This is a genomic window from Candidatus Aquicultor sp. (assembly GCA_036504445.1).
Classification (GTDB): domain Bacteria; phylum Actinomycetota; class Aquicultoria; order Aquicultorales; family Aquicultoraceae; genus DASXVE01.
Genome location: DASXVE010000025.1, coordinates 114,423 through 229,765 on the forward strand (window position 1 = coordinate 114,423; position 115,343 = coordinate 229,765).

Annotated in this window: 97 protein-coding genes (2 of these 97 cut by a window edge); 5 read left to right on the forward strand and 92 right to left on the reverse strand. The window is 47.7% G+C overall.

All coding sequences use genetic code 11. The features are described 5' to 3' along the window. Positions 1–544, reverse strand: partial view of a RimK family alpha-L-glutamate ligase gene (locus tag VGK02_08080; protein ID HEY3375001.1) — the 5' portion only. Its footprint begins 344 nt before the window's first position; only the first 544 of its 888 coding nucleotides appear in the window; the start codon lies at positions 542–544; its stop codon lies off the left edge, out of view. A gap of 118 nt (positions 545–662) precedes the next feature. On the opposite strand from VGK02_08080, the gene VGK02_08085 reads away from it, so the two are divergent. Continuing rightward, the gene (locus tag VGK02_08085; GenBank protein ID HEY3375002.1) at positions 663–1,406 is read left to right on the forward strand and encodes a DUF72 domain-containing protein; all 744 of its coding nucleotides are present in this window, start codon (positions 663–665) and stop codon (positions 1,404–1,406) included. Here the strand turns inward: VGK02_08085 and VGK02_08090 are convergent. From VGK02_08090 to wecC, 61 genes are all read right to left on the reverse strand, one after another. Beyond that, on the reverse strand, positions 1,403–2,041 hold the full coding sequence (locus tag VGK02_08090; protein ID HEY3375003.1) for a tetratricopeptide repeat protein: 639 nt from the start codon (positions 2,039–2,041) through the stop codon (positions 1,403–1,405). The two genes, VGK02_08085 and VGK02_08090, sit on opposite strands and share 4 nt — an antisense overlap. Positions 2,042–2,229: 188 nt before the next feature. After that, positions 2,230–2,796, reverse strand: a complete 567-nt coding sequence (locus VGK02_08095) for a hypothetical protein (GenBank protein HEY3375004.1) — start codon at positions 2,794–2,796, stop codon at positions 2,230–2,232. A 92-nt stretch (positions 2,797–2,888) separates the two neighbouring features. After that, entirely contained in the window at positions 2,889–4,241 is a 1,353-nt protein-coding gene (locus VGK02_08100) for an amidohydrolase family protein (GenBank protein HEY3375005.1), read from the reverse strand. Between the two features lie 67 nt (positions 4,242–4,308). After that, on the reverse strand, positions 4,309–5,271 hold the full coding sequence (locus tag VGK02_08105; GenBank protein ID HEY3375006.1) for a polyprenyl synthetase family protein: 963 nt from the start codon (positions 5,269–5,271) through the stop codon (positions 4,309–4,311). Positions 5,272–5,391: 120 nt separating this feature from the next. Beyond that, complete coding sequence (locus tag VGK02_08110; protein ID HEY3375007.1) at positions 5,392–6,084, reverse strand: hypothetical protein; 693 nt, start codon at positions 6,082–6,084, stop codon at positions 5,392–5,394. Positions 6,085–6,184: 100 nt separating this feature from the next. Continuing rightward, positions 6,185–6,817, reverse strand: a complete 633-nt coding sequence (locus VGK02_08115; protein ID HEY3375008.1) for a redox-sensing transcriptional repressor Rex — start codon at positions 6,815–6,817, stop codon at positions 6,185–6,187. Between the two features lie 139 nt (positions 6,818–6,956). After that, the gene (locus VGK02_08120; GenBank protein HEY3375009.1) at positions 6,957–8,996 is read right to left on the reverse strand and encodes an O-antigen ligase family protein; all 2,040 of its coding nucleotides are present in this window, start codon (positions 8,994–8,996) and stop codon (positions 6,957–6,959) included. 135 nt (positions 8,997–9,131) lie between these two features. Next, the gene (locus tag VGK02_08125) at positions 9,132–10,499 is read right to left on the reverse strand and encodes a sugar transferase (protein ID HEY3375010.1); all 1,368 of its coding nucleotides are present in this window, start codon (positions 10,497–10,499) and stop codon (positions 9,132–9,134) included. Further along, positions 10,489–11,601, reverse strand: a complete 1,113-nt coding sequence (locus tag VGK02_08130; GenBank protein ID HEY3375011.1) for a glycosyltransferase — start codon at positions 11,599–11,601, stop codon at positions 10,489–10,491. Before VGK02_08130 ends, VGK02_08125 begins: the two co-directional genes overlap by 11 nt. A 295-nt stretch (positions 11,602–11,896) precedes the next feature. Further along, positions 11,897–14,446 (reverse strand): chitobiase/beta-hexosaminidase C-terminal domain-containing protein, encoded by a 2,550-nt coding sequence (locus VGK02_08135; GenBank protein HEY3375012.1) that lies wholly within the window; start codon positions 14,444–14,446, stop codon positions 11,897–11,899. Positions 14,447–14,692: 246 nt separating this feature from the next. Continuing rightward, complete coding sequence (locus tag VGK02_08140) at positions 14,693–15,400, reverse strand: sugar phosphate nucleotidyltransferase (GenBank protein ID HEY3375013.1); 708 nt, start codon at positions 15,398–15,400, stop codon at positions 14,693–14,695. Positions 15,401–15,404: 4 nt separating this feature from the next. After that, entirely contained in the window at positions 15,405–16,856 is a 1,452-nt protein-coding gene (locus tag VGK02_08145; protein HEY3375014.1) for a phosphomannomutase/phosphoglucomutase, read from the reverse strand. Next, the gene (locus tag VGK02_08150) at positions 16,843–18,285 is read right to left on the reverse strand and encodes a mannose-1-phosphate guanylyltransferase/mannose-6-phosphate isomerase (GenBank protein ID HEY3375015.1); all 1,443 of its coding nucleotides are present in this window, start codon (positions 18,283–18,285) and stop codon (positions 16,843–16,845) included. The genes VGK02_08145 and VGK02_08150 overlap by 14 nt, the downstream gene beginning before the upstream one ends. Before the next feature lie 138 nt (positions 18,286–18,423). After that, complete coding sequence (locus VGK02_08155; GenBank protein ID HEY3375016.1) at positions 18,424–19,593, reverse strand: glycosyltransferase; 1,170 nt, start codon at positions 19,591–19,593, stop codon at positions 18,424–18,426. A 3-nt stretch (positions 19,594–19,596) separates the two neighbouring features. Continuing rightward, the gene (locus VGK02_08160) at positions 19,597–21,951 is read right to left on the reverse strand and encodes an alginate lyase family protein (protein HEY3375017.1); all 2,355 of its coding nucleotides are present in this window, start codon (positions 21,949–21,951) and stop codon (positions 19,597–19,599) included. After that, positions 21,948–23,552, reverse strand: coding sequence for a glycosyltransferase family 4 protein (locus tag VGK02_08165; protein ID HEY3375018.1), 1,605 nt, complete (start codon positions 23,550–23,552; stop codon positions 21,948–21,950). The genes VGK02_08160 and VGK02_08165 overlap by 4 nt, the downstream gene beginning before the upstream one ends. 4 nt (positions 23,553–23,556) lie before the next feature. Continuing rightward, complete coding sequence (locus VGK02_08170; GenBank protein ID HEY3375019.1) at positions 23,557–24,369, reverse strand: class I SAM-dependent methyltransferase; 813 nt, start codon at positions 24,367–24,369, stop codon at positions 23,557–23,559. Positions 24,370–24,478: 109 nt separating this feature from the next. Continuing rightward, positions 24,479–25,447, reverse strand: a complete 969-nt coding sequence (locus VGK02_08175; GenBank protein HEY3375020.1) for a hypothetical protein — start codon at positions 25,445–25,447, stop codon at positions 24,479–24,481. A gap of 30 nt (positions 25,448–25,477) precedes the next feature. Beyond that, a complete protein-coding gene (locus tag VGK02_08180) occupies positions 25,478–26,455 on the reverse strand; it encodes a hypothetical protein (GenBank protein ID HEY3375021.1) in 978 nt (325 codons plus the stop codon). Positions 26,456–26,607: 152 nt separating this feature from the next. Beyond that, positions 26,608–27,804: a glycosyltransferase family 1 protein gene (locus VGK02_08185; protein HEY3375022.1), complete on the reverse strand. Its 1,197-nt coding sequence runs from the start codon at positions 27,802–27,804 to the stop codon at positions 26,608–26,610. After that, positions 27,792–28,553: a class I SAM-dependent methyltransferase gene (locus VGK02_08190; protein ID HEY3375023.1), complete on the reverse strand. Its 762-nt coding sequence runs from the start codon at positions 28,551–28,553 to the stop codon at positions 27,792–27,794. Before VGK02_08190 ends, VGK02_08185 begins: the two co-directional genes overlap by 13 nt. After that, positions 28,553–29,680 carry a DegT/DnrJ/EryC1/StrS family aminotransferase gene (locus VGK02_08195; GenBank protein ID HEY3375024.1) on the reverse strand — a complete coding sequence of 376 codons (1,128 nt, stop codon included), beginning with the start codon at positions 29,678–29,680 and terminating at the stop codon, positions 28,553–28,555. The genes VGK02_08190 and VGK02_08195 overlap by 1 nt, the downstream gene beginning before the upstream one ends. Continuing rightward, entirely contained in the window at positions 29,673–30,113 is a 441-nt protein-coding gene (locus VGK02_08200) for a hypothetical protein (GenBank protein ID HEY3375025.1), read from the reverse strand. Before VGK02_08200 ends, VGK02_08195 begins: the two co-directional genes overlap by 8 nt. Before the next feature lie 40 nt (positions 30,114–30,153). Further along, positions 30,154–31,365, reverse strand: coding sequence for a glycosyltransferase family 4 protein (locus VGK02_08205; protein ID HEY3375026.1), 1,212 nt, complete (start codon positions 31,363–31,365; stop codon positions 30,154–30,156). Next, entirely contained in the window at positions 31,362–32,339 is a 978-nt protein-coding gene (locus tag VGK02_08210; protein ID HEY3375027.1) for a GDP-mannose 4,6-dehydratase, read from the reverse strand. Before VGK02_08210 ends, VGK02_08205 begins: the two co-directional genes overlap by 4 nt. Before the next feature lie 93 nt (positions 32,340–32,432). Next, a complete protein-coding gene (locus tag VGK02_08215) occupies positions 32,433–33,329 on the reverse strand; it encodes a hypothetical protein (GenBank protein ID HEY3375028.1) in 897 nt (298 codons plus the stop codon). Between the two features lie 114 nt (positions 33,330–33,443). Next, complete coding sequence (locus VGK02_08220) at positions 33,444–34,937, reverse strand: hypothetical protein (protein HEY3375029.1); 1,494 nt, start codon at positions 34,935–34,937, stop codon at positions 33,444–33,446. Next, positions 34,927–36,636, reverse strand: a complete 1,710-nt coding sequence (locus VGK02_08225) for a hypothetical protein (protein HEY3375030.1) — start codon at positions 36,634–36,636, stop codon at positions 34,927–34,929. Before VGK02_08225 ends, VGK02_08220 begins: the two co-directional genes overlap by 11 nt. Before the next feature lie 100 nt (positions 36,637–36,736). Further along, the gene (locus tag VGK02_08230) at positions 36,737–38,149 is read right to left on the reverse strand and encodes an amidase (protein ID HEY3375031.1); all 1,413 of its coding nucleotides are present in this window, start codon (positions 38,147–38,149) and stop codon (positions 36,737–36,739) included. A 19-nt stretch (positions 38,150–38,168) separates the two neighbouring features. Continuing rightward, positions 38,169–39,383, reverse strand: a complete 1,215-nt coding sequence (locus VGK02_08235) for an N-acetyl sugar amidotransferase (protein ID HEY3375032.1) — start codon at positions 39,381–39,383, stop codon at positions 38,169–38,171. 4 nt (positions 39,384–39,387) lie between these two features. Beyond that, positions 39,388–39,942, reverse strand: a complete 555-nt coding sequence (locus VGK02_08240; GenBank protein ID HEY3375033.1) for a GNAT family N-acetyltransferase — start codon at positions 39,940–39,942, stop codon at positions 39,388–39,390. Beyond that, positions 39,939–41,243 carry a DegT/DnrJ/EryC1/StrS family aminotransferase gene (locus tag VGK02_08245; protein ID HEY3375034.1) on the reverse strand — a complete coding sequence of 435 codons (1,305 nt, stop codon included), beginning with the start codon at positions 41,241–41,243 and terminating at the stop codon, positions 39,939–39,941. Before VGK02_08245 ends, VGK02_08240 begins: the two co-directional genes overlap by 4 nt. Further along, entirely contained in the window at positions 41,231–42,373 is a 1,143-nt protein-coding gene (locus tag VGK02_08250; protein ID HEY3375035.1) for a CDP-glycerol glycerophosphotransferase family protein, read from the reverse strand. The genes VGK02_08245 and VGK02_08250 overlap by 13 nt, the downstream gene beginning before the upstream one ends. After that, positions 42,370–43,338 (reverse strand): Gfo/Idh/MocA family oxidoreductase, encoded by a 969-nt coding sequence (locus VGK02_08255; GenBank protein HEY3375036.1) that lies wholly within the window; start codon positions 43,336–43,338, stop codon positions 42,370–42,372. The genes VGK02_08250 and VGK02_08255 overlap by 4 nt, the downstream gene beginning before the upstream one ends. 122 nt (positions 43,339–43,460) lie before the next feature. Further along, positions 43,461–44,156, reverse strand: a complete 696-nt coding sequence (pseF, locus tag VGK02_08260) for a pseudaminic acid cytidylyltransferase (GenBank protein HEY3375037.1) — start codon at positions 44,154–44,156, stop codon at positions 43,461–43,463. Continuing rightward, on the reverse strand, positions 44,146–45,228 hold the full coding sequence (pseI, locus tag VGK02_08265) for a pseudaminic acid synthase (GenBank protein ID HEY3375038.1): 1,083 nt from the start codon (positions 45,226–45,228) through the stop codon (positions 44,146–44,148). Before pseI ends, pseF begins: the two co-directional genes overlap by 11 nt. Positions 45,229–45,232: 4 nt before the next feature. Continuing rightward, positions 45,233–45,919 (reverse strand): PIG-L family deacetylase, encoded by a 687-nt coding sequence (locus VGK02_08270; GenBank protein HEY3375039.1) that lies wholly within the window; start codon positions 45,917–45,919, stop codon positions 45,233–45,235. A 4-nt stretch (positions 45,920–45,923) separates the two neighbouring features. Continuing rightward, positions 45,924–46,700 (reverse strand): inositol monophosphatase family protein, encoded by a 777-nt coding sequence (locus tag VGK02_08275; GenBank protein HEY3375040.1) that lies wholly within the window; start codon positions 46,698–46,700, stop codon positions 45,924–45,926. Further along, on the reverse strand, positions 46,693–47,646 hold the full coding sequence (locus tag VGK02_08280) for an NAD-dependent epimerase/dehydratase family protein (protein ID HEY3375041.1): 954 nt from the start codon (positions 47,644–47,646) through the stop codon (positions 46,693–46,695). Before VGK02_08280 ends, VGK02_08275 begins: the two co-directional genes overlap by 8 nt. Before the next feature lie 9 nt (positions 47,647–47,655). Then, the gene (locus tag VGK02_08285; GenBank protein HEY3375042.1) at positions 47,656–48,813 is read right to left on the reverse strand and encodes a class I SAM-dependent methyltransferase; all 1,158 of its coding nucleotides are present in this window, start codon (positions 48,811–48,813) and stop codon (positions 47,656–47,658) included. Positions 48,814–48,831: 18 nt separating this feature from the next. After that, positions 48,832–49,836, reverse strand: coding sequence for an ATP-grasp domain-containing protein (locus tag VGK02_08290; protein HEY3375043.1), 1,005 nt, complete (start codon positions 49,834–49,836; stop codon positions 48,832–48,834). A gap of 41 nt (positions 49,837–49,877) precedes the next feature. Next, a complete protein-coding gene (locus VGK02_08295; protein HEY3375044.1) occupies positions 49,878–50,534 on the reverse strand; it encodes a hypothetical protein in 657 nt (218 codons plus the stop codon). Continuing rightward, entirely contained in the window at positions 50,516–51,286 is a 771-nt protein-coding gene (locus VGK02_08300; GenBank protein ID HEY3375045.1) for a TIM barrel protein, read from the reverse strand. The genes VGK02_08295 and VGK02_08300 overlap by 19 nt, the downstream gene beginning before the upstream one ends. Continuing rightward, the gene (gene pseC, locus VGK02_08305; protein ID HEY3375046.1) at positions 51,287–52,447 is read right to left on the reverse strand and encodes a UDP-4-amino-4,6-dideoxy-N-acetyl-beta-L-altrosamine transaminase; all 1,161 of its coding nucleotides are present in this window, start codon (positions 52,445–52,447) and stop codon (positions 51,287–51,289) included. After that, positions 52,444–53,424: a UDP-N-acetylglucosamine 4,6-dehydratase (inverting) gene (pseB, locus tag VGK02_08310; protein ID HEY3375047.1), complete on the reverse strand. Its 981-nt coding sequence runs from the start codon at positions 53,422–53,424 to the stop codon at positions 52,444–52,446. The genes pseC and pseB overlap by 4 nt, the downstream gene beginning before the upstream one ends. 29 nt (positions 53,425–53,453) lie before the next feature. After that, a complete protein-coding gene (locus VGK02_08315) occupies positions 53,454–54,782 on the reverse strand; it encodes an ABC transporter ATP-binding protein (GenBank protein HEY3375048.1) in 1,329 nt (442 codons plus the stop codon). 27 nt (positions 54,783–54,809) lie between these two features. Further along, positions 54,810–55,676 carry an ABC transporter permease gene (locus VGK02_08320; protein ID HEY3375049.1) on the reverse strand — a complete coding sequence of 289 codons (867 nt, stop codon included), beginning with the start codon at positions 55,674–55,676 and terminating at the stop codon, positions 54,810–54,812. A 37-nt stretch (positions 55,677–55,713) separates the two neighbouring features. Then, a complete protein-coding gene (locus VGK02_08325; protein ID HEY3375050.1) occupies positions 55,714–56,679 on the reverse strand; it encodes a GDP-L-fucose synthase in 966 nt (321 codons plus the stop codon). Between the two features lie 3 nt (positions 56,680–56,682). Beyond that, positions 56,683–57,762, reverse strand: a complete 1,080-nt coding sequence (gmd, locus tag VGK02_08330) for a GDP-mannose 4,6-dehydratase (protein HEY3375051.1) — start codon at positions 57,760–57,762, stop codon at positions 56,683–56,685. Between the two features lie 226 nt (positions 57,763–57,988). Further along, positions 57,989–59,308: an oligosaccharide flippase family protein gene (locus VGK02_08335; protein HEY3375052.1), complete on the reverse strand. Its 1,320-nt coding sequence runs from the start codon at positions 59,306–59,308 to the stop codon at positions 57,989–57,991. Between the two features lie 110 nt (positions 59,309–59,418). Then, a complete protein-coding gene (gene asnB / locus VGK02_08340) occupies positions 59,419–61,317 on the reverse strand; it encodes an asparagine synthase (glutamine-hydrolyzing) (protein ID HEY3375053.1) in 1,899 nt (632 codons plus the stop codon). After that, positions 61,318–62,085 (reverse strand): class I SAM-dependent methyltransferase, encoded by a 768-nt coding sequence (locus VGK02_08345; GenBank protein ID HEY3375054.1) that lies wholly within the window; start codon positions 62,083–62,085, stop codon positions 61,318–61,320. Between the two features lie 257 nt (positions 62,086–62,342). Further along, entirely contained in the window at positions 62,343–63,524 is a 1,182-nt protein-coding gene (locus VGK02_08350) for a hypothetical protein (GenBank protein ID HEY3375055.1), read from the reverse strand. 39 nt (positions 63,525–63,563) lie between these two features. Then, on the reverse strand, positions 63,564–64,394 hold the full coding sequence (locus VGK02_08355) for a class I SAM-dependent methyltransferase (protein HEY3375056.1): 831 nt from the start codon (positions 64,392–64,394) through the stop codon (positions 63,564–63,566). Between the two features lie 58 nt (positions 64,395–64,452). Further along, the gene (locus VGK02_08360; protein ID HEY3375057.1) at positions 64,453–65,469 is read right to left on the reverse strand and encodes a glycosyltransferase family 2 protein; all 1,017 of its coding nucleotides are present in this window, start codon (positions 65,467–65,469) and stop codon (positions 64,453–64,455) included. Continuing rightward, on the reverse strand, positions 65,462–66,136 hold the full coding sequence (locus VGK02_08365) for a class I SAM-dependent methyltransferase (GenBank protein HEY3375058.1): 675 nt from the start codon (positions 66,134–66,136) through the stop codon (positions 65,462–65,464). Before VGK02_08365 ends, VGK02_08360 begins: the two co-directional genes overlap by 8 nt. A 48-nt stretch (positions 66,137–66,184) precedes the next feature. Continuing rightward, positions 66,185–67,108, reverse strand: a complete 924-nt coding sequence (locus VGK02_08370) for an NAD(P)-dependent oxidoreductase (protein HEY3375059.1) — start codon at positions 67,106–67,108, stop codon at positions 66,185–66,187. Beyond that, positions 67,095–68,174 carry a CDP-glucose 4,6-dehydratase gene (rfbG, locus tag VGK02_08375; protein HEY3375060.1) on the reverse strand — a complete coding sequence of 360 codons (1,080 nt, stop codon included), beginning with the start codon at positions 68,172–68,174 and terminating at the stop codon, positions 67,095–67,097. Before rfbG ends, VGK02_08370 begins: the two co-directional genes overlap by 14 nt. A 1-nt stretch (position 68,175) precedes the next feature. Then, positions 68,176–68,946, reverse strand: a complete 771-nt coding sequence (gene rfbF / locus VGK02_08380) for a glucose-1-phosphate cytidylyltransferase (GenBank protein ID HEY3375061.1) — start codon at positions 68,944–68,946, stop codon at positions 68,176–68,178. A 22-nt stretch (positions 68,947–68,968) separates the two neighbouring features. Then, positions 68,969–71,104: a bi-domain-containing oxidoreductase gene (locus VGK02_08385; GenBank protein ID HEY3375062.1), complete on the reverse strand. Its 2,136-nt coding sequence runs from the start codon at positions 71,102–71,104 to the stop codon at positions 68,969–68,971. Continuing rightward, a complete protein-coding gene (wecC, locus tag VGK02_08390) occupies positions 71,105–72,325 on the reverse strand; it encodes a UDP-N-acetyl-D-mannosamine dehydrogenase (GenBank protein ID HEY3375063.1) in 1,221 nt (406 codons plus the stop codon). Positions 72,326–72,572: 247 nt separating this feature from the next. On the opposite strand from wecC, the gene VGK02_08395 reads away from it, so the two are divergent. Then, positions 72,573–73,601, forward strand: coding sequence for a glycosyltransferase (locus tag VGK02_08395; protein HEY3375064.1), 1,029 nt, complete (start codon positions 72,573–72,575; stop codon positions 73,599–73,601). 61 nt (positions 73,602–73,662) lie between these two features. Here VGK02_08395 and VGK02_08400 read toward each other — a convergent pair whose 3' ends face one another. The 9 genes from VGK02_08400 to VGK02_08440 form a co-directional block, all read right to left on the reverse strand. Further along, complete coding sequence (locus tag VGK02_08400; GenBank protein ID HEY3375065.1) at positions 73,663–74,586, reverse strand: S-layer homology domain-containing protein; 924 nt, start codon at positions 74,584–74,586, stop codon at positions 73,663–73,665. Positions 74,587–74,745: 159 nt separating this feature from the next. After that, positions 74,746–76,194 carry a S8 family peptidase gene (locus VGK02_08405; protein HEY3375066.1) on the reverse strand — a complete coding sequence of 483 codons (1,449 nt, stop codon included), beginning with the start codon at positions 76,192–76,194 and terminating at the stop codon, positions 74,746–74,748. 220 nt (positions 76,195–76,414) lie between these two features. Then, positions 76,415–78,889, reverse strand: coding sequence for an Ig-like domain-containing protein (locus VGK02_08410; GenBank protein HEY3375067.1), 2,475 nt, complete (start codon positions 78,887–78,889; stop codon positions 76,415–76,417). A 332-nt stretch (positions 78,890–79,221) separates the two neighbouring features. After that, positions 79,222–87,297, reverse strand: a complete 8,076-nt coding sequence (locus tag VGK02_08415; protein ID HEY3375068.1) for an Ig-like domain-containing protein — start codon at positions 87,295–87,297, stop codon at positions 79,222–79,224. A gap of 41 nt (positions 87,298–87,338) precedes the next feature. Further along, positions 87,339–87,932, reverse strand: coding sequence for a tetratricopeptide repeat protein (locus tag VGK02_08420; protein HEY3375069.1), 594 nt, complete (start codon positions 87,930–87,932; stop codon positions 87,339–87,341). A gap of 392 nt (positions 87,933–88,324) precedes the next feature. Further along, positions 88,325–88,726: an EamA family transporter gene (locus tag VGK02_08425; GenBank protein ID HEY3375070.1), complete on the reverse strand. Its 402-nt coding sequence runs from the start codon at positions 88,724–88,726 to the stop codon at positions 88,325–88,327. Positions 88,727–88,747: 21 nt separating this feature from the next. Continuing rightward, positions 88,748–89,485 carry a glycosyltransferase gene (locus VGK02_08430; GenBank protein HEY3375071.1) on the reverse strand — a complete coding sequence of 246 codons (738 nt, stop codon included), beginning with the start codon at positions 89,483–89,485 and terminating at the stop codon, positions 88,748–88,750. Next, complete coding sequence (gene wecB, locus VGK02_08435; protein ID HEY3375072.1) at positions 89,457–90,596, reverse strand: UDP-N-acetylglucosamine 2-epimerase (non-hydrolyzing); 1,140 nt, start codon at positions 90,594–90,596, stop codon at positions 89,457–89,459. Before wecB ends, VGK02_08430 begins: the two co-directional genes overlap by 29 nt. 3 nt (positions 90,597–90,599) lie before the next feature. Then, the gene (locus VGK02_08440) at positions 90,600–91,529 is read right to left on the reverse strand and encodes an NAD-dependent epimerase/dehydratase family protein (protein HEY3375073.1); all 930 of its coding nucleotides are present in this window, start codon (positions 91,527–91,529) and stop codon (positions 90,600–90,602) included. Positions 91,530–91,789: 260 nt separating this feature from the next. Here VGK02_08440 and VGK02_08445 point away from each other — a divergent pair, with 260 nt between their 5' ends. Continuing rightward, positions 91,790–92,044, forward strand: coding sequence for a hypothetical protein (locus VGK02_08445; protein HEY3375074.1), 255 nt, complete (start codon positions 91,790–91,792; stop codon positions 92,042–92,044). Between the two features lie 48 nt (positions 92,045–92,092). On the opposite strand, the gene VGK02_08450 is transcribed toward VGK02_08445, so the two are convergent. Beyond that, positions 92,093–92,569 (reverse strand): transposase, encoded by a 477-nt coding sequence (locus tag VGK02_08450; protein ID HEY3375075.1) that lies wholly within the window; start codon positions 92,567–92,569, stop codon positions 92,093–92,095. A gap of 154 nt (positions 92,570–92,723) precedes the next feature. Further along, positions 92,724–93,611, reverse strand: coding sequence for a UTP--glucose-1-phosphate uridylyltransferase GalU (galU, locus tag VGK02_08455; protein ID HEY3375076.1), 888 nt, complete (start codon positions 93,609–93,611; stop codon positions 92,724–92,726). 333 nt (positions 93,612–93,944) lie between these two features. On the opposite strand from galU, the gene VGK02_08460 reads away from it, so the two are divergent. Then, complete coding sequence (locus VGK02_08460; protein HEY3375077.1) at positions 93,945–94,739, forward strand: glucose-6-phosphate isomerase family protein; 795 nt, start codon at positions 93,945–93,947, stop codon at positions 94,737–94,739. Between the two features lie 147 nt (positions 94,740–94,886). Here VGK02_08460 and hemL read toward each other — a convergent pair whose 3' ends face one another. The 18 genes from hemL to VGK02_08550 all read right to left on the reverse strand — a co-directional run bounded on the left by hemL (position 94,887) and on the right by VGK02_08550 (position 112,693). After that, the gene (gene hemL / locus VGK02_08465; GenBank protein HEY3375078.1) at positions 94,887–96,170 is read right to left on the reverse strand and encodes a glutamate-1-semialdehyde 2,1-aminomutase; all 1,284 of its coding nucleotides are present in this window, start codon (positions 96,168–96,170) and stop codon (positions 94,887–94,889) included. Positions 96,171–96,675: 505 nt separating this feature from the next. Then, entirely contained in the window at positions 96,676–97,857 is a 1,182-nt protein-coding gene (gene ahbD / locus VGK02_08470) for a heme b synthase (protein ID HEY3375079.1), read from the reverse strand. A 121-nt stretch (positions 97,858–97,978) separates the two neighbouring features. Further along, positions 97,979–98,953 (reverse strand): porphobilinogen synthase, encoded by a 975-nt coding sequence (gene hemB / locus VGK02_08475; protein ID HEY3375080.1) that lies wholly within the window; start codon positions 98,951–98,953, stop codon positions 97,979–97,981. Between the two features lie 98 nt (positions 98,954–99,051). Further along, complete coding sequence (gene cobA, locus VGK02_08480) at positions 99,052–100,584, reverse strand: uroporphyrinogen-III C-methyltransferase (GenBank protein ID HEY3375081.1); 1,533 nt, start codon at positions 100,582–100,584, stop codon at positions 99,052–99,054. A gap of 146 nt (positions 100,585–100,730) precedes the next feature. Beyond that, positions 100,731–101,696, reverse strand: a complete 966-nt coding sequence (gene hemC, locus VGK02_08485) for a hydroxymethylbilane synthase (protein ID HEY3375082.1) — start codon at positions 101,694–101,696, stop codon at positions 100,731–100,733. Beyond that, the gene (gene hemA, locus VGK02_08490) at positions 101,697–103,028 is read right to left on the reverse strand and encodes a glutamyl-tRNA reductase (GenBank protein HEY3375083.1); all 1,332 of its coding nucleotides are present in this window, start codon (positions 103,026–103,028) and stop codon (positions 101,697–101,699) included. It abuts the gene before it with no gap. Continuing rightward, the gene (locus VGK02_08495) at positions 103,019–103,642 is read right to left on the reverse strand and encodes a bifunctional precorrin-2 dehydrogenase/sirohydrochlorin ferrochelatase (protein ID HEY3375084.1); all 624 of its coding nucleotides are present in this window, start codon (positions 103,640–103,642) and stop codon (positions 103,019–103,021) included. The genes hemA and VGK02_08495 overlap by 10 nt, the downstream gene beginning before the upstream one ends. A 3-nt stretch (positions 103,643–103,645) precedes the next feature. Next, positions 103,646–104,530 carry a cytochrome c biogenesis protein CcsA gene (gene ccsA, locus VGK02_08500; GenBank protein ID HEY3375085.1) on the reverse strand — a complete coding sequence of 295 codons (885 nt, stop codon included), beginning with the start codon at positions 104,528–104,530 and terminating at the stop codon, positions 103,646–103,648. 44 nt (positions 104,531–104,574) lie between these two features. Further along, positions 104,575–104,724 (reverse strand): CcmD family protein, encoded by a 150-nt coding sequence (locus VGK02_08505; GenBank protein HEY3375086.1) that lies wholly within the window; start codon positions 104,722–104,724, stop codon positions 104,575–104,577. Between the two features lie 4 nt (positions 104,725–104,728). Beyond that, positions 104,729–105,412 (reverse strand): cytochrome c biogenesis protein CcsA, encoded by a 684-nt coding sequence (gene ccsA / locus VGK02_08510; GenBank protein HEY3375087.1) that lies wholly within the window; start codon positions 105,410–105,412, stop codon positions 104,729–104,731. A gap of 3 nt (positions 105,413–105,415) precedes the next feature. Further along, a complete protein-coding gene (locus VGK02_08515; protein HEY3375088.1) occupies positions 105,416–106,111 on the reverse strand; it encodes a heme exporter protein CcmB in 696 nt (231 codons plus the stop codon). Next, the gene (locus tag VGK02_08520; protein ID HEY3375089.1) at positions 106,111–106,890 is read right to left on the reverse strand and encodes an ABC transporter ATP-binding protein; all 780 of its coding nucleotides are present in this window, start codon (positions 106,888–106,890) and stop codon (positions 106,111–106,113) included. Before VGK02_08520 ends, VGK02_08515 begins: the two co-directional genes overlap by 1 nt. Positions 106,891–106,967: 77 nt before the next feature. Beyond that, positions 106,968–109,028 (reverse strand): cytochrome c-type biogenesis CcmF C-terminal domain-containing protein, encoded by a 2,061-nt coding sequence (locus tag VGK02_08525; protein HEY3375090.1) that lies wholly within the window; start codon positions 109,026–109,028, stop codon positions 106,968–106,970. A 3-nt stretch (positions 109,029–109,031) separates the two neighbouring features. Then, positions 109,032–109,448, reverse strand: a complete 417-nt coding sequence (locus VGK02_08530; protein ID HEY3375091.1) for a cytochrome c maturation protein CcmE — start codon at positions 109,446–109,448, stop codon at positions 109,032–109,034. Between the two features lie 101 nt (positions 109,449–109,549). Then, positions 109,550–110,224 carry a hypothetical protein gene (locus VGK02_08535; GenBank protein HEY3375092.1) on the reverse strand — a complete coding sequence of 225 codons (675 nt, stop codon included), beginning with the start codon at positions 110,222–110,224 and terminating at the stop codon, positions 109,550–109,552. A gap of 565 nt (positions 110,225–110,789) precedes the next feature. Next, positions 110,790–111,893, reverse strand: coding sequence for a DegT/DnrJ/EryC1/StrS family aminotransferase (locus VGK02_08540; protein ID HEY3375093.1), 1,104 nt, complete (start codon positions 111,891–111,893; stop codon positions 110,790–110,792). 34 nt (positions 111,894–111,927) lie between these two features. Beyond that, entirely contained in the window at positions 111,928–112,230 is a 303-nt protein-coding gene (locus tag VGK02_08545) for a PqqD family protein (protein HEY3375094.1), read from the reverse strand. A 187-nt stretch (positions 112,231–112,417) separates the two neighbouring features. Further along, positions 112,418–112,693: a PqqD family peptide modification chaperone gene (locus VGK02_08550; protein HEY3375095.1), complete on the reverse strand. Its 276-nt coding sequence runs from the start codon at positions 112,691–112,693 to the stop codon at positions 112,418–112,420. A 231-nt stretch (positions 112,694–112,924) separates the two neighbouring features. On the opposite strand from VGK02_08550, the gene VGK02_08555 reads away from it, so the two are divergent. Continuing rightward, positions 112,925–113,680 (forward strand): hypothetical protein, encoded by a 756-nt coding sequence (locus VGK02_08555; protein ID HEY3375096.1) that lies wholly within the window; start codon positions 112,925–112,927, stop codon positions 113,678–113,680. A gap of 110 nt (positions 113,681–113,790) precedes the next feature. Here the strand turns inward: VGK02_08555 and VGK02_08560 are convergent, their stop codons facing one another. Then, positions 113,791–115,343 carry the 3' portion of a hypothetical protein gene (locus VGK02_08560; protein HEY3375097.1) on the reverse strand. 946 nt of this gene lie beyond the right edge of the window, so 1,553 of the gene's 2,499 nt are visible here — the last part of the coding sequence; its start codon lies beyond the right edge, outside the window; its stop codon occupies positions 113,791–113,793.

Consider the following 115,343-nt stretch of genomic DNA (forward strand, 5'->3'; position numbering starts at 1 on the left):
CTATATATTCTTGCAAACACAAACATTTATACTCATCAAGCAAGCGCCTAAGCCGTGTAGCCGCATCACGCTCATCCTGCTGCACTCGGATAACGCCGTATCCCTGAAACCCATAGAGCGGTTTGGCGATGATGTCGGAATGCTCTCGGAGAAAGTCCGTCGCGTCTTCCAGCTCTTGCACGATCAGGCTGGCCGGCACCCGAAAGCCATGCTCTTGCAGAATATAGCTGGTTAAGAACTTGCTTTCGGCAACCTGCAGCGCTGCCGGGGAGTTGATCATGAGAATGCCGAGGCGCTCCAGCTGTTCAAACACTTCAAACTGAAAATCGGCTTCCCCTTCGAAATTTAATCCCCGAATAACCAGAGCGTCGAATTCCCGTGCCGGGGTCGTGCCGATTCTAATAGCATGCTGCCCGTTAAGCTGCACCGCGAATTGGATAGGGTCGACAACACGAGCATTTGCCACACGTTGTGCTGCTGCAAATAAATCGTGACTGGTTTCGTCTACGTCGTATTGCCCTGTAACGATACCGATATTATACACACGTTCTCCTTAACGCATTGCATGTAGCCTAGTAGCACGGTTGATTTTACCCGCCGAATTGGTGATTAAACGTGTCGTGAAGGTATGGGTAAGAGAATATGGGTACAGGATACGTACTATGCAGGATATGTGTGCTCCGGCCAAGCTTTTTATCGGCACGGCGGGATGGAGCTATAAACATTGGAAAGAGGTCTTCTATTCTCCGGACTTGCCGCAAACACAGTGGCTTGCGTTTTACGCACGTCACTATTCAACGGTGGAGATCAATAACTCGTTTTACCGTTTGCCGACACGAGAAACATTTGCGAGGTGGTACGAGGAAACACCGCCGGAATTTGTTTTTTCGGTAAAAGCAAGCCGCTATATCACGCACGTAAAGAAGCTAACCGGTATAGAAGACGCCTGGCACAAGTTTATTGAGAACGCGCAAGGCTTGCAAGAGAAACTCGGCCCGATCCTGTTTCAGTTCCCCGCCAATTTACATATCAACAGCATGAAGCTTCATGGTTTTTTAGAGATGCTACCGGGGGACAGGCGCTATGCCTTCGAGTTTCGCCACCCGTCGTGGTTTACCGGTGAGATTTATGCCCTACTGGAGGAGACAGGCGCCGCACTCGTCATTGCCGATTCGCCCAACTGGCCTGAAGTAATAAAGATAACGGCGCCGTTTACCTTTATTCGGATGCATGGCGGCAAAGCGCTGTATGGCTCAAACTATACGCTCGATGAATTGAGGATGTGGGCAGAAAAAATCGCCGGCTTTTTAGACCGGCGATTAGATGTTTACGTCTATTTTAATAATGATGCCTTCGGCTATGCCACTATCAACGCGACTCAACTCACAGAGTTTCTTACACGCTAAGGTTTTGTCGTGCTCGGTACCACCGGGGCATTTAGATCAATACTGGGTGCTACCGCACTATTTGCCGGGGTGCCTTTTTGCTCTTTCTTAAGAACGTCGATTGCGTTCTTTGCATCAGCTGCCCTTTCACCCGCTTTATCAAGCTTGATGTACTTCTCATATGCTTTGATAGCCTCGCCGGTCCTACCCTGTGCCGTATAGAAAACACCGAGGTTGTAATAAGCCGGTGCAAACTCAGGGTTTACTTTGGTCGCATCGAGAGCTTGCGCGGTGGCTGTTTCAATTTGACCAATTGAGAAATATGAGATCGACATGTCGACCTTGGCTTGCACGTTCTTCGGATCGAGCGCGAGCCCCTTCTCATAGGCTGCGATGGCTTTGTCTTTCTGATTCGCATCATAATAGGCATTGCCAAGCGATATCCAAGAATCCGCTTTATTCGGGTTCTTTGCGGCCGCCGCCTCAAGCTGAGTAATTGTTCCCGAGACATTCCCCGTGTTATTGGTCGCCGTATTCGACGAATTCGATCCGAGCGTGTCAAGCAATGACGGGATATAGACTACGATGAAGGCTAGTGAGACGACGACGGCACCAATCTTTGTTACTATGCCTACCCTTTTTTTGTCTAAGAGCACTTTCTTCTACTCCCTTATCGTTATTTGCGTAATATTTACGCAAGTACGGCAGAAATAGTATCCTCCATTTCTGCCGCCTTTGTTCCAGCATATTTAATAACTTCATTGTCAGTGTACTATACTTAATACAATTGCAACACCGCTATATGCAATATTGCATATATTCTGGCCTCATGGCCTTGGTGATCTTACTTCTTGCTTGGATCCTTGCCAGCCGGAACTTCAACCGACTGGCTCTTCGGAACCACACTGCTAGAAGCCGGAACATCGCTGGTTTTACTAGCCCCTGTACCATGACCTGACGCTGTACCCGATGTGACTTTTGTGAACCCGGTTGCAGCATCAATTTGACCTTGCGACATCGCTGGAGCCGTGGTTCCAGTCGTTCCGCCTGTTGTGCCGACGCCGAGATCCGGATGACCGGATGGTAGCTGACCGCTATTAACCTGAGCTTCCGTTAATGTTGGTGCTGTAGTAGAGCCACCTGCACCGCTCACACCTGAGGCGGATGATGAAAGACCGCTGGATGGCGGAACTGTTGTGCCGGGCTGAGGGCCGGCAAAAAGACTATTAACGAAGAAACCGAGCACAAACGCTACAACAGCGATTGCAACAGTCCACATTAAATCTACTTGCTGGGGCAGCCCCAATCCCTCCGACTTAGTTGTCGCTGGCTTCTTCGTGTTCGTTTTCTTTGGAGCCGGTTTATTACCGGGAGCGTTTTTGGCCTTATCGTTCGTACTATTATCTGCCAACGCACTAACCTCCCTTCACTAACTATACTTACATAATGTGTGATAGTGAAAAACATCACACGATAAAATAATACCTCTTTAGCGTGCGCCTATCAACTATCCAGCTTAACTTTCTTCCTGATAGGCTCAGCTTTCTTCAAGATTTCGCCCTCATCAAGGGTTGTGTATACGCCGCCACGGTACAATATCTTGCCTGCGACCATCGTAAGAGCGACGTTCTCCTGGTTGGCCGTATACATAAGCGCTGAATATGGATCGCGCGTTGGAATCTGGTGGCTGTGCGACATATCAACGACCGTAATATCGGCCTGCTTACCTGCATCAAGGGATCCTATCTCACTGTCGCGATTGATCGCCTTCGCGCTGCCTAGCGTTGCCATATAGATAAAGTCCTCGGCGGTAAAGCCCGCCGAGTGAGCGTTGCCGCGCTGGAGTAGGAGGCCGATGCGCATCTCGTCAAAGACATCCATGGTATTGTTGCTGGCCGGGCTGTCGGTACCTATACCGACACGCAAACCCCGGCTTAAAAACGTAGAGAGCGGGGCGATCCCCATGCCAAGCTTTGCGCTGCAACGCGGGCAATGCGCGATTGAGATATCATAGCGCTTGAGCACATCGATATCATACTCGTCGACTTGAACGCAATGGACCGCCATCATGTTGCCGCCCTCAAAGACGCCCCAGTCTTCCAGGTATTTAACCGGGCTCACACCGGTTGGTTGCCACAGGATATCGCTCCAGCCTGCAAGGTCCCAGTATTCGTTTGCAAGCTGCCCGGAACCATACTTTACAAAATCGTATTCGGCTTTCGAGCCTGCCAGGTGCGTGCACAGCTGCAGCCCCTGGTTGCGGGCCCACGCAACCGATGCGCGATAGAGCGGCGGAGACACCGTATAGGGCGAGTGCGGAGCAAACCCGACCGTAAGTTTTGTACCGGCGGTAAGTTCTTGCCACGCGGCGATATCTCGCTCGGTCTGCGACATAATTTCCGGCACCTTGGTAGGATCCATCCCGGTAATTTCGTAATAGATAATGCCGCGCAATCCCGCGTCTTTAGCGGCTTTCAGGCTCGATCCGCTCTTGGTTATATCGGCAATTGTGGTTATGCCGGATTGAATCGATTCGAGTGCGCCGAGGTAAGCGGAGTGCCCCCAATCATCCTTGCTCATGCGCCTGGCTCTCAAGCTCAGCTGGATTTTCCAATCGGCATATCCCAGATCATCACAGGCGCCACGGAAAACGCTGTACTCTAAGTGTGTGTGTAGATCGATAAAACCCGGTAAGATAATGGATTTGCCGAAATCGAGTAGTTCCTCTTTTGGATACTTCTTTTTCAGCTTACCTAGTGTGCCGACATCTTTGATTATGGAACCTTCAACTAAAATCGCACCATCTTCGATCGGGGCCCGGCTTATCGGCAATACCCATTTTGCGGTTAAAAGCATGTTTCACCTCTATGTTACGTTACGTCCGTAATTATGTTTTTAACAAACTTGCGAGTTCATTACTCTTCTAATGATAGCGAGCAACAACGAACTCGCCGATACCGGTAAACACGGCAACGGCTTCCTTATTTGAAAGCGCGTTCAGCGATTCAAGCGCCGTATCCACATAGGCGCGTGCGGTTGCTTTTGTACGCACGATCGCACCGCACCCCACAATCATGTCGATCGCCGACCTTACCTGCTCATCGGTGGGTTCCTTCATCGCCACCACCCTGGCAAGCTCGCTATCACGACCGAGTGCATCGAGCGCGTAGAGTACCGGCACGGTCACCGTGCCGTCGCGCACGTCGACACCGACCGCTTTACCGGTCGACCCGCCGACAATATCGAGCACGTCATCGTATATCTGAAACGCTATCCCTAAATTTTCGCCGTAGTTGGTTAGTGCTGCCACCTCTACCTCGGGCGCACCGGCCAGATATGATCCAACCTCACAACACGCGCAAAACAGTGCGGCGGTTTTGCGCTTTGCTTTCTGAATATACATATCCATAGTCTGCTCGGCGACGTGCGCCGTAATAATCTGGTCGAGCTCACCCAAGCTTAAATCGAGCGCGGCTTTAACCATAATCTCAACCGCTCGCATATCGACCCTCGAGAGCATGTCAAAAGCAGTCGCGAACAGGTAATCACCGGCGGCGATTGCGACCGTCTCGCCCCAGACGGCGTTTACTGTCGGCACACCGCGCCGGGTACCGGCATCATCAAGCACATCATCGTGTATGAGCGAAGCCATATGGATAAGCTCCGATGCGACCGCAGCGGGCATAAGCGCCGGTACATTATAGTTGCCGACCATCCCGGCCATAAGAACCAGCGCCGGACGAAGCCGCTTGCCTCCCGCTTTAAGTGTCGAGAGACACGCTTCCGCCAGCACCGGGTTGTCGGATGATGCCGCTTTTATTAGTTCCTTTTCCGCCTGTGCTAAATCCAAAAGAATACGCTGCGGAATCGGGTAGGATTTATTCATCGTATTTACACCAAACTCACTTGCCCTGCCAGCCGTTGCTGCTGGGGGTCGGATTGATGGATAACGTTAAATAGTATACTTGAAATGCCGTTTTGCTGTCCACTACGACCGCAAGACAGTCTACAAATAGCGGGGTGCCGCCAGGAGATCACCGAGAAGCCCTGCCTGAAACGCGGGAAGAGCCTGCGCCGCATCAAGGGCGCGGTCCTTAAGCGAGCGAGCCTGCTCGGCTTTTGCGCCGGCATCCGATACCTCATCATACTGTAGATGGTAGAGCTCACAACACGATACGGCAGCGGCATGCAGAGTGTCCGCAACCGCAGATTCGCACTCGCCGAGCCGAACGCCGAGCCGAACGGCTGTTTCAAATATGCTCGCTCCACGATACGACTTGCTCGCATCGGGCATTGTCTCACCCTTTGTGATATCGGCGATCGCTTGCACCATGTATGAAATGGCGGACTCGACATTGGTTGTCGCCGCCAGCTTGATCGCGTATGCGTAGTAGTAATCGGCGGTCACGAGGTTAAGATTTCTATCATCGCACGTGCGGGGGCCCCAGTAGTGGATCTCGGCTGCCAGGCGCAGCAATTCGAGACCAACCGCGACCGGTCTTAGTTGATCGGGGCGATACGTGCCCAGGCTTGCCGTAATAAAAAGAAGCCGGGCCAGCGGCACGGTTTCGATGAGCCGCTCCTGCTCGGCGAGCAGGCTATGCCCGGAAAACGCGCTTGCAATAAGCTGCTCCCTTACTATCTCAATATCTTGATCGATGGCAGCTGCCTGCGCAGCATTATAATTAAAATCTGTCATTTAAATAGAATACTAGAAACGGTAATGAGAATACTAGGAATAAATATTCCGCAGTTCCGGATATTATAAGGCTGTGCCTTAAGCGTTGCGTATTATGGTATTACGATTTTTGCAAATAGTACGAGAGTATTTGCAGCTCGACTGATAGATCAACTTGACGCACGACAACATCTTCCGGGACTTCGATGGTAATAGGTGCGAAATTAATAATTGCCTTGATACCTGACGCTACCATTTTATCGGCAACCCCCTGTGCGGCCGGGGCTTGCGTAGCAATAACCCCGATATCTATTCCAGCCGGTGTGTCCTGCACGGCCTCTTCAAGTTCATTTATGTGACGGATCATTATGCCGTCGACCGTTCTGCCGATTTTCGCCGGGTCCGAATCAAAAGCGCCGATAATCTTAAACCCCCGTTGTGAGAACCCCTGGTAGCCGACGAGCGCGCCCCCAAGACGACCCAGACCCGCTATAACAACCTTGCGGTCACGTAGCAAGCCCAACCACTTAGATATCTCATTAATTAGTTGGTCTACTTCATATCCGACACCGCGCGTGCCGAACTCCCCGAGATACGAGAGATCTTTACGCAATTGCGCAGCATTGGTTCCCGCAAGTTGCGCGAGCCCTTCCGATGAGATAATCTGCTCGCCTTTATTGGCCATTAATACAAGCGAACGCAGGTATACAGGTAGCCGGGCTATGGTGGTTTGTGGTAACGTTGTTTTCTTCAAGATTGCTCCTGCCTAGATATCTCATAGTTATCATTACGAGACTTTGTGAGTTTGAGAACTGGTCTGATTGTAACCCAATTCACATAGTTTTGTCTACCGATAAAGGCTTTTGGCTTATACGTGTTGCCAGCCGAGCGCTTTACTGTTTTTTGGCCAAGTTATCCAGGGCGGTTTTGGCCTGAGTATTGCTTGGGTCCACAGTAACCAGCAGTTGGTAATACCGGCGTGCTTCAGCCGTGTTTCCCAACCCTTCGTATGTCTTCCCCATGAGCGCAAGCGCCGTTTTGTCTTGCGGGTTAATATCAAGAACAAACCTAAGCAATGGAAATGCACTCTGATACGATCGCTGATAGACATAAATATTGCCAAGCAGCAACCTGGCGGAGTATCCATTCGGCCTAATCTCGAGCCCTTTCTTGCCCCAACTAATCGCATCTTCAACAACGGGATCGACAGGGCTTCTTGCCATTTTTGCCTCGGCTCCGGCAAGGAAGATGTAGTGGTCGCTCTCACCGGGCTCATATTCGACCGCGCTCTTGTATATCTGAACTGCGCGATTGATCAAACTAGCATCTTGCTGCCCCATACCGAGCCGTTCAAGCGTCATACCGTAGCTTTCATAATAGCGGCCGTTTTTGTAAAGGCCGATCGCTTTTTCATAATTGGCGAAAGCCGCATCATAAGCACCCTGATTGCCGAGTGTAATAGCTGTCGCATAGCTATTGTCGGCAACATACATAGTGAGCGCAAAGTAGGCTGAGGCGGCAGCGATAACAACAAAGACACCCGTCGCCGTTCTGAGGGCAAGTATCTGCGGTTCCAGTTCAATTGTAGCTGTTCTGACGAGCGGTGTAACCGCTAAAATCGCTGCAATGATGAGCCACCACACGCCCGTGCTTCCCGACACGCTCACGCCAAAGAGCAGGTGCACAAAATAGCCGACGGCCGCCGTAATATATGCCGTATACGTCAGCCTGTCATCGCCCTCAAGCTTCCTTATATACCGGATGCCGACACCAACGACGATGAAGAAGAAAATGAAGAATGTGGCCGCCCCTGGAATACCGAGGCCAGCGGTAAGCTGAATTACATAGTTATGAGCATTATCGGCGACGGTTTGTCCGCCCCCGATTTTCGTGTATTGATACGTCTCATAGCGCTCGGAACCAAGCCGATAGGTATCCGGTCCCCAACCAAAGATGGGTTTGTTCTCAATCATATGCAAACCGGCCTTCCAGATCTCTATACGCGTGCCCGCGCTACCTTCGGTGATCTGAGTAGTCGATTTCAAGCGTTCAACCAGGTTTAATACAGTATGACCCGTGCTTGCCGAATACACGCCAATCACGATAAAGGTACATAGAAATGCAACGCCAATAAAGATGAGTTTCCGTGGTTTGGTGATAATCGCCCGCCAGGCAAGAACAGCAAAGAGAACCAGCGTAACCGCACTGCCGACCCAGCCGCTTCTGGTAAACGCGGTGAGTAAGCATACAAGCGCTAGAAACAGGCTGGTACCCATCAGCGCATTTTCTTTTGCATCACGTGCTTTTAAGAACTCCGCGACGGCAAACGGCACAAGAATAACAAGAAATCCTGCAAGCAGATCGGGGTTGCCAAAGGTCGAAAAACTCCTGCGCTCTTCAAACGGCAGCGTCGCCCACGGCAGCGGATCGAGCCCAACGTACTGCATAATGCCGTAGAGCGATACGAAAGCACCGGCAAGGGTGATGGTTTTGCTTAACAGCGAAAGCCGCTTAAAATCGGTAAACGTCTGTAAAACCAAGAAGTAGAGAACGCCGTAGTTTAGAAATGTAAGCAGCCCTTCATAGCGTTTGAACTTGCCGTGAATTGCCGTTGGCAGATGAACCGATGTGATAGTTGAGATTAAGACCAGCGCAAGAAACCCTAAGACGGCAAAATCGAGTTTACTCCAGCGTATCTCCTGCTTTTTTGAATAAAACATCTTGGCAGCCCAGCACAAGAGCGTCACCAACGTCAAAATTCGCAGCGCCAGGATCTTTGCGATATCGAATTGGTCGAACGTAATTCTTGATATCACGACCGGCAACGCTATCGCGATGGCCATGATTCCGTACATAACCCAGGTATCGAGCTGTGCTGCATTGGATTGCTGTTGCTTTGCCGCCGGCTGCTTGTGCTGTTGCTTTTTGCCCATAACCGCTTCGAGACTCCTATCTTTGATACTTACTCATTAATGTAATAAAAATACCATTAAGCACTTACTAAATCTATGCATTTTTATGTAAGGACATGTACTTTGCCTTGTTGCTGTGTAGCAGGTTTCTGCCGTTTACCGCGCTCCCCGGCCGGTCAGCAATACCTTGATTGTCTTTAAAGCGATTTGAACGTCGAGAAAAACCGACTGGTGATAGATGTAGATAAGGTCATACTTAAGTTTATTCCGCGCGTTCGTTGCGTAGCCGCCGCTAATCTGTGCAAGACCGGTTACCCCAGGTTTCACCTTAAAGCGTTCGACATAGCCCGGAATTTCTCCTTTGAACTTTTTAACAAAGAACGGTCGCTCCGGCCGCGGCCCGACAAAGCTCATCTCACCGGCAAGCACATTAATGAGCTGCGGCAGCTCGTCGATACGAGACTTGCGCAGCACGCGCCCGACCGGCGTTATGCGCCCGTCGCCTTCACTTGCCAGAATCGGGCCGGTCTGCAGTTCGGCGTCGGCGACCATCGTGCGGAATTTGAAGATATAAAACGGCCGCTCGAACTGGCCGACGCGCTTCTGCTTGAAGATGATCGGTCCCGGGGATGTCACTTTGATCGCAATCGCCGCAATGATCATAAATGGAGCCGTGATAACAAGAACGGCAAGCGCGATAATCACGTCGAGAATGCGTTTAACCAAGTAAATCCAGCTCGCTACCGGCCCCCGGGTAAGCTCTACCAGCGGAATGTCGCTGAGCATGGTGTGATCGACCTTACCGATGTATATCTCATAAAAATCCGGAATAACTTCAAGGCGCACGTTCTTTGCGGCCGAGCGCGCGAGCTCCTCAAGCGTCTCGCGGTGCGCAGCCGGAGAAGCCACAACCACCCTATCGACATTTTGTGCGTGAATGACCGGCACCAGATCGTCGAGTGTGCCGATGACCCGCGTCCCGTCGCAGTCAACCGATGTGCCGAGGGATTGCTTATCGTTACAGATAACGCCGACAATCTCGTAGCCCCAAGCTGCTCGGTTCTTAAACTCCTGAATGATCTCGTTGGCGGCCTCGCCTTTGCCGACGATAAGCACGCGCTGCGTCGGCCACTTAATCTTAAAGACACGCGCCGCAATAATTCGCCAGCCGCTTAAGAACAGGATTTGCGTAACCCACGTAATAATAAAGACCGGGCGGGGAAATGAGAAGAACCGGCTAAAGAAGGTCAAGAATACGTTTAAGACCAGGCCAAGCGTGACCGATTTGGATATCGCCATAAAGATATCCCAGCTGTCGCCCATCGACTCGGCCTCATAGACATCGTATACGTAAAAGACGATGAGCTGCACAATCGTAATGATGATGGCAAGGCTCGTATACGCCTGGAAATTGAAGCGCGGCAGAGTTCCCTCAAAGCGGATAAGAAACGCCGCGATGATCGCCAGGTTGATAAAGACTGCATCGATTATGATTGACAGAACAGCCCATTGTTTACGGTTCAGCTGAAACCTCCCTGTAGAGAGCTAATAACTTCTCGATCATAACATCTATTGAAAACTCGGTTTCAAACCGCTGCTTCGCTTGACACCCAAGCCGTTCGCAAAGCGCATCGTCTTCGAATAGTTTTTGGATGGCGCCTGCAAGCGCCGGTACATCTTTCGGCGGAACAACAAGCCCTGAGACGCCGTCTTTGTTAACGAACGGCACGCCGGTCGGCAGATTCGTGCTTACTACCGGCTTGCCGCATGCATGCGCCTCGAGCTGTACCAGACCGTATGCCTCGCTCGACTCAACCGACGGCAAAACGAATACATCACACGCATGGTAATAAGCTGCAAGCTCCTCGCTTGAAAGGGTGCCGACAAACGCGATTTTATCGGTTATGCCAAGCTCCCTGGCCAACTTCCTAAGCTCGGGGCCGAGTTCGCCGTCGCCGGCGATGATGAGCTTACCGTCGATATCCTTCCAGGCGCGTACCAGGCACTCGACACCCTTATAGTAGATGAGACGCCCAAGAAAGAGCGCGATTTTCGAGCCGTGCTCTTTGCGCAGCTCGTCGGCCCGTGCCTGTATTTTAGGCGTAAGCTTGAGCCAATCGGTCGGGACGCTAAACGGTATAACCGTGCACTTCTCTTTTACCTTTCGCAGGTAAGGTGAGCTCGCAATTAAATTCGGCGAGCTCGTGATGATGCGATCGGCTCTATCGAGAAATCTCTCGAGAAACGGATTATAGAACTTTAGGAGTACCTTTTGGCGAATGATGTCGCTGTGGTACGTTACCACCAGTTTACCCTTCGGCCGGGCAATCAAGAACGCTATCTCCCCTGTGGGGTTTGGAAAATGCAGGTGGTAAATATCGCTTCCGCTTGCTTTGAGCTGCCCGATAAACCCCGGAGCCATCGGCGTCGAACGAAGCCTGCCCAAGCTCGCGACTTTGGTCACCTTAATGCCGTCGATATACTCGGTTACCGCTTTCGGCGCCTCGTTTGCGACCAACACTTCCACATCAATGCTATCCTGCAAGCCCGTAGCGTACATACGCACCACGTTTTCGACGCCGCCAATATGGGGGTAGTACAATTTATTTACTTGCAGAACTTTCATTTACACCAGCTCAAAAACCGCGCACGGTTTTCTTCAAAATATTTAAGCAGTTTTTCACCTGCCCCTCTATTATATAGGATGCTCGATTATTTAGGAATGTACGAATTTAATAAAGCGCAGATAAGGGTGAAAGTCATAAGGCTGAACGTTGCTACTAGGCGGCAACGTTCAGCCTTATGATGTGTGCTTTGGGTAAGTATGTTTTGGTATTCTAATGCGCTAGCGTGAGAGATTACCACTGCATTTTGATCTCACGGCCCCGTCCAGGCGCTTGCCTCGCTTCTGCAAAACACCCCTAGCGAAGGCTAAGGGCAACGCGGCCTATCAGTGCATCTCCCCTCCCGCCTGCATATACCGAGACCGAATACGTGCCGCCGGGCTTCATCCACGGATAGCTTTTCGGCGTTATATTGAGCAGATATTTCTCGTCACATTGGTTTATCCGTATCAGTTGTTTTGTCTTGCCATAGCCGAACACAGCGGTGTTTTGATTATCGGATACTACGACACGCACGGTTTTGTCGGTAATAAATAAACCGGCACTATCGAAGACGGCAAAGTTTATTGGGACAGTTGAGCTGTAACATGCGGTATACGAGGCATCAACCGGATCGCCCGGTCGTTTAACCGGCCTTAACCAGGCAAAATTATAGCCCACCGTAAACGTTTGCGTTTGTGTCGTTATGTTGCCGGCGTTGTCCTGTGCGGCAATAGCAAGTGTATGAGTGCCCGGCTTATTGAATATGCGTGTTTCATTTTCTGCAATTAGAGCACCATCTAAAGTTACTATGGGCGTACTGAGGGCGGAGATTGAGTCTGTTGCCGTGCACGAAAAAGTAATTGGCTCACCGATAATATAATAATTATTGGGCCGTTGAGGCAGAATGTTGACTTCAAGTTGCGATCCGCTGCTGTCGACCTTAAACTGCCTGGATTGCTCCGGTTCTTTGTTGCCTGCGGCATCTGTGGAGTAAAAACTCAATGTATGGATGCCTTCGGAGATGGTAACCGGCGATTGGTAAGATTGGTGCTCGCCCATATCGAACTTGTAATATGTGGTGCTTGATTGTTCACTGGATGTGAGTGTGATTATTGGTAGGCTTTTATACCATCCCGAATTTCCATCCGGTAAATCGGGGCTTGCTGTCAATACGGTTGTTGGTGGTGCGGTATCGATAGTAAATGCATGGGTAACTGAATCCGAGTAATTGCCAGCGACATCGTATGCCCTGATCGACCAAGTATGCTCTCCTTGCGCTAGATCGGACATCATGATGCTGGTGGCTGCTGAGCTTAAATTTGGTATTGCTAATGTTCCATCGATATAGGGCTCGTAGTGTGATATGCCAGACACACTATCCGTGCTGTCCCAATACAGAATTGGTGATGTTGTTTTTAGTGTGGAATCATTTAGGGGATCAAGCAGTGATGGCGTGACTGGTGGCGTTATATCTACGTTGAACGTTGCAGTTTTCTGGGTTTCTGTATTCCCAAGAGCGTCGATTGAGTAATACGAGAGTTTGTGACGTCCTTCTGGAATGGTGATAGGACTCTGGTAAGTTGCGGTTTCGGTGCTATCGAGCTTGAAGTAAATTGTGGCTGTCTCGTCAGCTGAGAGTATGGCAATAGGTTGAGTTTTATACCATCCGTTTTGGCCACTTGGCGTTGGTGGTGTGGTCGAAATGCTTGTCACTGGCGGCGTATTATCAATCAGCATCTCTACTTGTAGGAGGTTGAGCACCTGTTTTGATAGATTGCTAATGCCATCATAATTGTTCGATGTGTCAGCGTACCAATAGATTTTGGCATCAGGCCTGTTGGAGCTATTCTCAAAACTGATAATTCGTTCCCAGGCAGCTGAGGTCTTAGTTACTGCATACCAACGATCGATATCAACACCTATGCCGCCTATAACTTGCTTGTTAACTGGATTACGAAGTGCTAGATATTGAGGATTTACGGTCCAACTGTCATATATAAGCTGATAGCTATCAATATCTCCAGAACCATTGTTGGGTATGAAAGCCTCGCTTCTTGACCCCACTTTAATATATTGATAATCACGGCAATAAACCACCATATTCTGCGCAAATGAATTCGCTAAAACCCATTTCTGGCCCTTATAGGAACTAATTCTAGCACTACCAATAGCGATTTCAGAGAATATAGGGCCGCTTTGTACTAACCTTGCCACAGAAGAACCTAAGCTACCAGGACTGGCTTGTGAAGACGAAGACCCGATGAATCCATAAAACCAATCCCAGCAATGCTCATCAGTTAAGCAATCGTAGTCGTTTGTCGGAATTCCATCTCCATTAGTGTCAAACTTAAGTGTAGTCAGCACATTTGAGACTGTTTTGCAGTAGCCCGCCAATCCTCCCCATTGGATGAAGACTCCATCTGTTTGCCACGTTTTGGCTTGATTATCTACTATTGATTTCATAATTCCATAGTCAGGCTGCTGAGCGTTAGGATTGCCATAGTAGAGATAATACGTGCTAACGGCATTAGGTTCTGCCTGGGCAAAGAACGTGACCTTATAGGTACCTGGACTATCAACACTTACTTGGCACGGAGTCTCAGTGCTAGAACTATCTGTTATCCTGATATCCTCACCCTGTGGCTTTACTTCAGTTGAGCTAAATACAACCTCAACGGGCTCATTGGCGCGTCTGAACCCAATCGGTTCTGTTAGTTTAATAACGCCTCGATGTGCCCACGAACCTCCACCAGATGCTGAAAGTACAGGTTGCTCAGCAGCATACGCAGTTTGCAAAGTCCCAAGTAGCATAATTGATAAAATAAATACAATCAGTGCTGATAATAATCGCTTTGATCCCTTCATTTTGCCCTCCGGTTTATCTCGTTGCTATCTTTGCTCTCAGCTACCCCTTGCTACAAATTACAATGCAAGCGCTATGTGACTAAATGCGTATTTCGACATTTGCACATTTATACCTTTTATTAATTTGAATAAATTCTTGATTTTCTTGAATAGAAAGTCGGCACTAACCTCTATGCTGGGCATGCATACTCACACTATTTAGGTGAAGGTTCTTTATGGGCTAGATTGATACGCTTGCGCAAGAGCTTACGCGTGTGGGGCGAAGTATTTCTGGGCTATCGTTAAGCCCTCGTTAGTGGTGATGTCGATGGGGTATCCGTCAGAGATATAGCCGAAGACTGATCTATTATCAATAAGACCAGCGGCAACATCCTCAAAAGAAGCATGACTATTCGGCGCAATTTCGCCAAGTACTGCAGGTTCAACAGCATAAGCGCCACCGTTTGCATAACCGAAGTCAAAACTCTCAGCACTGTCCGAGCCTTCGATGAAGCGCGTAATCCGGTGATTAATATCGAGGCTCACAGAACCATACCGTGAGGCAGTATCCGAGCTACCACCCGCAATAGCGAGCGTCATACTTAAGGCTGCCTCTTTCCCTTCGTGAAAATCGATAAGACCCTGGTAATCAACATCGAAAAACGTTGTGGCGTGAAGCAGTAGAAACGTGCCATCGACGAGGTCGCTCGCAGCTAACACAGCGCTGGCTGTGCCGCTCTCGTCGTCGGCAATTGCATAATCGATATCAAGGTCGAGCTTCGAGCCGTCACCAAAATGTGTGGCTAGCTCGTCGGCTCCTTCGTTAACGCACAGCACAATATCGTTGAAGCCCTGTGCTTTTAGTACCAGTAGCTGCCATTCCAAAAACGGACGACCGGCAACAATGGTCATCGATTGTGAGGCGGCTTGTGGTTGGTTATGAAAATCGTCGGCGAGCATTAGTGCTTTTACCAAGCCGCTATACCTCGCATACCGATTTCAAGTTGCTCTCGATGAACTCTCGTAGATAGTCGAGGCGCTCTTGAGAATTTGCCTCGAAGCGCAACACCAGAATCGGCTGGGTATTGGATGCTCGAACGAGGCCCCAGCCATCGTCAAAGATAACGCGCAGTCCGTCAATCGTGATAATGTCTTTGATTCTTGGCGCTTGCCCGCTCGCACGATGCGCTTCAAACACCTTGCCAAGCTCAGCGATAACTACTTTCTTTTGCATTTCCGGGCAATCGGAACGCAGCTCCGGCGTCGCAAATGTGTGGGGCAATCCTTCAAACAAGCTGCTCACACCGCTAAAACCTTGATCAGCTACCTTTTTCTTTTTAATAATTTCGATAAGCCTGCTTGCCGCGTAAAGCGCATCATCATAGCCGAAATACCGATCGGCAAAAAAGAAATGCCCGCTCATCTCACCTGCCAGCGCTGCATGCTCTATCTTAATCTTATCCTTAATAAGCGAATGCCCGGTCCTCCACATAATGGGCATGCCGCCTAAGCGGGCGATCTCGTCATATAAAACCTGTGAGCACTTAACCTCGCCGATGAACTTCTCGCCCGGGCGGTTTTGCAAAATATCCGTCGCATACAAGATCATCAGCTTATCTCCCCAGAGGACAGTCCCCTTCTCGTCGATGGCACCGATACGGTCGACATCGCCGTCAAAGGCTACACCAAAATCGCAGCCTTCATTTATAACTGTTGTTATAAGGTCTTGCAGGTTTTCCTCAACGGTCGGGTCGGGGTGGTGATTTGGAAAATGCCCGTCGACGTCGCAGTAAAGTTCGACCACCTCGCAGCCAAGCCGCCTAAAGAGTTCCGGCGCAAACAAGCTCGCAGCCCCGTTTCCGGCATCGACGGCGATTTTTAATCGAGGCAAGTCTTTGCAATCCTTGAATGCTTCAATCAGATACGCCAAATACGGCGGGATAATCTCGTAGCGCTCAACGCAGCCCATCCCGGTATCCGTCAATTCAGCTTCATAGAAAACCTGTTTAAGCTGCTGGATATCTTGCCCGTGGATGGTGTCTTTGCCAATGCAAATTTTAAAACCGTTATACTCGGCCGGGTTATGGCTGCCGGTAATCATGATGCCGCCATCAACATCCAAACTGAACAGCGAATAGTACAGAAGCGGTGTCGGGCACGGCCCCAGGTCGTACACTTTTACGCCCTGGCTTACCATACCCTCGATAAGCGCTGCGGCCAGGTCGTCCGAGCTCAAGCGTACGTCTCGACCCACGCTTAACACAAGCGCATCTTTGCCGAGCTTAGCCTGGGCATATTCGCAGTAAACGGCGCCGAGGCGCCGTGCAAACTCTACTGTTAACTCTTTCCCGAAGATGCCCCGCAAGTCGTATTCGCGAAACATGGTCTCCTCAAGCGAGCGCATATTATTCATGCTGCTAGTGTCTAGCATAATCATCCTCACTTCGAACGATATCGTCTTCTTCTAAGTATTCGCCGTTTTGCACCTCAATAATGCGAAGCGGTATCAAGCCTGGGTTCTCAAGACGGTGCACTGTTGACGGTGGTATAAACGTGCTTTCGTTAATGTGGACGTTGAATTCCTCATCGCCCCGCATTACCCGAGCAGTTCCTGAGATTACCACCCAATGCTCGCTGCGGTGATGGTGCATCTGCAAGCTCAGACGCTCACCCGGGCGCACCTCGATTATCTTTATCTTGTAGCCTGGGCCCCGCTCAAGAAGCGTATAGCAGCCCCACGGCCGGTACATCGTGCGGTGAACCAGATATTCTTCTGCATCTCGGGCTTTGAGCACATCGACCACTTTTCGCACGTCCTGTGCCCTATCCTTCGGGCACACGAGTGTTGCGTCATGCGTGTCGATAACGATCATATCCTTAAGGCCGAGTGTTGCCACCAGGCGGTTCTCACCGTACACAATGGAATCCTCAGATTCAACATCGATTACGTTTCCATGAATAGCGTTGCCGTTATCATCTGCCTCGAGAAAATCGCCGATAGCGATAAGGCTTCCGACATCGCTCCAGTCGAGTGCAACCGGTATGACCGCGACCTTCTCCGACTTCTCCATAATGCCGTAATCGATCGATACGGCATCAGCTTTACCAAATAGCGATTTGGCGGTACCCAACATCCATTCATCAAGCGGGATATCTTTTAGCTTCACGAGAAGCTCGTAAAGACCCGGCATCAAACTCTTGATTTCAGCCAGCACCGTGGCAGCTTTGAATACGAACATACCGCTGTTCCAGAAATAGTTGCCGCTGGCAACGTATTCTTCAGCTGTTGCCCGATCGGGTTTTTCTACAAACCGCTCAACCTGATATGAAATATGCGATCCGTTATGCTGCTTGAGCTCATTTCCAAGCTTGATGTAGCCAAAACCGGTTTCGGGTTTACTTGGCTTTAGGCCAAGTGTGACGAGGTAGTTGGCCTCAGCTAGTTCAACCGCATACCGTAACGCGGCAATAAACTCATCGGTGTTGCGGATAAGGTGATCGGACGGAAGAACCGCCATAACCGCGTCCGGATTGATGCCGGCAAGATATGCTGCAGCCAGGCCGATTGCCGGGGCGGTGTTTCGAGCTAGCGGCTCAATAAGGTATCCGATCTGCATAAACGGTTCGCTTGCGGTAAGAAGGCTCGTCCGTATCTCGTCCGCAAGCTTATTATTCGTGACCACATAGGTTTGTTCTTGAGCGATGATGGGCTCAAGACGTTTAATCGTTTGCCAGATGAGGCTTTCGGTGCCGAACACCTTGAGTAATTGTTTCGGGTTCATCTCGCGGCTCAGCGGCCAAAATCTGGTGCCGGCGCCCCCGGCCAATATCACACCGTAAAGGTTATTAATCGTGGTCATAAAAACTCCCTGTATAAATGGGCATACGTACAAATATGCTCTATTTGCATTCTACCTGCTCTGAAAGACAATAATCAAGTTGGCAGGCTGCATGCCGGACTCGTTGTAGGATGTTCGAATCACATATACAAGTATCGGTTATTTAGGCAAATGCTCAATCTCATTGAGGATTATCTCAACCCTGGCAGACCAGTCTGCTGCTGCAGCATATCGGATAAGGCTATCTCTGTCCTGGGGCTTTGCAACCGCTGCTTGAAGCTGCTGTAAGAATTGCTCTCGCGAATTATACAGGTACGCGGGGCTGTTGATGTTTTTAATCTCATCCCATTCAGCTGAAACAACCGGTAAGCCACATGCCATATACTCGTAAAGCTTGAGCGGATGAATGCTGTTGACAAGATCGGCGTGCTCGCGCGCATTAAACGGGATTATACCAACATCGGCATTATGCAAATACGCCGGAAGATCATCATACGAACGCTTTCCAAGAACATGGATATTGGATAGCTCTGCGATTTTACTACGGGCGCCTTCGTCGGGGCCGATTATTGCAAACGATACCTGAGGAAGTTGCTCTGCGGCCCAATTAATCAGCGTGTGGTCAAACCACGAATTAAGCGCCCCGACATAGATTGCAATCGGCCTCGGTGTAGTTGCAAGGTCGGTGGGTTGCGCTTTCGACCCCTCGGCAAAATGTTTAAAGTTCACGCCGTTTGGCACGTGAAGCATTGCTTTTGGCTGCATCTCCTCTACATGTTCTTTCAGGCTCTCGGCAGTATAGATGACCAAGCCAACCGAGCGTGCAAGTTCGCTCTCCATCGCGAGCACAGCGTGTGTCGCACGTTCGTAGCCCGAATTGTTGTCCACAATGCGGAAAATCGCTGTTTTATACTTGATCGCTTCCAGCAAAAACAGCTGGTTAGGATTATCGAAGTACAGAAGATCGACGTCGCCGAAACCAGCATCATATATTTTCTTTATCACATTTGGATATGTGAGCGACGCCCAGTTGCGGTGTACCCATTCACTTCGCAGGATATGCTTGTTATGTGGTGCGAGCAATGCGCCTGGCACATACGTCCAGAGATGGCCGTCGAGATAATATTGGCCTCCGGAGCGGTAAATCTCTAATCTCTCGGAAAGTTCACGGCTCGTGGTTCCCATAAAATGCAACGGCGATATCGGGTGTGAGATAAATGCAACGTCCCAACCGGCAGCAACAAAACCGCGTGCGAGGTGGTGACTGCCGACCTGGCACGGTGAATTCCAGTAATTACTGCAAGCAATCAAAGCTTTTTTACGTACCATTGCTTACTCTACCTCAATTCGCCAGGAGATCTTATCGGTATCCGTTGAAAGTCGCACCACTTGAGTTTTCTGCAACCAACCGTATGCCGGTGAATACAGGCTCTCTACAATAGACCACATGCCGGGCTTACCGGCTAGTTTGATGTTAACCTTGTCGACGCTTAACTCAATTGTACTACCATCAGCAGATAATTTCGCAGCAACTTCAGGCGCGAAGTGGAACGAAACTTGCTTTTTCCCTCCACTTTCACATTCATCAATGCCACTAATAGTGGTTCTGCCAACTTCGAGCGTGCGGCGATGCAATGCACTGAACCCGTAATGCTCACCTATAAACCGGCTAGCACTTACTTCGATTGTCCTTGCCTTTGCCTGGTCGTACATGCTAAATAGCCCGGCCGTCCCGTCATTCCAACGGTTTTGCTCCTTGCCTTCGATAGACAAAGTATTATGCATGGCAGTTGAGCGGAATAGGTTGCGCTTCTCCGGCATAGGCGTGTAGAGATACGTGCCTGGGTCAACAAAGATCGGCCTGCCATCCACACTTAACACTATCGAGAGCTGATCGTTGTGGGCGTGCCCCCCATTGCCGTTCTGCCCGTTCGAGCCACAGCGAACAACCAGATGCAAGCGTGGTGAGTCGTAAATATAGAGACCGAAGTCGGGATATTCATAGTGCACTATGTCCTGACCAGGTGTTTTATCTTTACAGGCAGGCGAATTTTCCGCAGCTTTAGCATTTGAGTTTCCAGCCTTGTAGGGCACCTTCATCCCTCCGGCGAGATTTCTTATAATTTCGGTTTCAAACGATTGATCGCCAACGAACTCGGCAAAGTCATCACGATTAAAGAACCCATTGATCGCCGCCACCAGATGACGGTGATCGAGCTGATCTTCCAGTAAGTACTCCGCATCATCGGGCAACCCGTCATAATCTGCTAAGTTAAGATATTTAGCTTTAGCCTTAGCAACACTTATACTTTTATGCGATGGCATCAGTTTTAAAAACCGGCCGCTATCATTATCACCGATCTGGCAGATGTGCTCGGCCGAGCCTGAGGTACGCATCGTAAACTCGGCCATCTTTTCCAAACGTTCAAAATACCAGCTTGGAAATGGCGTAAGCTGGTCAGTTCCCGGTAAAGGATAGAGTTTTAAAGGTGCTGGTTCTAGTGGCGGATTGACTTTGTGCAGGTTGTTGTCATACCGGCGCAGTGCCTCTTTTTTATCCTCCGGTAGCGCCAAGACCAGAGCTGTTGCATACGTCACGAGTTCGGCCGAAAGCCTATGATAGCTAGTCGACCCTTCGAAGTTTGAACCGTCCTCATTGAACTCTGATCCCACTTCGTTTACGAGTTCTTGCATTGCAAAAGCAAGCCAAACATCGGTTTCAGATGTTCGCGGAAGATTCACAGCAACAAACAGTAGGCCAACTATATCAGAGAGGTAATGGTTACTCCTGAGCATTTGCGACCATTCGAGGTTGTTGGTTATGTAGAGCCCATGCTCATATGCACTGTGCTTGAAAACAACCTCAAACTCATCGTCGAACGACATACCTTGCGCCTTGAAAAGGTCATACGTAAAAAGCCAGTTTGCTATACGGATACCGACGTCCATAGTACAGCGCCAATTCGCACCGAAGCGCGGTGGATTTGTGGCAATAAAGTCAAGCACCTGGTTACGGAATTCGTTGGGATACGTTTCGGCATCATTCATCCGGTTATGAGCGCCCTGTCCCTTTGCTACCGCGTATGCCCATGCCAACTGCGGTAGGTGCTGCATACGAGCAAGCTCCCACGGTACTTTGATGTCAGCACCCGGTTTATACGCATACTGGGTATCAAGATACCAGGTGTTTTCAAGCCAGCGATAGCCAGATTTGAAATCAAGATGCCAATCCATTGGGGTGTAGCTGGGATCAATCTGGCGCCATATGTGCTGCGACTCTTTGAGGTTTGGGATATTAATGCGGCTGGATAACCAATTTCCGCTCGTATCGGGGTTAACTTGTGAGCCATCATCATAAACAATGCCATCGATGCCTTTGCATTGCATGCCGTGCTTTTCTATAACATAACCTGAACCAAGTAGATCAAAGCAATGCTTAAGTATGTTGGTCGTTAAGCAAGCGATCTGATCAGCGTAGGGAACCAAGATGCTTGCTGATATCGGCGAGATAATCCTTAAAAGGCTGCCATTGGGGATATCAGTATTTATTGCATAGGTCGGGCGCTTAATGTCCCGCTTCCGGCGCTGATACGATGCAACCTCTTGCTTGATTCGCCCGGCGAGTTTTTGGGCTACGACGTGTGGCGGTAATGAGATAGCTCGGCGAACGTAGTGTTTTACGCTCATCCACAGCGCTCCTTGAGCTTCTCGATGATTTTTCGAGTGTGCTCTTTCCAGGTATATTTGGCAACTACTTCTTCGCGAGCAGCCTTGCCTAGGTGAGCACGAAGGTCCTTATCGTCAATCAATATCTTCAAGCCCCCTACGAGCGAATCAACATCACCCGGCTTTACCATCCAGGCTGTTTTATTGTGTTCAAGAATCTCGCCGATCTGGTCCAGGTCAGAAGCAACGATCCCCTTCCCCATTGCCATGTACTCAAAAAGCTTGGTCGGCGAACCAAAGAAAGGCGAACCGTCGGGGTTAGGCACGTGCGGTGATGCCAATATATCGCAGGCAGCGAGATAAGATGGGCCCTCTTCTTGTGGGATAATACCGGTTAGTGTGCAGATGCCCTTCACCCCATATTTGGAAAGATTCTCCCTTACTTGCATCATGGTTACCCCATCGCCGATCATTAGGAGATGCACTTTTACTCTGTACTCAGGATATGTCTGCAACAATTTACCAAATGCCTCAGCTAACACCTCAGCGCCATGCCATTTACCGAATGTGCCAATAAAACCGATGACAGTTTTGTCATCAAGAGCATAATTAGTACGGATAGCTGAGCCATCAACCTGTGGAGAATACTTATCCGGATCTACTCCATTAGGATTAACAAGAACTTTTTCAGGCTCAATTCCTCGTGCAACCAGCTCATCTTTTATGGCTTGGCTAACGACAACCACAACATCCGCAGCTTTAAGATTGAGCAGCTCGATTCGTTCAGATAAGGTTTCATACTTTAGGGGCTGGCCCCAGTTGCGATTTACCCAGATCTCAGAACCATTGTATTCAAGCACAAAGGGAAGGCCATAATAATTTGATAATTCTGCTCCTGAGTAGTTGTTAAGACCATATCTCTGGTAGATAAATGATAGCTTTTTGTTGCTAAGAAGAGTTTTCGCTTCCCTATTCAAAACGCGATTATAATTAAAAGTTGGTAGTTCCTTGAAGTCCCAAAGACTAACCTCTGGTTTTATGCGATACGTTTCTATGTCGTGCCTTACAGTCGGAATCATATCAGACGTTAAAAAAATCGGCTTTTCTAAAAAACTGTCGAGATTGTTTAAGACCCCCGCGATATGCCCGACCGAACCACCCGAGCGAACACCAAACAATAAATCGCTTCTAACATATACTGGTGTGCCTGATAGCCCCAGATTACGCTGGGATTTTAAGGTTTGGTCATTAGCCTCTAATAGACTGAGCTCTTGTTGAACCAAGGCCAGTAGCGATGATTTTCGCCTGGAGTCGCGTAGCATCCGATACAGATACTTGACTAACACAGAAACCGTAATATCCTGTCGATTACCTAGCTCATCTTCAATAAAGCTATGACCTCGACTCAGCATCCGTAGCAGAAGCGCCGTAACAAGCGGTTTGGATAATAGATCGAGTTCATAGGTTAGAAGCTGCGATTCACGGTATCGAAAAATATTCGAAACGATTTTCCTATTCTTGACCCACCCCGCAAGCTCTTCAAATGTTATAACGTTGGAAGAACAATTAGCATCAGGATCTAAGATTGTGTTTTTTAGAATCGTAATCTCCGAACTGGCCATACAATCACTTTTTTCGCGCTTGAGCAATAACATACCAGCCGAAATATCTTCCGATGAGATCAAGCCATTTTTGAGACATAGCGGGGTAAAGTCTTTGGATGCTCGAAGGGAAATCTTCCTTCACAAGTTTTCTGACACATAACGATTCAACAGAAAAGCCCACTTTTCTTAGCATATGTTTTAGCTGCCTACGGCTATAAACGTTTACTAAAGGCAGTTTAGCGCTCGTGGTATACTCAATCATTGATCGACGTTCCCTAAGGCTACGCTTCAAGAACCCTAAACCTAGAATATGGTCAGCCAATGTAACAGTAAGTCGATAGAAAACCGAGTTTTTGTGGTATATGATCACCCAAAACTCGCCACCATGTTTGGCTACTCGATAAGCTTCTTTAAAACTCTTTTCTATATCCGGCGTATGGTGTAACACACCGTTAGAAAACACAACGTCGAAGGTCTCATCGTTAAACTGAAGGTTTTCCGCATCTCCTACTGCTAGTTCAACCGCATAACCATAAAAGCTAAGATGGGCTTTAGTTCGGTCGGGATTCTCAGGTGTTAGATCAATCCCAGTATATTCCGCCTCGTGTTTGCAAAACTGGTATGCATCATAGCCGGCACCGCAACCTAATTCAAGCACATGTTTACCAGCAAAAGAAGCAAACGGAACCAGCTCTAAAAGCCAAGGCTGCTCGTATGTAAATCTTTTATCTAAAACGTTTTCGAAAAATTCCTTTGTCCCAGGCTCAGCGCTACCGCTAAACGCAGTTCCAGCTGGAGTTGCCCCCCAGACCACACGAGACGATTCTTTATCCACTAATATGCCCTCGTATACTCGTCAAACAACATTTCATTTTTAATTTACGAAACTTATTGACGTCGATTGACCAAGCTGGCTCGCTACATAAATATGATGATAGATCGCACTAATTTAGCTCTTCTTCATGAAGGTTTTCATGAAGAAGACCCCAGTCATTATTGTTGCGTAATTCCGGAACCTTGCCTTGGGCAATGCTATCATTTACGTCATTAATAAAACTATAATCCAACCACGGCTTTTGAGCAAAAAACTGGAGTTGTTCTCTAAACGAGAGAGAAGCCCAACCTAAGCCATGATCTATATGATACAAGCACATAGGTTCTTCTAAAACTTGCTCCTTGACACCATGACCTATCGCCATCAAGCAAAGCAACCCATCGAGATGTAGACAGAAATACGGTATCTCAAGATAACCGCGAACTCGCTCCCAGGCATCTTTTGCCATTAATGTGAAATCGCCAGAACCATTTGTGTGGGCTATAAGCTGACTGGGTAGCTTTCTAATCTTCTCTTTCCTACGCCTCGAGTCGCTCCTGTTAATTGTACCACCGTTTCGAATGTGCGTGCGTATGACGTTATTCTGGCACCATTGAAGTTGATTTTCAATATCTGCCTCCGGAATGGCAGCTGGTACATCCAGCCGATCAATACGGTACATGCAACTATCATCGAGCGGAGATTGCGCTAAGAATTGTATTAGCTCTTCGGAAAACAACAGGTCCATGTTGGTAGCCAGCACGAAGGGGGCGCGCGCCCTTCGTATTCCAACATTCTTAGCAATCATCTGATGAAGATTTATTACATCAAAGTTCTTAAGCTTCCTATGTATTTCACCAGGTACCTGTACGAAACGAAATTTTAACGGCCCCTTTGTATCCCAATCGAGCGCTTGGGAAAACGGCGGACGGTCTTCAGGTGGGTTCCAATCAACAAAAATAAGCTCTGCTAAGAGATTATATTTACGCGCCAATATAGTTAGCCCATAAACAAAAATACGAGCCCGTTGTAAAAATTCGCCGCCGTGGTCGTCATTGCGACAAGCAACCACTATGCTAAGCTTACAGTCCTCTGCCATAGTCTCAATTCCTAACTAGACCTTTATAATTTACTTAAGAACGGTCTCCATAAGTTGATGCTGTGCCAATCCCCAATCTGACTCATTTAACAAAATGGGTTCTCCGCCGCTGATATAGTGGTGCTTTAACTGACCCCATAGATTAATATCAAGCCATGGCATGCCAATAAACATATCTAACCTCTCCTTGAGCGGAAGATCTAGGACAGACGAATCTTGATCTATGTAGCTAAGCCGGATTGATTCCTGAAGTACTAATTGCTTGTAGCCAAGACTAACCGCTGTATAAAGGAGAGCTTTATCCAGATATAGTGGATACACAGGTAGCTCGGGATACCCCCTAGTTTTCTCCCACGCATCCTTTGCCATCAATATGAAATCTGAGCAAACATCATCGTGAATATACTGGCGTGGCCTCGAGAACGGCTTATTGATCTGCTGCTTAGCCACATGCTTAGCACGCCTGATTGCTGGCTGAATAGAGAGCCAATTCAAAGCATATCTCCAACGAAACGGGTTTTTTGCCTGCTCCTGGCATACTGGCTTTTGTATAATCTCAGAACTAGTCTTATGACGGTAGAGCGAATATATGCGATCCGGTTTCAAGTGTTCTTTTGACAAAAAAGCTATTAACTCTTCAGGCATAACCACATTCAGACTGGTAGCTAGAATAAAAGGTGCTCTAGCCCGGCGTATGCCAACATTTCTTGCTATCATTTCAAAGAAATGCATAGTGTCGGAATTTCTGAAGCTGTTGTGAACTTCAGGTGGCACAGTAATGATCCGAACATTTAGCATGGGGCTGGAAGGCCGATCTGGATGCGTTGAACTTATTCGACTATTTTGCGCATTCCAGTTAACGATAATAAGCTCTGCATCCAAACTATGTCGGTTGCAGAGCTGGGATAGGGTTTCCCTGAAATAATTGATCTTACGTTTTATGTAGTTGTTATCCTGGTTATTGCCTTGGACGGCGACTACAAAACTTATTCGGGGTTTCTTTTTCATTAGCAAATTAACTCGACAAAATGGCCTTTAGTAAACAACCAACGCTACAAATATATATGGCACTTATAATACTGTCAACCAACAATAGCCCAGCTTTAAGGTCCTAGCTTAGCAGCCACCGAATAATTCGGGAGCGGTAGGTTTACTTAAGCTCACTGTTCGATAATTTCGAGAAATCTCTGGTTAAACTGGGTCTGCCCCCAGCTTGATACCCGCAGCTTGCCCTTTTCAGCCAACCCTTTGCATAGTTGATCATTAACCCAAAGTCGGTGAATACTTTCTGCGATTTCCCTGACCGATTCAGGACCAAACAAAATAGCAGCATCACCAACCTGCTCTGGCATCGCAAAAATATTGGAGCAGGCTACTGGACACCCAAGAACGAACGCCTCAAGTGGTGGAATATTTGTTGGCCCAAAGTAAGTAGGCATTATTAACGCTCGCGCCCTTTTATAAAACTCAGGCATATCTTGGTTCGGAACGTACCCCATAAAATAAACAGAATTATTGAGCCCAAGTTCACCGACTAATTGCTTTGCTTGCTTATAGCCATTTTTCTCTTGCGAACCAACCAGAACGAGACCAATATCAGGTACTTCGTCCTTTAATAATGCAACTGCTTTAATAAGGTTTATATGGTTCTTATGTTGCCAAAACTGCGCAGGATAAAAGATGAATTTCTTTGGCAAAGCATATTTCGTATCAAAATCAGGTGCAGCGTTATTTTCAAAGATGTAATGTGGTGGAATAAATGGTAGAACATAAATCCGTTCCTTGGGTATGTTATAGCATTCATGTACCTGTTGTCGCCCTAACTCAGAATCAACGAGGATTCCTTTAGCAACCCAACACATATTTGAGTATAGCTTCTCACGATACTCATATTGGCCATTTTCAGATACCTCTGGAAAGCAGCTCTGATAACGATGCATCAAATCGTGAATGGTGACCAGTACGGGTACTTTTACTTTGTAGCTCCATGCATCCTGGGATGGGAATATCCATAGATGACATTGCTGTACCACCAAGGTCCTAGCGACTGGATGGAGATAGTGCGCGATATTGCGCCACCAAGCCACAGGCAAATTATATTTATCCCACCACCGCTCAAGTAGTCTTCCTACCTTGGCAAGCGCTCTTCCTCTTAGGCCAGGAAATGTAGATGGGATCATCACAGCCTCAAACGCATAGGGCATGATTATTTCCGACCAGGCTGGGTCGGAATAAGCAACGACAATTTCAAAGCGACTTCTTGGTAAAGCGGCTAACGCATGAAGAATCGCTAGATCGTATTGGTATCCTCCCCCATAATAAGGTGCTGCCTCTAAAAAGATACCTATCTTTTGCATGCTCTCCTGCCTACAAAACAAACGTTCCAGGTATCATAGCTTGGTTTGTCGCCGGTCATATATTCAAAAAACCCCTCGACATGAAAACCAGTTCGCTCAAGCATTAAATCTATCTCTGGTTTAAAGAGGTACCTCATCCTGTGCGTTTCTCTGAGCTCTTCAATGGTACCATTTTGCTTATCACGGATTTTTACATAATAATTTACATCCACAACATCTTCATTCGCATGCATAACCGGCTCCGCAAGCCTGGTAACTTCTGCAGCTTCGTCCTCAAGATGCTTGGTTCTAATAACAGGTCGGTCGCTTAAAACGGCTGGCCCATACCAACAATCGAAGATGAATACACCATCATTATCTAAGTGATTATAAGCTGTAGCAAATGCATTTAATAAGTCTTCATTGGCGACCTGATAACTCATGACGTGAAAGAGTGAGACTACAACGTCAAACACTTTATTGAGGCGAACAGACCTTACATCGCCAAGAGTGAAGGTAAGGCGCTCGCTATCTGCTTGCTCGTTAGCGACGGCAAGCATATCTTCGCTGATATCTACCCCGTGAATCGTATAACCTTTATTAGTCAACAGAGCGGCATGTCGCCCCGTGCCACAGCCGAGGTCCAGTATGATCTTAGCATCCGGCTTATATTCTTTTACCAGGCTATCAATATAGTCAGCCTCGCCAGCGTAATCTTTGTCTCGATATAGCAGGTTATAATAATACGAGTATTTGTTAAAGACGCCCATCAATCTACTCCGTTAGTGATTGTTCTCAATCTTTCAGCTACACTGTCTATTTGGCCATCGGTTAATGCGAGACCACTTGGGATGTAAAACCCGCGTCGGGCTATGCGCTCTGCCACAGGATAGCGCTCACCAATAAATAAACCCATCTTATGAAAAACTGGCTGCTCATGCATAGGCCAGAAAAATGGCCTGGTGCCAATTTTGTGATCTGCCAGACGAGACATCACCTCATTGGCATCAAAAGGCACCTGATCTTTCAATACAATACCGTAAACCCAATAGATATTCTCCGCATAATCAGTATGCTGCAGCGGGAGCTCAAGCTGTACTACATCGGCAAGAAGCTCATTATACTTTCTGCCCATGCGACGTTTGCGCTCAACAAACTCATCTAAGCGTTCAAGTTGAGCTAAACCTAGAGCAGCCTGTAAATTCGTTAGTCGGAAATTAAAGCCAAGCTCCTCATGCAGAAACCGCTTATGCGGTTGAAAACATAAATTGCGAAGAGACCGGCATTTCTCAGCAAGACCCGCATCATCGGTTACGATCATCCCGCCTTCACCTGTTGTAATGTGCTTGTTTGGATAGAAGCTGAATATGCTAATATCACCGAAGCTTCCGCACGGTCGCCCTTTATATATCTGCCCGTGCATTTCTGCTGCATCTTCGATTATTTTGAGATCATATTTATCAGCGAGTGCGCTGACTGGGTCCATATCAACCGGCAGCCCGTAAATATGGACCACCATAATTGCCTTAGTGCGGGGGGTTATTTTCGATTCAATTTGGTTAACATTCATGTTCCATGTTTCAGGATCGCTGTCCACAAGAACAGGAACGGCTCCAGCACGTACAATCGCAGCGGCACAAGAGATTATCGTAAATGTAGGCATAATTACTTCGTCGCCCTTACCTAATCCAAGGGCGACTACGGCTGCCTCTAGTGCCACAGTTCCATTGCTTACAGCTATCCCGTATTTGCGATGGACTTGGGCAGCAAAACGCTCCTCAAACTGTTTTACGAACGGACCTTCAGAAGATATCCAACCTGTATCTATGCATTCATTAAGATACCTTTTTTCGTTGCCGTCGAGTAGCGGCTCGTTGACTGGAATCGGCTTATTCACTTTCACCACTCAATTTAGTCTGATCTGATGGGATGCCATCAAATCGAGTTTTGTCTTGTTCGCCGGCATAAGGGCCTTGTTTTACCTCAATCATTTCTATCTCTTCTAAAACTTCAAAACCATGGCCACCGGTTGCAAGAAGAATCACGTCGCCGGCTTCCAGAACATGACTCTCTAGATAGCTCTGATCCTCATCGTAGAAATCAACACGTAGCCTGCCCTTTTTCAAAAAAAGCACTTCTTGTGTATAGAATACCTCTCTATGTACAGAATTGTGAACATGTGGCTGAATGATCTTACCTGTTGGATGGCACATATAAGCAAGTTGCTGTGAAAAGTCCTCAGGGGTAAAGAAAGAGATCCCCGGCTCATTATACCTATTACTAATAATGATCGAGAGAAGCCGATTATTATGGGTAATTTGTTTAATCATCAGTCACCCCTTTCTTTACATATTCGGCCGACACCAGGAATTATAGTACCTCAAGATACCCCAATATCTCCTTTGCCTCTTGAGCCAGCGATTCAACGCTGTAGCGTTCTTGGATCAGGTTCATACACTCCTGTGCTAGTTTTTCGCCTAGCTCTTTATTTTGTATAATTTTAATTATACCTGATGCAAACTCCTCTGGCGTATCTGCAATAATAATATCCTGACCATCTGTAACAGGAATGCCTTCGGCGCCTAGCGTTGTAGAAACAATAGGTATGCCACAAGTACCTGCCTCCATAATTTTAAAGCGTGTGCCCGATTCAAATTTCAGTGGAACCAACGCAACATCTGCATTGAAAAGATAAGGGAGTACTGAGGGTAGTTTTCCGGTTATTGTTATGTCTGGGTCTTTAACATCGCCAAGTGTTTCTTTTGACCCCCTGCCAACGATGTAGAAATGAATATTTGGTATACTTTTCCTTACGATTGGCAATACATGTTCAATTACCCACCGTGCAGCTTTATCCATGGCGCTTTTCGGACCAAAAGACCCCGCAAGATACATGCATGGTTTCTTAAATTCTGCAGGTGGTACTTGTGTAGCCTTATAGCTATTTAGGTCGATAACATTCGAGAATATTCTTATTCTACTGGGGTCTATTGCTAAACCCCTATAATAATCAGCATCAATCTCCGAAACGGCTGTAGTCACCTCGCAAAGATTGACCCATTCCTTTTCCTCTTGTTCTTTCTCTCTTCCTGCCTTTTCAATCTCCGCCTTACGAGTAGGATCGCTCTCGTATGGAAGCTCCCTTAGAACAAACCTTGACCATACGCTATCGGTGTCACAGACCAGCTTCAGATCAGGCATTATCTGCTTTATTTCTTTAATAAGCGGAAACGAAATATTGCCGTAACCAAACCAAATTGCGTCTATGTCGTTCTTCCTAATGAAATCAACGATAAATTGAGCATCACCTTTATTACCAAAGAGTTTCCGATACGCCCTTTGCATTAGTCTTATGTAACGGTTGTTGTGAAACTCCACGGCCGATGGAGCATACATGAACTCTTTACTATATTTACGATAGAATCGCTCCGCCTCAACACCGCCTATGTAGTGCCTGGAGATTCTCGATACCACATATAACTCACTAACTCTTGAGAGAGCCTTGATCGAGTTCTCAATCCGTAGCTGAGGCCCGCCAGCAGCTGGATGTTCTAGAATTGGTGTTGTGAACAGGACTTTCATTTCGCATCCTTTAGTAATTTGATTTCAGAGAGCACCATCTCTTCGACAATCTCTTCTATTGTTTTCCTTGGCTTCCAGCCTAAGATAGCCAATGCCTTAGAATAATCACCAACTAATGAGACTTTTTCATCGGGCCTGAAAAATGTGGGGTTGATTTTAACAAAATCTTTGTATTTCAAATCAACTACAAAAAATGCAGTGCTTAGAAATTCTTTTACGCTACGTAACCGCCCCGTCGCAATTACATAATCATCTGGCTTATCGTGGTTTAGCATTCGCCACATCGCTTCTACGTACTCCGGCGAATATCCCCAGTCACGCTTTGCCTCAATATTGCCAAGCTCGAGCTTATCATCTAGCCCTAAGTAGATTTTAGCTACCGCTGAAGCAATCTTTCTAGTGACAAACTCATACCCCCGCCTTGGTGATTCATGGTTGTATAAGATACCAGTACAAGCAAACAAGCCGTGTTGACGCCGATAATTCTTAACTAGATAATGCGCAGATACCTTTGAAATGCCATATACTGATCTGGGATTAAAGGCAGTACGCTCATTCTGCGGTGAGACATCGGCGTCACCGAACATCTCACTTGAGCTGGCGAAATAGAATTTACATTCAGGGGCTAATTCTTTAATTGAAGCTAACAAAAAATGAGTTGAATCGAAATTACTTGATAAGACTGATTCTTCATCATCAAAAGCATAGCTAACAAAACTCGCAGCTGCCAGATGATAACACTCATCTGGCTTCACTTGACCTATGGTCTTATATATAAATAGATGATTATCGACCGCACCAACATGAAGCGTTATCCTATCAAGAATATGAGCAATATTTCTTAATCTGTGAGCCGAATCCTCGATAGCCTCACGCCTGACTATGCCGTGTACTTTATAGCCTTTTGCAAGTAACAGCTCCGCTAAATAGGACCCATCCTGACCGTTTATACCTGTGATAAGCGCTTTTTTCATTTAAACTTTCTAACTCTTATTGCCTAATGGCAGTCACAAAGACATATATCGTGGCTGCTTCTAGAAGTAGGTTCTAGGCTAGCCCCTGTAGCTTTACACTTCAATCCAATTATAATCCATTACACTTTGCAGTCTCGCCTCTCTCCTCTGCTCTAAATCGAGTGGCGCGAAATGGAAACACTCCTCTACTGATATTTCAGGGAGCATCTCTGTTCCGATATCATCGCGAACAAAAAATATATTATAACCGAAGCGGTTCGAAGCAACTAGACGATATCCCTTCTCGCGACTAAGTTTAACAAACGCCGATATTGAGGCACCCATGTAATCAGGATGGGTATCAAAACGATTGAATTTTGGCTCGTATGGAACTGTTACGGACCTCTGCTTTCCCCAGAATGTTGCAGCTTCTATAACAACAACTCTTGGTTGTATGATAGATAGATTCTTCCAAAGCCAATAATCGACCCCATCGACATCAAGCGAAAGTAAGTCGATCTCACCAGAGATACCATTGCAATACAAAATATCGTTAATATTTTCTGCAGTTACCCACGAACACTCCACCTTAGGTGGAAATATATAGGTATCCGGATGTGATGCGAAAAATCTTCTTGTCGTTTCTACGTTTTCCTCGCTTCCTTCAACTAATAATCCCGTAAAACCCCAGTTGCAGATTAGGTTAGTTGTATTCGCCCCGTATGGTGTCCCACAAGCTATATCGACTAATACTTTGTTCGTAAATCCTATTAAAGAGAAAACGTAAAGCAGGAGCCCGTCCTCATCGGTTTGGGAATAAACCCTAAACCCGGTATCTTGAAATTTCGGAAGTTGTTGTTCATTCTCACAGAGCATTTTGTAGTGCAGATACAAACGCCTCTGTGCCGCTTGCTGATTGTATGCCTGTAAAGAGGGATTATTCATTTCTGCGCTGATCTTCTGCGTTACTTTGCCTAGCAATTTTCCCATAACTCTACCCAAGATGCCCATGAACCTCTCCTATGAAAGAAATCTACTCAAACTTACATTTTTATGTCGATCTCAGCACAAAGTTGCTGAAATCCTCAAAGACCCACTTGTTCTTTATTTACTTTGGCTCCTGCTTCAACTAAAAATCAGCAACTTTCTTGTTTCGGGGTGCGAATCCAATACCTGAACATCCTTAAAATATTGCTTTCCGGCATTAATCATTACTTCTATATTATAATTGGTTTCCGTATATTTGCTTAAATTTTTAAAGAAAGAGGGCTCGTTCTTAATCAGCTCATCGTTCAGATCGACATATTCTAATACGAGAACCTTTTGGCTCAACTTCGACAGGATCTTGAATGTTTCACTTATCTCTTTCCCCTCACCTAAAACTAAGTGATGAATGAGGCCTAAACACAATACTAAGTCTGACCTAAATCGTGCCGTGGCTGGCATAAACAACGGATTGGTTTTGAAATCCCGCCCTTTATAGCCAGTTTCGTCGTAAGTAACGCCAAAAATCTCTTTGGTCAAATCATCAAATGATAATACCAGAGGAAGTATTTTCAGTTTATTGTCTCTCGAATATAAGTAGAGAGAATCAACTGAAGACTCATCTATATCGGTTGAAATAACCTCGGCCCCTAGCTTCTCGGCAAGGATTGAGAACCATCCTGTATTTGCACCCAAATCCAGAACTCGTTTCGGTTTAGCATTAGCTACTACAGAATAGACATTCTTGTGCTTGTTCTCCCATCTCGATTGATTAGTAATGTCAAAGGCCTCACTCTTATTCTCGTAATATGATACGTAGGCGCTTTTAGGTGGAGTGACCTCTGTATCCGCAACAAACTCCAGCATTTTGCGCGTAAAATCGGCAAAGCTAAGCCTCTCTTTCGTGCTGATAAGCTGGCGTACCTCTGCAACCCTGCGGTAATTAATATTAGGTTCTACGCTACGCCCAAGAGCACGCTTGGGCAGGTTCTTTGCTAACATTTTGAGCGAGCTTAAGGCAGAGCTTGGATACAGATCATCCCACCGGGGTGCGGTGCCACTACAATTACATGCTCTCTCAGAGAGCATGCTCCGTGCCGAGGCGTAATCATTCTTGGCTATTTCCATCAAAGGAACCAGCATAAACGGATTAAACATTCTATCAAACACTGCAAACCTTGGATCGGAATAATTTGTGCCATCTAGGAGCCAGGATTCATTTTGTAGCTTATCTTTACGAACAATAGACAAGAAATCGACAAAAATCGGCTTGCAGAAATCAAAAACAATATTACTAGGCAGTGCATCCTTAAGCGTTAAACTGTGCTTTTCTAACTCAAGTAATAAGTTCAAGTGGAACATGATTGCATCCTTAAACATATTCGCCGTCCACTCAAAGGGATATGAGATAATATACTTTCTGTGGTGAAACAATCTGTCCGTTTCAATAAAGTCGGTGTCAACAATACCGTACCGCTTTAAATCCAATTCTTTATATAGGTCGAAGATACCCTTTGCGATGTCTAGATACCCAGGGGCTAGTTTTCTTACTATAAATCCTCCACCGTCGTAAACGGTGCCATTATTGTCATAACCAACTATGGGTATTAGAGTATTATGCTCCTCAGACAGCATTATTTTCCTCAACCGTTTCAAGAGCTTGTATGTCCAGACCAGCGTTTTCAGCCAGTATGATGGCTGCCTCATCGCGTAATTCAGATAACTTAACCAGCTCCTCATCCATAACGAAATCTTTGCCATCTATTATTCTACTACATATGAAATCGATAAAAGGGTCTTCTTTAGGCAACAATAAATTACTCTTACTGAATTGAAATTGCCACCAGGCAGATTCCGGATCATCGACAATGGCTAGCGGAATCTGCCTCTGGATAAAATAGCAATAAGCATAATTACGTGCTAACCTTTGCTGTTCTTTACTTAGTGGTTTTAATGACGCCGCTTCCCTTAGTAGCCGTCGATAAGATTCAGGGCTAAGGCCATCATACGTAAAACCTTTGCCACCATAATGAGCTTCACCGGCTAAAACTACAGGTTTGCCTTGGAGCGCTAGCTCCAAGCCCGGTGTGCCATAAACCGTAATGCCACCATCTATCAACTCGAAAAAATCGAGAGGACTGATTTCATCTTCAGCATTAATTACTCTTACATGGGGAGGAAGCGTTGGGAAATGCTTTTGTATCAACTGCTGAACCCCATTTTCTGGACTATCCCATGCCTCAGCTGGATGTATCTTAATAAGCCATTGCACACCTGGAATCTCTACGACCTCGTTAAGCGTATCGAGAATCCATTCATCAAAAGTTTCATATGCCATGGGAGCGTAATCGGCAACAGCATCCCAATTGATATGTGACATGATCCCCCATATGGGCTTAGTATCTAGTAGGCCATATTGCCTACGCAAAAGATCGACTTCGCCCTTATATTCTTTGAAATGTTTCATGTCAAAGCTGATTTGCTTTTGGTAGCGATCGTTTAAGAACTTATCTAACCGGGCATCCTGAAATTGTGTCATACTAAGGCTTCTCTGTTCTCTCCATACATTCTCACCGAGATTATGGAAGTCGATTCGTGCAATATCCTCTACGTGGCAAAAATAAAAACGCGCTCGCAAATACGATGCCATCCACGCTATTACTGGAATATTGCCAGCTAACGCTTCTTGCAAAGCAGGACCCCAATCTATATACGTACCGTGAGACATAAATATCTGAGAAGGCTTAATGCACTCAATCGCTGAAAGGGCTGCTGTAGCTGCCACGAGCCCGCTATATCCATATTCTTGGACTACTAACTCATGGCCTGCGAGATTTCCACCTTTGAGGTAGCGCATTATAGATGAACGGACGTTTTTGCCAATATTAATACTGTCACATGTAAGACTATCAAGCGACTCCCACGTTAAAGATTTAGCCTCATCTAACAATCTTGAGCGCACATGTTGTGGTACAAAATCGCCAATATAGGAAAAGCCAATATTTAGCTTATCAAGGACCAGGCTGTTTTGAGTACGACATTCCTTGCATGCATGTTTCCAAACATTAATTGGGATACCATCGCTAGCCTCCCGTTTGACGCAAGCTTGGAGGGCACCATCACAAATGACTGCATGAACATTATAGCCTCTCAACTTGAGAGCTAACGCTATGGCACCCTCGATGTGCAGCATCAAAGGCATACCGCCAGGTACCCAAAATAATATTGTGTTGGTAGTATCCGACGAGATATCCGCCTGCTTTATTAGGCTTTTTATACGCTGCTTCTCTTCATCCTTCTTAAAGGTATTTCGGATAACGCCTAGAAGACCCATTTTAATCCTTAATACATCGTAAGCTATTCCGTCCCCAGTGTTACTACTATAGGGCTAGATCGTAATACTAAGATTATCTACAAACAGACGCACGAGTATCTCATGCTAAAGTGGATGTGATGCTTAGTTTGTTCTTAATAGTATCCTTCATGCCAGTAAGTCTATCTACATTTGCTGGAACATGATTCAATAAACGTAGATAATCAGCAAACTTAAATAGTAGATAGTCATTATACCTTCTCGCCACTAATTGCACACCAAACGGTAGACCGTTCGGCGACGTAAAAACTGGCGCACTAATAACGGGCAGATGAGTCATTGTCCACATCAAGGCCGGGTCTGGGCTCTCAACCTCTTCCCGTATTGGCGCCTCACCTGCTGTACTTAGCGAAATCAGAATATCGTAATCATTGAAAAACTCATCCATCACATGCGCAAGCTCATTCTGATCCTCTAATGCCTGGTGATATTGGGCAACTGTTATCTCATTCCCTTGCTTGATCAGGTCATTCATTATTGGCGAGACAAGCTCAGATTTCTTAAACTCTTCTCTAAAATAGTAAGATAAAGTCTTATTGTAAATTGTAGCGTGCACCAAATGTGCGCGTTCCATAATCACAGGTAAATCCACGTCAACAATCTCAATGTCATGGTCACAATCCAAGGCTTTCGCCCAATTCAACAAACCTTCTTTTGCGTAATTATCAGCATATTCCCAGGTGTGAGTTCGGACCAATGCGACTTTCCATGGACGATTTGCTGGTTTATTCTGACGCTCCGTATCTCGTAAAGCATTATAACTCATAGGGTAGTTAGGACCATGAACTCGTAGGGCTTCAAAAACTCGCTGCAGATCTTCGAAGTAAGCTGCAAAAAACCCTATGGTGTCTAAACTATCGGTCGTCTTTAGCATACCTGTGCGTGGGATAAGCCCAAATGAAGGCTTACATCCGTATACCCCGCAAAAGCTTGCTGGGCGGACAATCGACCCCGCAGTCTGAGTGCCGAGCGCTACAGGAACCATGCCGAGCGCTATTGCCACGGCAGAACCACTGGATGATGTGCCGGGTGTACGTAGTGGGTCAAATGGGTTTAAAGTGTTGCCAAGCGTATGAACAGCAAATTCTGCAGTCTCAGTTTTGCCCGGAATGATTGCACCTGCGTTTCTTGCATAATACACCACGCGTGCATCGTTGCCGGGTGTGAAATCCTTCCACAGAGGGCTCCCCATTTGAGTTGGGAACTCTTGGGTGTTCATAATATCTTTAATGGCTATCGGTATGCCTTCAAGCGGCCGTATTACATCACCTTTTAGGGCACAACAGCTTACTTCTGCCGCCTGCTGCATGAGCTTGTTCTTATCGAAGCAAACCCATGCATGATAATAGCAATCAAGCTCCTCAATCCTGTTTATACATATGTTGGCGATCTCTATTGGATCGATTGATTTTTCTCTATAGCCTTCATGTATTTGGGCGATACTCTTATCTAAGAAGATACTCTCTGTCAACATGGCTCTTTCCTAACAATCCTCAATCTTGCTCTCTCGGGTCTTTCTTACTTCTCATCTTTTCTATCAGTTGCTCCACAAAAGGCATAATAGTTTCCCTATTTGGACCATTCTTAGGCTCAACTGGCAAGTCTAGATCCCTTATCGGCCCAACTCGGTGCTTTTTCATTGCCTCAAAGAACTCTTCTTCAGTTACACCGGTTATTTGTAGATAGTAGTCTAACGCCTCCGGCCTTTCCGTATCATACCTTTTTGAAAGCTCAAAGCCTTCTTCTCTCGTTAAGAGTCCATTTCTGACATCAATACTTGCGTGGAAGGTTGATCTTCCGTACCCCCGCTTTAGATAGCATGTAAAATCATGCATGCCGGGCATCATACACTCCGCACTTTTGTAGCCTTTATATGTGCCCTCTATCTCAGTTTCCTTCCACCCGTATGTATCGCGGACAAATTCTGTCTGCCTCTCGTCATCCCAAAAAATATAATCACCCAAGTGAATTCCGTATATGCCTGCAGTATCTAATTCCTCCGGTGTAGGCATGTTGAAGGGATACAAATCCCTTTCAGTGAGGTAATCGCAGATCATTTCTTCTGGCTTTAGCTTTACTGAAACCTTTAACGCATAATCTTTGTCAAACTTATGGACAGGGCATTGGTAAGACGCACGGCCTGAGGATTCCGCAATTGATTCACCCCATATTAGGAGCGGAATATTGAACTTGGCTGCAATATGTAAAGGAAAGGATGCGACACCTGCATGGCAATGCCAACATGAATCCCCGATACCTTCAACGGATCTCTTCGCAAGTCGATTAACAAGATTTCTATTAGGTGTGAACATCATATGATCAAGGTTAAACTGCTCGATTGTGTTTTGGAGATTGTACCAACCAGTTTCGCTGAACCAGTTATGACTGAATGTTACTGCCAGCGGTTTCATGCCATATACTTTAACCAATACATGCAATTGAAAAGTACTGTCTTTGCCGCCGCTGATTGGCACTATGCAATCATAATTATTACCTGCCTTAGCCTTGGCATCCTGCAATATCTTTCTCAACTGCTTTTCCCTTTGCGCCCAATCAATATGAATCTTTTGTTCTGAGGATTGGCATGCTTGGCATATCCCCATTTCATCGAACTTAATACCCTCTTGTGTCTCTGGAATGCAACAGCGTATACAGTACTGAACCTTATCCTCTAATAAGGATTTTCCAAAACTCGAATCATTCGACATGAACTTAATTACCTAACCTTTTAACAAACTCATCCTTGAGTACACTATACTCAATAGTATCTATATACCTGCCATGTTTAAATAGGGCCTCGCGTTTTCGTCCTTCTTCGATCATCCCTAGATATATTGCCAACCTTTGCATGGGAATATTCTCGATAGATGTTCCGCAGTAAATTCTGTGTAAATTCAATTCCATGAACCCATGGCTCAATACCAGGAGGGCGGCCTCTTTCGAATAGCCCTTGCCCCAATAGTCTTTTTCGCCTATAAGAATCGCAAATTCTGCGCTTCTGCTAACAAAATCAATATTCTGTAATGCTACATTGCCGATATGCAAATCGTTCTCCTGCAAAACTATAGCTAACACAAGGGCATTTTGGGAATTAAAGGTGCTCTTGATATAAGCCTCAGCACTCCCCTCAGAATACGGGAAAGTGTGGTGAGAGTTGTATTTACACACCTCACTGTCATTCAGCCATTGGATATAGTTGCCTTCTAAGTCATCCTCACGAAGACTCCTAATATAAATGTTTTGTCCTATTAAAAATGGATGCTTCATCTTAGCTCATCCCTATATTTCCAAACTTTACTAAAGGCGTTAACGACATCATCCAAGTCGTCTCTCGCCATCGGCGGCCGCATTAGCTCATGGGTAATCAATATATCATCATACATGTGCTCGGCTACTGGGCAAATTCCCTTGTCGTAGCTTACGTAGCCTTGGTACTTCGCACAGCTCCAAGGGCACCCGTCACTTCCGTACGCAATTTTATTCTGATAGATAGGTTGAAGATATAACGGTTTAACATAGCCTGATCCAACCTTTACGCCTTCAATCTCTCTAAGCTCAATTGGCATCAATTCTGCTTTTACAGCCTCTACGAATCTATCCCTATGAATGCCAGCAATTCGCCGATCATATTTTATGGGATGAACATAAAATGCATGTTTACTTCCAGGTCGAACTTTTGCAGGCTCTAGGCAGGGAATTTTCACTAGCTCCTGCGTTAGATATTCTATATTAGCTAATCTTTTTTCCAATAGGTCAGGTAGCTTCTTTAATTGCTCTCGACCAATAGCAGCTTCGATTTCAGTCATCCGATAATTGAAACCTACCATGTTTACAAGTGTGCTAAATCCTTTACCATCTATTACTGCTTCTGCATGATTCCTTATCAATCGAACTTTTTCAGCTAGGTCGTCATTGTTTGTCACGACGACACCGCCTTCACCCGTGTGTATATGCTTGTGGTAATTCAGCGAGAATATCCCTATATCGCCCAAGGTTCCAGCGTATTCACCTTTAAATGTAGCGCAAGGTGCTTGGGCGCAATCTTCGATCACAAAAAGATTATGTCTCTTTGCGATAGCATTTATCTTATCTGCATCATAAGGCTGCCCCATAATATCCACTACAATAATGGCTTTCGTTCGCTCCGTTATCCTCTCTTCTGTCGATTCGGGCGATAAGCAAAAATAGTCCTCCTCGATATCTGCAAACACTGGTATTGCATTATATATTAGTGGGGCAGAAGCTGAGACTGACATTGAATACGGCGTCACAATCACTTCATCTCCAGGACCAACCCCCGTTGCACCAACAGCGCAAAAAATCCCAGCAGTTGCAGAATTAACCGCTATTGCATGTTTCACGCCATAGAACTTCGACCACTCTTCTTCGAAAGCTCTAACTTCAGCGCCACCATAAAAATCCTCATGCCAACAGCCCAGGAATCTCGAAAGAGACCCCGATTTTATGACCCTTAACGCCGCACCTTCCTCTTCTTCTCCAACAGTAATATAGGCCGGAAACTTATGTGTCCTTACTTTCTTCCCACCATTAATCGCTAACTTTGGCATAGATACTTCTCCATCTGCTGGATGACATTGCTCACCGGGTTTTCAATTACGCTAAAGCTCTTTTCTGGGAGCTTGCCCGCGATAATAATTGATCGTAGTTCCTCCAGAAGCGTTTCTTTGTCAACAATACTCTTTAAGATTTCGCGTCTGTCTAATACAAAGGGGCTCACCCTGTTCAGACCTATCAAAACACTCAAGACGGGCTTACTTAAAACCACCGCTTCAATTAAAAACATGGATGACATGCCCACAACAAGATCTGACATGAGAATTAGGTCCGACGAACTTAGCTCTCTATCTACTATAAATCTTAGCTCCTTTTTTCTTAAAGAGGGCAAAATACCTTCATAGGTATCAGTATCGTCTCGTGGGTGAAGCTTGATAACCATAAAAAGGGGCCTTTCAGATTCAGAAGAAACCGTATTTAGACTATCAATAAGCTCTTTAAAAACACTCCGTTCGGTATAGCCCCAGAAACTCCCAGAGTCACTTACATCATAATCCTTTGAAACCGGCTCTGATGCAAAAGTTACGACAAAATCAGATGCGCCTATGCCTAATTTTTCTCGTAACACAGTAATGCCTTCAGCCGATAACGTGTCTCTAGCTCTTACCAGCGCCTCAAAATAAGGGTGCCCCGTGACTAAAATCCTTGAATCCTCTAGGCCTTCTTGAATCGCCTCCTGCTTCGCATACTCATCCATAACCAAAATTTTTGAAGGAAAACAGAAGTCGGCTCTATTAATGTGCTGCACGCTGGCTTCGAAATGGTTGCCTTTTAAGAACCTGCTTGCGTAGTTTATCCACTGGTCAATTATGGCAAACGATGGAATCCCAAGCTGTTCTCCAACTTCCCAGAGGTATTTCTCAGTATCTTCCGTACTAGTGCCCGTGACAATAACATCTGGTTCTTCGGTTTTCAGCAATCCTTTAATGCTCTCAGGGTTAACCTCTTTAATGGCGCTCATTATGTCAACACCAGCAATACCGGCCTTCAAATATTTTTCGAGTGCCGAATCTTTACCAAAAACTCTCGCTTTATAACCGCTATCCTCAAGAGGCTTGACGAGAGGGATTATCGTATTTGCGCCACCAGGATCTCTTGAGAATAAGAGTATTTTTTTACTCATCGTTTTGCACTTTCCTTAATTTGCAAACAGGTCTGCAACGTTTTATACGCATCCTCAGCACTGCACTTGAGATCTTGTCCTTGCGATAAGTGAGCGTATATGTTGTCCGCTGCGTTATATAAAGCGTTGCTAAAAGATGTATTGCTTTCGGTGGTTCTAACAATGTTCTTGAAGCCCTTAAATACCTTACTCTCCTTGACATCGTACTCTTCCACCTTAAAACCTAAATCAGAGATCCTGATTCTTTTCATCTTAAAAAACATATCTAGCTCGAACATCGTGTAGTTATTACAGTCGGCGTATTGAAGGAAGAACGACTTGTCTTTCTTAATGGTTAGAATTGCGGCGACACTCTCATCGTCTGGGTAGAAATCCGATATGGAACTAACATATCCTACCGAGTCTATCTCGCCAATAAAATACCTCACCAAATCTACAAGGTGTGAGCCGTTATGTACGATTCCCTTTCCATAATAACCAGTTCCTGTTAGGAATTCGCCATATGTTCCATCTTCAATAGCGTGTCTTATTTTCTCGAACTCAGGCACAAAGCGCCGGGTATAATTAACGACTGTACTAATCCTTCTATCGTTGAGAACTTGAACAATATCTTTAGCTTGGTCTAACGTCTTAGTAATAGGCTTCTCTGCAAAAATAACTTGTAACGGAAGTGTTGAGAGCTTTTTCAAGATAGCATAATGGTGCTCATCTGGAACAGCAACACATACTACATCGATTTTCTCTTTAGAGAAAGCTTCTTCAACACTTGGATATGACTTGCTTCCCCACAGCAAGCTCGCCGATCGAGCCTTCTCCTCATTAGCGTCAACAAAACCTAAGAGCTTAAACCTCTCATGCTTTTTAAAAGCATGGGCGTGGGTCAAGACCTCGACCGTCTCAGGTGTGTCAAAACTTGCGCCAATGTTGCCGGCTCCGATTATTAAAACATTATACTTTGAATTCACATGCAACCCTCTTGATCGTTCTCGCTATGCCCTTCCCTGGATCAACCAGCTATTTCATAGACCAGCATCAACATGTCTTATGCTATATGGGCTTTTGCGAGTCTAATAAAACTAGCGTTTGTTTAAACGCCCCTTAATATCCTGTACTTCATCTCTGCGATTTTCCAGTCTTCTTCATTGTCGATATCCTGCACTTCCGATTCCGGAACCTCTACCGCATATGTATTGTCCATAAAAAGCTTCTTTTGCCTAAGAAAGCTTCCGACTTTTAACCAATAAAACTGTCCGGCGTCGTGATACGTGGACATTAAATCTTGCGACCTCGAGTCCATATTCTCTGGCCAAATCATCGATAGACGGCCATTTTCAATCTTTAAAGCTCGCTGGATAGGATAGCTGAAACGCACAACAGGTAAAACCGAATCTGCGCTCGTTGTTTTCAAAGTAGAAAACCCGTCCTTTAAGTTATCCAACGAAATAAAGGGTGCAGTAGGATATATGCAGCAACAATAGCTAAAAACTTCGTCCCGCTTTTTGTACTCTAAAAGCACCTCTTCTATAACATCAGCGGTTGTTGCAAGATCACTAGAGCTAGCTTCCGACCTTAGAAAAGGAACTTCGGCGCCTAACTCTTTCGCAACACCTGCAATCTCTTCATCATCGGTCGAGACCATAACTTCATCAAAACACCCTGCGCTCATAGCCGCATCTATAGAATATTTAATTATGGGGTACCCAAGAAAAGCTCGGATGTTCTTTCTTGGAATTCTCTTGCTCCCACCACGAGCAGTAATAATTGCTAGACTCCTACCGCTCATTTATATCTTCAACTCCATGTACCAAATCCCAACTCATTGGTGTGCCCTTCTTAATATCTTTAGAGACCTTCTTACCTAATAGCGTTTCGTAGTACTTTGGCAAAAGACCGAACCCGGGTCTTATAACCCGGAGGTTATCGCGTGTAAACACCTCGCCTGCCTTCATATCTTGCGTAACATAAAGCGACCGCCTGAAAAGCATTGACTTCTTCTCTTCATCTGTTGGCCCATCTTGTACCTTACCTAACGATTGCCAAGCCTTTTCAGACTCTGCAACAAGAACTTTCATCTCATCGGGTTCCATAGAAAAGACCGAATCAACCCCACCATCAGCCCTTGAAAGAGTAAAATGTTTCTCTATTACTGTCGCTCCCAATGCCACACTTGCAACGGCCACTCCAATCCCAAGCGAATGATCTGATAACCCTACTTCGCATTTAAACAATTCTCTTAAATAAGGGATTGTTAGGATATTAGAATTTATAGGGGTCGTCGGATATGAACTTGTGCATTTAAGTAAGACAATATCTTTGCAGTCATTTTGTTGCGCTGCTTCAATCGATTCGGATATCTCTGCCATGCTTGCCAAGCCCGTTGATAAGATTATCGGCTTACCCGTTTTAACTACCTTTTTAATGAGTGGGATATGGATATTTTCAAAAGATGCGATCTTATAGCATGGAACATCAAGTTCTTCGAGGAAATCAACAGCCGTTTCATCGAAGGGAGTGCTGAAACCTATGATGCCTAGCTCCCGGCACCTATCAAATATAGGCTTATGCCATTCCCAAGGTGTGTACGCTTTCTTGTAAAGATCATATAAAGATGACCCTGCCCAAAGACTATCCGGATCGTCAATGTAAAAGTCAGCCCCGTTAGCATCGATCGTTATAGTATCTGCGGTGTAAGTCTGAAGCTTTAAGGCATGAGCGCCTGAAGCTGCCGCTGCCTCAACAATCGCTAATGCCCGCTCGATGGAATGATTGTGATTCCCAGACATCTCAGCAATGATAAACGGTCGATAGTTTTTTCCTATTCTTTTATCCGCTACTTGTATAAATTTTTCCGCCATTGATTTACTTCACTATATTTCGTCCTAAAATAAAGGCTTCAGCCGCTTCAACACCGACACTCGCCCCTCGCCAGCCAGCTAAATACTCAGCAGCCCTTAGAGAGCGAGGATGCGGCCAATCACGCATCTCAGAATTATAGGCCGCTAAAGCCTCTAACTTCAAGCTTAAAACGCCTGTAATATCCACAAACCAATTAGGCATAAAATACGATACCGACCCCGGAACCTGCCATTCGGTGCTAGAGGGAATCTCAAAAAACAAGAGCTGTTTCACAGTGCATCCAGGAACTGGCCTGCATGCAGTTATCACAGCATTGTGAACAATGCTGTGATCTATATTTAGATCCCCAGCATGATGAGTATAAACAACGTCCGATCGAGTTTTCTCTACGAGTGTCTCTACCGTCTTAACAACGTCTAACACATCAATCGAATCCATTCTATTATCTGGAAGATTAAGGAGCGTGAGCGATGAGACGCCTATGATTTCGTTTGCTCTTTGCGCAAACGCAGCCAGCTCGGATAACTTATCCCTGTATGCCTCTCTGTCTCTTTTATCGCTGCGGCTGGTTAGACCCTCAGCTAAAATGGCAACGTGAACCACATCGCCTTGCTTAGTGTGGCGTGCGATGGTTCCGCCGCAACCCAAGATTTCATCATCCGGATGAGCAACAACTACAAGGATATTCACTCTTCTAATCACCTTTCGTAAAAGCCTTATGCCAGACGACTATCTCTTCGTTGGCTTCCTTAGATTGTGTTGCGATAATGCCTGCATGCTCATAACTACCTCGATATTCGGGGCGATTGCCATAAGCGTCGGTAAGAAAGCCGCCTGACTCCTCCAAAACTAGATGCGGCGCAGCAATATCCCAATCCCTGATAGTAACACTTTTGAAAAAGACATCGGCTACACCATCAGCAATCTTACATATTTTTAGTGAAATGCTTCCACATTCGATATATGCTTTAAAGTCCAGACTTCTATACAATTCAGCGGTTACACCTCTTGGCTCTGGATAATTATCGATCAAGGTCTCGAACATATTTGTGCCGGTTACCCGGAGCGTGTTACCGTTTAAGTAAGCCCCTTTGCCAGATACCGCAGTGTAAAGTTCGTTCAACACGGGCGCATATATAGCTGCCAACCTCGGTCTATAGTTCTCAATCAAAGCTACTTGTGTCACAAATCCAGGATACCCCGTTGCGAAGCTAGCTGTACCGTCAATAGGATCAATGAGCCAGTAGCATTCCGGTCGTTTATCTACTATTGAGGATGCATCTTCTTCACTGATTACTGGTATTTCCGGCGCAAGTTTATATAGCCGATCAACTAAAGCCTCATGGGCCATCAGATCAACCTTGGCTTTATACTGCGGCCCATCCCAAACTCCTTCAAAGAGCTCGGAGCTACGCCACTCCAGCATAATGATACCAACCTCTTTAACGACCCTCGTTAATTCATTAATCACTTAAAACATGCTCCAAAAATGATAGTTCTCGCTCAAGTAGCTCAGATACACCAGTGTCCACTGGCTGCTTGGCCAGATTACACAGCCATGAAGCTTGTGGCGTCGGTGTTATATCTGCTGCCTTGAAAATATTGTTATCCGTTACGTTTATGGCTACTTCACGCCATAACGGCTCGATTTCTAAATAATCTGGCAGTTCGTCTAACAAACGCTCTGATGGTATATCAACTAAGACTGGCTGCTTACCCATCCCAGCAGCAATTAATTTAATGATATCTCTAACTTTCGTTCCTTCATCCGGCAAAGCCTCCCAGATAGGACGTTCAGAGGCCTTATGAAGCCAATGGATGAACGCGTGAGCTACGTCCTCAACCCACACAAGCTGAGCGTAATTACTCCCCCCATTAACGCAAATTACGGGTGCGCCATCAGCAATCCGCTGGCGATAAAAATCCAACCGACCGGTATGCTCTTGATGGCCCCAAAAAATAGGTAAGCGTAAAACTGTTGCCTTACCATTTCTCTTTCGCATCTCCAATACAGATGTTTCGGCACTCATTTTACCTATAAGATATGAGAAAGTAATATCAGGTAGCACTTTCGCATAAGCATCATCTATAAGATTAATTGCCTGGTCTGCAGCTACTGTGGGAGCAAGGCGCACTAACCAAGTTGACGAGATAAGCACATACGTGCCAGGATCAAGCTTGCCAAATACCTGTTCCGGCGCAGCTTTATCGTAGCCGAGAAAATCTATCGTCGCGTCGAAAGTGCGTCCTGATAGTCGGTTTAAGCCGTCTATGCGATCTGCCCCAATGCACTCGACGCCACCTGGGCATCTCTTAGGCTGTCGAGACAACACGGTGATACTATGGCCAGCTGCTGCAAGCTGCTTTACTACGGCTAGACCTAATAGACGAGTACCACCAATTACAAGGATATTCACAGTTGCTCCCTACACTCCCAAATCGCCAAGCTTATGCACCCTGATGCTACTTGGTATCCTAATTTCTCTAGAAAGAAATTGGAGAATGGCATCAAAATAATGGTCCTTGCAAACGATTAAATCATCAAGAGGATTTGCCCTAAGGACTTCTGGAGATTCGATTGCTGGCAGACCAAATAGCCAAGATTGCCCCTGTTTAAAAGAATCTCCGTCAAAATAGCGGACATTACCTACCTCTTTTAGATAGTAGCTATACTCAAAGCCCCCTGCGTAAAAACCTATTGAGTCCATATTCTTGAGCGCTGTAATGATTCTTTCGGTACGCTCTGTAATTTTATCTGAATATTCTTTGAGCTTTCTGGATTCCGCTTGAACTAATCGTATATCATCGCCAGGCCACACTGGTAAGGCCGAGCTATCGTAATAGCCCCAAAGATATAGCTCATTGCCAGCGCTTGATGTACATGCTTGCCCAGACCGAAAACCCTGCAATTCAAACAAACGAACGCCGTTCTGCGTAGTAAAATAATTAACATGCTCGTGAACTAAGTGATCAATATATCCCACGCTAAACTGCAACTCGCTATAAGGAACAACATGAAAGAATAGCCCGTTTTCCTTTAAGCACTTTCTACTAGCTGCAAAAAACTTATCAAGCTCTACTATGTGTTCAAGGCATGCATATGAATAGATGCAATCGAATCTCTCGGTAATCGCAGCTGATTCAAGAGGCTTATCTATAACTTTAATTCCGTATTTCCTTGCACCCTCCTGTCCTTGAGGACCGATCTCGACACCCATTACCTCGGCGCCCCTTACCTTCAATTCATTCAACAGCGCACCGCTACCGCAACCGATCTCTAAGAACTTTACCTTCTCAACATTTCCATCATATATGGACAAGAGCCTACCCAGTACCTCTGACATACGCTCATTAGATAAGAAGCTCTCGCCCAACGGCGTAGATAGCATACTTCCCAAAGAATATGCCGCCGCTAGTGCGTGGCGTATTTCATCCGTTAGAATCAGAACCGGCATAGCGTATTTCGGATGAATGCCGAGTTCAAACGGGAGCCTAGTGGGAAGTTCTAAATTGGATCCAACCGGAACTGGTCCTAAAAAGAATGGATGTGATGTAATCTTTAGTATGGGATCTATCATGCGCATGCCCGTGTCCTTTTTACCTTAATTATGCTTTGCGCTATTCCTGGCGCTGCAAGCTTGGAAATCCGCCTCATCAATAAACTGATCTAGCGTCTGACGTAACAAAACAATACCTTCCTGCCACTTTCCAAATTGATAACTTTCTCTTCCATCAAAAGCCTGATTTAATATACCATCAAGCTCATCAATACCAGCAGCTATTGTTAATGAGATCGTGGTTGAAAAGCGTGGGTTTATCTCGAATATTAACGGTTCGCTACGACGCGCATCCACCCGCAATTGCACATTAAATGGTCCATCGGCGTGCAGATGATGTTGAACTTTGCAGCACAGTTCCTCAATTCCAGCATCATGCCGTGTAACAGCCAATCGTGTAATCCCCTTTTTTGAAATAATTTCCTTGGGGACGACGGCCTGAACTTCCCCATCCCTCCAAACAACAACGGAGATGGTATACTCCGTGCCTTCGATATACTCCTGCAATATAAGTGCATCTAAGGGGTAGTTGGTTTTCTCAAGTTGAGCTACCAACTCTTGCTCAGAGCCTACGATGTGTAGACCACGGCTCCCCCTGCCCGTACGTGGTTTAACAACAACAGGAAACAGTAATCCCTCATGGCCGTTAGAAGCTAGTTTTGTTTTCGGAACCGGGATATTGGCTTCTTTGAGGTTATTAGTAAGCACATACTTATCCAAGCATGCCTTTATGAATTCGTATTTAGGAAGGACCACGGCAATGTTATGGCTTTCCAGTTCAGCGCATTTCAAGAGTTCTTCATCCACAAGTGGTATAACAGCATCGACCTTCTCTTCTCTGCAAATCCTCAATATGACAGGTAAAAACTCTACTGAATCGCCAGGTGGAATAACAAAGCTCTTGTCGGCATAATAAAGCCCTACGGCTAGAGGGTCCATATCTGCAGCTATTACAAAGTAGCCTTGGTTCTTCAGCCTTTTGATTAGACCTGGAACCGCGGCTCCGCCTGCTCCTGTCAAAAATATAGTCTTGCCATTGCCTGTGGACATTTCTAACCTCACCTTTCTAGGCCATTAAGCATCTCGCCTAGCTATATAGGCTCTTTATTCTCAATCCTCAAAATATAGGTCGTCCCATCTATCTTAAAAAACGCCGGGTATCTTTGGTTATCGACAACCCGCAGAAGATTAAACTGCTCCCTAATAGTCCTGTCGGGATTGAGCCTGCTATCATCCGGCTCACGTTTTTTGTAATAAGTAGACTCGCCCTCTTGCTCAAAGCCATTTGTTATAACGCTGGGATAGTTTCGAACAAACGTCAGACAAATCTTAATCGAGGTGTTCGCTTGAACATACCGTAATTCATCAATTAACTCTGTTCCTTTGAATTCCATAGTGCCTTTGAGGTATATTCTCCCGCTATCTATAGATTCAGCTGCTTCAAAAAGGCATATGGGTATGTTGTTCTTGCCCTCTAGTATCTGCCATGTTAGAGGTGACCAACCCTTGCCCTTAGGAAGATCGCTTTCATGAACAACCAAATTGTGGGCGTTTCTTGCAAGTATTGGTGGTTTGACCAGCTGCCCGCAGCCTAAGTAAAATGCAAAATCACCGATCATAATCTCATCTACTGCATGAACCCAAAAGACCTCGTTTCCTTCTGATTCCAACTTTTCGATTAAAAGAGGAATATACTGATTAATCCAGCTATCCTGATCAGACGCGATCGTTATCTTATACTTTGGCATTTTCGACCTCTCAAGAAAGTAATGTCCGCTCTAAAATCATCTAGACTTACATTTGAATTTTTAGCAGTTTCCACAGTAATTGCAGCCTCTTCAGGTAAAAGGGCTAGGATTTCCGTAATTCGGAAATCGCCCTCACCGAAATGGTAGTGCTTATCATATATGCCATCGTTTTTGCCATCAGTTAAATGAAATATCTTCGGTTTTAGCTCCAAAAACCGCTTTAGATCTGCCATGGGATCAACCCTGCGCGCATTAGCTGAATATATACAATGTCCAATATCTAGGCAAAACCCAGCGTTTGTGTTACGTAAAAGGAACTCGATTTCGTCAGGGTTATTACCATTGCAGATACTACCATCACTAAAAACCGTATAGTAAGGTTTGTTCTCAATTATTGTGCATCCTTCTATTTTGTTAATTTGGTTAACTGTTTCTTCTATATCCCCTGATATTCCAGGGTGCAAGATTATCATTTCAGCGTGTAGTGTATCTGCAAACTGTTGAGCCTCTTTTACTAAAACCATGTTATGTGCAAAGCTCTCCCTCCTAGCAAGGTTCATTCCATCCAAAGAATGGGATGCATGTATCACGTATGGGACGGTCATGCCTTTCCATACGTTTATATATTGTTCGTAGCTGCCTGAGACGACATATAGCTCGATATAATCGTAATAGCCTTCCTCATGAAGTTTGATGGCCTCATCTACGTAGTATTCGTTTGTCGACCAGAGCTTTAAGCCAAATTTAAACATCTACCTTACGATTTCCTTTATCGCCTTAACGACGAAATCTTGTTCTTCTTCAGTAAGTGTATAGAAAAGAGGAATAGATATCGCTTCTTTGTAATATTGTTCGGCCTTTGGGTAAGTGCCCTGCTTAAAACCTAGCTCACGATAATAGGGCTGGGTATGAACTGGTATATAGTGAACATTAACATTAATCCCTGATTCCCTTAGCTCATTGAAAACCTGTTGTCGTGACTTAGAAACCTTATTAAGTTTCAACCTTATAGGATAAATGTGATAGGCTGAAGAAGCATCAGGGTGCTGGTATGGACAAACTAACGGTAAGTCTTTTAGCAGATCGTTATACCTTTCTGCAAGGTACCGCCGTCTGTCTATGAAGCTATCTAGCTTTTGCAACTGGCTAAATCCTAGCGCAGCCTGAATGTCGGTTATTCTATAATTAAAACCAAGCTCAACCTGCTCATAATACCAGGGGCCATGAGATTCGTCTTGTATACAACTGGGGTTACGGGTTATACCGTGGGTTCTTAGTCTCAGTAGCCTCTGATAGAGGTCTTCGTTATTAGTTATTATCATACCGCCTTCGCCCGTGGTAATGCTTTTTACCGGATGAAAGCTAAAAACAACCATATCAGAATATATACAGGCACCGATTTTGTGACCCTTGTAACTGCCACCAAGTGCGTGACAAGCATCCTCAATAATCGTAAGACCGTACTTTTTGCCGAGGTCGTTTATCCGTTCCATTTCACAGGACTGCCCGGCAAAATGAACAGGCATTAGAATTTTTGGAAGGCGCTCTGCTTCTGTTGTAGACAACTTGGCTTCTAGCTCATCAACACTCAAGTTGTAGGTTAGGGGATCAATATCTACGAAATTGGGTGTGGCCCCGCAATACAAAGCGCAATTTGCTGAAGCAACAAAGGTATTCGGCGATGTCCATAAGATATCACCCTCTTTAAGGCCTGCGGCAAGACATGCGAGGTGAAGCGCTGCCGTGCCACTTGAGACGGCTATTGCATAATTTACTCCGCAGTATTCGGCAACGGCACGTTCAAATCGCTCAATAGCCGGTCCTTGCGTTATCCAGTCGCTTTTAAGAACGGCTATGACAGCTTCGATATCTTCTTCATTGATACTTTGTTTTCCATAAGGAATAGGGATCATAGCGTTTTTACTACTTCCTTTAACTCTTCGGTAGTCAACCAGTGGGTATTTGTCCCTGAATTATATTCAAATTCAGCTGTGACCGGCTGCCCACCGTTATTAATAAAACGTTGGCCCCAGTAATTAAAATCAGGTTGAATTAAATAATAGGAATCAAATTCCAGCGTTCTTCGGGCATCATCTTTAGGAACCATAACCTCATGCAGCTTTTCGCCTGGTCGAATACCAACTATCTCAGTCTTACATTCCGGGGCAATGGCTTTAGCTAAATCCATGATGTTCATGCTAGGTATCTTAGGGATAAATAGCTCACCACCAACCATCCGTTCAAGGCAATCTAAAACAAATTGAACACCCTGTTCAAGGGTAAGCCAGAATCGTGTCATACGGGGGTCCGTGATCGGTAACACGCCAGTCTCCCTCCGTTTAAGAAAAAATGGTATGACGCTTCCCCTGCTACCAACAACGTTTCCATAGCGAACGACACTGAAACGAGTATCATCTTCACCAACGTAGGAGTTACCCGCTATGAACAACTTATCTGAGCATAATTTTGTAGCACCATAAAGATTTATAGGATTTGCTGCTTTATCTGTGCTTAATGCTATAACTCGCTTAATATTTTGATCAATGGCAACATTAATTACATTTTCAGCCCCGAGTATGTTGGTTTTGACCGCTTCGAACGGATTGTACTCTGCGGCAGGAACTTGTTTTAATGCCGCTGCATGTATAATGTAATCGACACCACGGAAAGCACGATACAGCCGTTCCTTATCCCGAACATCACCTATAAAATAACGTAAACAAGGATATTCTTTTTCTGAAAAGACTTGCGCCATCTCAAACTGCTTAAGCTCGTCACGGCTGAAAATTATTAATCGCTTCGGCTTATATCTCTTTAAAATTGTTTCTGTACATTTCTTGCCGAAGGAGCCAGTCCCACCCGTGATCAAAATCGACTTTCCATTAAACATCAACTGCTCTCCTTATATAGTTAGCTTTATTACGAACTAGATCTTTCATAAATCTCGTTCAATACCACATGCGATGGTATCGAAAAATAACCAATGGGCTGTGCTGGATTGAAATTTGAATGTCTTGCTATGTTGCCTGCGCTAATGACAAGCGGTGGAGTTAAATCATCAAGAACATCAATACTGGTTGATGACATATTAGCATCACTAAGATGTAAGTACAGAGGATACTCTCCCGGTCGTATGAATATATCAGGCAATTCAATGATAATTGTTCCATTAGTGCCAATATCAACCGTATCAGATGTTACTAAATGCTGAGCTGATGTTACGATATCTCTTGTAGCGCCGGAACGCAATCCTACATAAATAATTAAACCTTGCATCCGCTTAAAAACCTTGTAAGATATCTTAATTCGTATGGTTTCGCCCATTTGGAAACTAAACCGTTTCTGTCCCATTATGTCTTCCGCTTCGGCCGAGGTAAAGCGAACCACGCCCAGCCCACGCCTATTTAATTCATTGGAAATGTCAGTCTCAGCATCAATTTCGATACTGCGTAGAAGTTGATTATAAGTATTTAACACCGTATCAGTCGCGCCCTCAGAAGCTATTGATCCTTTATTTAAAAGTATGCTCTTGGGGCATAAGTTACGTATCGCCTGCATATTATGACTTACAAAAAGGACCGTTCTACCTTCCTTGCTTACATCCTCCATTTTGCCCAAGCACTTCTTCTGAAACTGTGTATCACCAACTGCTAGCACCTCATCAACAATCAATATCTCTGGTTCAAGGTGTGCAGCTACAGCAAACGCGAGGCGCACATACATACCGCTAGAATAACGCTTGACTGGGGTGTCAATAAACTTTTCGACTTCAGCAAATGAGATAATCTCTTCAAATTTTTTGGTTATCTCGTGCTTGGTCATCCCAAGAATTGCACCATTAAGATAGACATTTTCTCTACCGGTTAATTCAGGATGAAAACCCGTGCCTACTTCAAGAAGACTTGCAACTCTACCCCTAATCTTAACCATGCCCTTAGTAGGCGTCGTAACCCTGGAGAGAATCTTTAGTAAAGTAGATTTGCCAGCTCCGTTGCGGCCGATGATGCCTAAAACCTCCCCAGGTGCGACATCAAATGAGACATCGCTTAATGCCCAAAATCTTTCGTTGAAACCATCAGCTTGCTTTGAAGAATCTGCAGCATTTATATTGATTTTTGAGTTAGGATCTACTTTGCCCGTGAATCTAGCCCACCAGCTTTGAATATCATGTGTTAGCGTACCGTGACCTATTACGCCCAGCCTATATTGCTTAAATAAATTTTCAATACTTATCGAGATATCACTCATCTTAGCCCATTTCCCATGTTAAACTAGCTAAATTGTATCCATAAAAGATTTTTCGATACGGGTAAATAATACAAGCCCACCCACTAAGATCAATGCCGTCATTCCCAGACTCACAGCTAATTGCCAAAGTTTTATTGAACCGGCTCCAAGAAAGGCATACCGAAAGGTCTCAATAACAGCCGTCATAGGATTTAACGCATATAGCATCTGCCACTTAACCGGTATCTGGGACAACGGATAGACAACAGGTGTCGCATACATCCAAAGCTGAACACCAAATGTTACAAGAAATGTAAGATCTCGATATTTCGTAGTTAGGGACGAAACTAGTATGCCACCACCAAGCCCAAGAGCAGCCATTTGGATTAGCAAAACAGGTGCTAGAAGTAGCCAACAGTTTGGCTTAATAGGCGCGCCTTTTAAGTAAAAGAACAGCATAAAAACCAAAAACAGGCAAAACTGAATAGCAAATGCAAAAAGATTAGTTATGACTACTGATATCGGTACGGCAAGACGCGGAAAGTATACTTTGCCGAAAATCGGAGCATTTGTCGCAAAAGTATCTGAAGTCTTAGTTAAACAAGTGGCGAAATAGTTCCAGGTAATAATTCCGGACATATAAAACAGGATTTGAGGTAAACCATCGGTTGGAATATGCGCAATATTACCAAAGACAATCGTAAAAACCACGGTTGTAAATAATGGCTGTAGCAAAAACCAGGTCGGGCCCAAAACCGTTTGCTTGTAAAGAGCAACAAAGTCACGACGTACGAATAGTAAGATCAGATCTCTGTAATGCCATAGTTCGGCTAAGTTGATGTCAAACCACCCAGTGCGAGGTTCTATAATCGTAGTCCAATCATCAGGGCTTACCTTATGTTTTATAGCATCCATCTTTAACCCTCATGTCTCAATATATTTAAATGACAGATCATGCTATCTCAGCAGTATTATTATCGCAGCACCACCGATAAGTATCTTCAATCCCTTGGCGCAAACCAATTTTCGCCTGCCAGCCTAAGCCCTTCAGCTTACTAACGTCCAACAATTTGCGAGCCATGCCATCCGGTTTAGAACTATCAAAAACTAGTTCTCCCTTAAATCCCACTATATCTTTTATTAAAAGAGCTAGTTCCCCAATCGTTAAATCCTCACCCACGCCTATGTTAATAAGCTCGCTGTCATTGTAGTTTTGCATTAAAAACAAACAAGCATCGGCTAAATCATCTACGTGTAAAAACTCCCGACGTGGGTTTCCTGTTCCCCACACCACCGCTGAAGGTATGCCATTTACCTTTGCCTCATGGAATCTGCGAATTAGCGTTGGCAAGACATGTGAGTTCATAAGATCAAAATTGTCGTTTGGTCCATATAGATTGGTTGGCATAACTGAGATAAAGTTAGCTCCATATTGCCGACTATATGCCTCACACATCTTAATTCCTGCTATCTTAGCAACAGCATAGGGTTCATTGGTCGGCTCAAGAATCCCTGTTAATAGGTGTTCTTCCTTCATTGGTTGCGATGCAAATTTCGGATAAATGCAAGAACTTCCCAGGAAAAGAAGCTTTTTCACACCATATAGGTATGCGTTATGGATTATATTTACTTGAATAGCAAGGTTACTATAGATAAACTCTGCCGGATAATGGCTATTAGCCCAAATACCACCGACTTTCGCCGCAGCTAAGAAAACGTATTCGGGCTTCTCAATCTTAAAAAACCTCTCTACGGCAGCGCCGTCACATAAATCTAGCTCAGCGTGTGTGCGCAGAATTAGATTGCTAAAACCTTCTATTTCAAGCTTCCGAACAATCGCTGAGCCTACGAGACCCTTGTGCCCAGCAATATATATCTTAGAACCCTTGGCTATGATGTTAGCGCCTACTTGATTCATGAGCTACTCCACAACCAGCGATTTTTCAGGTGATGCAGCTAGCTGTTTTCGTGCCTCTTCTAAATCGGCTTTCGCCATAATCCTAACTAGCTCATGGAAAGTAACGCCTGGCCTCCAGCCGAGTTTCCCATAGGCTTTTGAGGGATCACCGATAAGCAACTCAACTTCGGTCGGACGGAAGTAACGAGGATCAACCTCGATTAATACTTTGCCTGTAGCACTGTCAATGCCCTTTTCGTTGACGCCGGTCCCTTGCCACTCTAGCTCTATACCAACCTCTTTAAAGGCTTCTTCACAAAATTCCCTCACTGAATGAGTCTCGCCTGTAGCAATTACGTAATCATCGGGCTCATCTTGTTGGAGCATCAACCACATCGCCTCAACATAATCCTTCGCGTAACCCCAGTCTCTCTTGGCATTCATGTTTCCAAGAAAAATCTTATCTTGCAGGCCAAGTTTTATGCGAGCTGCCGCCATTGTAATTTTCCTAGTCACGAATGTCTCGCCTCGCATCGGCGATTCGTGATTAAAAAGAATGCCGTTGCTCGCGCATATTCCGTACGCCTCACGGTAATTTGTCGTTATCCAGTAGCTATAGAGTTTTGCCACCGCATACGGGCTCCTAGGATAGAACGGGGTTTTCTCCGTTTGCGGCACTTCTTGCACAAGACCGTATAGCTCACTCGTTGCAGCATTATAAAAGCGGACCTTCTCGATCATGCCAAGTATGCGTATAGCCTCAAGGAGGCGTAATGTCCCTAGCGCATCAGCGTTCGCAGTATATTCCGGTGATTCGAAGGAAACCTGGACATGGCTCTGAGCGGCCAGATGATAAATCTCATCTGGCTGAGTCTCCTGCATGAGACGAATTATATTAGTAGCATCGGTAACATCGCCGTAGTGCAAGAAGAACCTCGGGTGACCTTCATGCGGGTCCGCATAGAGGTGATCCACTCGCTGCGTATTAAATAGTGATGCACGTCGTTTGATACCATGGACGACGTAGCCTTTGGCTAATAATGACTCGGCCAAATAGGCGCCGTCCTGGCCTGTAATGCCGGTAATAAATGCTGTTTTTGCCATGCGTCTTTCCTTTAATTAGATAACAAGTACAATCTACTATACTTCCGCTCCAGCGAACCAATATTCATCTTACGAACATTAATTATACGAGGTCTAGGCATTAAAATCAAACATCATGGGCTGTGGGAGCTTTGGTTTTCATATATAACTAGCAGACTATTTGCATTAATTACTGATCTCGAATACCGTCATACCGGTACCGCTTCAGAGCCACTGAAATCAGTTTTTAGCCTGCTCTCAAAGCAACCAATTTGTTGCGCCACATAGCAACAAATTCACCAAACTCACCTGGTTTGAGAATCAAGATATCAGAATATGAAGAACCTGATGTGGCTTTAAGGTAGACAAGATTTACTACAAACATTAAGAAATAAGCCATGCTAGACGTTACTGAGGCAGCAAGCAGGCCATATCGCGGAATTAGCACTAGATTGAGAGCAATATTTACTAGAAAACCTAAAGCAGGGCTAATATACCCTATTGGCGGCATGCCTCTGGCTGCAAAATCCTGCATGTAAATCATCTCTAGAGATAGAAAGAAAATCCCCGGTAGAAGAAGTAAGAGAGAGCCCGCCGATGGGGCAAAAGCCTGGCCAAAGACAAAGACGATTACCGGTTTAATTACAATAGCCACCGCTATACATAAAAAGACCATTAAAACAACGATGTGGCGACTCACCTTTCTGGTCAGCTCGCTCGTTTCATCGGCTATAGCAGTAGCCTTAGGAAAGAGCATGGCTCCAACGGTAGCGGGAACCAACAATAACCAATCAGCAGAGCCTACTGCTAGCGAATATAAGCCGGCGGCCTTTGTTCCTAGAAAATAATTAATCAAGATCATGTCAGAGCGAATTACGAGAAAAGCGAAAAGCGCTGATAAGTAAGCTTTAAAACCATACCGCAACATGCCCCGAAACACCGAACGATCAAATTTCAATGTAAGGTGAACCTGCTGTTTAATAAGACTGAGGAATGCCAGACAAGTCAGGATGGCAATTAGAGTTGTGAGCCCCAGCAAGGTCAAAACACCCTTCCTAAAGAAAAAGAAGAGTATAATGATGCCTCCTAATGATGCAAATTTCGCAGCTAAGTCAACAAAGTTATACTCGTATATTCGCTGCATCCCAAGGAATAGGTTCTGTAGGAACTGAGCCACAAAAGCAAACGGCAACCCTATTAAAGCGACGAGAAGAAAGAGCCGTGGAATATCCCCTAATATCGCTTTAGGAAATATATAGCTCAGCAAAAACATCCCGAGACCGGAAGCAAGACCGATGCTCGCGCCAAATAGTATTAAAATACTTGCAATCGACGAGGTCTTTTCATTATATTTTGCTGCAAAATATACGCTGGAAGAATGAAACCCCAGGTTGCCAAGCTGCAGGACTATACCGGTTACCGTCATCAATACGGCAAATACGCCTTTTCCTGAAGGCCCTAGATACCGAGCGACAATAATACTTGTTGGAATCGCTATAATGAAACCGATTAATTTCGCAATAAGACTTATGGACGCACTTTTAGCTAGACGCATGCTATCTGCCACTATGCGTTACATCTCCCGTTCTTAATAAATCCAGATCAAGCCGGCGACTCGCAACCGAAACTCTGGAACTCGTGGACTCAGGGGTTAAACAGAGGTCTGCAGAAGTTGGTCTAGGCGACATAATGTTTCATCCACAAAGCAAAATTCAACAAATACCATACCTGTGGCCCTGCCCCTTGGTCCATGAGTCGCACAACTTCAGACCAATTAAGGAAATCGGTTTGCTCGCAGAAATCTTTTAGCTCTTTTTTGGTTTGCTCGCCGAGCTTATCGAAGAACCACTCGTAGACAGGCACGCCAAAACCCTGCTTCTTACGATCAATAAGCTCATCGGGGATAAGCCCCCGGACGGACTTTTTGAGAATATACTTTAACGTACCATTCTTTGTTTTCATGGCTTGGGGAATGCTCATCGCAAGCTCGACAAACTTATGGTCGAGAAACGGCACCCGTCCCTCAAGGCTTACGCCCATACTCATTTTATCCACACGCATCAGAAGAAGTTCAGGCAACCGCATATTTAAATCGATATAGCTCATCCAGTTTAGGTGCGATTTCTCCCAAGCTTTGTCTTCAAACCGTTGCCGAATTGGCTTCAGGGCTTCCCATGAAGTGTAACTCGAAAACTCTTTTTTTAGACGAGGTGAAAGCAATTTTTGCTTCTGGGTTTCAGTAAACGCTTCTGCCCCTCCCCAAAACACAGGTTGTCCGAGAGCTCCCCTGCGAAGCCACTCATATGGTAAAGAGTCCTCTTTGCCCCACATGTTTAAGCCTTTTAGACCTAACCTCTTTAGCGCGCGCGGTACAGGTAAATCATCATAATTTTGAAGGTCAAGTGCGGTTTTCCAACTAGGATATCCCCAGAATAGCTCATCCGACCCCTCACCCACCTGACACACGATTACGCCATTATCGCGCGCTAGTTTCGATACGTAATACACCGGCACACACACAGGATCGGCTATCGGTTCGTCCTGCAAATGTACCATCTGAGGCAAGAAATCCAGCAGATCGTCTTGGGTTAAGAGCAGTTCGTGATGATCTGCCTTTACCAATTCAGCCATCTGGCGGGCGTAATGCAATTCGTTCTGGTAACTTTGATATTCGCCCTGATAACCAATGGAGAATGTCTTAACGGGGCCGCCCTCGCCCTCGGAGAATAACGCTGCATTCGTGCTGGAATCTATACCACCCGATAAGAAAACGCCAACGGGCACGTCACTGACTTTGCGCAGTTTTACAGCAATGCGGAGTTCTTCAAGGAGCTGTTCAGCAATCTCGTCTTCAGAAAGCTTGCCTAAAGATTTCGCATTATCCCAGACATCCCAGTAACGATGCTCCCGTATCTGGCCATCTTCGCTGATCCGCAGCCAGGTGCCGCTCGGGAGTTTCTTAATTCCATCAAAAAGCGTCTGCGGAGCTGGCGTGGTTAGAAATGAAAGATAATGATAGAACGCTTCCTCATTGACCCCGCGTTTCTGCTCCGGGTCTTCAAGCAAGGCCTTAATTTCTGACGCAAAGGTAATTCGCCCGTTGTGGATACTGTAATACACCGGCTTAATACCAATGCGATCGCGGACCAGCCAAAGTTCACGCGCTTTGGCATCCCAAAGCGCGATACCGAACATACCCCTGAACTTATGCAGGCAATCTATCCCCCACTGCTCGAACGCATGCAGGATTACCTCGGTATCGGAGTGATCGGTTTTCCAGGTGTGCCCGCCGATTTGCTCCAGCTCAGCACGAATATCGGCATGGTTGTAGATTTCGCCATTAAACGAAATCCAGAGGGCGCCATCTTCGTTACACATAGGTTGAGTTGCGGCTTCAGATAGGTCGATAATAGAGAGCCGCCGGTGGCCTAGGCCAATTCGGTGGTCATCCGATACCCAAACACCCGCCCCGTCCGGGCCGCGGTGCCGCATGGTATCACGCATTTTAACTATATATGGTTCGGTTATCTGAAACCCTGTATTCTTAAAAGAAAGTGCGCCGACTATTCCACACACTTATTTCTTTGCCTCCATAGTTATATACCAACCCCATTTGTCTGGAAAGAAACCGCTAACCCACCTTGGGAATTTGTTTTTATCATAAATCGTTATTACTGAATTAGCAGAAAATCCACCAAATTCTGAGAATATTTCTTTTAGTTCACGAGTAGTGTGTGCCTTTGTCCCAATACTCTCCATGTGATGCCAGATGACATCAGCAAAGCTGTGCCAAGGTTTACCTTTAAGAAGGGCATATTTAACCCATAGTTTAAATGCCAGAACAGAGTGCCTGCCATACATCATGCCGATAAAGATACCGTTACTTTTCAACACCCTTCTAATTTCTTGAACAATCAGCTCGGGCTTTTCCGAATGGTGAATGACACCCCAGGAATAAACAATGTCAAATGTGTCGTCATCGAATGGCAATCGCTCAGCATCAACTCTCTGCAATTGCGAGTGTAATCCGTATAAGGCGAGCCGGTCTCGCGTGGTCTGTATCGCAGCATCCGTTAAATCAACACCATAGCACTCGGCCCCTGCACGTGCCCATTGCAAATGGTCAGTTCCAGCTCCAACCCCAATTTCTAAGACTTTCTTACCATGATGCCGCGTAAACTGAGCAACTGCATGGATCATCGGCTCAGCTGTATAACGATGCTCTTCAATGCGCTCGAACCATGCTAACGTACCTGGTTCCACATTCCCAGTAATAGATTGGCCAGAACCGCAAGGTTCCTGTTCCCAATAGAGACGAACTTGTTCCTGAATATTGTCAACCATTCCTACCCTCGATTTATTGATGCAAGAAAGATCTACTGCGTAAAATATATATGACCTAAACTGCAGTCGCTGGCATCAAGGTTATCAGTCGTGTTGTTGAACATGCACCAAAGCTGTAATCCTTTTTGCATATCATGGCTGAGGAAATCAATTAGCCTTGAATCTAAGTGCCATAACACATGCTCTCTTGGCATTCTAAAATGTTGATCCTGTGTAACAGTATTTTGAGACATGTTGCCTTTAAAAACAAATAAAATCTATGTTGCAAGTTTTGCCATATTCCTCAAATTAGCTAATAGCCTCATAATATCATGGTAGAGGCCATTCTCCATAGCATAATTGATGCTCATAATGCTATAAAGCATTGCTAGTGCAATAAATCCTGAAACATAACCAGGAATCGGCACTACTAATAACCCGGAAATTGAGCTGAAGGCTAGCCCAACCCAAAAAGCTAGCTCCAGAGAGCAGCGCTTGCGATATATTGCTGCAGCAAGCAATCCTAAATTTGCAAATATTAATAAATAGCCCTGCATAACGCCTAGCTTAGCAAGTACCGTCTTTATTATAAAGGTTGGATGATTCATCGCAAGACTAACGACTTCCTTCCGCAAGATTGCTTCGTATTCAGGCGAGAGGTAGGCTACACTGGCTGAGATCGATTTTACTTTGGCAAACGCTACTTCATCTTTATAGCGAATGTCGTATTCATTATTTAAGAAACCTAGCCCAATATAAATGGAATGCCAGATAACATGTTGCCTCGGTGCACAATTATTTGTTGCTACGGTACGCAAATAATCATCTCTATGATTAAGCAGCAAGCTAAAAAAGGCTGAAGGGATCAAGGTTCCGATAATAAGCATACTTAAAAGAATTAACTTTACCCTGCGCGGAACCCTCATGTAAAAAGCTAGCAGTATTAAAAGAAAGATCATCACAGTGGTGCCTGCGTTGCTCCGCATGGCATTAGCAATACCGATTATAGAACCCGCAAAAAAGAGAGTTACCAATAAAGACCAACATAGTTTGTTTTGTTGGATAAAATACAGGCAAATCGGAACCACTGAGAGTATTGCAAACGGGGCAGCCACGTAAACATCTGAGAGCTTCAACATGGTAAACGCCAAAACTGATACACCTAGCAGGCTAACAATTATGCTTGCGGGCCGTTTAAATAAAAGGAATAAACCTACGAGAGCAAGCACCACTGAAATTAACGTAAGGCCAATGATAAATATATCAAAACTTCTATCAATAGGCATATTGAAAACCTGTGCAATTTTCGGCACAAAATAGTAAATACCTACGTCATCACCAAACGCTGGGGGATGCAGGCTGTGCCCGTCGTAAGCGATAAGCGACATTCCCGTTTTCTTGTAGCCCGCTAGTGTTTCAAGCAAAGCTTGATATCTCGTAGGCATTATATCGACCAGCAATATAGAGAACCTCCACCGTAACGAATGCTTAGCTGACCTTTACTTATCTTTTCTGCAAATTATTGTTTGCAAGTAGGTTCGGCCTAAAGCCTGACCTAGTATGAACGTACCTAATACACCAATTTTAAAGACGATGTTGGTGATTTGTGAGGATGCTGCAAAATCTATAGCATTTAGGGGTGCATTATGGTGTAGCACCTTTGTCACTGAAAAACCGTTGCTTATAACCAATCGCCTTAGTGATGATGTATTAAAGTGGTTAACGTGATGTTTGCTGTATAGGCGCTCAAATGGCACACCAAAACCTAGACGATTAAGCATCCGAGCAGCACTATAGAGGACGCTTCTATCATCGAGGGTCATAATAATAACTAAACCACCGGGGTTGCATAACTCTCCTAAGCGTTTAACAAAACCCTGAACGTCGGCGATATGTTCAATTACTGCAAAGCTTGTAATTACATCGAACTTACGGTCAAAGTCGGCAGCAAGCGCATCGCCTTGGATAATCGTAATTCCATCAATCGGCTGGTTCTCGCTTAAATCTATCCCAAATAAATGTAAAGACATATCTTTCCGCTTAATACATTTTAGGAAATCCCCTTTACCGCAACCGATATCCAGAACCGATAGATTTGAGCCAGCTTCCCTAATGAACCCATAGGCGGTGTTGAACAGGGCTAAGTTTGGATTATTGAACCAATTCTTGTGGTCAGCCTCATAGTATTCTTGGCTATATTCCTCCTGCTTTATAATCGAGGTAGGTTCGCTGAAACAATGGTCGCAATCAGGACACCTATATAAGTCAACTTCAGGATGACGATATTCAAAGATACTTATGGTCTTGCAAACCGGACATGAAGCCCCCATGCCTCTACCCTCCAAGTTTTTGCCAAACCGACAGAGCCCAATCCTAGCAATATCACCGTTAAGCCTTTTCACGTTGCGGCGCTTGCGGTCGTACATTCCAATCGGTCTCGTTTACGTCAGTTTTGGCTTGTGGATTTATCTCGCTCTCAATTATAGTCATCGGCCGTTTTTTAACCTGTTGGTAAATACGACCCAAGTATTCACCAATTATACCAAGAAAGAGCGCATTAAGACTTAACGATAAAAGAATTAAAGTGGTGGTTGTAGCAAAACCTGCCGGCCACTCTTTTCCTAAAAACAGCTTACCGAAGAAATAGCCGAGTATGCCGAGAAACGTCAAAAGAGATATCGTTAAACCGGTAAAAGTAGAGATTCTTAAAGGTATGATTGAATGGTTGAGAATACCATCGGTAGCTAGCTTAAAAAGACCACCCAATGAGAACTTGCTTTTACCGTGCATGCGCTCGGCTCTATCATAGGGAATGCCTATCTGCTTGAATCCCATTGCCGCAATTGTTCCCCGCAGATATGGCTGGTAATCATCGATTTTTCTGAGCTCGTTAATGACCCTTCTGTCAACGAGCCGGAAATCACCGGCATCGCGAGGCAGGATATCCTCGCTGAGGATGTCGATCAACCAGTAGAAAACATTACGTATGCGATTGATTACCCAACCTTCTTTTCTGGTCTGACGAATGCCATAGACAACCTGATATCCTTCTTCCCAGTAACGAACGAACTCTGTTATTAATTCTGGAGGGTCCTGTAAGTCACAATCTAGTTGAATAGCTGCATGGCCTTTTGCGTTATAGTACCCGGTATAAATGGACCGCTGAAACCCAAAGTTGCGGGAAAACCGGTATACGTGTACGCGTTTATCCAGTTTACTTAGTTTCTCTAGTCGTTCAAATGTCCGGTCGGTGCTATGGTTATCGGTAAAGACGAACTCATAGTCATAGCGATCAACCAGTTGCGCCATGACATCCAAAACCCGAGTATACAGCGGAATTATGTTATCCTCTTCATTAAATACAGGTACTAGGATTGAAATTAGCTTCTTGTTTACCTTATCCATGCTTCTCACCAACTAATGCATATTGGGCACCGAGCGAACACCAGGAAATTAATGGTTCTAAAGGCCGAAACAGCTTTAGGAAATGTGGGAAAAACACTATATAATCGCTCTGCCCTATCCCTAGACCGGCTTTTGACATGTGCGCGACGGTTTCTCTCAGCGGCAGTAATTCAACACCCTCATCGAAAGGACACTTATCTACAACCTTCCTTGTGAGATGGTTGGCAGGATTATGCTCAAACACAATTAGTTTTCCACCTGACGATAAGCGCTCTCGCAACGCTAAAATCGTACCCTCGCGATTCTTGGGCTCAATATGATGCAAAACATTTGAGACGATGATTGCGTCGTAATCGTTATCGAGTTTTGACTGATCAGAAGTGAACATGCCTCTTGCTGTTAGATCAGGATCTATTCTCTCGATGCTAGCGCTTGAAACGTCATACCCATGCAAAGTACAGGTTGGCATGTACTGTTTCAAGTAAGATGAAAGCAGACCAACACCGCAACCAAAATCTAGAAGCTTTCCAGGGGAATTCGTTGGCACCAGCTTAGCAATATAGCAGGCTTTATACTCAGTAAAATATTCCGAGCTTTCTCCAGACACAGAAATATGTTGATCGAGAATATCTTTGTAATTCTCAGAGAACTGATCGAACCGCCCCACTTTTGCCTCCGGGTTTCATTGAATAAGTAGCTACTATCGCTTGTTTCTTCAAATCATGCGATTAATGCCATCAGCAAGGATGATTTGTGGCCGCCATCCGGCCACGGATTTGAATCGCCGGTTATCTCCGACAATCCATAGGGGCTCATCCACGCGATAAGACCTTATCCCAAATTGTAGTAGATTTCGAGGTTTATTCATAGCGTCCGCGACGCTTTCCGCTACCTCTCTGATTCTCACAGGTTGGCTGGAACAAATGTTGTATATGGTATTAATACTGATACTGCTACTTTCAGCAGCCGCTATAAAAGCATCCACAATATCATCGATGTACAGCAGGTCTCGCACCTGCTCGCCAGGCGTAAGATCGACAGTCTCATTATTATTTAGTTTGTTGATAAGGTACGGAATTAGTCTGTGAGGCCCCTCTCCCCGGCCGTAAACTCCGAATAATCTTAGTGTAATAAATGGAACGGCCAGCTGTTGAGCTAGCGCCGTACCATAAAGAACCGATGCTGCTTTAGCGGCTCCATAAAGCGATGTCGGCTCTAACAAACGGTCCTCGGAGATATACTCATGCGGCGATGGGTTGCCACCATATTCAGAACAGCTTCCCGTATGTATGAAACGCTTAAGCGGCCATTGGGATGTAGCACAAATAAGACGAGCCACAAGATCAATATTGCCTTCTATCATTGCTTCTGGGTCTCGGTCTTGAGGGCTTACACCATATGAGGCAAGGTTAAATACAACTTCCGCCGATATACCTGCTAAGGATCGTTCTAACTCAGCGGTCTCAAAAGATTGGACTTTGATTGGGCTGATATTGTCTACACCGTTTAGCCGGGAGCAATCGGCGCTTGAGCGAATTAGCGCATGTACTGTCACGCCATCGATGGCAAGACGACGTGCGAGAGACGATCCTATGAATCCGTTTGCGCCAGTTATAAGTGCAGAGCTAAATTGTATCATTTAAAGTCAGCTTCATATAGTCGTTAATCTGGCCAGTAGTCATGTCCGGCACGGATGCAGGATCTTTCAGATAAGCACGATACCATGCAACAGTTAGTTTAAGACAATCATCTATGGTGAGTTCTGGTTTCCAGCCAAGCTTTGCTCTTGCTTTACTGCAATCCAATTTGAGATAGTTAGCCTCATGTAAGTTATCCAATTTATCAATAATAAACTCGCCGGATCCCCAGTAGGAAATCATGCGCTCAACAATATCCCCCACAGGTGTAGCATCATCATCGCTGGGGCCAAAGTTCCAGCCCGCTGCAAATAAAGCACCTTTTTTGTAAAGCTGCTCGCCAAGCATGAGATAGCCGTGGAGTGGTTCGAGCACGTGCTGCCATGGCCGAATGGCCTCGGGATGTCGAATGATTATGGGCTCATCGCTAGCAAGGGCTCGAATGATATCAGGCACAAGGCGATCCTCAGCCCAATCGCCCCCACCGAGAACATTACCCGCGCGTGCAGTCGCAACACCAACACGGCCTTCAGCGTTGAAGAACGAGCTGCGATAAGCCTTAACAATAAGCTCGGCACAGCCTTTGCTAGAGCTGTATGGATCATAGCCGCCCATAGGGTCATGCTCGCGGTAGCCCCATATCTGTTCACGGTTTTCATAGCATTTATCGCTGGTAATCACGACGACAGCCCGCACCGACGGAGTATGTCGCACCGCTTCGAGAATATTGGCGGTGCCCATAATATTCGTCGCATAGGTCTCAATCGGCTCACGATACGACCGCCTTACAAGGGGTTGGGCAGCCAAATGAAAAACAATATCAGGAGAGTATCGGCCTATTACTCTGGTAAACTCTGAAAGGTCACGTATATCGCCGAGGATCGAGGTCATGCCTTGCGCAACATTCGCAGCTTCAAACAAGTTTGGCCTTCCCTGCTCGGGGGGGAGTGCAAATCCAATTACTTTGGCACCCAACTGCTTAAGCCATGTTGTGAGCCATCCCCCTTTAAAGCCAGTATGACCTGTTACTAAAACTGTTTTATCTAAGTAGAAAGATGATAATGCCATGTTATTCCCATATCTTCCAAGGTGCGTTACCGCTTGTCCAAAGAGTTTCAAGTAGTTGTTTTTCACGCAGTGTATCCATAGGTTGCCAGAACCCTTCATGGCGAAATGCCATAAGCTGGTTGTCGGCTGCAAGGCGCTCTAAGGGATCACGTTCGAGGATTGTCTCATCTCCGCTTAAATAATCAAATATTCCTGGCTCAAATACAAAAAATCCGCCATTAATCCAACCTTCACCGGTTTGCGGTTTTTCAGAAAACTCTTGTACCTTGCCATCATCTAAAACAAGACCTCCGAAACGAGCCGGCGGACGCACTGCAGTTATAGTGGCTAACTTACCGTGAGCTTGGTGAAAAGCAACAAGATCCTTGATATTTACATTGCTTAGGCCATCGCCATACGTAAGCATAAAAGTTGTATCGCCAATTAGGCCTTTTAGGCGTTGAAGACGCCCGCCTGTCATAGTATTTAGGCCCGTATCGATAACTCCTACTTTCCAATCGAGGCAACAGGGGTTGATTATCTCGTAGCGACCATTGCTTAAATCAATGCCGAAATCGCTATTATGGAAAAAGAAGTTATGGAAGTATTCTTTTATGACCTCGCCTTTATAGCCGCAAGCAATTAAAAAATCATTAAAGCCATAACTTGCATAGACATTCATAATATGCCAAAGTATGGGCTTGCCACCAATCTCGACCATGGGCTTTGGCCGAATCGATGACTCCTCAGCTAATCGTGTGCCAAACCCACCTGCTAGGATAATAACCTTCATGAATTCGTGTCCTTGTCTTTTCTTACCGGAAGCTTTCTTCCACCGCAAACGCAATCTGCATTGCCTGTACCTGCTGCCACAAAGAAATCGGCCATTCGCCGCCTGCTTTGACGGCTTTGCAGAAGGCTTCAAGCTCTTCTCTTTGGCCTTTGTCAGACAGCTTGGTTTCAACACCGGTAACATTTGCACCGGTAACCGTGAGCTTCTTGTAATCGTCAAGCGTAATTACTTTGCCGTCGACAAATACTTCGAGCTGCTCCTTCGGATGGTCTTTGCTGCCAAGCGCCGTATAGGTAAGCGTGGCAACGGAGCCGTCTTCAAACGATATTGTAGCAACAAAGTTATCGTTCTTGCCATAGTAACCGGTAGCCGGGCTAACGGCTTTCGCATCTACAGCGACTACTTTGCTGCCGACAAGGAAGGTAAACAAATCGTAGATATGGCACGCCTCGCCGATATTGCGTCCACCGCCTTCTTCGGTATGCACCCAGTGATTAAGCGGAATATAGCCGGCATTCATGCGGTAATTGAGAATCATGGGGTTGCTTCGATTCTTGGTCAGCTCATAAATCCGCTGCCCGTACTTTGAGAACCGGCGGTTAAAGCCGGTAAGAAGAATCGGTGACGGGCCGGAAGCCGCAGAATAAAACGCCTCGATCTCCTTCAATTCGCCTTCGTTAAGTGCCAGCGGCTTCTCAACGAGAACATGTTTACCCGCCTTAAGTGCTTGAAACACCATCGGTGTGTGCAAGTTATGCCTGGTTGCAATGAGAATCGCGTCCACCTCGGGGTCGCGCAACACTTCACTATAATCGGTCGTCGCGTACTTCGCGCCGAACTGCGTTGCGGTTGCAATTGCGTTCTGGCCGGTACGACTCATGACCGCATGCAGCTGCACGAGATCGGAAAGCTCTTTCATGTTTGGAAGATGCATACCCTTGGCAAAACCACCGGCGCCAACGAGCGCCAATTTCACCTGGGTTTTGCCGGATGGTTGCGCATGTGGGTTTACAACCGTTCGCGTAAGGCGCTCATCAACCGGGCGCGGGTACGATAAAAGTACCATAAGCGGCCTATCGGTATCGCTTTTAAGCGCCGCATATGCCTCCCCTGCCTTATCGACCGGATAGATGGCAGCGATCATAGGGTCGACACTAACTTTTCCCTCCGCAAGCAAGCGCAGGTATTCGGTCATATTGCGATTCTCGGTCCACCGTACGAACGCGACCGGATAATCGAGTCCCTTTTCCTCGTAATTATTGTCGTAGCGGCCGGGGCCGTATGATGATGAGATAAAAAAATCGAGCTCTTTCTGGTAGAAATCCTCGCGATTTAGACTAAGGCCTACGTCGCCGACCAACACAACGCGCCCTTTCTTGCGACACATCTTAAACGCGGTGGAGACCACAGCATCGGATGGTGTGGCGGCGGTTATGATAACGCCATCGGCGCCGTAACCGTCAGTCAGCCTTGCAACGGCTTCGATATCATCCTCTTCCTGCGGGATTATACCGACATCCATGCCCAACCCTCTCGCCTGCTCGATGCGCGTGCGATCAAGGTCGGTGCCGATCACGCGGCATCCGTTGGCTTTCAGAAGTTGTATGGTAAGCTGCCCCAGAATACCGAGGCCGAGAACGACAAACGTCTCACCAAGCGTCGGTGTAGCACGTCGCACGCCCTGCATAGCAATTGCACCAAGCGTTACCGTACTTGCCGCAGGGAAACCGAGCTCATCCGGAACAAGAACCGTTAGATTGCGTGGCACGCGAATAATCTCAGCGTGGTGCGCGCATTGTGCTCCCGCGCACGCAACACGGTCCCCAGGTTGAATATCGTCGATACCCTCACCTACCTCTAAGACGATGCCGGTGGCTGAGTAACCGGTCGGGCTACCTGCAGAAAGCTTCCCCTCAACCACGCTTCTCGTGTGAGCTAAACCCTGCGTAGCTACCATCTGAAAAGCCTTTTTCACATTTTGCGGCTGTTTTAGGGCGCGTTTCCAGAGCGGCATCGCGCTCACTTTGACACCGCTCATCTCGGTACCGACCGAAATACAGGAATGATCGACCTGTACCAGTACTGTACCTGGTTCAACTTGGGGGGCGGGGATTTCCTCGACGATTGCCTGACCCTGCTTGATAAGAACCTGCTTCAATTACCACATCCCCCTTGTGTCGATTACAATTTTATCTTTTATAATGTCGCGGTCTACGTTCTTAAATGCTTTATGATCGACTAGAAGCAGCACGATATCTGCGCGCTGCAACGCTTCAGTGAAACCCACAAACTCAACATCAGTAAAGCGCTCAAGCTTGGCAGGTAGTTTTTGGATATGCGGTTCAACCGCAAGGATCGTGCCGATATTGTCAGCCGCAAGATGTTTGACAATCTCAAGCGCAGGGCTCTCGCGAAGATCGTCGATATTTGCTTTAAATGCGAGCCCTAAGCACGCGATAACCGGCTCTTTAATCCGCCCGGCTTTCTCCTTAACACGATTGATAACATGATACGGCTTGCTGTCGTTTACATCACGCGCGGTCCTGATAAGGCGCGCTTTCTCCGGCGCCGAATCGACGATAAACCAGGGGTCAACCGCAATGCAGTGCCCACCCACACCGGGGCCCGGCTGCAGAATATTAACTCTGGGGTGTTTGTTGGCAAGCTCGATGACCTCCCACACACTAACGCCGAGGTCGTGACAGATAATCGAGAGTTCGTTGGCAAACGCGATATTCACATCGCGGAACGAGTTTTCGGTTAACTTGGTAAGTTCGGCGGTCTTGGCCGCCGTAACAAATATCTGCCCGCTGACAAACGTCTCATAAAAGCCTTGCGCTTCTTCGGCAGATATGGGATCGACGCCTCCGATTATACGGTCGTTGTTGACCAATTCTTTAAGTATTTGACCAGGCAGAACACGCTCCGGGCAGTGCGCTACAAAAAGATTTTCTTGAAGCTCCGGGCGCGCGACAAATATTTGAGCAGCTATGCCGTCTGTCGTGCCGACCGGTGAAGTTGACTCTAAGATAACAAGGTTCCCTTCAGCTAGAAACGGGATAATGGTGTTTGTGGCCGACTCAACATACGAAAGATCGGGTTTGTGGCCTTCTTTAAAAGGCGTCGGAACAGCAAGGATAAAGACATCCGCCCTCTCAGGCGTAAGACTTGCTTTTAGATTACCTGAGTGAACAGCCGATTTTACAAGAATATCTAGATCCGGCTCGACGATATGGATTTTTCCGTCATTAATCATCGCCACAGCATTTTCGTTTACATCTACACCTAAGACCTTGTAGCCCTTAGTAGCCAGGATACTCGCCGTCGGCAGACCGATATAGCCGAGGCCGACGACACATACGTTTTGCCACTTACCCATTGCTTAACGTTCCCCTTTCGGAATGTGCGCACTTGCAACGGACGCAGGCTTAGGCTGTTCCGCTAAGATACCAAGCGTCCTCTATGCTCACCTGCAACTATTGTACTTGAATTCTGATACGGTAAGCAAATTGCGATACTATATTCTACGTAACATGAATGTGACATACACCGCTATGAAGCAGACCTTCCACTATAACCAAACGCTATTGCTTTATGATGAAATGAGTGCGTAGTATAATCCAACCATGACCTCGAATTCTTTAAAGGAACCGCATATCGTAGTTGCCTACTCCGGCGCTCATCCGGCGCATCAAAAGATGCTCGAAGATTGCTGCAGCGAGCGCATCTTCATGCTCGGGGAATGGAGCATCGCTAAGGATATACCGGCCAAGGATAAGCTCCAGGCATATTTGAAGTCTGCGTTCAAACTTCGAAGAAGTGCGTCCAAAATTATAGTCATCGAGGGTACAACACCTGCAATGGTAATGGCCCCTGTAATTAATTGGATTAACAGGCGGCCTAAAGCAATCATAGTCTTAAGCGCCGATGATGCACTTTACCGGGCATTTGTAGATAATCGTCGAATCAACAGAGCGCTGGCGCGTATCGGGTTTCGCTTTATCTGCGGCGCTATCGCAATCGGCGACATGGTGGCAACATTGATCAAGAAGAACTTGCCCGGAACACAAGTAGTCATTAGATATCCGCAGGTAACTGAAGCGCGGTTGCATTCACTCAGTGCTTTAGAACCTTCACTTGGTTCGCATAACATGGTGCTCATAGGAGGCGGGAGCGCATATTATAAAGGCATCGATATTGCCACGAAAAGCCTTGGGGTGATTAAGAAAGAGTTCCCAGATGCTCAACTAACAATGTTGGGCCGTACGGATATTCAAGAGCAGCCTGACTTGAAGTCCCCCGGTTTAGTAAAAGATATAACACCGTTCTTGTCTTCATCCTCGATACTCATTCACCCCGGGCGAGGTGATTCTTATCCAGTGGCAGTAATTGAGGCCATGCTAGCTGGGGTAGTTCCCTTTGTATCACAATGGACTGGAACGGCAAGCTTGGTACGAGAAGTCGACCCTAATCTTGTTATTCCGCTTGATGCCGAAGAATTCGCCAAACGCATGGCGGCATTTTGGAATATGGCCGCTGAGCAGCGGCAGGCTTTATCGGTTGGATGCAGGCAGGTAGCACTAGGATTCGCGCAACAAGCCGCTGAACAGCTATCAGTAAAACCATTTTTAGAAGGTTTTTCTAAAGAGTATTAGCGAAAATGGGGGTACTGTTCAGCATGCACCTGGTAACTTAATAATAACACTAGTTGTAAAACTACTCTTTAAGCACTCCGGCTATCATTTTGGCCATCTCCGCCCTGGTTGCGGTTTTGTTTGGCCGGAAGGTGTTGTCGGTATACCCGCCGATGGCGCCGTGCTTCTTGATGGTCTCGATATAGCGGGCGGCCCAGTTTCCCTCTTTGATGTCGGTAAAGGGGCCCGCGCTTTGTGCTACAATGTCCCAGCCCATAGCAATGCAGACCATCTTGGCAAATTCGGCGCGTGTTACCGGTTTTACCGGCTTAAACGTGCCGTCCGGGTAGCCGTTTATAATGGAGCGGGATATGAGCTCGGCGACAAAGCCCTCGTACCACGCATCCGGGGCGATATCCGTAAATAGTGATGCGGACTCTGTAGCCTCAGGTGTTTGTGTTAATTCCTTGTCTTGCAGCGGTGTGGGGCTACTACTACCGCCGCCGCCGCCTCCACCACCGCCAGTCGGTGTATCTGCGGTCGTAAAGCTAAACGAATACAGCGAGATGGTGCTGGTATTTACGGCGTTTTTAATCACGCCGTTCGGAATGGTAATGGTATAGGTTGACGCGTATGCGAGCGACGCCGCTGGTGTTATGGTAAGCGTTTTTTGCGAAATGGCGGCTGCTATAGTAACGGTGGTCTCGCCTGCGTCTTTAAGGGTGATTGCGCTCCACGTGTCGCCCTCTTGGATATTGGCGCTATACATAACGGTAATCGGCCCGTCTATGGGCGCATCGGCATCACCGCTTGCCGGGTTGGTCATCGATACCGTAGGCTCGGTAGTGGCCCGATAATCGATGATATCGAAGGCATCGACATTGATAACAAGGCCGGATGAACTTGCGTTCTTTGTGCCGGATACCTCAACCGTAACCGAGTGAGCGCCGAGCGCCAGGCCTGTCTTGGTATATACCGGTTGCTGGCCGTCGCTTGAGCTGTACAGATCGACATTCTACTGAAACACTCCGTCGATATATACCTTGGCTATGCCCTGGTCGGTTCCTTTATCGGCAATCCAGTTAACGCCGGTGCCGTAAAACGAACAGGTGCCGTACGCACCGGCTGCGCTCGCATACCGGTATGCGCCGCCGCTGGCGGAACTCTAGGCGGTACTCGCCCATGCGCCGGAATAACTCATTGCCGTGTCGGTTTCTTCGAGGCTCGTGACGTCGGTTGTAACCGCTTTTTGGGCATTGATTCGCCCGTAACCGTAGGTGTCGTCGCGCCCCGCTGCTCCGAGGTCGTCGACCGATTCCATAATTAGACGGGTTAGTTCATCTGTTGTTTTTCCCGGATACTTGCCGGCGATAAGCGCGGCGAGGCCCGCTACGTGCGAGGTTGCCATGGAGGGGCCTTCGGCATACGCATAGTCTCCATCATGTTTGCAGCTCGCTAAGCAGCTCAAGACGCCGTCCTCGGGTGCGACGTTGAGATCGCCGTCGCCGCCCGGAGCCGCAACATCGACCGCCCAGCCATGATTGGAGTACGATGCTTTAACGTCATTGCGGTCGGTTGCCGCAACGCCGATTACATTTTTGCACGCGGCAGGATAGAGCGGATCATCGATATCATCGTTTCCGGCAGCGGCAACGATGATGCACCCTTTCCCCTGCGCATAGGCAACAGCTTGGGCCATCGTCACGGAATAGCCGTAGCCGCCGAGGCTTAAATTGATGATTTTAGCGCCGTGGTCGGCGGCATAGCGTATGCCGTCTGAAACAGTGAAATCATCCCCCGAGCCGTCAGAACCGAGCGCCTTTACGGCGAGAATGCGCGCGCCCCAGGAAACACCGGCTATGCCTGCCCCATTATTCGATGCTGTGGCGATTGTGCCGGCCACATGCGTACCGTGCCAGTAATCGTCCATCGCATCGTTATCGTTGTTTATAAAATCGTAGCCGTTGATTACCTTCCCTACCAGGTCGGGGTGGTTATAGTCGACGCCGGTATCAACGACGGCAACCGTAACCGGGTCGCCGGTTGTCACATCCCAAGCTTGCGGCGCTTTCATCCGCACGAGCGGCCACTGGTTGGCGAAAAATGTGTCGTTCGGGGTTACCGCGAGCGCATGCACGTAATGGACGGGTTCGGCATACTCCACGTTTCCCATCGATTCGTACTCGCCGATAACTTCGTGAATGGAGCGGTTGGCCGGTACTTTTACGCATACGGCTTTTATACTCTTTATCCGGTCAACCGCTTGCGTGCCGGTTTTTTTCGTTGCGGCGGAGACCTCTGTTTCGCTTGTCGATTTCTTAAATTTTACGATGATTTCCCCGGGCACTACGTTGCCCGCATCAGGTCCGGTAGCTGTTGATTCGCCCATACCTGAGTTGGTTATGGTTAGATTGTCGGCGCTTTGGTTAACAAACGGTACGTCGTTAGGGCTAGAACCTATGGTTGCCGGTGTTGCAACAGTATTGTTATCTGCCGTACTTGCCACAATTCCCGTAAATGCAAACGATGCTGCAGGCAAAGTTATCAGATTTATTATTAGAAAATAGGCTAAAACGCGAAATCGCATGCCCGTGGCGTTACCTTTCAACGACAACGAACCGCTCACTTTTTCTATCGACAAACGATGGTATTGCTATAGATATCCTCCCATAAAATGCCATAAAAAGGGAGGCCTTGCTAGGCCTCCCTTAAGATAACGTCTAAAAGCGCGAGTTTCAAAGTTACATCAGCGCGATTTAAGCAGGCTTCAGTTACGACCACCGCATCAACTACTATAGCTTTCGGCTTTCGGCTTCCGGCTAGACTACCCCTGTTTAGATTCCGAACAAACTCTTCAAGATTGACGAGATAACGTCTTTTACACGCTCGCCGATCTGACCTACAAACTCGACAACTGTGCGAACCGCACGCACCGCGGTTTTCACAGAGAGAAGCGGTGCTTGCTGTGCGTTTGCACCGTTAACCAAAGATGCTTGCTCGCTGGCAGCTTCACCGGGCGACTTCGCGGTTATAAAGCTTAACGCGTATTGTTCTGCAAAACCGTTACCGGCTATATCCATTACCGCCCCGCCGGGGACTGTAACAACGTAGTGTGTGTTGGTGGCGAGGTTGCTCTTTGGTTGTATTATGAGCTTGCCGTCAGCGATATCCTTGGTGAAGTCTACGCTCTTCCCCTCCTTGGTCGTGAGGGTGATCTTATCGTATGTGTCACTTGCCTGAACAGGCTCACTGAACGTTACGGTGATCTTCGGCTCTAAGAGAACACCGGTCGCACCGTCAGTAGGGTCGGTATTTGCCACCTTGGGCGGCGTGCCGTCGATTGTATACGTCTCGCTGTAAACCGGCGACTGGTTGCCGGCAACATCGACAGCCATGAATTTTAATGTCGCTGTTTCATTGATATTGATCGGAACGCCGACGTAGACGTTGCTCGTCATGTCCGGTGCGGTACCATCGGTTGTGTAGTATAACGTTGCGGCCTCTGATGCCGAGAGCTCTACTGATTGACCTCTTCTATAAATATCGCCTTTCGGCATCGCGCTGGCGCCGGGGGCGATTGTGTCGACAGTAAAGACCGCATCGGCGACGCTACTATTGCCCGATGAATCGATCGCCTTGATGCGAACCGTGTTAACGCCTTCCGTCAGCGTGTCGAGCTCATCGCCGGATATCTTATCAACGGCGATGCCGTTTACGGTGACGAAAACGGTGGCCGAAGGGTCATCGATAAAGTATTGCAAGCTCGGGGTGTTGTTATTTATTATACTGCCGCTCACCGGTGACGTGATGGTGAGGCTCGGCGCCGTGGTGTCCGGAAGAACGCTGGTGATAAAGGTAACACCGAAGGGTTCCGTGAGCGTATTGCCGGCTGCGTCTTGTATGGCATCCACCGGAACGCTGACGGTATAGCCTGCGCCGTGCGCCAGGTTGGCATTCGGTGTAATCGTAAGCGTGTTGCCGTGGATATTTGTCGTAGCCGCAACGGTGACTCCGTTTACGTCTTTAATGGAGATGGCCTCGTACGACGCACCGGCGCGAACCGGTTCCCTGAAAGCTACGGTGATGGTTTTATCGACCGGTACCTCAACTAAGCCGCCTATCGGATCGGAACCAATAATAACAGGCGCATTCGTATCGATAGCATAGCGCTCGGTATAAATCGGCGACCTATTGCCCGCAGTATCAACAGCCATAAACTCTAACGCGGTCGTTGCGACAATCGGAATCGGCGTACCAAGATAACGCGTGCTCATCGCCGACGGCGGTGTGCCGTCGACTGTGTAGTAGATTACGGCGTCTTCTGATGCCGTTAATGTTACGTGCTGTAGCGCGTTAAACAGCCCGCTCGCTAACGATGCGCTCGCCGTCGGCGCCGTGGTATCCACCTTAAAGGTTGTGGACGCGGTTCCCTGGTTGCCCGATGGGTCGGTCGCGGTAATTGTAACGGCGTGCGTTTCTTCTGAGAGCGCGGGGAGCTCGTCGCCGTTTCGCGTCTCGACCGCAACATCATCGAGTGTTACCGTAACGGTAGCGGGCTCGCTTACCGCAAATGAGAGAACCGGGGTTTTGTCGCTTATCGTGCTGTTTTCTTGCGGCCCCGTAATAAGAATGCTCGGTGATGTCGTGTCTTCGGGCGCTATAACCGGAGGCACCGGTGGTTCTTCAGTAACCGGTAGAATCGGTGAACCCGGTGGAGCCGTTATAACCGGTGCGACGACTTTAAACGCATCTATGTTAATACCGGTACCGGTTGAGCTCTCGTTTTTAAGACCACTCACCGTAATCGTGATCGTATGGATGCCGAGCTCAAGCCCAGTCTTATTGTAAACGGGGCGCTGGAAAGCCTCGTCGCCATAGAGATCGACATCTTGTTGATAGGTACCATCAACCTTGACTTTGGCGATCCCTGCGGAGCTCGATGTGCCTGCGATCCAGGCTACTTCCGTACCGTAGAACGAAAATGCCGCCGATGCGCTCGTGTCATTAGAATACGTGTAGGTGCCGCCGCTAGCATCGCTCGAACTCGTCGTCTCCCACGAGCCGGTATATGCTGCAGCTGTATCGGTTTCTTCTTTGATGACCGTTGTTGTCGTATCGTTTTGCCCTGTAACTTCTTGCGTCGTAGCTGAAGTTGTGACCTCGGTTGTTTGTTCTGCCGACGTTGCTGCGGTCTGTTCTACTGTCGGTGTGCTTGAAGATTGTTCCGCTGCAGCCGGATAGACCGGTACCAGCGTGAGCACTAACGCGCATACGAGCAGTAATGCTATCAAACGGAATTTTTTCTGCATGTAATCACCTCGGGTTTAGAAGCGTTATTCATAGTTGATACTGGATTAATTTAATCGCCTACAGAAGAATATTTACCATTACCAAGGTGTTAAGAAACACCTATGTTATAGTATAACGGCCATAGTTTTAAAGCAATGCTCGTATGCTGGTATAATACGTGATTGTTAAAGTAGCGTTTAGTATGATAGCCGTTATTCTAAGGATACCAGTGCTGATAGCGGTTACTTTACGAGGGTTACCCATTACTAGCGCCGCTACTAGCGTTTTGCATAATAAAAAGCGCTCCACTTTTGTGGAGCGCTTTTGTGTTCCGTTAGAGCCTATGCGCACGCTAAATAGTTGAGCATGAACGCCTCCGTAGCGCAAGCCATCCACCCATTAGCATAAGCGTGAGCGAGAAACCGAGCAGGATATTGGTATTGGCGCCATATGCTATGGTGCCAATACCCAGCCCTCCTACTCCCATAGGAGCTAGTTCCATATCGGTCGGCGAGAGCGACTGGGTAATACCCGTGATCTTATGATTTACCATGTCGAGACCGCCTGGAGCCGTTATATCAACCCACTGCGTGCCGTCCCAGTGTTTGAGCCTGAGGTTCTTTTCTGGGCCTTTAAGGCGTTTTGGATTATAGGTATAGGTAACATAGATATCGCCGGTGTAACTCGCCGTCGTATGGATATCGATTGCGTATCCTAAGACGCTAAAGTTAGATAGCGGACCTGCTCTCCAGCGTTCCCATAAAGTTGGCGTTATAACTGAGGCAAACGTTTTACCCGGCTTTGTAATATGGGTAAACTTTACGGTAATCCCGTTACCTAAGCTAATAATTTCGCCATCGGTAATCGTATTGAAACCACTGGTGTCTATGTATGTTTTCGCCGATACCTGTACGCTTCGAGCCGATTTATTGCCCGCCGCATCGTAAGCAGCAACACTGCAGGTATATGTCGTATCTTGCGTCAGACTGTTTATCGTGAAGTTCGTGTCCGACGTATAATAGGTCGCGCCTGTCGTCGCGTTATAGACTTCATACTTGGTCACGCCGACCGCATCGTTGGCCGCATTCCAGCTTACCTGTATGCTGTTATACGATAGCGGTATTACCGTTACATTGCCCGGAGCATCCGGTGCGTGCGCATCCACCTTAAACGTTCTGTTTCTTGCCGTCTCGGTATTGCTTTGCGCATCCACCGAGTAGTAATACAGCGTGTATGTGCCGTCTGGAACGGTCAATGGTGACCCTGAATCGTATACATTCCATATGCCGCTCGTGCTGCCCCACTGATAATATGTTGTCGTATTCAGCTTATCGGCTGTAAACGTCACGCTCGGCGAAGTCTTGAACCAGCCATCGCTACCATCCGGTACCGCCGGGTTACAGTTAAGCGTCGTTACCGGTGCAGTAATCGCCGGCTGCGGCTTGACCGTAAAGCTCCAGGTCTTGCTTGCCACCATGTTGGTACCGGTCATATCTTTTACCGCCGTTGTGACGGTCGCGGTGTAAGCCATTGAATAATCTAGTTTGTTCATCGGTCTAAAGGTAGCCGTGCGCGATACCGCATCGTACGTAACCGCGCCTGCGATCGGAGCATTCGAGCCGTCCTGCAACGTAAATGATGTGTTGTCGATCGTTGCCGGGTCGACGCTCTCACTAAACATCGCCGTGATGACTGTTGTCGGGTCGATACCCGTTGCGTTCTCTGCCGGCGCCACCGAGCTTACCGACGGTGGCGCCGTATCGACGGTAACGCTAATTGCTGGTGTTGCAGCACTCTCGTTGCCTGCAATATCGAATGCCCGTGACTTGATCGTATATGTGCCGTCTTGCGGAATCGACCATGGATAGCTCCATGAGGTGATACCGGTAGCCACTCGCCATGCACCGTTGTTAATAGCGACCTCAACTCGTGCGAGACCGGATCCGCTTGCATTGTCGTTAGCCGTGCCTGTTATCGTGCACGAACTCGTATTGATTCGAGTTTGATCGGTAGGCGTCGTTATGGCCGATGTCGGTACGGTTGTATCAACTTTAACCGTTATGCTCTTAACCGCCTCAGTATTAGTGTTAGCATCAACTGAGTAATAGTAGAGTGTATGTTGGCCATCCTGCGGGATAACCGCACCGGTTAGCGATGTAGAGTATGTTGTCCACGCACCGGTCGTGCCATCCCATTGGTAGTATGTCGTACCCGGCTCGCTCCTCGTGAGCAGGATCGACGGCTCACGATACTTATACCATCCGGCGTTGCCGTCCGGTGCTGCCGGGTTCATCGAAACGGCTGTTGTTGGCGGCATGACATCGTTAATGGTTATGGTGTTCGTCGATGTCGAGTTTCGGGTATTGCCCGCATTGTCGACCGCTACAACGTACCAGGTGTGTGTGCCTGGTGAGAGCGCTGATGCCTGCGTGTAGGAAGTCGACGATGCCGAGATGTAATCCTGGGCTATTGCCCCATCAATGTAGAGCCGATAGCGCGCGATCCCTGAATTTGTATCCAAGCTAGCCGCCCATTTAAACGTCTGGGCTTTATCATTATTTGCGGTTGCGTTATTAGCCGGGCTGGTGATATCAAACGCTGCCGGCGCATCCGTATCCGTTCTAAATATCGTGGTCTTGTTGGTCTCCTTATTTCCGGCCGTATCCACTGAGTAATAGTAGAGCGTGTGATTGCCGGACGGAGCGGTTATCGCGCCCGTGTATGCGGTCCATGCTCCGGTCGCAACATCCCACTGGTAATACGTCGCTGCCTGCTCGTTTGCCGTGAACGTTACCGAAGGTATTGATTTATACCAACCGCTAGAACCGTTCGCATACGATGGGTTTGTTGTGAAGCTCGTAGTCGGCGGTACAACATCCTTGATGTTAACCGTAAATATCGATGATGACTGTATTGTATTACCGGCGACATCGAGTGCTTTCATATACCAGGTATGCGTGCCCGGTGTGAGCGATTGATACAGCGTAACCGATGTCGATGACGCGGATATTCCATCCCTGTTAAGCACATTATCGACGTAGAGCTGGTATTTTGCGAGCTGCGCATCGGAGCTCGGTGTCCACGTAAACGTTTGCGGTGCAGCGTTTGTCTCCGTGGTATTGTTTGACGGTGTGCTTATATCGAACGCCGTCGGCACTGTTACGTCAACATTAAACGGTTTATTCTTGACAGTCTCATTATTACCGGCCGTATCTTTCGAGTAATAGTAGAGCGTATGCTGACCTTCTAAGCCGGTTATCGCACCCGCGTAGGTAGTCCATGCACCGGTCATACCATCCCATTGGTAATACGTCGTCGCAAGTTCGTTTGCCGTAAAGGTTATTGAAGGCATATGCGCAAACCACCCGTTTGAGCCATCCGCATACGATGGATTTGTTATCATCGTGGTCGATGGCGGTACGACGTCTTTTACTGTAAGACTGAGTGTCTGCGTCTGCGCCGCATTGCCGGCTTCATCTATCGCTTTAACGTACCAGGTATGGTTGCCGGGCGAGAGCGATTGATACAGCGTTATGGTAGTACCTGTTATGGAGCTACGATTAAGCGTGCCATCCACATATAAGGTATATGTTACATTACCACTGCCGCTATCAGAGCTTGCGCCCCACGTAAATGTTTGCGGTGTATCGTTATTAACCGTTTGGCCGTTAATCGGCGAAGTCGCGTTGAATGCCGTCGGCTCACTTGGATTCGAGTCAACCTTAAATTGCTTACTCTTTAATGTTTCATTGTTAGTTGCTGTATCCACTGAGTAATAGTAGAGCGTGTGGATACCTTGAGGCGCCGTCATCGCACTGGTATACGTCTGCCAACCGCCTGCCGAAGTTGAATCCCACTGAACATAGGTCGTACCCGGTTCGTTTCGTGTTAATGTAACCGATGGGACCGTTGTAAACCAGCTGTTATAACCATTCGCATACGATGGATTGGTCGACAAGGCCGTTACCGGCGGCACGATATCGGCTACGATGAGCGTAAATGTTGATGATTGTGCGGCATTGCCTGCGATATCAACCGCTTTCACATACCAGGTGTGTGTGCCCGCAGCAAGCGGGGTCGCTACCGTAAATGATGTTGATGCGATCGGTAAGCCATCTCGATACAATGACCCATCGAGATAGAGCTGGTATTTAGTTAATCCTGAACCGGCATCTGAACTCGCCGTCCAGGTGAAGGTCGGCAGGCTCGTGTTATCGGTTGAGCTACCATTTGCCGGAGCGGTTACGCTAAATGCAGTCGGCGCTGTTGCGTCGACTTTGAATGTAGTGCTCTTTACCGCTTCCCGGTTTCCACCTTTGTCTTCGGAGAAGTAGTAGAGCGTACGAATGCCTTCCTGCGCAGTAAATGGTGCGCTGTATGTCGTCCATGCAGTCGCCGTCGTATCCCACTGATAGTATGTAGTGCCCTGCTCGTCCCGATTTAGTGTAATGGACGGTACAGCATTTATCCAGCTTGTACCGTTGTTATATGGGTTCGATGAAAGGGCCGTGACCGGCGGAACTACATCGTTCACATTAAGTGTGGATGTCGTCGTCGATTGCGTCGAATTACCTGCCAAATCAACCGCTTTCACATACCAGGTGCGTGTGCCCGCAGCAAGCGGGGTCGCTACCCTGTACGATGTTGCGGCCGCCGAGATACTGTCGGCTTTCAGCGACCCATCAACATAAAGCTGGTATTTAGCCACACCTGAACCCGCATCTGTGCTTGCCGCCCAGGTGAAGGTCGGCAGGCTCGCGTTATCGGTTGAACTACCGTTAGTCGGACTCCCGATGGCGAATGCCGCCGGGCCCGTAGTGTCCACTTTATATACTTGGCTCTTCACTGTTTCAGCATTGCTGCTCGCATCTGTTGAGTAGTAATAGAGCGTATGTTGTCCTTCAGAAGCCGTTATGGCGCTTGAATACGTCTGCCAGCCGACGGTTGAGGTTGAATCCCATTGGTACTTCGTGCTACCAGGCTCGCTAGCCGCCAGCGTGATTGACGGCGCGATGTTAAACCAGCCGTTAACCGGACTCCGATTAGCTGACGGAGTTGTACTTGGCGGAACAACATCCGCAACGTTGAGTGTAAATGAGGTTGCGGACGCTGCGTTACCGCAGGTATCTACCGCTTTTACATACCACGTATGAGAGCCTGCAGCAAGTACTGCCGACACCTTGTATGACGTTGTTGATGCCGAGATACTGTCGGCTTTCAGCGACCCGTCAACATAAAGCTGGTATTTAGCCACACCTGAACCCGCATCTGTGCTTGCCGCCCAGGTGAAGGTCGGCAGGCTCGCGTTATCGGTTGAGCCATTATTTGCCGGAGAGCTCAAAGTAGGCACCGTAGGTGCTGTTGTGTCGACTTTATACGCTTGACTGCGTACCGTCTCTTTATTGCTTGCCGCATCTTGCGAGTAATAATAGAGGGTATGTTGTCCTTCAGGAGCCGTTATGCTGCTTGAATACGACTGCCAGCCGGCGGTTGAGGTTGAATCCCATTGGTACCAGGTTGTACCCATCTCATCCGATGACAATGTTATCGATGGAGATGGGTTATACCACCCGCTATATGGTGCATTTGCAGGAATGGCCGATAGCGCGGTAGATGGTGGTATGACATCGTTGACATTGATTGAGTAGGTCGTTGACGTGGTTACGTTACCGCATTCATCTACGGCCGTGATACACCAGGTATGCGTACCGACGGTTAGTGCTTTTTGCAGCGTATATGTCGTGCCGAAAATCGAATCCCTGTTGAGTAGCCCATCAAGAAAGAGCTGGTATTTAGCAAACCCTGACGCGCTGTCTATGCTCTGATTCCAGGTGAAGGTCGGGGGCGTCATGTTATCAACCGTGGCATTGTTTACCGGTGATATAAGTGTGAAATCAGCCGGCCCCATCGTGTCAACTTTGAAGCTCTGGCTCTTTACTGTCTCTTTGTTGCCGGTTGCATCTTGCGAGTAGTAGTAGAGCGTATTCTGTCCCTCGAGTGCCGGAAAGCTGGCACCGTTGGCACAGACCTGCCAACCACCGCTTGATGTTGAATTCCACTGGTAGTAAGTGGTCGAAGTAATCGGATCATCGTTTAATATGTTGAACGAAATTACCGGCTTTGTCTTAAACCAACCGTTGATGCCATCGACAACCGATGGATCGGATCTCAGGGCCGTGGTCGGCGCTACACCGTCGATAACATTTACCGTATAGGTGCCTGAGCTTCTCGTGTTACCAGCCGCATCAACTGCATTTACATACCAGGTATGCGCACCCATGGAGGGCGGTGTATCTACGGTATATGCTGTTGTCGATGTGGCGATGTTGTCTTGGATCTTGTACCCGTCAAGGTAGAACTCATATTTTGCGAGGTTCGTGTCCGAGCTCGCGGTCCAGGTAAAGGTTATCGGCAACACGTTGCTCATGCTGGCGTTATTGGCCGGCGCGCTTAAGGTAAACGCCGTCGGCATCACTGAATCGAGCATAAATACTCGTGAGCGTACCAGGCTTGAGTTATTAGCTTGGTCTTTCATGTAGTAGTAGACCGTGTGTACACCTTGTGCCGGCGTAAAGCTTGTTGAGTATGTCTGCCAGCCGCCCGTAGATGTTGAGTCCCACTGGTAGTATGCGGTGCCGGTCTCGCTCTTTGTAAGCGTAATTGCCGGTGCTGTCTTATACCAGCCGTTAGCGCCATCGGCGGAAGCCGGTACCGCCGAAATATCGACGTTTGAGACGCTCGTATCGATATTAAACGGGCCAACATGGGCGGGTAGCGACCAGTTGCCCGCGGCATCTTTCGTGCTTATATGGAAGTACCAGGCACCGTCCGGATTGAGCGCCGGGCTTGTTGCACTGGTTACGCCAGCTGCTAGATCAACAGCCGCATCCGGTACCGTTGTCGGTGATTGGCTCCACTGAATCGAGTAGCCGGCCACACCGCTTCCGCTGTCGGAAGCACCGGAGAAATTAACATCGACCGTGATATCGTTCGACCATCCGCCGACCGTGTGACTCGGGCTCGTTACAGTCGGATTGGTCGCTTTTGTCTTATCTACATTAAAGACCTGGGTCTTGACTGGTTCTTTATCGTTGTAAGTATCCTGTGAGAAGTAGTAGAGCGTGTGATGGCCTTCCGGTGCCGTGAAGGAGCTGGAGTACGTCGTCCAACCGGCCGTTGAAGTCGAATCCCACTGGTAATATGTCGTGCCGGGCTTATCCGTACCAAAGCTAATCGTTGGGTTGGTTTTAAACCAACCGTTCTCTCCATCCGCCGTTACCGGGTTGGTTGCAAGGGTCGTAATCGGCGGAGCTTTGAAGACGCAGCTGTAGACACCGCCGCCCTGTGAACCCGCGTATACGGTTTTATCAAGGCAGTAACACGGCGTTGGATCGAGAGACATAACGAACTTGTTTAAGAGCCCGTCATTTGCCGACTTCCAACTCGCACCGCCGTTTTTCGTATAGTACACGCCGCCGTTTGTGCCACCGTATGCCGTAAAATCAATCGGATAATCCGGCGATATGGCAATTGTTAGGATGTACTTGTCGGCTTCAAGGATACCGCCGTTGACGGGAATCCAGGTATTACCGCTGGTAGCGGACTTAAACATACCGCCGCCGTAAGTGCCGACATACAAAACGCCATCTGTCGGATAACTCGGCGAGATGGCGATATCGGTAACATTTAGGTTCGTAATGCCAATATTTGTGCTCGACCATGTCGAGCCGCCGTCGGTCGATTTGAAAACACCGCCGCCGTAGGTGCCGGCAAACACCGTCTGGTCGCTGGTGAAGTGCGGTGATAATACGACATTTCGCACATCGAGATTCGACAGGCCGCTGTTTAACTGCGTCCACGATGCGCCGCCGTCGCTTGATCTAAAAACGCCGCCGCTTGTGCCGGCGAAGACTGATTTATCGGAAGGGTAATTCGGGGAGGTGGCTATCGATTTGACATCGAGATTGGTTAAACCGTTGTTGATCGGTATCCAGGTTGAGCCACCGTTGGTGGTCCTAAATACGCCGCCGGCTGTTGCCGCGAAAACAGTCTGGTCGCTACCAAAATTAGGGGAAACTGCGGTTGCGCGTATATCCAGATTGGTGAGGCCGGTGCTGAATGCAGCCCACGTCCTGCCACCATCAGTTGACTTAAAGACACCGTTGCCGGTCGTACCGGCGAAAACAGTGAAGTCCCTACCGTAATACGGTGAGACGCTGATGACACGGATGATGTAGTCTGACAGACCGCCGCCATGCCATGATTCGGCGGATGCGACCGCCGGCATCATAAGTACGGCGCTTATTAATAAAATGAGAAATGCGATCGGCAACCTTGCTCCGATACGCCACTTCTTTCCCCTCGATCTTTTGTGTTGACTACTATATGTTGCGCCCCTAACTCTCGATATCCCTTTGTTTGTCACCATGGTAGCCCCTTAAATTTCCCCTAGGTTAGTCGTGTTGTATCCTATTTAAGCGAACCCAACTTCGCTTTAATCCCCGCAAGATCAACACCGAACGGTTTCATTTTGATCACCGTCTGGTACTGCTCCTTTGCTTTGTTGAACACCCCGGTTTGTGCATACGTATCGCCTAGCGCAATGCGAGCTTGTACAAAATTGGCGTTGAGTTTAACGGCTTTGTTAAGCTCATCGATCGCCGCCTGCATATTGCCTTGCGACCTGTAAATTATGGCGAGGTTGTAGATGGCTTCCGGCTGGTTTGAATTAAGTGCTATTGAGGCCTTGTACTCCTCTGCTGCTTTATCAAGTTGTCCCTTTGCTTCATAGCTTTGCGCGAGCGCGACATGCGCTTTCGGGTCTTGTGGGTTAAGTTGTTTTGCTTGCTCGAGGTTTTTGATTGCCTGATCAAATTTTCCCTTGGAATACGCTTGAGAACCAGATGTGTACGCTTGCTTCTGGTCCTCTTTGATTTTCTGGTCTCTCATTTGTAAGCCGACCACGACCGCGATTACAAGAATTACGGCAGCACATATTGCAAGAAGCGGTTTCTTGTAGTTCATAACGAATCCTAACATCTTGTTCTCTGCCTTTAACTCCAAGCGATTTCTCCCCTTTTTCTTGTTACCTACAACAAAAAACGACCCGAACATGGCTGGTTTCGCTACTTGCTTCCCCTAGCTTTTATACCTCGACGGGTATAAAAGCGACCAGATAAAAGCTAGGGTTCTTCGCATTCTGGGTCAGTCCGAGTATTGCCATGTCTAGGGTCTAATTAGTGCTGCGGTGATTAAATTTTTGGTTTTCGTTTTCTAGCAGTGTGTGATGGTTAAATATATCATTTACCGCTTAATTGTAAGAATATCAACTATTGCACTTAGAGTCAACAAAAAAGTAACAACCTTAGGGGTTTAGCAACCGTTAAAAGTAGCGGTTTTACCAGGCTCTAGAAGAACTCAGCAGTACTAGCGTAGTACAATGCGCGTGGGCCGTACTAACTTCGTGAAATGAAAATAATGCCGATGCCGATAAGCATTGCACCGATTATGCGGAGCGTATTAACGGGCTCGTCCAAGAATTGCCAAGAAATGAGGAGTACGGCGATATAGCCGAGGCTTGCAAATGGATACGCGAAGCTTAAATTCACGCGCGAAAGCACCACGAGCCAGGCAATTGACGATATTACGTATAATGCCAAGCCGATAAGCACATACGGGTGTAGGAAAGTTTTAAACATCATATCTTTGTAGTATATGAAGTTGCCGCCGCCTATGCGGCCAACCTGATTCATTCCTACCTTCAAAAGGTATTGACCACCAACGGCCAGCGATATGCTAAATAGAATTAAAAGAATTGACTTCATTCTGTTCCCTTCAATCATTGCCAGGCTACCCATAGGTGTAAGCTCTCTTCCTTGTTACAATCCCTGCAGCTTAAAGCGGGTGATCATCTTCAAATACTGCGCAATCGTCTTTGATATTTTTATCTTACTCTTTCCGACCTTCTGATCATACTTGAGCACAAACCCAACCTCATCGATTGTAGCACCGAGGGCACGAAGCTTCAAAAGGATTTCCGGGGTAACCGAGAACCCGGTTTCTTCGATAAAGGCATCACCGTACCTGCTAAACCCACGTTTAATAATCTCGGCGCTAAAAGCCCGGTAGCCGCATGTGTAGTCACGAAGCCCCTTGGTCGGGAAAAAGATAGTAAGTAGTGTTCCCGAGCCGCGGCTTAAGACCTTTCTAAACGAGGAGAGGCCGCGCTCGACGCCACCGGGAGCAAAGCGCGAAGCGATTACCACGTCGTTTCCTTGGGCAATCTTATCCATCATGGAGGGCATGTATGCTGGATCGTGCGTTGCATCGCCATCGAGCGTGATAATGATGCCGCCGTTTTCACTCAATTCGGCCGCTTTGCGCAACCCTTTTGCCATGGTTCTACCAAGCCCGGCGTTGGGATGGTTGGCCAGCGGTACAATAACATATTGAGCGGACAGGTCTTTGATGATATCGGGGGTTTTATCGGTTGAACCGTCATCTACGATAATTGCCTTGTAGGTGATGTTGTTGTCGCTCGCCATCTTGGCAATCCCCTCGACAAGAACAGCGAGATTTCCCTCTTCGTTATAGGCTGGGATTACAATGTAAAGCACGTGGAGCCCCCTCAAGAATTGTAGCGATGCGCTCGCTTGCGTGTCCGTCTCCGTACGGGTTTACGGACCGCGCCATCCTATTATATTCCTCTTTGTCGTTTAAGAGAATCTGAGCTTCGTTAACAATATCAGCTCTATCCCGACCCACAACCCGCACGGTGCCCGCCTCAACGCCCTCAGGCCGTTCTGTGACTTCTCTCAGCACTAGAACCGGTTTACCGAGCGATGGTGCCTCTTCTTGAATGCCGCCCGAATCGGTCAGAATGAGGTATGATTTACTTATCAGCTGCACGAACGGCTCGTAGTCGAGCGGCTTTATCAAATGCACGCGCTCGACTTCCCCGAGCACTTCACGGGCGGTCTGCTGGACGAGCGGGTTAAGATGGACCGCAAAGGCTACTTCGACATCCGCATTTCGCTCGACGATATCTCGGATTGCCGTGCAAATCTGCTTGAGCGGCTCACCCCAGTTCTCGCGCCGATGCGACGTCACCAGGATCACGCGCCGGTTATCAAAATCTATCTCTTTCAGTTCGGGTTGCGTGAATTCGTAATCGGGACGTACCGTCTGTAGGAGCGCATCGATTACGGTATTGCCGGTGATATAAATGTTCTCTTTAGGAATATTGCAAGCTATAAGGTTTTGCGCCGATTGCTCTGTCGGGGCAAAATGGTAATCTGCAATCACGGTAGTAAGCGACCGGTTAATCTCTTCTGGAAACGGATGGTACTTGTCAAAACTGCGAAGGCCGGCTTCTATGTGGCCCACTTTGACCTTGTTGTAAAACGCGGCGAGCGCGGCAACAAACGTGGTTGTCGTATCCCCTTGCACCAGCAGAATATCGGGTTGCTCGCTTTCAATAACCGGTTTTAAACCGAGCAGCGCCCGGCTTGTGATATCGAAGAGATCCTGGCCCGCCCGCATAATATCGAGATCATAATCGGGCGTGATATTAAAGAGGTCGAGCACCTGGTCGAGCATTTCGCGGTGCTGGGCGGTCACCGCAACCACGGATTTAAACGTATCGGCCCGGCGCCCTAGCTCCTTTACAACAGGCGCCATCTTGATCGCTTCCGGGCGCGTGCCAAAAACTGTTAAAACCTTAATCACGTGCTAACCAACTTTCAAAATATTCTTGAAAAATTCTGCGGTAAGGGTAAGGCCTTGTTCGATATCAACCTGCGGCTCCCACCCGAGCGCTTGTTTCGCAAGTGTATTGGCAAGGTACGTCCGGTCGAGTTCGCCCTGACGCGCCGGGCAATACACGGCATCGCGATCGTAGCCGATAATGTTCTTCAATCTGGAGAAGAGCTCGTTAACCGATGTGCCTGCAGCGGTGCCGATATTGACCGCGATATTGTCGCCTGTTTCCAGGGCTAGCACATTCGCCCGGACCACATCGCCCACGTACACGTAGTCGCGCAGCTGTTCCCCGGTACCGAAAATCTTTACGTCGCGCCCGTCAAGCATAGCCTGGCAGAAAATCGCGATAACGCCGGCTTCACCGTGGGGGTCTTGCCGGGGTCCATAGATATTGCCGTAACGAAGCGCGGTGTAGCCAAGCCCATGAAGTTCGTGATAGCAGCTTAAATAATACTCGCCTGCAACTTTTGACGCGCCATACGGAGCCAGCGGATTAAGTTTTGTCGTCTCATCGGCCGGCAAGATTTCCGGCTCACCGTAGATCGCGCCGCCCGATGACGCGAAGAGCACCTTTTTAACATTGTGCTTGATGCAGCTCTGCAGCAGGTTGATCATGCCGAGTACGTTGATATTGGCATCGTAAACAGGATCGTCGACCGATCTTCTTACGTCGATCTGCGCTGCATGGTGGTTAAGAACGTCGGGCTTTTCTTTTGCGATGACCAGCTCGACTTCAGATGAACGGACATCAAGTTTGTAGAGACGCGCCTTCGGGTTCACGTTTTCTTCTTTGCCGCTTGAGAGGTTATCGATGACGGCGACATCGTGGCCGGCCTCGATGTATGCATCAACTATATTTGAGCCGATAAAGCCGGCGCCACCAGTCACTATAATTCGCACTAAAAACCGCCTTTCGCTTCGTGTACAATTTGTCTTTCGCATACGTACCCTAACAGGCTACGCTCTAAATCGGTTCGCGAGATCGGATTCTGTTTTCAGTATATCTTACCATGCAAGTTCGCGTACATAACAGCATCGTACTCTTGTTGAGTTACCTTTTTTTGGATATAGTTAAGTTAAGTTTTTGATATGCAGGCTGGATATAAGGTTTCGAGGTTTCATATCTGAGATCTGCAAACCTGTGAAAAGCGAGGTTCACGATGCTTATTGCCGCATTGCTTGCGGTTATCTTTATGTTAAACCTCCCATTCGGCTACTGGAGAGCCGGCCAAGAGAAATTCTCAAGGGGCTGGTTCCTAGCCGTTCATCTTCCGGTGCCGGTAATCGTCCTACTAAGGGTAACCTTCGGGTTCAGCTGGACGGCGCTGCCCTTCACCGTGCTCGCGTTCTTCCTGGGCCAGTACGGCGGCGGGCTTCTACGTTCAACCCTCCCTAGTAAAGTTCCTATCAAGTAAATTCGCAGATCATTTCTACCGCATACCGCTTTCTCTGCAGTAAACCGCCTACGGGCGATACTTCTTTCCACCGTAAATATAGGAAAACGGATACGCGTACGCATCTTCTATGATCCCCGCTCGCTTCGGATTTTCAAAGATGAAGACGGCGGTCGGCACGACCTCGGTATCTATAAGCGGTCGCTCTAAAAAATCAGGCTGCCAGATAGGGCTGTTGTTGCCACCTCGCGCCATCAGGTACTCATAGCGCATGCGTATCAGATTGATAAAGTGGTTGACCATAATATCACCCGGTTGGCATAAGATATGCACGTGATCGGGCATAATGCAGAACGCAAAGAGGCTAAACCCGTGAAGCGCGGATGTTTCAAACAAAAGATAGGCAAGATCATTGCAGTTGCTCTCTGCGCCAAAAAACTTTGTGCGCTGGTGCGTTGGAAGCATTATGTGATACGCGATCGGCATAGGGTGAATATTGCCAAGTAACGTACTATAACGATTGCTGGTAACCCGCCTGCTGTCCATGAAATATTACAATAATGTAATCGTACTGTTCTAGCAATACCTTATACAAAACTAGTTTATATTTTATTTATATACGATACTATTGAGGTAATGTTTAAGGTTGCACCGTAAGTCATGCTGGTTGCTGCGTTGGTTTAAGGAAGCCGGGATATCGTTAAATACCCTTTTTTACCAGTTCTTTAAGGTAAGCTCTGAGCTCCGGTCCGTATTCATCACTCATGAGCGCGATTTCAATCGTCGCTTTTATCCATGAGGTTATATTGCCGATATCGTACCGCGGACTGGTTACCTCGAATGCGTAGATTTCCTCTTTCTTAAGCAAGCGCCTTAAACCGTCGGTGAGCTGTATCTCGCCACCGAGACCCGGGGCCGTTTTCGACAGCGCATCGAAAATTCCGGGCGTCAGAATATAGCGGCCAAGGATCGCCAGGTCGGACGGCGCATCTTTAGGCGCGGGCTTTTCAACGAGATCGGTGATTTTATAGAGTTTATCACCCACCTGATCCACGGCGATAACACCATACCGTTGTACCTCAGACATCGGAACGCGCTCAACCGCAATAATCGATGCGCCGAGTCTGTTGTACGCTTTAATGAGGTCACGGGTACAAGGCTTATGGTTTAAGGTGATAATATCACCAAGAAGCACGGCAAAGGGGTTGTTCCCAACATGCTTTTCCGCACAGAGGACGGCGTGGCCTAGACCGGCGGCGTCTTTCTGGCGGATATAGTGGATATCGGCAAGCTTGGCAATGTTTTCAAGCTCGGCAACGGTGAGCTGATCGTTTTTCTTCTTGAGTACGGCCTCGAGCTCAAACGAGCGGTCAAAATGGTCTTCGATTGCACGCTTGCCGCGACCCGTTATAATAAGCACATCATCGATGCCGGACGCTACCGCTTCCTCGACGACGTATTGTACGGTCGGTTTATCCACAACCGGAACCATTTCCTTAGGTTGTGATTTAGTGATCGGCAAAAATCTCGTACCCAGTCCCGCTGCAGGTATTACCGCTTTTGTTACCCGAAGTTTGTTGTCAGTCACGTCTCCGAAGTCCTTTCTTTTTCCTGTGCCGCAAATAAGTTAATACCGTTACGTTGTGCGTAGCAGCCGCACCCAACGCTGCTGTATGACTAGCGTACCACAGACGTGCGTGTAACTTCAAAGTCGTAGTTGAAAAGTCATCCGCAGCATGTGCACACTGATATTTGCCCGCGTGCCAACAAGCGAAAACTTGGGAATAAGAAGGAAATTGGACCCCCTTTCAAGTATAAGATATATTCATCAGTTGCTGTCTACGGCAACGATTAAAGTTCTCGTTTATTGGAAGAATGTAATGTGATTTTGTTTACGCGCAATGAAACGGAGGAGTTGACATTGGTAAAGCTCGAACCCATCTCTGGTCTGCCGTTAGGGCTTGATGATGCACATTTGGTATTTGAGGACGGCTTACCCGTCGTAGTGCCGGATGTCCGCCACTTACAAGACTTTAAGGATGTGCTCGCCCCAAATTCGCCTTTAGTAGGGCCGGAAGATGCGTACTTTATGTACCGCGATATCGGTCGGGATAAGGATAAGGTGATGTTTCGCCGGTATAACTATCGCTATGATATTACGATTATTCAGCCCGGTATTATCGGCCGTGAACTCATGAAAACCGTTGGGCACTACCACCCGATCGTTCCCAACGAAAGCATCACCTACCCTGAAGTATACGAGGTTCTAAGCGGACGCGCGCACTATGTCTGCCAGAAAGTTGACGGCAACAAAGTGCTCGACTTCTTCGTTGTCGAAGCCCTTCCGGGCCAAAAGGTCGTTATCCCGCCGGGATACGGTCACATTACGATTAACCCTGAGGACGAGCCGCTCGTTATGAGCAACGTAACCGCAGACGGATTTAAATCGATCTATAAACCGTTTGAGGAACTGCACGGCGCAGCATATTACGAGCTTGCAAATTTCGACTGGGAACAAAATCCGAATTACCAGATCGACACCGCCCCGAAGTGGGCTAAAGCGAACGAAGTACCGTCATTCGGCCTGACCGAAGCCGTACCGCTCTACGCGTCGATTACAACCAACCCGGATGATTTTAGATACCTGGTCGACCCGGAGCCCTACATGGACACGTTCGATAAGGTGCTTCAGATGACCGGTAATCTGCTTGGGTAAGGCCTAGCGCAAGAACCAAAAAGGAGAAGCAATGCTTCTCCTTTTTTATTTCGTTTAGCAATTTTACCTACCGGTACATTTCTAGCGCCGTTTTCTTATCGAAGAGCAGCGTGCGGTGCAACATGTAACCTATCGCTTATTTTCGTTTTATAGGCCCTTGAGAGCCTTTCCCGCCGCATCAATTGTGCGTTCGATGTCATTATCGGTATGTGCCAATGAGACGAACGCTGCCTCAAACTGCGATGGCGCCAGGCTAATCCCCTGCGCGAGCATCGATTTAAAATATGCGGCGTATTTTGCCGTATCCGCCGTTTTCGCGCTCGCATAGTCGATAACCGGAACATCGGTAAAATACATGCACGAAAGTGACCCTACCCGGGTAAACTGCGCCGCTACACCGGCCTCTTGCGCCGCTTGTTTCAGACCATCGGCAAACACCGTGCCTTTGCAGTCGAGTTCTTCGTACACCTTCGGATCGCTTAAGATGCTAAGAAGTGTTATACCTGCGGTCATCGCTATGGGGTTGCCGGAAAGCGTTCCGGCCTGGTATACCGGCCCAACCGGCGCAAGATAATCCATGATATCCGCCCGGCCGCCAAACGCGCCGACCGGAAAACCGCCGCCGATGATCTTGCCCATCGTGGTGAGGTCCGGGGTGACGTTGTAATACGCTTGCGCGCCGCCGTAGGCAACGCGAAAACCGGTAATAACCTCGTCGAAGATGAGAACGACGCCGTATTCTTTGGTAATCCTGCGTAATCCCTCTAGGAAACCGTCTTTTGGCGGGACAACGCCCATGTTGCCTGCCACCGGCTCGACGATCACCGCCGCGATTTCCTCATGTTGCTCGCGGATTTTTTTCTCAACCGCTTCAAGGTCGTTGTATGGAAGGTTTATCGTATCTTGCGCCGCACCCTCGGTAACGCCGGGGCAATCGGGCAAACCAAGTGTCACTACACCGGAACCGGCTTGCACGAGCAAACTATCGGAGTGCCCGTGATAGCAACCTTCGAATTTAATAAATTTCGACCTGCCGGTAAAGCCACGGGCCAAACGGATTGCGCTCATGACCGCTTCTGTCCCCGAGGAAACCATTCGCACCTTTTCAACCGACGGCACCGCCGCAACTACGGCTTTTGCCATCTCTACTTCGAGTTCTGTCGGCGCGCCGTAGCTGGTGCCCTTCTCCAGCTGATCCCTAACCGCATCGTTTATGCGATCATCGGCGTGGCCTAGTATCATCGGGCCCCAGGACGCCACATAATCAATGTACTCGTTCCCATCGACATCATAGACCTTTGAGCCTTTTGCGCGTTCAATAAAAAGCGGGGTCAGCCCTACCGATTTAAATGCCCGTACCGGGCTGTTTACGCCCCCTGGAATATATTTCTGAGCCTCATCAAAAAGTTGCCGGGATTTCGATGTATCCATACCTACCTCCACCAAATAAAATGCATTTTCGTAATGTTGTAATATCCTGTTCACAATATCTGTTCACTATTAGTTTACAATGGTTTGCTCTGCATGCTCAAGCTTGCCCTATCTCTTCCCAGGCCATTGTTCACTAATCGTTTACATCGTTCTTTTTCTGTTGTTCACTTTTCGGTTACACTTGTCTTTTACACCGTTTTTACACCGTCTATAAGTGCTTGTTCATTATACGTTTACAACCGTTACAGAATACCGTTCACTTTAAGGTAACTATTGTTAATTATTACTTTACAATAAGTGTACTATCGTAGCACTGCCGTATTATCATATTATTATCTTGGTAGGCCTGGCCTGTTCGTTTAGTTGGCCGGGACTATTAAGCCTATCTTTAGAATAATCCCAAGCAGAGTTTGCTTGGGATTATTGCATAAATGCTAACATAGTGAACAAGCGTTATTATTAACAGAACGATTGTAAATGAAAACTTAATGCTATGCCGTATGCCTTAGCAACCGCCAGATCCACAATCGCCTCCGCAGCTGCAACCTGCGTCGGCCGACGTGGTTGTCGCAACCGCTTTTGGTATGTATACGCAATATGGCTCTTCGGCAAGGTAATCCCCTGTCGCCTCATAAGCCCGGGCTCGGCAACCGCCGCATATACGCTTATACTCGCATACGCCGCATTTACCGCCGAGGTTATCATAGTTGCGCAAGTCATTGAAGAGTTTGGAATCTTCCCAGACCTCACGGAAAGTCTTATCCTTAACATTTCCGGCCTCAACATCAAGGTAGCCGCACGTTTGTACCCGGCCGACATGGCTGATAAAGCAGAACCCGATGCCGCCGAGGCAGCCTCTGGTCATAGTCTCGAGGCCGCGCGCCGCATGGGGGTGGCCCGCCATCATCGTCGATGCCTTCTCGCCGTCTTGCTTGGCGCGCTGGAGCATGATTCTAAAGTAATGCGGGGCATCGGTCGGCTTGAAGAAGATATCTTTTTCAATCTTTTGCATATCATAGACCCAGTTGAGCGCGCGCTCGTATTCTTCAGGTGGAAGTTCCTGTTCCTCGAGCTCTTTGCCCCTGCCGGTCGGCACGAGCAAGAACGGATGGAACGCAACCGCGCCGATCTCTTTCGAAAACGTTAGAAGATCGTCGAGGAAATCAACGTTGAGCTTGGTAATCGTCGAGTTTATCTGTACCTCGATACCGGCTTCCCGGGCGATCTTGATGCCGCGAACAGCATCGTCAAACGCGCCGGTTACACCGCGGAACTTATCATGAAGCTCGGCGGTCGGGAAATCGATCGAGACGCTCATCCGGGGAATACCGACTTCTTTCACTTTTGCTGCGATTTCGGGGGTCATGAGCGTTGCGTTGGTGCCCAGCACCATGCGCAGGCCGATCTCCGAGCCGTACTTGGCAATCTCATAAAAGTCGGGACGTGCAAGCGGCTCGCCACCGGTCAAAATAATAATCGGATTACTGAACGACTTAATATTATCGAGAAGCGCTTTGGCGTCATCGGTTGAGAGTTCGCCTTCATAGGAGCCGTGGAGCGCCGACGCACGACAGTGCACACAGGCCAGGTTACAGCTTCGCGTAATCTCCCAGGCTATCATTCTGGGTGGTGGAACCGCACCCGTTAAATCTTTTATTTCGGCCTTTGCCGTATCGTGACCGCTCACAAAAACCCCCTTGGCTTGCCTATCAAAAAAACCAGCTTGCGCCTATTATATACCAAAAATTACCAGCTTGCCCATCTTGCCGGCATTATTTCGTTTCTATTGCGAAACGCCCGCCATATTCTTACTCGCTTAGCCAGCGGGCGGCATCTTTTGCGTGATACGTGAGAATAATATCGGCGCCGGCGCGCTTAAAGCCGGTTAGGACCTCAAGCACAACGCTCTTCTCGTCGATCCAGTCTTTTTCCGCAGCGGCTTTTACCATCGAATACTCACCGCTGACGTTATACACGGCAGTCGGATAACCGAACTCCTGCTTTATAGCTGCAAGCAAGTCGAGGCAGCTTATGCCCGGCTTAACCATGACGATATCGGCGCCTTCCTCGATATCGAGAGCGGTTTCTCGCAGCGCTTCGAGTTTGTTCGCCGCGTCCATTTGGTAACTCTTGCGGTCTCCAAACTGCGGCGTCGATTCCGCTGCCTCCCTAAACGGGCCGTAAAATGCGGATGATTGCTTGGCTGAGTACGCCATAATCGGAATATCTTCAAAACGGTTTTCATCGAGAGTCGAGCGAATAGCCGCAACGCGCCCGTCCATCATATCGCTTGGTGCAACCATGTCGGCGCCGGCTTCGGCATGCGAAAGCGCTGATTTGGCGAGAAGCTCGAGCGTTATATCGTTGAGCACCTCACCGTCGCGAACGACACCGCAGTGGCCGTGGCTTGTAAACTCGCATAAGCACACGTCGGTTACGACGAGCAGGTCTTTTACTTCCTTCTTGATGGCGCGAATGGCGCGTTGAACGATGCCGTCCTCGTCGTAGGCTTCACTGGCAGCCTCGTCTTTATGGAACGGAATGCCGAAGAGTATAATCGCGGGGATGCCGAGATCTCGTACCTCTTTAGCCTCTTCGACAATGTTGTCGATCGACATCTGGTACACACCGGGCATCGATGAAATCTCCTTCTTGTAACCCTCGCCGGGCGCCACAAAAAGTGGATAGATGAAATCATCTACGCTTAAGGTTGTCTCGCGTACCATCCGCCTGAAGTTTTCATTCTTGCGCAACCTGCGCGGCCTGTACGTTGGGAAATACATGCTATCAGATCCTTTACTTTAAAGTTAATCTATTCCTGCAGCGCAGGCACGATACGTGCCCACGCGTTTTTGCTATATCAGGCCGCCGATGCCCTTCTTCAAGCCTCTGCCGTGATGGCATAATACCGAACAATTGCATCAACTAAGCCCGGAATAGTATATTCGCTCGCCATAATATCGACGGATAAACCCGATTTTCCAATCGTTTCGGCCGTAACCGGGCCGATTGCCGCGACCGTAACGCCGTGCATTAGCTCGGATGTTTTTGGCCCCACCAGCTCTACAAAATTAGTCACTGTCGACGAGCTGGTAAAGGTTGCGATGTCGACGCTCTTCTCCGCAAGCATCTGCCGTATTCTCTCGCCGGCCGCTTCGTCGAGGACCGTCTGGTATACCTCGGCGACATCGACATGTGCCCCCATTTCGCGAAGCGTGCCGGGCAGTATATCACGTGCCACGAGCGCCCGTGGGATGAGAATGCGCGCGCCGGCTATACCGGTTTTCTCAAATTCGGCAAGCAGCCCCTCGGCGACAAACTCCGCCGGTGTTATATCGATATTGATGAGCAGTTTTTTAACTGCTTTTGCCGTCGCCGGGCCGATAACCGCAACACGTGCGCCGGAAAGAATCCTGATGTCTTTCTTTAGCGCGGCCATGCGCTTTATAAAGCATTTTACCCCATTTACGCTGGTAAAGATAACCCAATCGTAACCGTTACCCCCATCGAGTCGCTCGATAGCTCGATCTATGTTGGCGAAACTATCCGGGTCGACGATTTTAATCGTCGGCACTTCGATTGGCTGGCCGCCGAGTTCGTAAATCAGATCGGACAACGTTTTCGCCTGGCTCTTCGCTCTGGTAATGAGCACCCTCTTGCCGAACAGCGGCTTTTTCTCGAACCAGCTTAGCTTCTCGCGCAAGCCTACCACCTCACCGACGATAATTATCGACGGCGCCTTGATCTTGGCTTCTTCTACCGCGTCCGCAATCGTCGCGAGTGTGCCGATCACTGTTTTCTGTTGCGGTGTCGTGCCCCAGCGTATCACGGCGACCGGGGTATCGCTTGGGCGACCGTGCCTCATGAGCTGCTCGACTATTTTGCTTAAATTCCGCATACCCATATAGAAAATGACGGTGCCGATACCGGCTAAGCTCTGCCAATCGATATCGGTCGTCGGCTTGGCCGGGTCTTCATGACCGGTCACAAACGCTACCGTCGAAGTGATGCCTCGCTGCGTTACGGGTATACCGGCGTATGCCGGAACTGCGTTTCCCGCCGACACGCCGGGTACAAATTCGAATTCGATACCGGCATCAACCAGGGCAACCGCTTCTTCGCCGCCCCGGCCGAAGATGAGCGGGTCGCCGCCTTTAAGACGCACAACGGTTTTCCCGTCGTTTGCCTTTTCGACCAGTAACCGGTTGATATCATCTTGTTTAAGGATATGCTTGCCGTCATGTTTACCGACGTAAATGAACTCTGCATCGGCTTTTGCATGCTTGAAGAGCAGGTTTGTTGCCAGACGATCGTAGATAATACAATCGGCCCAGGCAATGCATTCAAGCCCTTTAACGGTTATAAGTTTTGGGTCGCCGGGGCCCGCCCCGACGAGATAGACTTTACCTGGCACTCAATTCACCTATCAACAATTACATACCAACTATAGGTATGTGCCGCACATCGTGCGACACTATATTATTATTAACGTATTACATACACAATACTGCATATTTCACACTGCTGCTTTAATACTTCATACATACTACTTCACTATTACTACTGGCCGTTCGGATGCTCCGGAGCGGGCACACACGGTTCGCCGGCGCGCACCTCTGCCAAAATCTCATCTGCGCCCATCTCGCGCAATTTATCGGCCAACGCTATACCGAGCTCGTTTGCATCCGCCGGGTCACCGGCAATGCTGTCGCGGATCAGCTTGGAGCCGTCGAGGCCGGCCACCATACCGTCGAGGGCGAGCACGCCATCTTTAACTATGCCCAATGCACCGATCGGAATCTGGCAGCCACCTTCCAGCTCGCGCAGCAGCGCCCGCTCGCCGGTAACGCTAAAGCGTGTCTCCGCATCTTCCAGATACTGCATAAGCTCGGCGACATCTGGATCGTTTTCCCGTGTCTCGACCGCGATTGCACCTTGGCCTACGGCCGAGAGCATAATGTCGGATGATATGCGCTCGGTTATGTTTTCGTTCCAGCCCATGCGATCGAGGCCCGCCGCCGCGAGGATAATCGCGTCGAACTGGCCCTCTGCCATCTTATTTAAACGCGTATCTAAATTACCGCGCACATCTTTAACCTGTAGGTCGGGCCTTACGTTAAGAACCTGGGCGATACGGCGCAAGCTGCTCGTGCCGATCACCGAACCTGCGGGCAACTCTAGAAGACCTTTGCCGATCCTCGAGATTAGTACGTCACGTGGATCGACTCGTTTTAAAAAAGCGCCAAGCGTTAAGCCGGCGGGAATTTCGGTGGGAACGTCCTTGCTGCTGTGAACCGCAAAATCGGCCTCGCCTGTAAGAAGCGCGGTTTCGATCTCTTTTACAAAGAGGCCTTTGTCGCCGATCTTTGCCAGTGCCACATCAAGAATCTTATCCCCTTGCGTCTTGATAATGTTGAGCTCGATTTCAACGCCCGCTTTTTCCTTAAGAATTGCGGCTACATGGTTTGACTGCCAGAGGGCGAGCTTGCTCCCCCGGGTACCCAAAATAAACTTCTTTTTTGTCATTTAATCACCTATCGGTTTGGAATGAAGCTCGATCAGGCCCGGTGCGCTCGCTTCGCTTTCCGCTTCTTCATCCTGGATATCGAAGAGATACCGCAGCGACTCTACATGCAAGTAGCCGTCTTTCCGGTTTGCGCTCTCTTTTGCCTTCACGATCGGTTTGTGCAATATCTTATTTATTATAGCGCTCGTTAACGCATTGAGCGTATTGAGTTCAGCTTCAGTAATATTTGGCAGCTTGCGCAGGTATTTCTCGAGCTCTTTTTGCCTAATTTCCTCAGCCTCGCGCCTGAGCGTCGAGATGAGTGGGGCTACTTCAAGCGTTGCAAGCCATGCGCTAAAGTTACCGACTTCCGACTCTACGATATCCTCGGCAATTTCGGCCGCTTTTTTGCGCTCTTCCAAATTGGTCTGGACGACGTTGTCGAGGTCATCAATATCGTAGGCAAAAACATTGTATATCTTTGCGACCGCCGGATCGATATCCCGCGGTACCGCAATATCGATAAAGAAGATCGGTTTATGCTTGCGCTTTTGCATCACCTTCGAGATGTGATCTTTGGTAACGATATGGTGCGGTGCGCCCGTCGAGCTGATAACGATATCGGCGTGAACCATGTGGTCGAAGAAATCGCTGAACTTGACTGCCGTTCCTTTATACTGCTCGGCAAGCGCCTCGGCGCGCTCGAAAGTTCGATTGGTCACGATGACGTGTTTAACGCCGTTGCTGACCAGATGCGTGGCGGTAAGCTCAATCATCTCACCGGCACCGATAAGCATAGCGGTGCGCCCGTCGAGCGTCTCGAATACTTTCTTGGCGAGTTCAACCGCCGCGTAGCTAATCGAAACCGCGCTTTCACCGATTTCCGTTTCGCTGCGCACTCGTTTACCGGCAAGAAGCGCGTGGCGGAACAGGCGGTTTAAAACCGCTGCCGTTCCCTGACACTCAAACGCCATATCGTAGGCCTTTTTTACCTGACCCTGGATTTGCGCCTCGCCGAGAACCATTGAGTCGAGGCTCGATGAAACCCTGAAGAGGTGACGAATCGCGCTCGTGCCTTCATGGAAGTACAGGTACTTCTGCAAGGTATCGCGATCGAGCGTGTGATAATCGCTGATAAACTGAGTGATGTTGTCTTTACCCTTCTCTGGGTCGGTCGCAACCACATAGATTTCCATACGGTTACATGTTGAGAGGATAACCGCTTCGCATACGCTCGGGTATCCTGTCAACACGTGAAGAGAATCCGATAAAATCTGTTCGGGAAAAGTAACCGTTTCCCTGATCTCTACGGGAGCGGTCTTGTGACTTAGACCGGCAACTATTATATGCATGACCTTACTCTTTCCTCTGCCTCTCGGATCTTACCTTCTTTGATTAAGCCCAAACAGTCGGACTCGATCAATCTTTCTAAAGCGCGTCTTCGTTCATCCGATGTATCGTACCTTTCGGTCACTTCCGCACGGAATTCGCGAAGGACGTTGCAATACGTCGCATATTCTTCGCCAAATATTTGCTGCAGTTCTTTTCGAAGATTCTGTGCTAGGATTGGACAACTGCCGCTCGTCGAGATGCCGATAACGAGATCTCCACGGCGAACCGTTGATGGTACGATGAAGGTGCAAAGCTCTGGTGCGTCTACTAGGTTGACCGGTATGTTATTCTCAATCGCTTCCTGGTGAACACGTCTATTAAGCTCACCATCATTCGTTGCTACAATCGCCAGCGCGGCGCTTTTAAGATCGCCCGCCGTATAGCCGCGCTTCTGTATCGTCACGCGCCCTTGGCCCGCGAGCTCTTCAATACCCGCAGTGACCTCTGGGCTGATAACCACCACATCGGCGTCGCATTCTACCAGCGACTGTATCTTTCGCTCGGCAACGTCGCCGCCGCCGATAAGAACGCAGGTAGCCCCTGCGATATCCACAAACATCGGGTAATACGCCATTACCTACCCTAAACCCCCGCCATAACTATGAACCGTCGGCAGTATCTGCTGCACAAAACTTGAGTTACCTATAAGATACGTCGCGATCGCAACTACAAATCCGAGAATTGCAAAGATATTGGCGCGCTTACCTTGCCAACCAAGCGTTGTCCTTACCAACAAATACGAACCATATACTACCCACGTGGCGGCCGCCATCAGTATCTTCGGGTCTTGGTACCACGCCGCCCATTGCGGGAGCATTTCGGCGCGAATGGCGCCGGTCGCAAGAACAAGAGTTAAAAACGTAAAGCTAAACGCGATCGTTTTGCTGCCGATATCATCCGCCACCTCCAGCGACGGGAGCTTGCGAAATATCTTGCCGGGCTTCTTTTTATGCATGTTGCGAAGCTGGCGCTCTTGCAGCCAGTAGATAAGCGCAAGTGCCAGAGCAACGGTCATCGACGCGTATGCGAGCACGGCGAAAGTGACATGAATGCCGACCCAAACGCTGCGCAACTGCTCGGTCAGCGGCCTCGTCAACTTATATGTATGCCACGCCGCGTACTGGATGACAACCGCCATTGGCAACATAAACATGCCGAGCGCTTTTACTTTGCGGCTGCGTCCGGCATAGATCGCTTCGATTAATAAGAAGATTCCGATAATAAATGCTGAGATGATGATGCTTACGGTAAACGGACCTGCGGTGTTTGTGACTCCAAGCGCAAGCGCGCGCGTAAAAATAACTGCCAGAAGCAGTATAAACGCTAAGGTCGCACCGCCGAATCCGAGGAAATTATGTATCCAGCGATCCGCCTTTGCGGCATAATAGGCGCTGTACCCCAGGCTACTTAATACTCCGCATACCAAGGCCAGCCAAAATAAAATAATAGTGAGCTGTTCCAACTTATTCGCTCCTATGAAACGACAGAATAACTTCTAAGTTAAACTTACTTGTTCTTCTTCTCGATAAACTTACTTAATGCGCTGAGCTCTTTTTTCAGGCCCGAGAGTTTGTTGTTAACCACAACTACGTAGCCTAAAAGAACCACCCAGATTCCCATATACACCGCAACGACGTATGGTACATCTTCTTTCATCTATTTAACCTCCAAGCTCGTTTTTCAAATAATCGACTTCTTCCGCGGTAAGCTGGGCTTGGTAACGCATAAGAAGAAGTGCGACAAAGAACGTGGTCATGCCAAACATCGATATAAGAAACGCCGCAAGCATCGGCCCTTCCATGTGGGCGCCGCCCGTATCGATAACGATGGGATGAATTGAAGGAATCAACCGGATCGATAGAAACGTCAACGGCACGGTAACCGCTGCAAGAATCGCATAGACTGCCCCAAAGCGAGCTTTTGTGCTATCCTCGCTAACCGCCGAGCGAAGGACAAAGTAGGCGGCATACACAAGCATGAGGATAAGATACGTGGTGAGCCTCGGCTCCCACTGCCACCAAACACCCCAGGCTGCTTTATCCCACATAACGCCGGTAAACTCTACAAGCATTCCGAAAACAAAACCGAGTTCAACCGCTGCGAGGCTTAGAAAATCATACTTCCGCTCTTTCTTGATAAGAAAGAGCGCCCCGAAAACTGCGCCGAGCAGAAAAGCCAAAAGCGATGTTTCCGCAACCGGCGCATGGTAGTAGAAGATTTTTTGGTTAAAGAGCTCTTTGCCTGATTCACTCACCGCAATCGGAGCAACCAGGAAGGCGATCGCAAAACCGATCATCAGCAATGCGCCGCCGGCAAATATTAGAGAATACGTAGCTTTTTTCATGTATCATTCCCCTATTACAAAGTCATAAAGAGCATATGCTACCAGCAAGAATATTATATCATAGACTGCAAGCAATTTCATTGCACTCATAACTTGCGCGTACATTTGCGGACCGTCTTTCCCCACAAAACCCGCCATCGCGCCGTTTGTGGCTATGACAGCCGTCATTAGAATCGGCGTCATAATCGGCAAGTATATGACAGGAAGCAGCATATCGCGCATTTTAGAGTTGACCGATATTGTGGAGAGCAGTGTTCCGACGGTACAGATGCCGATATTGCCCAGTACGATTGCCCCAACAAACAGCGGAACCGACCCGTTAACCGATAGGTTGAGCATGCCTAGATAGAGCGGAACCGCAATAATCTCGACAATGGTCAAGAATATTAAATTACCCAGCATTTTCCCGAAGAAAATGTTAGGCCGGTCAACCGGTGCAAGAAGCAGCCCTTCAAGGCAACCCTCGTCTTTTTCGTGGACAAACGACCGGTTTAAGCCAAGTGTAGATGCGAATAAAAACGCAATCCAGATTAAACCGCCGGCAAAGGGCGCAAAATCTTTCGTTTCTCCAAAGCCAAAGTGAAACGCGACCATTATGATCAGCACGAAGAGCACCATGGTAACGACCATCTCTTTCGTGCGCAGCTCAGCGATAACATCTTTCTTGATAATCGCTCCGATTTGCCTCGTTGCCGACATTAGCTGTCACCTCGCACGCGTTGCGCATAGATGCTTCGAAACGCATCAATATCCAGGTCTTCTTTATCCTGGTAAAACACGATTTGTCCGTTATAGAGGATCATCGCTTTCGAGCAGAGCGCGATGCCCCGGTCGATGTTGTGGGTAATCATGATAAACGTATGCTCGTCCCTGATTTGATCGATCAGGTTCTCGAAGATGTCGACCGCATGCGGGTCGAGGCCGGTGTGCGGCTCATCGAGAAACAGCACGGACGGTTTATGCAGAAGCGCCCGGGCAATGGCAAGGCGCTGGGTCATGCCTTTTGAATACGTGCGCACCAAATCATAACGGCGGTGTGAGAGCTCAACCTGATCGAGCAGCTCGTCGATGCGTTCTTGGATATTCGGCATGTTATACATCGCACCGTAGAAGCGCAGGTTTTCTTCGGCGTTCAAATCCAGATAAAGAAGCGGGCTGTGCGAGATGAGCCCGATCTTTGCCCGAATAGCCGCCGAGTCTTTGAACGGGTCTAAGCCGCAGAGGCGAACCTCGCCTGTTGTGGGTGCGATAAGCGTCGATATAATCTTAACCAGCGTTGTCTTGCCGGCGCCGTTAGGCCCGAAGAGCGATAAAAATCCGCCTTTTTCCAGGTCAAACGATACCTGATCGAGGACTTTGCGTTTGCCAAAGACCTTCGACACGTTTTTAACTTCGACTTCGACCGGAAGATTGTGCTTATCTTCGGGCATATCTTTGGTTTTTTCCTGTTCTAAAAGATCCATTGAACCCTGTGCCATTCTTACATCACCACGTGCGGTGCATTTGCGCGATGCACCGCACAATTATTTTACCTCAATTTAGATTAGAATTAGCTTTATTCGGCCCCGGCCAGTGCCTCTTTACGGCGCCTGGTTGCTTTTTGCGAGGACGTGCCTTCTTTGACTTCCTCGGTTTCGGTCGCTGCGGCTCTCTTCGGCCACATCGAGACCATAGTGCCAAATATCAGTATAACGCTTCCGATCCATACAAATGAGACGAGCGGATTAACTTTTATATCAATCGACATCGCGCCTTGTTCGTCGATACCGTTAAAAACAACGAAGATATCGCGAAGCGGCTCGCGGAAGATCGAGGTGCGCGTAGTTTGCGATTGTTGTACCTCGTGGTAGACGAACTGTGGCTTTATCGTGCTGATAAGCTTGCTGCCCTGATTTTTATCCGTCATGTCGAATGATGCATTGTAGCTAATCTCACCGGGGGCCTTCTTCTCTTCGATGCCCTTGAAGGTAAGCGTATATCTATCGACCTGGATAGTCTGGCCGGGCTCGTTCTTCATGGTAACCGGAATATCCTGTACATAAAGCATCGAACCGGCAATGCCAAAGAACATAGTTGCCATACCCAAATGGCCGAGTAAGCCGCCTGCGAGACTGCGGTTATGTTTAATAAGGCCGGCAAGCCCACTCATGAAGCCCGCGCCTCTGTTCTTCCCTCGCTTTAGTGCTGTCATGATGAAGAGCTCGATTATCGCAGTTGCGGAGAACACCGCCATAATCATCGTTGCAAAACCGACTGGCTTGCTACCGAACGGTATATTACTGAGATTCATGCTGTAGAGCAGAGCTCCTGCAATTACAGCAACAACAGCTGGAATTACAAATAACCTGCCGAGTTCTCTGCCGTCGGTCTTTGTCCAACCCAGGAATGGGCAGACCGTGATAAGTGCCAGGTATAATAGGCCGAGCGGACCGGCCAGCTGGTTATAGAAGTCGGCTTTAACGGATGTTCCGAAAAACGTCGGAATAACCGTCGCGCCGAGGATGATAAAGGTAAACACAACAAGTGCGAGATTGTTTAAATAGTAAGTAAAGTGCCTCGAAAAAAAGTCACTAAAGAATTCTTCCGCCTCGAGTTCTTTCGCCCTGTTTTTCGTGAAGTACCAGGTAACTCCTGCTATAGCAACCATGATCATGCCAAACAAGGCCGTCAAATCCCATCTGAGCTCCGGGAATGAATGAACCGAGACATCGGCAAGAAGACCGGTTCGGGTAATAAACGTGGCCATAACGACCATAATGAGCGAGAACGCCGCAAGCCATACCGCCCACATTTTCATACCGCCGCGCCGGCGATACATCGTAAAGGTATGCAGCAACGCCGTACCGGTAAACCATGGCAGAATCGATGCGTTCTCCACCGGGTCCCAACCCCAGTAGCCGCCCCAGCCAAGGACAACATAAGCCCACAAGGCGCCGAGGAAAATACCGATTGTTAAAAAGAACCACGCGACGAGCGTCCAGGGACGCGCCTGTTTTACCCAGCCGTTACCCATATCACGTTCAATCAACGCCGCTATCGCAAATGCGAACGGAATAGTCATGCCTGCATAACCCATAAACAGCGTCGGCGGATGCAAAACCATCGCCCAGTGCATGAGGAGCGGATTAAGACCCACGCCGGTCGCTGCTGCGCCCATTTCTACACCTTTAAACGGGTTTGTCGCCGCAACGATTGTAAATGCCAAAAAGAGCTGCATTATATTAGAAATGTTGAGAGCCTGCGATTTCAACCTGGTCGTTTTGCGCAGATTTGAATACGCAAGGACGGTAGTATAGCCGCAGAGCATCCATAGCCATAAGAGTAACGACCCCTCATGGCCCGCCCAAAATGCGGATATCTTGTAGAAGATGCCCATTGTCGCAGCTGAATTCGCCGCGACATAGCCGAATGAAAAATCATCGCTGATAAACGCTGAAACAAGAATCAAGCTCGCAAAGGTCACCGCCACGAACTGCCAGATTACACCCCAGCTTGCAGCCTTCTGCTGCGGTTCGCCCTTATTTGCTTTAGCCTTATTGCCAATATAAAACGTATATACGGAGTAGATCGATAAGGCAATGGATACCAATAGGGCTGCCAAGCCAACATAGCGCATGTGTTATTTTCCCTCCTGTTTTTTCTTGTCCGACTGGTACTTCGATGGGCACTGCGTTACGATGCTGTCAGCCTCGAGCTTATCCTTCGTAACTAGTTTGCCGTCTGCTATGACAAAAACACCGGCGCCAAATTGGGATGGCATCGATTTCGAGTACACGACTGTCATTTTTTGATCTTTCTTTACCTTATCGTAGATCGTAAAGGTATATGTGCGCCCTTTGTGCACGATAGAGCCTTTCTCAACAAGACCGCCGACCCGAAGCGATTTTCCAACAAAGGAATTGTCGCCCGTTACCTCGCCAATCTTCTTGTAGTAAGAAATTTGCGAGGCGGAAGAGCTGTAGACCATGTATCCAATAACCGCTAGAAGTATGACCGTAACGACCAGCAGGCGCGTTTTGCCTTTTTTATCGACCATCAAAAGTTCCCCCTATCCTATCTTTCAACATCTACCGCTAAGCCCAAAATCAGCCGTTTGAGGCTGTTTTATACTATACTACTATCCCCCGTAGTATAGATTCAAAAGCCGGCAAGTTCAAGATCATTGCCGCGCTGGTGTTCCCGTGTTATCAACAAGCGCATTGAAATTACAGAAACTATCGCAAACAATATAGTGATGATCGCGGCGGACGCTTTGATCTCGATTGAATCTGACTGCGCAAACGCGTTATTTGGGTGCACCAGTTTTCCCGTAGAGGCAAGTAGTATAACCGAGGCGACCGGTAAGCTTAGATTAAGCGCCGCTTTAAACATTACATTTGCGATCATCTGCCGCAGTTGGTAGATGACAAACGCGAGTACGAGAATAAAGGCCGCGACGCGTAAGCGTGGTTCGATCCACCAATTCCCTCCCCAGGTAAGCCTGGCTGCAAACGAGCCGAGAACAACGCTGGCCGTCCAAAACCAAATCGCGGTTACCTGGCTAGCCGACGACCAGGCGACCACAACATCCTTAATTCCATGTGCGGCTGATTTATCCAATAAGAAACCAAAGAAAAGTAAGAGTGCGTAAAGCCCCGAGATGGCGAACATAAGCATGCCGACCCAGGTCACAGCGGCGTGGATGTAGATTAACCGAATGTAACTTCCTAGTGTTTTTTCTTCTGGAGCGATTAGCGCGAGGATTACTGCTAGAAGGATGAGCCCAAAAGTTGCGATTAACGCCTTTTTTGACCGTGCTGGTTTACTTCCCATAAAAGATGTTTACTCTCCAAACCGTCGGCACGTAGCCGCCCATCTTCAACCAACTTGACAACTCAAAATTAGGACACCCCTATCAGATGCTAAGTTCGCGTGTTTAGGCAAGCATACCTGACAGGGGTGATGAATAACCTCTGTTAACTTGTGTGAACTTTTAGCTTGCCTAAACAAATCCAGCTTAACAGAAAGTGAAGCGATTCGCAAGTAAAGTAGCTGGTAAAACGAACTATGTTGCACTTATGTGTTCAATATAAGTGTCTGCGCCGCCGGCGCGATTACCCACGCACCATTCCCCTTCGGAAGAATATTCGAGATCTTATAGCCCCCGTTTTTTTGGATATATACATACGCGGTGTAACCATCCGGTAAGATAATCATCCGTGAACATCTACGGTGCTCAACCCGGCAGTACTGCAAGCCGTTAGCGTAGCCGTCAGACACGTATAGTATTATTCAAGATATACACTCACTTGAGGCCCGTCAATACAGTACTATTCCTGCATTAAGGCTTGGTTGGAGGGTTTTGTCGCACGATGTTAGGGGTTCAAAGAGGAGCTCGCTAGGCGGCCCGGCACTGTTCGGCTGTGCACCGAAGCAGCTCGGATGCAACCCGATCGATCTTGGCTTCACTGAGTTCAGGGTATAGCGGCAACGAGAGTAATTCACCGGCGATCCGCTCGGCTACGGGAAGCATCCCGGGTCGATAGCCGTATTTGTCAAACTCCGGATGCAGGTGAAGCTGCGTGTGCTTGGGCATCCTGGTTTCGATGCTGCAGCTGGTAAGACGATGGTGTAGCTCATCTCGGTTCTGCACGCGAACAACGTATTCACTAAACACCGGCGTGACCATAGCGCCTACGGTTGGTGGCTGAATGCGCGTATCCACTAACCGCTCGTTATAAAGACGGGCATTATACCGGCGCACTGTATTCCAGCGGTCGAGGTGGGCAAGTTTTACCGAGAGCACAGCCGCCTGAAGTGGATTCAGGCAATGCATATGACCGCGTTCGCGCTCTATGGAACCGCGCGCTTCCGCTACACGCTCATAGAATGTCGCGCCGGCCAGCACCATAGCGCCTTCTCCGCAGCAGTTGAGCGTGCCGCCGGCGCCCATATTACATATCGCAATATCACCAAAACTTCCAACACGCGCATCGCCAAGCACGGCGCCGGCGGCACTGCTTGCATCCTCGATTATCGCGATATCGTAATCTTTGGCAACGCGTCGAAGCTCAATCATGTCCGCAGGCTGTCCGTACGTGTGCGCAGCGATTACGGCTTTTATACGCTTGGTAATAGCATCTTCAACAAATGCGGTATCGATTAGGTATGTGTGCGCATCGATATCGGCGAAAACCGGTTTGGCGCCGGCACGAATAACGGCATATGCGACTTCGCTCCCGTTATTCGGAGCCATGATGACTTCATCGCCGGACTTGATATCGAGCGAGCGAAGCGAGAGGTTAAGTGCTTCGGAAACCGATCCCACCGATAAAGCATGCGCCACCCCGCAAAACTCTGCAAATGTGCTCTCGAAACAAGCTGTAATATCGCTTGATATATTCGTGCCGAGCGCTGAGCCCAGCTTCGCAATAAGTTCGTCTTGGATGAACTCTAACTGGTGGCGTAGATCATTAAACGGAATCGCGGTTCTATCCGGCATGTATCCCCTTCCCTTAGGTGTAAAGGTATGGCAATTAGGCGGCTACATCTACATCGCATGGATAAACCAACACTTCGAGCACCTGGCGTTCTACCAATTCATCGATAAATTCCTCGATCTCTTTTCGAATCTGCAGTTCTGTTTTCTTGCTGGTGGCTCTGATTTTGTTGATAATATCGTTTACTTCGTGTCGCCCATCTGATAGCTCCCAAATCTTCGTACCGGCAGAGTTAAGCACGAAGAGTTTTTTGTTTTTAGATTGCACGATCAGCGTTTGGCCATTGATGATGCACGATGCCGAATCTGAACCACGCAAAGGGTAACTACCTTTGTGCATGCTTCCTCCACTCTAAATCTATCGTCAAACAACGCTCTGGAGACGGTTGCTCAGCTGCTTTAGCAGACCATACTATGGCCACCTGTAAAGTAAATTCCCAACCTGAGATATACCAAACCATTTCATGCTAAGATTGCAAAGCGAAATAGTCCTACGGCGATAGCAGGACTATCCGGCAGGATTACCGCTATGCAACGTCGTTTAGAAGCCCGTGGCGAAACAGTTCGGCGGCGCAATTTACGATATCGCGCATGACTTGCTCAGGGTCATCACCGGATTCCAAGCTTATCTGCTCGACAACCTCCTGTAAGCTATGTTCACCATCCCAAAGCTTCCATGCGACAAGCGCCGGTTTGCTTAACGTATGGGACCGCTTGGTGCTGGGATTATAAATTATGCCGTCTTCATTAATGATGCTAAACAGAAGGTTGTTGTTCCTCATGAGCTTCGTTGTCGAGTCCATCGAGTTCTCCTTTCCTAGGCCGTCTCCATGGATGTCGGTGAGTATCGCACGCGGTGATGGCGATATTCACAACGCTATTGTGGATTTACTACGTTAATTCCCATTTAGCGATGGATTAATGCCTCGCTTTACATTTTGCCGTTGAGGCACGTGAATCTTTCAGAGGGATCTGTTTCTGTAAGCAACCTATTGGGTAAAAAAATACCGGTATATAATTATAAAGGAGAAGCAATGTCCAGCAAACACTTTAATAAAGAGGGTGCACAACGATCATCATACCTGCGATCCGTCATTATCGGCTTAATTGCGATAGCCGTGCTGATCGCTTCCGGATTCACGTACGGCGCGTTGCGCCATGCAACGATAGCGGCATTTAATACACCAACGCAACCTCCCGTAGGCCGACTGCAGGTTACAATTCAAGAAGATTATCCGGGGCATGCGCCGATAAAAAATGCAATAATTACAATCGATGGGCGCCGTCTATCCTTAGATAACAAAGGCCGGATCACGGTTGATTCGCTCAGCCCCGGGCGGCATACGATAGCATTTACGCACAAACTATATGAACCGTTTTCACTGAGCCTTGCCACTAAGAAGGGACCGAATACACTGGTGCTGCGAGTTTGCCTGTCGGCGGTTGAGGCCGGTAAACGCTGGATGAAAACCAAGCAGGAGAACCTCCACCAGGATACATATGCTCTCCTGCACCCGGATGAGCGCACCCGCATAAAACAAGCTGATTACATAAGATTTAAAACCGATGTGTTAAAAGCGTATAACGTGAAAATCGATAAATTCTACGTGTACCCGCCAGAATATGCTGCGATATGGAAGCACCCAAAAACAGGCAAGGCATATAAGAATGTGGCTATTATGCGTGTGGATAGCATCGTTACCGTAGATAAGCTCGGGACGGTTAAACAGCGATGGTATATTGCCGCGCAGCGTGTAAACAACAGGTGGCTCTTTCTCTCGGGCCTGTAATCTAGGATGCGTGGGGCATATGTCCTCACGCTTCTTCTAGCGCCATTATATCGCGGCATTACTTGATAAACTTAAGGGGGAAGGAAGCCCTTCCCCCTTGCGCATAGATGCTATAGCCGTGTGCGTGCACGTTTGCTTTTCCACTTTGTTTTGTATTTGGCTGTTTTAGCTTTCCTGACTGCCTTTGCCCGCTTCACGGTTTTCTTTGTTGTCTTAGTGATCTTTGGCTTCTGGGCAAGTTTCTTTACCACCGACGCTTTTTTAGGCTTAGGCTCCATCGTCCACCAGGGTACGAAATCGTACACTGAGGCCAGGGCTGCGGCCCGGGCGGCTAAGCCTGTGCAACCCACCAACCCTGCCATCGGGTTATATTCGGGTGTGCTTCCGCCGCCATGCCTTCTGGCGGTAGTACCGCTATCAATAATCGTATCCGGGTCATCCATGCCGACAAAAGCACGGACGTTCCCTGAGGTAACAAAAGCACGGCCATCATTGTTGATAGCTTTCTTGCTCGTATTATCAGCCGCTTTACCGCCGAAGATATCCTTCGCGCTTGCGGCGGATTCGATAGCCGATAGGCTACCGCTTCCCAATGCATCCGCCTTGCCGCTTTCCGCATCGGCGGCCTGCAAAATATCGGTACCGACGTTCACGCTTGCAGTGGTGGTATCATCCGGCTTGGCAATCACCAGGCTTTGTTCCAGGCTACCGATAACAGCCCCTTTAGTATTTGACAGATTGCTTCCGGCAGCCGCATCTCCGGTAATCGCACCTGCGACACCGTTATTGTCGATACTATTGTCCGATGTATTTGAGGCGGATACCGGAGCATTTGGGTCGGTAACAGAAACATCGGCGAGCGCCAGCGCATTGGAATTGCTGTCAATCGAGTTGTTGGCGAGAACACCTTTCGATGTTGCATCACCGCTCTGCGCATTAGCTGCACTGCAAAGCGTACTCCAGACATCGAAGGTGAGCTCGATAACCATCGGCTCTCCATCGGCTCCCTCGTGTATAATCGGCCGCATCACGCTAATATAACTATCGATTGTCGGCGAGAGGTTCACGGCGTTGTCCTTCATCTGGTTTTGCGCCGCCGCGTCACCACTTGTAGATGCCGCCTCTCCTGTGTTCTCGATCTTATTAGCGGTATCGTTAACCGCATCAGCCGTACCGTTTGATGCGCTGCTGCCATCTGGCTCTATCGCCGGTGCATCGCCTTTTGCGAGCGCAGACGACGTGTTGTTAATCTTATTGTCTGCGGCAACACCCGTAGCGTCGGCATCTCCGGTCTGGGCGCTTGCGCTACCCACGATCTTGCTCCAGATGTTATAGACCACTCGGATCACAACTTGTGATTCACTGATCGGGTCGAGCAATTTGATCACGTTGGTTATGATCGGCGCGATGGTGATGTCGTTATTGATCATCATATTGCTGGCTTGAGCATCTCCTGAGGCCGCAATACCCTTGCCGCTGTTATCGATTGTATTTGCGGTATCATTTGTCGCAATCGCGCTGCCGTCAGAGCCGGCGCCGGTGCCACCACCGCCCGCAATAGCCGGTGCGTCACCTATCGCCTTTGAGCTCGTTTTGTTTTCAATGCCGTTATCAACAGCAGCACCGGTTGCACCTACATCACCTGATTCCGCAGTTGCCGAAC

Bases quoted from the DNA above. Each gene is read 5' to 3' on its own strand.
- VGK02_08135 (HEY3375012.1), bottom strand. From the start codon at position 14,446: ATGAAGGGATCAAAGCGATTATTATCAGCACTGATTGTATTTATTTTA.
- VGK02_08110 (HEY3375007.1), bottom strand. From the start codon at position 6,084: ATGACAGATTTTAATTATAATGCTGCGCAGGCAGCTGCCATCGATCAA.
- VGK02_08160 (HEY3375017.1), bottom strand. From the start codon at position 21,951: ATGAGCGTAAAACACTACGTTCGCCGAGCTATCTCATTACCGCCACAC.
- VGK02_08295 (HEY3375044.1), bottom strand. From the start codon at position 50,534: ATGCCAAAGTATAAGATAACGATCGCGTCTGATCAGGATAGCTGGATT.
- gmd (HEY3375051.1), bottom strand. From the start codon at position 57,762: ATGGCAAAAACAGCATTTATTACCGGCATTACAGGCCAGGACGGCGCC.
- VGK02_08345 (HEY3375054.1), bottom strand. From the start codon at position 62,085: ATGGTTGACAATATTCAGGAACAAGTTCGTCTCTATTGGGAACAGGAA.
- VGK02_08165 (HEY3375018.1), bottom strand. From the start codon at position 23,552: ATGGCCAGTTCGGAGATTACGATTCTAAAAAACACAATCTTAGATCCT.
- VGK02_08180 (HEY3375021.1), bottom strand. From the start codon at position 26,455: ATGAAAAAGAAACCCCGAATAAGTTTTGTAGTCGCCGTCCAAGGCAAT.
- VGK02_08175 (HEY3375020.1), bottom strand. From the start codon at position 25,447: ATGGCAGAGGACTGTAAGCTTAGCATAGTGGTTGCTTGTCGCAATGAC.
- VGK02_08445 (HEY3375074.1), top strand. From the start codon at position 91,790: ATGCTTATTGCCGCATTGCTTGCGGTTATCTTTATGTTAAACCTCCCA.
- VGK02_08235 (HEY3375032.1), bottom strand. From the start codon at position 39,383: ATGTCGAATGATTCGAGTTTTGGAAAATCCTTATTAGAGGATAAGGTT.
- VGK02_08240 (HEY3375033.1), bottom strand. From the start codon at position 39,942: ATGAAGCATCCATTTTTAATAGGACAAAACATTTATATTAGGAGTCTT.
- VGK02_08395 (HEY3375064.1), top strand. From the start codon at position 72,573: ATGACCTCGAATTCTTTAAAGGAACCGCATATCGTAGTTGCCTACTCC.
- VGK02_08355 (HEY3375056.1), bottom strand. From the start codon at position 64,394: ATGGGGGCTTCATGTCCGGTTTGCAAGACCATAAGTATCTTTGAATAT.
- ccsA (HEY3375087.1), bottom strand. From the start codon at position 105,412: ATGAAAAAAGCTACGTATTCTCTAATATTTGCCGGCGGCGCATTGCTG.
- VGK02_08530 (HEY3375091.1), bottom strand. From the start codon at position 109,448: ATGGTCGATAAAAAAGGCAAAACGCGCCTGCTGGTCGTTACGGTCATA.
- VGK02_08370 (HEY3375059.1), bottom strand. From the start codon at position 67,108: ATGATACAATTTAGCTCTGCACTTATAACTGGCGCAAACGGATTCATA.
- VGK02_08245 (HEY3375034.1), bottom strand. From the start codon at position 41,243: ATGCCAAAGTTAGCGATTAATGGTGGGAAGAAAGTAAGGACACATAAG.
- VGK02_08250 (HEY3375035.1), bottom strand. From the start codon at position 42,373: ATGAGTAAAAAAATACTCTTATTCTCAAGAGATCCTGGTGGCGCAAAT.
- VGK02_08120 (HEY3375009.1), bottom strand. From the start codon at position 8,996: ATGGGCAAAAAGCAACAGCACAAGCAGCCGGCGGCAAAGCAACAGCAA.
- VGK02_08540 (HEY3375093.1), bottom strand. From the start codon at position 111,893: ATGCCGGATAGAACCGCGATTCCGTTTAATGATCTACGCCACCAGTTA.
- wecC (HEY3375063.1), bottom strand. From the start codon at position 72,325: ATGGGTAAGTGGCAAAACGTATGTGTCGTCGGCCTCGGCTATATCGGT.
- VGK02_08210 (HEY3375027.1), bottom strand. From the start codon at position 32,339: ATGAAAAAAGCGCTTATCACAGGTATAAACGGTCAGGATGGGTCCTAT.
- VGK02_08415 (HEY3375068.1), bottom strand. From the start codon at position 87,297: ATGGTGACAAACAAAGGGATATCGAGAGTTAGGGGCGCAACATATAGT.
- VGK02_08505 (HEY3375086.1), bottom strand. From the start codon at position 104,724: ATGAAAGAAGATGTACCATACGTCGTTGCGGTGTATATGGGAATCTGG.
- pseF (HEY3375037.1), bottom strand. From the start codon at position 44,156: ATGAGCGGTAGGAGTCTAGCAATTATTACTGCTCGTGGTGGGAGCAAG.
- VGK02_08425 (HEY3375070.1), bottom strand. From the start codon at position 88,726: ATGGGTAGCCTGGCAATGATTGAAGGGAACAGAATGAAGTCAATTCTT.
- VGK02_08555 (HEY3375096.1), top strand. From the start codon at position 112,925: ATGTCCAGCAAACACTTTAATAAAGAGGGTGCACAACGATCATCATAC.
- VGK02_08205 (HEY3375026.1), bottom strand. From the start codon at position 31,365: ATGAAAGTCCTGTTCACAACACCAATTCTAGAACATCCAGCTGCTGGC.
- VGK02_08290 (HEY3375043.1), bottom strand. From the start codon at position 49,836: ATGTCCACAGGCAATGGCAAGACTATATTTTTGACAGGAGCAGGCGGA.
- VGK02_08185 (HEY3375022.1), bottom strand. From the start codon at position 27,804: ATGCAAAAGATAGGTATCTTTTTAGAGGCAGCACCTTATTATGGGGGA.
- VGK02_08450 (HEY3375075.1), bottom strand. From the start codon at position 92,569: ATGGACAGCAGGCGGGTTACCAGCAATCGTTATAGTACGTTACTTGGC.
- VGK02_08200 (HEY3375025.1), bottom strand. From the start codon at position 30,113: ATGATTAAACAAATTACCCATAATAATCGGCTTCTCTCGATCATTATT.
- hemC (HEY3375082.1), bottom strand. From the start codon at position 101,696: ATGACAAAAAAGAAGTTTATTTTGGGTACCCGGGGGAGCAAGCTCGCC.
- VGK02_08315 (HEY3375048.1), bottom strand. From the start codon at position 54,782: ATGAGTGATATCTCGATAAGTATTGAAAATTTATTTAAGCAATATAGG.
- VGK02_08100 (HEY3375005.1), bottom strand. From the start codon at position 4,241: ATGCTTTTAACCGCAAAATGGGTATTGCCGATAAGCCGGGCCCCGATC.
- VGK02_08325 (HEY3375050.1), bottom strand. From the start codon at position 56,679: ATGAATCAAGTAGGCGCTAACATCATAGCCAAGGGTTCTAAGATATAT.
- pseB (HEY3375047.1), bottom strand. From the start codon at position 53,424: ATGTTTAATGGAAAGTCGATTTTGATCACGGGTGGGACTGGCTCCTTC.
- VGK02_08225 (HEY3375030.1), bottom strand. From the start codon at position 36,636: ATGGGTCTTCTAGGCGTTATCCGAAATACCTTTAAGAAGGATGAAGAG.
- VGK02_08145 (HEY3375014.1), bottom strand. From the start codon at position 16,856: ATGCTAGACACTAGCAGCATGAATAATATGCGCTCGCTTGAGGAGACC.
- VGK02_08320 (HEY3375049.1), bottom strand. From the start codon at position 55,676: ATGGATGCTATAAAACATAAGGTAAGCCCTGATGATTGGACTACGATT.
- rfbG (HEY3375060.1), bottom strand. From the start codon at position 68,174: ATGGCATTATCATCTTTCTACTTAGATAAAACAGTTTTAGTAACAGGT.
- VGK02_08190 (HEY3375023.1), bottom strand. From the start codon at position 28,553: ATGGGCGTCTTTAACAAATACTCGTATTATTATAACCTGCTATATCGA.
- rfbF (HEY3375061.1), bottom strand. From the start codon at position 68,946: ATGAAGGTTATTATCCTAGCAGGTGGGTTTGGCACACGATTAGCTGAG.
- VGK02_08360 (HEY3375057.1), bottom strand. From the start codon at position 65,469: ATGGATAAGGTAAACAAGAAGCTAATTTCAATCCTAGTACCTGTATTT.
- pseC (HEY3375046.1), bottom strand. From the start codon at position 52,447: ATGATCCCTATTCCTTATGGAAAACAAAGTATCAATGAAGAAGATATC.
- VGK02_08545 (HEY3375094.1), bottom strand. From the start codon at position 112,230: ATGCACAAAGGTAGTTACCCTTTGCGTGGTTCAGATTCGGCATCGTGC.
- VGK02_08410 (HEY3375067.1), bottom strand. From the start codon at position 78,889: ATGCAGAAAAAATTCCGTTTGATAGCATTACTGCTCGTATGCGCGTTA.
- VGK02_08150 (HEY3375015.1), bottom strand. From the start codon at position 18,285: ATGACCACGATTAATAACCTTTACGGTGTGATATTGGCCGGGGGCGCC.
- VGK02_08515 (HEY3375088.1), bottom strand. From the start codon at position 106,111: ATGTCGGCAACGAGGCAAATCGGAGCGATTATCAAGAAAGATGTTATC.
- VGK02_08525 (HEY3375090.1), bottom strand. From the start codon at position 109,028: ATGCGCTATGTTGGCTTGGCAGCCCTATTGGTATCCATTGCCTTATCG.
- VGK02_08520 (HEY3375089.1), bottom strand. From the start codon at position 106,890: ATGGCACAGGGTTCAATGGATCTTTTAGAACAGGAAAAAACCAAAGAT.
- VGK02_08220 (HEY3375029.1), bottom strand. From the start codon at position 34,937: ATGCTGTCTGAGGAGCATAATACTCTAATACCCATAGTTGGTTATGAC.
- VGK02_08155 (HEY3375016.1), bottom strand. From the start codon at position 19,593: ATGGTACGTAAAAAAGCTTTGATTGCTTGCAGTAATTACTGGAATTCA.
- hemB (HEY3375080.1), bottom strand. From the start codon at position 98,953: ATGTATTTCCCAACGTACAGGCCGCGCAGGTTGCGCAAGAATGAAAAC.
- pseI (HEY3375038.1), bottom strand. From the start codon at position 45,228: ATGGCGGAAAAATTTATACAAGTAGCGGATAAAAGAATAGGAAAAAAC.
- VGK02_08215 (HEY3375028.1), bottom strand. From the start codon at position 33,329: ATGGGCATCTTGGGTAGAGTTATGGGAAAATTGCTAGGCAAAGTAACG.
- VGK02_08535 (HEY3375092.1), bottom strand. From the start codon at position 110,224: ATGGGAAGTAAACCAGCACGGTCAAAAAAGGCGTTAATCGCAACTTTT.
- VGK02_08230 (HEY3375031.1), bottom strand. From the start codon at position 38,149: ATGTTGACAGAGAGTATCTTCTTAGATAAGAGTATCGCCCAAATACAT.
- VGK02_08130 (HEY3375011.1), bottom strand. From the start codon at position 11,601: ATGAAAGTTCTGCAAGTAAATAAATTGTACTACCCCCATATTGGCGGC.
- hemL (HEY3375078.1), bottom strand. From the start codon at position 96,170: ATGGATACATCGAAATCCCGGCAACTTTTTGATGAGGCTCAGAAATAT.
- VGK02_08085 (HEY3375002.1), top strand. From the start codon at position 663: ATGCAGGATATGTGTGCTCCGGCCAAGCTTTTTATCGGCACGGCGGGA.
- VGK02_08550 (HEY3375095.1), bottom strand. From the start codon at position 112,693: ATGGACTCGACAACGAAGCTCATGAGGAACAACAACCTTCTGTTTAGC.
- VGK02_08495 (HEY3375084.1), bottom strand. From the start codon at position 103,642: ATGGCGTATTACCCGATGTTTGTGGATATCGCAGGGGCTACCTGCGTT.
- hemA (HEY3375083.1), bottom strand. From the start codon at position 103,028: ATGCATATAATAGTTGCCGGTCTAAGTCACAAGACCGCTCCCGTAGAG.
- VGK02_08300 (HEY3375045.1), bottom strand. From the start codon at position 51,286: ATGTTTAAATTTGGCTTAAAGCTCTGGTCGACAAACGAATACTACGTA.
- VGK02_08105 (HEY3375006.1), bottom strand. From the start codon at position 5,271: ATGAATAAATCCTACCCGATTCCGCAGCGTATTCTTTTGGATTTAGCA.
- VGK02_08285 (HEY3375042.1), bottom strand. From the start codon at position 48,813: ATGCGCATGATAGATCCCATACTAAAGATTACATCACATCCATTCTTT.